This window comes from Streptomyces rubellomurinus (assembly GCF_000961885.1).
Classification (GTDB): domain Bacteria; phylum Actinomycetota; class Actinomycetes; order Streptomycetales; family Streptomycetaceae; genus Kitasatospora; species Kitasatospora rubellomurina.
In genome coordinates this window covers 1-91,854 of the sequence record NZ_JZKH01000025.1, presented here as the reverse complement: position 1 = coordinate 91,854, position 91,854 = coordinate 1, and the positions used below count along the sequence as shown (strand labels likewise).

The 91,854-nt window shown below is 75.7% G+C and carries 76 protein-coding genes and 2 pseudogenes; 28 read left to right on the top strand and 50 right to left on the bottom strand.

Features of this window, described 5'->3' with window-relative positions; translation table 11 throughout:
* The 4 genes from VM95_RS14745 to VM95_RS14730 all read right to left on the bottom strand — a co-directional run.
* A partial coding sequence (locus VM95_RS14745; protein ID WP_157882107.1) for a LysR family transcriptional regulator occupies window positions 1-577 on the bottom strand: 577 nt, incomplete at its 3' end.
* A 9-nt stretch (window positions 578-586) separates the two neighbouring features.
* Window positions 587-1,825, bottom strand: coding sequence for a phosphotransferase (locus VM95_RS14740; RefSeq protein ID WP_045696564.1), 1,239 nt, complete (start codon window positions 1,823-1,825; stop codon window positions 587-589).
* 52 nt (window positions 1,826-1,877) lie between these two features.
* The gene (locus VM95_RS14735) at window positions 1,878-2,390 is read right to left on the bottom strand and encodes a hypothetical protein (protein ID WP_045696563.1); all 513 of its coding nucleotides are present in this window, start codon (window positions 2,388-2,390) and stop codon (window positions 1,878-1,880) included.
* Window positions 2,391-2,461: 71 nt separating this feature from the next.
* Window positions 2,462-3,136 carry a TetR/AcrR family transcriptional regulator gene (locus tag VM95_RS14730; protein ID WP_045696560.1) on the bottom strand — a complete coding sequence of 225 codons (675 nt, stop codon included), beginning with the start codon at window positions 3,134-3,136 and terminating at the stop codon, window positions 2,462-2,464.
* A 126-nt stretch (window positions 3,137-3,262) separates the two neighbouring features.
* On the opposite strand from VM95_RS14730, the gene VM95_RS14725 reads away from it, so the two are divergent.
* Window positions 3,263-3,661 carry a cupin domain-containing protein gene (locus VM95_RS14725; RefSeq protein WP_045696558.1) on the top strand — a complete coding sequence of 133 codons (399 nt, stop codon included), beginning with the start codon at window positions 3,263-3,265 and terminating at the stop codon, window positions 3,659-3,661.
* A 128-nt stretch (window positions 3,662-3,789) separates the two neighbouring features.
* Here VM95_RS14725 and VM95_RS14720 read toward each other — a convergent pair whose 3' ends face one another.
* Window positions 3,790-4,647, bottom strand: a complete 858-nt coding sequence (locus VM95_RS14720; protein ID WP_045696556.1) for a PhzF family phenazine biosynthesis protein — start codon at window positions 4,645-4,647, stop codon at window positions 3,790-3,792.
* 188 nt (window positions 4,648-4,835) lie between these two features.
* Here VM95_RS14720 and VM95_RS14715 point away from each other — a divergent pair, with 188 nt between their 5' ends.
* Window positions 4,836-5,345, top strand: a complete 510-nt coding sequence (locus tag VM95_RS14715) for an RICIN domain-containing protein (RefSeq protein ID WP_052707373.1) — start codon at window positions 4,836-4,838, stop codon at window positions 5,343-5,345.
* Between the two features lie 71 nt (window positions 5,346-5,416).
* Here the strand turns inward: VM95_RS14715 and VM95_RS14710 are convergent, their stop codons facing one another.
* Window positions 5,417-6,514, bottom strand: a complete 1,098-nt coding sequence (locus VM95_RS14710; protein WP_045696552.1) for a DUF5937 family protein — start codon at window positions 6,512-6,514, stop codon at window positions 5,417-5,419.
* Between the two features lie 101 nt (window positions 6,515-6,615).
* Between VM95_RS14710 and VM95_RS14705 the strand changes: the two genes are divergently transcribed.
* From VM95_RS14705 to VM95_RS14685, 5 genes are all read left to right on the top strand, one after another.
* Complete coding sequence (locus VM95_RS14705) at window positions 6,616-7,896, top strand: MFS transporter (protein WP_107072964.1); 1,281 nt, start codon at window positions 6,616-6,618, stop codon at window positions 7,894-7,896.
* A gap of 31 nt (window positions 7,897-7,927) precedes the next feature.
* On the top strand, window positions 7,928-8,491 hold the full coding sequence (locus tag VM95_RS14700; protein WP_045696596.1) for a hypothetical protein: 564 nt from the start codon (window positions 7,928-7,930) through the stop codon (window positions 8,489-8,491).
* Between the two features lie 82 nt (window positions 8,492-8,573).
* A complete protein-coding gene (locus VM95_RS14695) occupies window positions 8,574-9,377 on the top strand; it encodes an MBL fold metallo-hydrolase (RefSeq protein ID WP_045696551.1) in 804 nt (267 codons plus the stop codon).
* Between the two features lie 7 nt (window positions 9,378-9,384).
* Window positions 9,385-9,816 carry a nuclear transport factor 2 family protein gene (locus tag VM95_RS14690; RefSeq protein ID WP_045696549.1) on the top strand — a complete coding sequence of 144 codons (432 nt, stop codon included), beginning with the start codon at window positions 9,385-9,387 and terminating at the stop codon, window positions 9,814-9,816.
* 129 nt (window positions 9,817-9,945) lie between these two features.
* On the top strand, window positions 9,946-11,175 hold the full coding sequence (locus tag VM95_RS14685; RefSeq protein ID WP_045696546.1) for an NAD(P)/FAD-dependent oxidoreductase: 1,230 nt from the start codon (window positions 9,946-9,948) through the stop codon (window positions 11,173-11,175).
* Window positions 11,176-11,272: 97 nt separating this feature from the next.
* On the opposite strand, the gene VM95_RS14680 is transcribed toward VM95_RS14685, so the two are convergent.
* Window positions 11,273-11,632 (bottom strand): tyrosinase family oxidase copper chaperone, encoded by a 360-nt coding sequence (locus VM95_RS14680; protein WP_078859912.1) that lies wholly within the window; start codon window positions 11,630-11,632, stop codon window positions 11,273-11,275.
* Window positions 11,633-11,836: 204 nt separating this feature from the next.
* Window positions 11,837-12,754, bottom strand: coding sequence for a helix-turn-helix domain-containing protein (locus VM95_RS14675; RefSeq protein ID WP_045696542.1), 918 nt, complete (start codon window positions 12,752-12,754; stop codon window positions 11,837-11,839).
* Window positions 12,755-12,922: 168 nt separating this feature from the next.
* On the opposite strand from VM95_RS14675, the gene VM95_RS14670 reads away from it, so the two are divergent.
* Window positions 12,923-13,681 (top strand): SDR family oxidoreductase, encoded by a 759-nt coding sequence (locus VM95_RS14670; RefSeq protein ID WP_045696541.1) that lies wholly within the window; start codon window positions 12,923-12,925, stop codon window positions 13,679-13,681.
* 64 nt (window positions 13,682-13,745) lie between these two features.
* On the opposite strand, the gene VM95_RS14665 is transcribed toward VM95_RS14670, so the two are convergent.
* Window positions 13,746-14,219, bottom strand: coding sequence for a hypothetical protein (locus VM95_RS14665; RefSeq protein ID WP_052706745.1), 474 nt, complete (start codon window positions 14,217-14,219; stop codon window positions 13,746-13,748).
* A 206-nt stretch (window positions 14,220-14,425) separates the two neighbouring features.
* Here VM95_RS14665 and VM95_RS14660 point away from each other — a divergent pair, with 206 nt between their 5' ends.
* Window positions 14,426-15,409 (top strand): S1C family serine protease, encoded by a 984-nt coding sequence (locus VM95_RS14660; RefSeq protein WP_045696594.1) that lies wholly within the window; start codon window positions 14,426-14,428, stop codon window positions 15,407-15,409.
* 375 nt (window positions 15,410-15,784) lie between these two features.
* On the opposite strand, the gene VM95_RS14655 is transcribed toward VM95_RS14660, so the two are convergent.
* From VM95_RS14655 to VM95_RS14645, 3 genes are all read right to left on the bottom strand, one after another.
* Window positions 15,785-16,234 (bottom strand): hypothetical protein, encoded by a 450-nt coding sequence (locus VM95_RS14655; protein ID WP_157882106.1) that lies wholly within the window; start codon window positions 16,232-16,234, stop codon window positions 15,785-15,787.
* A 6-nt stretch (window positions 16,235-16,240) separates the two neighbouring features.
* The gene (locus VM95_RS14650; RefSeq protein WP_045696538.1) at window positions 16,241-16,795 is read right to left on the bottom strand and encodes a universal stress protein; all 555 of its coding nucleotides are present in this window, start codon (window positions 16,793-16,795) and stop codon (window positions 16,241-16,243) included.
* A 145-nt stretch (window positions 16,796-16,940) separates the two neighbouring features.
* A complete protein-coding gene (locus VM95_RS14645) occupies window positions 16,941-17,669 on the bottom strand; it encodes an SDR family oxidoreductase (protein ID WP_045696537.1) in 729 nt (242 codons plus the stop codon).
* 169 nt (window positions 17,670-17,838) lie between these two features.
* Between VM95_RS14645 and VM95_RS14640 the strand changes: the two genes are divergently transcribed.
* The 3 genes from VM95_RS14640 (at window position 17,839) to VM95_RS14630 (ending at window position 20,109) form a co-directional block, all read left to right on the top strand.
* The gene (locus tag VM95_RS14640) at window positions 17,839-18,186 is read left to right on the top strand and encodes a GntR family transcriptional regulator (RefSeq protein ID WP_045696536.1); all 348 of its coding nucleotides are present in this window, start codon (window positions 17,839-17,841) and stop codon (window positions 18,184-18,186) included.
* Window positions 18,183-19,190, top strand: a complete 1,008-nt coding sequence (locus VM95_RS14635; RefSeq protein ID WP_045696535.1) for a hypothetical protein — start codon at window positions 18,183-18,185, stop codon at window positions 19,188-19,190. The genes VM95_RS14640 and VM95_RS14635 overlap by 4 nt, the downstream gene beginning before the upstream one ends.
* A 139-nt stretch (window positions 19,191-19,329) precedes the next feature.
* Window positions 19,330-20,109 carry a hypothetical protein gene (locus VM95_RS14630; RefSeq protein WP_052707372.1) on the top strand — a complete coding sequence of 260 codons (780 nt, stop codon included), beginning with the start codon at window positions 19,330-19,332 and terminating at the stop codon, window positions 20,107-20,109.
* Between the two features lie 13 nt (window positions 20,110-20,122).
* Here the strand turns inward: VM95_RS14630 and VM95_RS14625 are convergent, their stop codons facing one another.
* On the bottom strand, window positions 20,123-21,340 hold the full coding sequence (locus VM95_RS14625; RefSeq protein WP_045696534.1) for a hypothetical protein: 1,218 nt from the start codon (window positions 21,338-21,340) through the stop codon (window positions 20,123-20,125).
* A 22-nt stretch (window positions 21,341-21,362) separates the two neighbouring features.
* Entirely contained in the window at window positions 21,363-22,847 is a 1,485-nt protein-coding gene (locus VM95_RS14620; RefSeq protein ID WP_078859910.1) for an MFS transporter, read from the bottom strand.
* A 165-nt stretch (window positions 22,848-23,012) separates the two neighbouring features.
* Here VM95_RS14620 and VM95_RS14615 point away from each other — a divergent pair, with 165 nt between their 5' ends.
* The gene (locus VM95_RS14615) at window positions 23,013-25,079 is read left to right on the top strand and encodes an MDR family MFS transporter (protein ID WP_045696533.1); all 2,067 of its coding nucleotides are present in this window, start codon (window positions 23,013-23,015) and stop codon (window positions 25,077-25,079) included.
* A 12-nt stretch (window positions 25,080-25,091) separates the two neighbouring features.
* Here the strand turns inward: VM95_RS14615 and VM95_RS14610 are convergent, their stop codons facing one another.
* Window positions 25,092-25,661, bottom strand: coding sequence for a Uma2 family endonuclease (locus VM95_RS14610; protein ID WP_045696532.1), 570 nt, complete (start codon window positions 25,659-25,661; stop codon window positions 25,092-25,094).
* Window positions 25,662-26,248: 587 nt separating this feature from the next.
* Between VM95_RS14610 and VM95_RS42560 the strand changes: the two genes are divergently transcribed.
* On the top strand, window positions 26,249-26,608 hold the full coding sequence (locus VM95_RS42560; RefSeq protein WP_157882105.1) for a hypothetical protein: 360 nt from the start codon (window positions 26,249-26,251) through the stop codon (window positions 26,606-26,608).
* Window positions 26,609-26,614: 6 nt separating this feature from the next.
* Here the strand turns inward: VM95_RS42560 and VM95_RS14600 are convergent, their stop codons facing one another.
* The 5 genes and pseudogenes from VM95_RS14600 to VM95_RS45625 all read right to left on the bottom strand — a co-directional run.
* Window positions 26,615-28,132 carry a hypothetical protein gene (locus VM95_RS14600; protein ID WP_045696528.1) on the bottom strand — a complete coding sequence of 506 codons (1,518 nt, stop codon included), beginning with the start codon at window positions 28,130-28,132 and terminating at the stop codon, window positions 26,615-26,617.
* Between the two features lie 3 nt (window positions 28,133-28,135).
* On the bottom strand, window positions 28,136-31,759 hold the full coding sequence (locus VM95_RS14595) for an OmpH family outer membrane protein (RefSeq protein WP_045696527.1): 3,624 nt from the start codon (window positions 31,757-31,759) through the stop codon (window positions 28,136-28,138).
* A gap of 1 nt (window position 31,760) precedes the next feature.
* Entirely contained in the window at window positions 31,761-32,813 is a 1,053-nt protein-coding gene (locus VM95_RS14590; protein ID WP_157882104.1) for a hypothetical protein, read from the bottom strand.
* 124 nt (window positions 32,814-32,937) lie between these two features.
* The gene (locus VM95_RS14585; protein WP_157882103.1) at window positions 32,938-33,648 is read right to left on the bottom strand and encodes a WD40 repeat domain-containing protein; all 711 of its coding nucleotides are present in this window, start codon (window positions 33,646-33,648) and stop codon (window positions 32,938-32,940) included.
* A gap of 23 nt (window positions 33,649-33,671) precedes the next feature.
* A pseudogene (locus tag VM95_RS45625) lies at window positions 33,672-33,983 on the bottom strand (hypothetical protein); the annotation flags it as partial.
* Window positions 33,984-34,143: 160 nt separating this feature from the next.
* On the opposite strand from VM95_RS45625, the gene VM95_RS41550 reads away from it, so the two are divergent.
* Entirely contained in the window at window positions 34,144-34,389 is a 246-nt protein-coding gene (locus tag VM95_RS41550) for a hypothetical protein (RefSeq protein WP_045696520.1), read from the top strand.
* 56 nt (window positions 34,390-34,445) lie between these two features.
* Here the strand turns inward: VM95_RS41550 and VM95_RS14575 are convergent, their stop codons facing one another.
* On the bottom strand, window positions 34,446-35,483 hold the full coding sequence (locus VM95_RS14575) for an aldo/keto reductase (RefSeq protein WP_045696588.1): 1,038 nt from the start codon (window positions 35,481-35,483) through the stop codon (window positions 34,446-34,448).
* Window positions 35,484-35,618: 135 nt separating this feature from the next.
* Here VM95_RS14575 and VM95_RS14570 point away from each other — a divergent pair, with 135 nt between their 5' ends.
* On the top strand, window positions 35,619-36,248 hold the full coding sequence (locus tag VM95_RS14570) for a TetR/AcrR family transcriptional regulator (protein WP_045696519.1): 630 nt from the start codon (window positions 35,619-35,621) through the stop codon (window positions 36,246-36,248).
* Between the two features lie 781 nt (window positions 36,249-37,029).
* Here the strand turns inward: VM95_RS14570 and VM95_RS45475 are convergent.
* Both VM95_RS45475 and VM95_RS14560 read right to left on the bottom strand, forming a co-directional pair.
* Window positions 37,030-37,584, bottom strand: a pseudogene (locus VM95_RS45475) (TerD family protein); the annotation flags it as partial.
* A gap of 106 nt (window positions 37,585-37,690) precedes the next feature.
* On the bottom strand, window positions 37,691-38,899 hold the full coding sequence (locus VM95_RS14560; RefSeq protein ID WP_045696515.1) for a cytochrome P450 family protein: 1,209 nt from the start codon (window positions 38,897-38,899) through the stop codon (window positions 37,691-37,693).
* A 69-nt stretch (window positions 38,900-38,968) separates the two neighbouring features.
* Here VM95_RS14560 and VM95_RS14555 point away from each other — a divergent pair, with 69 nt between their 5' ends.
* Window positions 38,969-40,249 (top strand): pyroglutamyl-peptidase I, encoded by a 1,281-nt coding sequence (locus tag VM95_RS14555; RefSeq protein WP_045696513.1) that lies wholly within the window; start codon window positions 38,969-38,971, stop codon window positions 40,247-40,249.
* A 36-nt stretch (window positions 40,250-40,285) separates the two neighbouring features.
* Here VM95_RS14555 and VM95_RS14550 read toward each other — a convergent pair whose 3' ends face one another.
* Window positions 40,286-40,786, bottom strand: coding sequence for an inorganic diphosphatase (locus tag VM95_RS14550; RefSeq protein ID WP_045696511.1), 501 nt, complete (start codon window positions 40,784-40,786; stop codon window positions 40,286-40,288).
* A gap of 108 nt (window positions 40,787-40,894) precedes the next feature.
* Here VM95_RS14550 and VM95_RS41545 point away from each other — a divergent pair, with 108 nt between their 5' ends.
* Complete coding sequence (locus VM95_RS41545; RefSeq protein ID WP_208615451.1) at window positions 40,895-41,710, top strand: hypothetical protein; 816 nt, start codon at window positions 40,895-40,897, stop codon at window positions 41,708-41,710.
* A 93-nt stretch (window positions 41,711-41,803) separates the two neighbouring features.
* Here VM95_RS41545 and VM95_RS14540 read toward each other — a convergent pair whose 3' ends face one another.
* From VM95_RS14540 to VM95_RS14525, 4 genes are all read right to left on the bottom strand, one after another.
* On the bottom strand, window positions 41,804-42,535 hold the full coding sequence (locus VM95_RS14540; RefSeq protein ID WP_045696509.1) for a Mut7-C RNAse domain-containing protein: 732 nt from the start codon (window positions 42,533-42,535) through the stop codon (window positions 41,804-41,806).
* An 81-nt stretch (window positions 42,536-42,616) separates the two neighbouring features.
* A complete protein-coding gene (locus VM95_RS14535) occupies window positions 42,617-43,339 on the bottom strand; it encodes a DsbA family oxidoreductase (protein ID WP_045696507.1) in 723 nt (240 codons plus the stop codon).
* 128 nt (window positions 43,340-43,467) lie between these two features.
* Window positions 43,468-43,845: a nuclear transport factor 2 family protein gene (locus tag VM95_RS14530; protein WP_045696505.1), complete on the bottom strand. Its 378-nt coding sequence runs from the start codon at window positions 43,843-43,845 to the stop codon at window positions 43,468-43,470.
* 78 nt (window positions 43,846-43,923) lie between these two features.
* Window positions 43,924-45,180 carry an MFS transporter gene (locus VM95_RS14525; RefSeq protein ID WP_208615450.1) on the bottom strand — a complete coding sequence of 419 codons (1,257 nt, stop codon included), beginning with the start codon at window positions 45,178-45,180 and terminating at the stop codon, window positions 43,924-43,926.
* A 456-nt stretch (window positions 45,181-45,636) separates the two neighbouring features.
* On the opposite strand from VM95_RS14525, the gene VM95_RS14520 reads away from it, so the two are divergent.
* Window positions 45,637-48,030, top strand: coding sequence for a xanthine dehydrogenase family protein molybdopterin-binding subunit (locus tag VM95_RS14520; protein ID WP_078859895.1), 2,394 nt, complete (start codon window positions 45,637-45,639; stop codon window positions 48,028-48,030).
* Between the two features lie 97 nt (window positions 48,031-48,127).
* A complete protein-coding gene (locus tag VM95_RS14515) occupies window positions 48,128-48,592 on the top strand; it encodes a (2Fe-2S)-binding protein (protein WP_045696503.1) in 465 nt (154 codons plus the stop codon).
* A gap of 16 nt (window positions 48,593-48,608) precedes the next feature.
* Here the strand turns inward: VM95_RS14515 and VM95_RS14510 are convergent, their stop codons facing one another.
* From VM95_RS14510 to VM95_RS14480, 7 genes are all read right to left on the bottom strand, one after another.
* The gene (locus VM95_RS14510; protein ID WP_045696501.1) at window positions 48,609-49,211 is read right to left on the bottom strand and encodes a TIGR03086 family metal-binding protein; all 603 of its coding nucleotides are present in this window, start codon (window positions 49,209-49,211) and stop codon (window positions 48,609-48,611) included.
* A 98-nt stretch (window positions 49,212-49,309) separates the two neighbouring features.
* Window positions 49,310-50,062 (bottom strand): SDR family NAD(P)-dependent oxidoreductase, encoded by a 753-nt coding sequence (locus tag VM95_RS14505; RefSeq protein ID WP_244178770.1) that lies wholly within the window; start codon window positions 50,060-50,062, stop codon window positions 49,310-49,312.
* A 187-nt stretch (window positions 50,063-50,249) separates the two neighbouring features.
* Window positions 50,250-51,047, bottom strand: coding sequence for a LysM peptidoglycan-binding domain-containing protein (locus tag VM95_RS14500; RefSeq protein ID WP_045696498.1), 798 nt, complete (start codon window positions 51,045-51,047; stop codon window positions 50,250-50,252).
* Between the two features lie 621 nt (window positions 51,048-51,668).
* Window positions 51,669-52,337, bottom strand: coding sequence for a response regulator transcription factor (locus tag VM95_RS14495; protein ID WP_045696496.1), 669 nt, complete (start codon window positions 52,335-52,337; stop codon window positions 51,669-51,671).
* 102 nt (window positions 52,338-52,439) lie between these two features.
* Window positions 52,440-54,095 (bottom strand): sensor histidine kinase, encoded by a 1,656-nt coding sequence (locus VM95_RS14490; RefSeq protein ID WP_244178769.1) that lies wholly within the window; start codon window positions 54,093-54,095, stop codon window positions 52,440-52,442.
* Window positions 54,096-54,205: 110 nt separating this feature from the next.
* Window positions 54,206-56,683, bottom strand: a complete 2,478-nt coding sequence (locus VM95_RS14485; protein WP_045696494.1) for a SpoIIE family protein phosphatase — start codon at window positions 56,681-56,683, stop codon at window positions 54,206-54,208.
* A gap of 122 nt (window positions 56,684-56,805) precedes the next feature.
* Window positions 56,806-57,372: a Uma2 family endonuclease gene (locus tag VM95_RS14480; protein ID WP_045696492.1), complete on the bottom strand. Its 567-nt coding sequence runs from the start codon at window positions 57,370-57,372 to the stop codon at window positions 56,806-56,808.
* A gap of 155 nt (window positions 57,373-57,527) precedes the next feature.
* Here VM95_RS14480 and VM95_RS14475 point away from each other — a divergent pair, with 155 nt between their 5' ends.
* The 3 genes from VM95_RS14475 to VM95_RS14465 are packed head-to-tail and all read left to right on the top strand — an operon-like array spanning window position 57,528 to window position 59,941.
* Window positions 57,528-58,886 carry a PQQ-binding-like beta-propeller repeat protein gene (locus VM95_RS14475; RefSeq protein ID WP_045696490.1) on the top strand — a complete coding sequence of 453 codons (1,359 nt, stop codon included), beginning with the start codon at window positions 57,528-57,530 and terminating at the stop codon, window positions 58,884-58,886.
* Window positions 58,886-59,536, top strand: coding sequence for a nucleoside/nucleotide kinase family protein (locus VM95_RS14470; RefSeq protein WP_045696488.1), 651 nt, complete (start codon window positions 58,886-58,888; stop codon window positions 59,534-59,536). Before VM95_RS14475 ends, VM95_RS14470 begins: the two co-directional genes overlap by 1 nt.
* 30 nt (window positions 59,537-59,566) lie before the next feature.
* Window positions 59,567-59,941, top strand: coding sequence for a bleomycin resistance protein (locus tag VM95_RS14465; protein WP_244178768.1), 375 nt, complete (start codon window positions 59,567-59,569; stop codon window positions 59,939-59,941).
* Between the two features lie 42 nt (window positions 59,942-59,983).
* Here the strand turns inward: VM95_RS14465 and VM95_RS14460 are convergent, their stop codons facing one another.
* The 5 genes from VM95_RS14460 to VM95_RS14440 all read right to left on the bottom strand — a co-directional run bounded on the left by VM95_RS14460 (window position 59,984) and on the right by VM95_RS14440 (window position 64,175).
* On the bottom strand, window positions 59,984-60,829 hold the full coding sequence (locus VM95_RS14460; RefSeq protein WP_045696484.1) for a DNA-formamidopyrimidine glycosylase family protein: 846 nt from the start codon (window positions 60,827-60,829) through the stop codon (window positions 59,984-59,986).
* A gap of 47 nt (window positions 60,830-60,876) precedes the next feature.
* The gene (locus tag VM95_RS14455) at window positions 60,877-61,326 is read right to left on the bottom strand and encodes a universal stress protein (protein WP_045696482.1); all 450 of its coding nucleotides are present in this window, start codon (window positions 61,324-61,326) and stop codon (window positions 60,877-60,879) included.
* Between the two features lie 43 nt (window positions 61,327-61,369).
* Window positions 61,370-62,380 carry a zinc metalloprotease gene (locus tag VM95_RS14450; protein WP_078859893.1) on the bottom strand — a complete coding sequence of 337 codons (1,011 nt, stop codon included), beginning with the start codon at window positions 62,378-62,380 and terminating at the stop codon, window positions 61,370-61,372.
* A 116-nt stretch (window positions 62,381-62,496) separates the two neighbouring features.
* Window positions 62,497-63,156: an AAA family ATPase gene (locus tag VM95_RS14445; protein ID WP_341846007.1), complete on the bottom strand. Its 660-nt coding sequence runs from the start codon at window positions 63,154-63,156 to the stop codon at window positions 62,497-62,499.
* 92 nt (window positions 63,157-63,248) lie between these two features.
* On the bottom strand, window positions 63,249-64,175 hold the full coding sequence (locus tag VM95_RS14440) for an LLM class F420-dependent oxidoreductase (protein ID WP_045696478.1): 927 nt from the start codon (window positions 64,173-64,175) through the stop codon (window positions 63,249-63,251).
* Between the two features lie 153 nt (window positions 64,176-64,328).
* Between VM95_RS14440 and VM95_RS14435 the strand changes: the two genes are divergently transcribed.
* Window positions 64,329-64,682, top strand: a complete 354-nt coding sequence (locus VM95_RS14435) for a DUF6401 family natural product biosynthesis protein (protein ID WP_045696477.1) — start codon at window positions 64,329-64,331, stop codon at window positions 64,680-64,682.
* Window positions 64,683-64,703: 21 nt separating this feature from the next.
* On the opposite strand, the gene VM95_RS14430 is transcribed toward VM95_RS14435, so the two are convergent.
* Window positions 64,704-65,513, bottom strand: a complete 810-nt coding sequence (locus VM95_RS14430) for a mechanosensitive ion channel family protein (protein WP_045696577.1) — start codon at window positions 65,511-65,513, stop codon at window positions 64,704-64,706.
* A 207-nt stretch (window positions 65,514-65,720) separates the two neighbouring features.
* Here VM95_RS14430 and VM95_RS14425 point away from each other — a divergent pair, with 207 nt between their 5' ends.
* Window positions 65,721-66,491, top strand: coding sequence for an alpha/beta hydrolase (locus tag VM95_RS14425; RefSeq protein WP_244178767.1), 771 nt, complete (start codon window positions 65,721-65,723; stop codon window positions 66,489-66,491).
* 57 nt (window positions 66,492-66,548) lie between these two features.
* Here VM95_RS14425 and VM95_RS14420 read toward each other — a convergent pair whose 3' ends face one another.
* The 5 genes from VM95_RS14420 to VM95_RS14400 are packed head-to-tail and all read right to left on the bottom strand — an operon-like array spanning window position 66,549 to window position 81,725.
* Window positions 66,549-68,897, bottom strand: coding sequence for an ATP-binding protein (locus tag VM95_RS14420; RefSeq protein WP_157882102.1), 2,349 nt, complete (start codon window positions 68,895-68,897; stop codon window positions 66,549-66,551).
* Complete coding sequence (locus VM95_RS14415; RefSeq protein ID WP_045696473.1) at window positions 68,894-72,229, bottom strand: phospholipase D-like domain-containing protein; 3,336 nt, start codon at window positions 72,227-72,229, stop codon at window positions 68,894-68,896. The genes VM95_RS14420 and VM95_RS14415 overlap by 4 nt, the downstream gene beginning before the upstream one ends.
* Window positions 72,230-72,248: 19 nt before the next feature.
* Entirely contained in the window at window positions 72,249-75,938 is a 3,690-nt protein-coding gene (locus VM95_RS14410; protein WP_045696471.1) for an AAA domain-containing protein, read from the bottom strand.
* On the bottom strand, window positions 75,919-80,298 hold the full coding sequence (locus VM95_RS14405; RefSeq protein ID WP_157882101.1) for an AAA family ATPase: 4,380 nt from the start codon (window positions 80,296-80,298) through the stop codon (window positions 75,919-75,921). Before VM95_RS14405 ends, VM95_RS14410 begins: the two co-directional genes overlap by 20 nt.
* The gene (locus VM95_RS14400; RefSeq protein ID WP_157882100.1) at window positions 80,295-81,725 is read right to left on the bottom strand and encodes an alpha/beta hydrolase; all 1,431 of its coding nucleotides are present in this window, start codon (window positions 81,723-81,725) and stop codon (window positions 80,295-80,297) included. The genes VM95_RS14405 and VM95_RS14400 overlap by 4 nt, the downstream gene beginning before the upstream one ends.
* Before the next feature lie 226 nt (window positions 81,726-81,951).
* Here VM95_RS14400 and VM95_RS14395 point away from each other — a divergent pair, with 226 nt between their 5' ends.
* On the top strand, window positions 81,952-82,710 hold the full coding sequence (locus VM95_RS14395) for a G1 family glutamic endopeptidase (protein ID WP_045696466.1): 759 nt from the start codon (window positions 81,952-81,954) through the stop codon (window positions 82,708-82,710).
* 258 nt (window positions 82,711-82,968) lie between these two features.
* On the opposite strand, the gene VM95_RS14390 is transcribed toward VM95_RS14395, so the two are convergent.
* The 4 genes from VM95_RS14390 to VM95_RS14375 all read right to left on the bottom strand — a co-directional run bounded on the left by VM95_RS14390 (window position 82,969) and on the right by VM95_RS14375 (window position 88,381).
* Window positions 82,969-84,393 (bottom strand): sialidase family protein, encoded by a 1,425-nt coding sequence (locus VM95_RS14390; RefSeq protein ID WP_045696464.1) that lies wholly within the window; start codon window positions 84,391-84,393, stop codon window positions 82,969-82,971.
* Between the two features lie 204 nt (window positions 84,394-84,597).
* A complete protein-coding gene (locus VM95_RS14385) occupies window positions 84,598-87,120 on the bottom strand; it encodes a DUF4132 domain-containing protein (protein WP_052707369.1) in 2,523 nt (840 codons plus the stop codon).
* Window positions 87,120-87,515 (bottom strand): hypothetical protein, encoded by a 396-nt coding sequence (locus tag VM95_RS14380; protein ID WP_045696570.1) that lies wholly within the window; start codon window positions 87,513-87,515, stop codon window positions 87,120-87,122. The genes VM95_RS14385 and VM95_RS14380 overlap by 1 nt, the downstream gene beginning before the upstream one ends.
* Before the next feature lie 149 nt (window positions 87,516-87,664).
* Window positions 87,665-88,381 (bottom strand): hypothetical protein, encoded by a 717-nt coding sequence (locus tag VM95_RS14375; RefSeq protein WP_045696462.1) that lies wholly within the window; start codon window positions 88,379-88,381, stop codon window positions 87,665-87,667.
* A 260-nt stretch (window positions 88,382-88,641) separates the two neighbouring features.
* Between VM95_RS14375 and VM95_RS14370 the strand changes: the two genes are divergently transcribed.
* On the top strand, window positions 88,642-89,574 hold the full coding sequence (locus VM95_RS14370; protein WP_078859891.1) for a carbohydrate kinase family protein: 933 nt from the start codon (window positions 88,642-88,644) through the stop codon (window positions 89,572-89,574).
* A gap of 40 nt (window positions 89,575-89,614) precedes the next feature.
* Window positions 89,615-91,804 carry a trehalose-6-phosphate synthase gene (locus VM95_RS40295; protein WP_045696461.1) on the top strand — a complete coding sequence of 730 codons (2,190 nt, stop codon included), beginning with the start codon at window positions 89,615-89,617 and terminating at the stop codon, window positions 91,802-91,804.
* Window positions 91,805-91,854: the final 50 nt, after the last annotated feature.

Sequence of the window (91,854 nt, the reverse complement as noted above, 5' to 3'; positions counted from 1 at the left end):
CCCCCCGACCTGCCGCCCCCCGACCTGCCGCGACCGCCAGGTAGACCGTCTGCCGGGAGAACTCCAGCAGCACCTCGAACCCCGGCTCCCGGCACGGCCCCAGCACGATCGCCAGGTCCAGCTCGCCCCGGGCCAGCAGCGAGAACGGGTCCGCCCAGGGCAGCTCGACGAGGTGCACGGCCCCCGCCGACAGCGCGGCGATCGCCTGCGCCACCGGCTCGTACACGACGCACTGGAAGCCGAGCCGCAGCGGCCCCTCCGCCGCGGCCGCCCGGGCCCGGGCCGTGTCGTAGCCCTCCCGCAGCCGGGCGAAGGCGGGCACCACCTGCTCGGCGAGCCCGCGGCCCGGCTCCGTCAACTCGACCCGGCGGCTGGTCCGTTCGAACAGCGGGGCGCCGATCCGGCGCTCCAGCCGCTTGATCAGCTGGGAGACCCGCCCCTGGGAGAGGCCCAGCAGCTCCCCCGTACGCCCGAAGTGCAGTTGGTGGACGAGCACCGAGAAGGCCTCCAACTCCTGCAGGGGGAGCCCGGGCAGGGGCGGCTCCGGCGGCAGGGGGCTCGGCGTCCTCGGTTCCACTCCGGCAGTCTACGACCGGGCCCGCGCCGACCCGCACCGCAGGGCGGCGCGCAGCTCGGAGGCCGGATCGCCCTCGTGGTACGGGCGTTCGCTGGTCTCGATGTGGTCCAGGAACTCCTGGTACCGCAGCGCGTACGCCAGGTGGTACAGCGGCTCGGCGAGTTCCAGAGCCCGCTCCGGCTCGGCGCCGGGCAGGTGGGCGCGCCAGGCCGCCGCCCACACCCCGGCGTAGTGCTGCCAGTCCTCGGGGGAGAGGAAGTCGCGGGCCCGCAGCCCGTCCAGGGCCGGGTGGCCGAGGCAGGCGTCGGCGAAGTCGAGCAGGACGGCCGGGCGGCCCGGCTCGGCCCGCCAGTTGCCGGGGTGGAAGTCGCCGTGCAGCAGCGTCTCCGGCAGCCCACAGTCCGCCAACCGCCTTATCGTGGCGGGTAGTTCACCGACCAGCTCAGCCACCCGAGCCCGTTCCCCGCCGGTCAGGTCGGTCTCCTCGGGCAGCCGGGCGAGCAGCGCCTCCAGCTGCGCGAGCAGCGCCCGGGGCGTCCGGTCGCGCAGCCCGGCGGCGGCCGCCCGGCCGTCCGCCGCCAGTGCCGCCTGCGCGGCCACCAACCGTGGCACGGTCCGCTCCACGGTCGCGGCGGACGGGCCCCAGCAGTCCTCGCCCGGCACGTGCGCGAGCAGCAGCCGCCCGGCCGCCGGATCGGCCGCGAGCACCCGCGGCACGAGCGTGGCGTCGACGCCGCCGAGCAGCGCGATCACCTCGCCCTCGGCCGCGTTGAACTCCGGCGCGGTGGTCTTCAGCCAGGCGTCCGCGCCCTCGGCGGCGGGCAGCCGGTACAGCCCGGAGAGGTTCCAGGTGCGCAGCTGCCGCACCTGCCCGGCGGGCGCCCCCAGCCGCTCCCCCGCCCACTCCAGCGCCGCCCGCAGTCCGTCCGCGTCCGCCCAGGCGGCCCGCCGCCCGGCCGGGCCGAGCAGCGCGGCCGTCGCGGCGTCCGGCGTCCGGGGTGCCGTGCGCGGCGGCTCGGTCGACTCGGCGTGGTAGCGCACCCGCCCGCCGTACGCCCCGCCCTCGCCCTCGCCGTCCAGCAGCCGCAGCACCAGCACCGGCAGCCCGAGCGCCGCTTCGGCGGCCGCCGCGACCCCGCCGACCTCCTGCCACCACCCGCCGGCCACCTCGAAGGGCCCGAGCTGCCCGAAGTACCCGCCCCGGTACGTCAGCTCGACGGTCACGCTGCGACTGCTGCTCCGCTCCATCCCGGCAGCTTCGCCGAGCCGGCCGCCGGCCGCGACCGGTTTTCCCGGCCGGCTAGGCGGCGTAGTCCGCCCACGACCGGCGGCCTGCGGCGTACGCGAAGAGGTCCCGGAAGGTCGGGAAGAACGCCAGGTCGCCGTTGCCGAACCAGAGGAACCGCCCCGGCCCGGCCCCCGCCGGGATCATCAGGACGGCCACGGCGCCGTCCGGCTCCACCGAGACCGGCACGAGGGGCACGTCCGGTGCGAGCCCGCAGTCCTCGCAGAGCTCACCCCGCATCATCTCGACGAACCGGCGCCCGGCCTCCGGGGGCCGGCCTCCGGCCCAGTCCCGCCAGCCGAACACCGGCATCGAGCGGGAGAAGTCGGCCATGCCGTCGCCCTGCCGCAGGAACTCGGCGTAAGTGGGCTCCAGCGGTTGGCCCGCCCAGCCCTCTAGCTCCGCGACCTGCTCCGGTGTCGCGGGCGGGCGCAGCCCCGGTGCGGGCGACATCCGGTCGGGGTCGGGATCGGCGAGGTGCTCGCGCGTCCGCTGCTCCACGACCTCACGCACCCAGTCACTCAGCACCGCTGTCCCGCTCCTCTGTTCGCCCGTTCGCCTGTTCGCCGTCCCGTTCTGTTCGCCGCCCCTGCCGCCGATCAGCCGGCCCCCCGCGCGAGCAGCCCGGTGAGGAGGGCGCGCAGGCCCGCCGGGTAGGTGTCCTCGGCGGTCAGGTCGGCCCACCGGGCGCCGAGCCGGGCGAGCCGGGGCAGTTCGGCCGGGTCGAGGCCGGCGAAGACCTGTTCGCGGTAGGTGGCCCGGTCGGAGTCGGCGCGGCGGCGGGCGGCGGTGGCCCGGACGACGATCTCGCCGGCGGTGTAGTACCAGAGCGAGCGGTAGCCGTGGACGGCCTGTTCGGGCGTCAGGCCGCAGGCGATCAGGCCGTCGACGATCTGCTCGACGTACCAGAGCGCGGAGGTGGCCATCAGGTCGTCGGCGGTCAGCACCTCGACGATCCACGGGCAGTCGGCGAGCGCCCGGTGAATGGCCTCGGCGGCGGCGAGCACGCGCTCGCGGGGGTCGGCGGGCAGCTCGCGCCGCCGGAGGGTGCGCCCGGCGTAGTCGTCGAGCAGCAGGACGAGCAGTTCCTCCTTGTTGCGGACGTGGTGGTAGAGCGCCATCGGCGTGCTGCCGATCTCGGCGGCCAGCCGGCGCATGGTGAGCCGGTCGACGCCCTCCGCGTCGACGAGCCGGCGGGCGGTGTCGACGACCTCCTGGCGGGAGAAGCGGGGCGGGCGGCCGACGGTCTTGCGCGGGGCGGGCGGTGGCGACATGTCCCCATCCTCCCTCAGGTCACCGGCGGGCGGACGCCGGGTGTCGACATCGGCGGCCCGCTGCGCTAGTTTCCTTACGCGTACAAAAACGGTACGGACACTCCTGCCACCGAGAGGTTGCGCCCCATGACGACGACCACCCCCATCGACCTGTTCGCCTCCGCGCTGCAGTTCCGCCCGGACGGCGCCGTCCGCGCCGCCGAGCGGCGGATGGCCGCCGGCGACCCCGGCACCTGGCAGATCGCCACCTTCCACGTGGAGAGCGACGCCGACGTCCACGGCGACCAGTGGGAGCAGCACCCGGGCGCGGACGAGGCGGTGTGCTGCCTCGCCGGCGCGCTGCGCCTCTTCCTGCGCCCCACCGAACCGGGCGGCGCGGAGGAGGAGTTCCGGCTGGACGCGGGCAGCGCCGTGGTCGTGCCGCGCGGCCGCTGGCACCGCCTGGAGGTCGACGCCCCCAGCGACCTGATGTCCGTCACCCTGCGCGAGGGCACCCGGCTGGAGCCGCGCACGGACGCGGCCTGAGCGGCGACGGCCCCGAACGCGCGGTGGCCCGGCGGCATCCACGCCGCCGGGCCACCGGGCCGTCGAACCTTCGAACCTTCGAATCTTCGAACCTTCGAATCTTCGAAACCGTCGAACCGTGAAGCGACCTACGGGATCGCCACCGCCGTGCCCGAGACCCGCACCCGCCCGTCCCCCGCGCGCAGTTCCACCCGCAGCACGCCCGGGCGGCCCAGGTCCTCGCCCTGGTGGAGGGTCAGCACCGCCGGGGCCGCCACCGCGCCCCGCTCGCGCAGGTACGCGCCGAAGGCGGCCGCGGCCGCGCCGGTGGCCGGGTCCTCGACCACGCCGCCGACCGGGAACGGGTCGCGGACGTGGAACACCTCCGGCGCCTCCCGCCAGGCGAGTTGCAGGGTGACCAGGTCGCGGGCCCGCATGAAGGCGGCGAGGCCGTCGAAGTCGTAGTCGAGCCGGGCCAGCCGCTCCCGGGTGCCCACCGCGAGCACCAGGTGCCGGGCGCCCGCGTACGCGACGCGCGGCGGCAGCGCCGGATCCAGGTCCTCGGCCGACCAGCCGAGCAGCCCGAGCGCCTGCGCGACGTCCTGCGCCGGCACCTCCTCGACGTGCGGCTCGACGCTGGTGAGCGTGGCGCGCAGCAGCCCGTCCGCGCCCCGCTCGACCTCGACCGGCACGTCCCCGGCCGCCGTGCCGAACACGTACCGCCCGGGGCCGACCCGCTCGGCGAGCGCGACGGCGGAGGCCACCGTCGCGTGCCCGCAGAACGGCACCTCCGTCAGCGGGCTGAAGTACCGTACGCGGTAGGCGCCTTCGCCCTCCCCCGCGGTCAGGAAGGCGGTCTCGGAGTAGCCCAGTTCGGCGGCGACGGCGAGCATCTTCTCGTCGCTCAGGCCGCTGGCGTCGAGCACCACCCCCGCCGGGTTGCCGCCCTCCGGGCGGTCGGCGAAGGCGGTGTAGCGCAGGATCTCGGGGGCGTGGTCATCGCTCATGCCCGGGCCAACACCCCTCGGCCGCCGGCTGTTCCCACCGGACGGACCGGCCCTACGCGCAGCGCGTAGACGATCCGTCAACGCCCCCGTCCACCGGATGTCCACGCGCCCGCGCGACAGTCCTCGTCGTGCCGGCGACACGTCGGCGCCGAGCTCCGAGAGAGGACGGACCACCCATGAGGAATCCCGTGCGCAAGCAACACCTGTGGGGCGCGCTGGCGGCCGCCGCGATCGCCGTCGCGGTCGTGCCGGGGACGGCGAACGCCGACACCAGCAGCACGATCAGCGTCAGCAACGGCGTCGTCAACAAGTGCCTGGACATCCCCGGCAGCAACAACGCCAACGGGACCCCGGTGCAGATCTACTCCTGCAACGGCACGGGCGCCCAGTGGTGGACCTCCACCACCGAGCCGAACGGCGTCGGCGTCACCCTGTCCGCCCTGAACAAGTGTCTGGACGTCTCCGCGGGCGGCACCGCGGACGGCACCCGGGTCCAGGTGTGGGACTGCAACGGCAGCGAGGCCCAGCGCTGGGTCCGCTACGAGGGCAACGTCCTGATCAACCCGCAGTCCAACAAGTGCCTGGACGTCCCCGGCGGCAACCTCGTGGACGGCCAGCAGCTGCAGATCTGGACCTGCAACTACACGACCGCCCAGCAGTGGACGTTCTCCCCGCCGCGCATCCCGCTCGGCGGCTGACGCCCACCGCACGCGAGCGGCCCGCTTCCCCTGTGCGGGCCGCTCGCTCCGCGCGTCACCGACGCGCGGGCTCAGCGCAGCACCGCCTCCAGGAAGTCCGAGCCGAGGCGGGCGCTGCCCGCGAGGTCGAGCTGGTAGAGCATGTACCGCCCGCGCCGCTCGGTGGTCAGCAGCCCCGCCTTGCGCAGCACGGCCAGGTGCCGGGACACCTCGGGCGAGCTGAGCTGCCAGGCGGCGGCGAGCTCGCCGGTGGTGTGCGGGCCGCGCGCGATGGTCCGGGCGAGGCGCAGCCGGACGGGGTGCGCCAGCGCCTCCAGCCGCTGCTGGACGACGGCGAGCGAGACCGGCTCGGCGGCCCCGGCCTCGGCGACGGGGTACTGGAGGACGGGCCGCCAGCCGTAGGCGTACACCGAGAGCAGGTGCGGGCGGCCGAAGACGGTGGGGATGAAGGTGACGCCCCCGGCGGCGGTGCCGCTGGTGGTGCTGTCCTGGAGCTTGTCGATGACGATCCGCCGCCGCCCCTCGCCGTCCTGGTCGAGGCTGACGGAGGGTGAGAGGTCGCCGATCGCCCCGGCGACGCCCCGGCGGGCGAGCAGGTCGGTCTTGCGGCGGGCGTCGGCGGCGAGGTCGGGCAGGACGCGCCGCCAGGCGTCGGCGAAGAACGCGGACGCGCAGTCCTCCAGCATCTTGCGCACCAGGGCCCGCACGGCGGGCGGGTCGGCGAGCAGCCGGTCGGCGAAGGCGGCCTGCCGGGGGCCGCGGGCGAGGGCGAGGTCGCGGGCCCGCTCGTTGGCGGCGCGGTCGGTGAGCGGGGAGGCCATCGGCCGCGTGAACCGGGAGGAGCCGCAGGTGGTGACGAGGGCGCCGGCGACGTACGCCTCGTCCTCGATCCGGTCGACGGCGTCGAGTTCCTCGGCGAGGGTGGCGCCGGGGTGGCCGGGGACGAGGAAGTCGGCGCGGGAGGAGCGCCAGAGGAAGTCGGCCTCCAGCAGCCGCTCGGACAGCTCGGGCGGGATCGCGGCGGTGGTGCTGCTCGCCCAGCCCTGCAGCGCCGGGTGGTGCCCGGGCTCGGCCAGCACGTGCAGCATGGCGTTCAGCTCGGCCAGCGGGGACGGGGCGAAGAGCAGCCGGTCCTCGGGCAGACCGGTGATGTCGATGATCACACTCACGCCGACGATCCTGCCACCCGCTCGACGACCCGCCCCCGTCGATTGACGCGAACCGTCAATCGACGTGCCAGGCGCCCCCGCCAGGGCGGACGGTACCGGCCATGAGCCTGATCCAGGAGAAGTCCGTCCACGACCACGCCGCCGTCCGCACCGGCCAGCCGCCCGCACCGCCGATCGGCACCGGTCGCGGTGGCCCGTCCGCCCTGCTGAGCCTGATCACCGCCGCCGGCGGCCCCCGGTACGCGGTGGCGCTCGCCGTGGACGCGGTGGGCGGCGGCCTGCTGCGCCCGTTCCTGCTGCTGTACGGCGTCGAGGTGCTGCACCTGCCCGCCGGGTCGGTCGGGCTGGCGCTGTCGGCGGGCATGGTCGTCGGCCTGCTGGCCCTGCCGCTGACCGGCCGCTGGATCGACCGCGGCGCCCGCACCCTGCCGGCCGCGGTCACCCTGCTGCTGCGCGCGGCCGGCGCCCTCACCCTGCTGACGGCGCACGGCCCGGTGCTGTTCACCGCGGCCGCCGTGCTGTTCGGCGTCGGCAGCCAGTCCTGGCCGACCACGCACGCCGCCGTGGTGAGCACCCTCACCGAGGGGCGGCTGCGGGACGCGGCGCTCGCCGCCGGACGGGCGCTGCGCAACGCCGGCCTCGGCGCGGGCGCCCTGCTGGCGACGGTCGCGGTGGTCGGCGGCCCCGGCGCCTTCCGGCTGCTGGCCGGGGTCACGGGCGCGGCCTGCCTGCTGGCCGCCGCCCTGGTCGGCTCGCTGCGGGTCCGGGCCCCGCAGCAGGCGGCCGGGCAGCCGCGCGGCACCGGGGGGACGACCGAGCCGCTGCGCCGGATCACCGTGCTGAGCCTGGCCAACCTGCCGTACGCGTTCTGCTTCGACGTGCTGGAGGTGGCGCTGCCCGCGCTGCTGGTGCTGCACCTGCACGTCTCGGCGGCCTGGTCCTCGGGCGTGTTCGTGGGCAACACCGTGCTGGTGATCGCGCTCCAGCTGGCCCTGGTGCTCCGGCTGGCGAAGCGGCCCCGGCGGGCCGTGCTGGCGGCCGCCGGGGTGGGGCTGAGCGTGTCGTACCTGGGTTTCTGGGCGGCGGGCTCGCTGGGCGGCACGGCGGGTGCCGTGGGCGTCGCGGCGGTGGCCGTGCTGTACACGCTGGGCGAGATCCTCTACACCGGCTCGGGGACGGCGATGGTCAGCGCCTCCGCCCCGCCGCACCTGCTCGGCCGGGCGCTGGCCCGGTGGGAGCTGTCGAGCGGGGTCGGCCGGGCGGCGGCACCGGCGGTGCTGACGGCGCTGCTGGCCTCCGGCCCCGGGCTGCTGTGGGGCGCCCTGGCCGTGACCACGGCGGCCGGGGCGCTGGCGGTGCTGCGGCTGGGACCGGCGGAGTAGCCACGGCCCGCGCGGTGCGATGATCATCCGCATGGCCCTGACCCCGTACCAGCAGCAGCTCCACGACCGGATCACCGCCGCCACCGAGGTGACGGCCCCGCCGGCCCCCTGGCGCCCGGTCGGCCGGGGCCTGATCCCGGTCGGCGGGCTCCTCGGCATCGGCTTCGCCGTCCACCCGGACACCGGGCACGACCTGGTGCTGACCGTCTCCAGCAGCGGGCACGGCCTGTTCGATGCGGTCACCGGCGAGAAGCTGGAGCGCGCGTACGACCCCGAGGAGGACCCGGACGGCCCGGACCTCTCCTGCCCGGGCATCGGGCCGGTCGCCCACGTCCGGATCCCGGTGGCCGGGCTGTGGGGCGGCGGACTGCACACCGGCGCCAGGGGCGGCTGGGGCATCGAGGTGATCTCCCCGGAGTGGCCCAGCCACCGGGTCCTGATGACGACCGGCCCCTGGACCGGCGAGCACGGCAAGGACTGGCACCACATCTTCCACGCGTCCTGGTCCGAGTTCCGCGCGGCCGGCTTCTCCCCCACCGGCCGCACCCTCGCCGTGGCCACCAGCAGCGATCTCACGCTCTGGACCGTCGCGTAGCCCCTCCTCCGGATGCGGACGCCACCGCCAGCACGGAAGCTGGCGACGAGGCGTCCCGGCCCGCGGAAGGACCATCCCTCTCATGAGTGCCCTCGACTTCGAGATCGTCGACAGCCCCGACAGCTCGCTCAACAAGACCTCCGTCCTGGTCACCGGCCCGAACGACGCGCTGCTGGTGGACGCCGGGTTCACCCGCTCCGACGGGCGGCGGCTGGTCGAGCGGGTGCGCGCCACCGGCCGCCGGCTGACCACCGTCTTCGTCAGCCACGGCGACCCGGACTTCTACTTCGGCGCCCAGGAGCTCCAGGACGCCTTCCCGCAGGCCCGGTTCCTGGCCACGGCCACGACCGTCGAGCACATCCAGGAGACGTACGAGGCCAAGCTGCGCGCCTGGTCGCACCTCGGCCCGGAGCTGCCCACCCGCCTGGTGCGCCCGGAGGTCCTGCACGGTGACGAGATCGTCTTCGAGGGCCACCGGTTCGAGCTGCGCGGCGCCGACTTCCACCTGCCCGACCGGCACTACCTGTGGCAGCACCACCACTCGGCGGTGCTCGGCGGAGTGCTGCTCTTCCAGGGCCTGCACGTGTGGACGGCCGACACCCCCGCCGAGGCCCAACGGGCCGCCTGGATCGACCTGTTGGACGGCATCGAGGCCCTGCAACCGCTGTGGGTGGCGGCCGGCCACCGCACCGCCGGCGCACCCACCGACCTGACCGCCGTCCGGCAGACCCGGGACTACCTGCGCGCCTTCGAGACCGAACTCGGGAAGGCCCCCGACGCGGCCGCCGCGAAGGAGGCGCTGGAGCGCCGCTTCCCCGACCACGGCCTGCGGATCGCCGTCGACCTCGGCACCAAGGTCGCCAAGGGCGAGCTGGCCTGGGGGTGAGCGCGCGATGATCGAGATCCCCCGGGACGTCGCCGGGTTCGCCGAGTCCCCCGCCCCCGCCGACGTGGTGCGCCGCCAGTACCTCGCCTCGGCCCGGGGCGACCTGGCCGCGCTGCGCGCCACCCTCGCCGAGGACGTCGAGTGGACGGAGATGGCGGGCTTCCCGCTGGCCGGCACCTACCGCACGCCGAAGGGCGTCACCGCGAACGTGATGGAACGCCTCGCCGCCGAGTGGGAGGACTGGACGGCGCACGACGACACCTACGTGGTGGACGGCGAGCACGTGGTGGTGCTGGCCCGCTACACGGCCGTGCACAGGGCCACCCGCAAGCCGCTCGCCGTCCGGGTCGCCCACCACTTCACGGTGCGCGGCGGCCGGATCGTCCGCTTCGAGCAGTTCACCGACACCGCGCTGGTCCGGGACGCGATGACCGCGTGAGGCCTGCCGTTCACTCGTACGGGCGGGCCTCGCGCGGCGCGCCCGACGCGGTCTCGACAGACCACCCGAACGGCGGCAGGCTGAGCCCGGTCTTCCACGGAATCTTCAACGGAGAGTCAGGAGTTGGGCATGGCGGGCAGCGAGCGTCCGATCGTCGTCGTCGGAGCCTCCCTGGGCGGCGCCAAGGCCGCGCAGGCCCTGCGCGAGGCCGGGTACGAGGGCGGCATCGTGCTGATCGGCGAGGAGCACGAGCGCCCGTACGAGCGGCCGCCGCTGTCCAAGGGCTTCCTGCTCGGCAAGGAGCCCCGGGAGAAGATCTACGTCCACCCGCCGCAGTGGTACGCCGAGCACGACGTCACGCTGCGCCTGGGCACCCCGGTCGTCTCGATCGACCCGGCCGCGCACACCGTCACCCTCGCCGACGACGGCGAAGTGGCCTACTCCAAGCTGCTGTTGACCACCGGCTCGGTGCCGCGCCGGCTGCCGGTGCCGGGCGCGGACCAGGACGGCGTGCTGTACCTGCGCCGGGTGGAGGACGGCGAGCGGATCAAGGCGGTGCTGCGGCCCGGCGCCCGGATCGCCGTGATCGGCGCGGGCTGGATCGGCCTGGAGGTGGCGGCCGCCGCCCGGAGCGCCGGGGCGCACGTGACGGTGCTGGAGGCGGCCGAGCTGCCGCTGCTGCGGGTGCTCGGCCGGGAGGTCGCCGAGGTCTTCGCCGACCTGCACCGCGACCACGGCGTGGACCTGCGCTTCGGCACGCAGGTGGCCGAACTGACCGGCACCGGCGGCACGGTGAACGGCGTGCGGCTCGGCGACGGGACCCTCGTCGACGCCGACGCGGTGGTGGTCGGCATCGGCATCTCCCCCGCCACCGCCCTGGCCGAGGCCGCCGGGCTGACCGTCGACAACGGCATCAAGACCGACCAGCACCTGCGCACCTCGGACCCGGACGTGTACGCGGCCGGGGACGTCGCCAACGCCTTCCACCCGCTGTTCGGCACGCACCTGCGGGTCGAGCACTGGGCCAACGCCGTCAACCAGCCGCAGACCGCCGCCCGCGCCATGCTCGGGGAGGACGCGGTCTACGACCGGGTCCCGTACTTCTTCTCGGACCAGTACGACCTCGGCCTGGAGTACCTGGGCTACGTCGCGCCGGGAGACTACGACCAGGTGGTGTTCCGCGGCGACCGGGCCGGCCGCGAGTTCATCGCCTTCTGGCTCTCCGGCGGCCGGGTCCTCGCCGGGATGAACGTGAACGTCTGGGACGTCACCGACCCGATCCGCGAACTGGTGCGCTCCCAGCGGGTGGTGGACCCGGCCCGGCTCGCCGACCCGGACGTCCCGCTCGACAAGCTGTGAGACCGGCCCGGGGGCCTCGGTCGGCAGGCCGCCGACCGAGGCCCCCGGGGTACGTCGGTCGCCCGGGAACGCCGGGGCCGACTCACCGCGCCTGGAGTCAGGCCGTGCAGGACGACGGGTTGAGCCGCGCCCCGGCCAGGAAGTCGGCGGCGGCCTCCGCGGTGGCGCGCAGCGTCGGGAAGCTCTGGTACGCGTTCACCGGGCTGTTGTAGCCGCCGCCGGCCAGGCGGTGCACCGGCAGCGCGACGCCGTCGATGAAAACGTGGTCGCACAACGAGGACTTACCGTCGTCGGCGATGATCAGGATCACCCTGTCCTTGTACACCTCGGAGAACACCGGGGACTTCGCCGAGGCGGCGGGCGCGCCCTGCGCGGCGGCCGAAGCCGGGCCCGCCACGGCGGCTCCGGTCAAGGTCAGCAGTGCGACGAGTAAACCCTTGGTCATTCGGGTGGTCATGGTTCCCCTCCAAAGAAATGAAGCGGCGCCGGATCTTCGGCACACGATGCGGTTAGCACACTACCGACATGATCGAATCCGGCACAACGCGTTATCGAGACCGGCACCATGAGCTGACCGGGCGTCACGAAGCCGTACTCCGGCCGCCGTTGTGCGCCGGCTGTGCCGTGAACCTGCCGCGCCGTGAACCCGCCGTGCCGTGGCCTACCGGTCCCGCCCCGCCCGCAGGGCGGCCGGGGTGAGGCCGGTGTGCAGCCGCATGGTGCGGGTGAGGTGGCTCTGGTCGGCGAAGCCGCTCAGCTGGGCGACGACCGCGATCGGCGTGTCGGTGGTGAGCAGCGCGCGACGGGCCCGCTCCAGCCGCAGCCGGACGAGGTACTGGTGCGGGGACTGGCCGGTGGAGGCGCGGAAGGCCCGGGTGAAGTGGGACGGGCTGACGCCGGCCACGGCGGCGAGCTCGGCGAGCGGGAGCCGGCCGTCCAGGGCGCCGTTCATGTGGTCGATGACCTGGTCGAGCCGCTTCGGCGCGAGCCCGCTCCCGCGGCCGCCCGCGGGCCCGGCCGGGCGGCGGGTGGCGGCGATCCGGATCAGGTGCGCGGCGAGCGCCTGCAGCATGGACTGGGCGTACAGCGGGTCGGCCGGCTGCGAGCGCTCGTATTCGGCGACCAGGCGCTCGACCAGCATGCCGAGGAACGGGTCGGTCAGGTGGAAGCGCGGGGCGAGTTCCAGCGGGCCGGGCAGGTCGCTCTCGGTGGCGAGCTTCTCCAGCCAGGTCGGTTCGAGGGCGACCAGCAGCAGCTCGGCGTCCTGCTCCCAGCGCGGCCGGGACGCCCAGCCGGCCGGGTTGACCAGGGCCTGGCCGCGGTGGAAGCGCTCCCGCCGGGGGTGGCCGTCCAGCGACCACCGGAGGTCGGCGGAGCGGCCGGTGTGGACCACCACGACGTGCCGCGACGGCCCGTCCGCCGCCTCGCCGATGCCGCCCGCGCGCTCCAGGCCGCGCTCGACCACGCCCTCGTCGAGGTCGGCGCCGCTGCCGGAGAGCCGGACCAGGTGCGGCTGGATCGCGGAGACGGCGGGCGTGGGGGCGGGGGCCGGGGCGTCGGGGGTCGTACGGGGTGCCATACCGTCGATTCTGGCCCGTTCGGGTGCCGGACGGCGAACGGGCCGCACCGGACGCCGAACACCGTGAGCGGTTCGTTCCAGGCCCCGCAGGATCGTTCAAGCCCCCGGGGGGCCCTGCGCCGGACAGTGGTCGGGCAACGATCCCTTCGGCGGCGAGGAGCCGTACCCATGAGCAAGAACCACTCCCTGGCGGGCAAGGTCGTCCTGGTCGGCGCGGGCGCGAAGAACCTGGGCGGGCTGATCAGCCGCTCGGCGGGCGCGGACGGCGCCAAGGTCGTCGTGCACTACCACTCCGACGCCACCGCGCCGGACGCCGAGGCCACGGTCGCGGCGGTGAAGGAGGCCGGCGGCGAGGCGGTGGCCGTCCAGGGCGACCTGACGAAGGTCGCCGACGTGGAGCGCGTCTTCGCCGTCGCGAAGGAGACCTTCGGCGGCGTCGACGTCGCGGTGAACACGGCCGGCATGGTGCTGCGCAAGCCGATCGTGGAGACCACCGAGGAGGAGTACGACGTGATGCACGCGGTGAACGCCAAGGCCGCGTACTTCTTCATCCGCGAGGCGGGCCGGCAGCTGAACGACGGCGGCCGGGTGATCACCGTCCTCACCTCGCTGCTGGCCGCGTTCACCGACGGCTACGCCACCTACGCCGGGGCCAAGGCGCCGGTCGAGCACTACACCCGGGCGGCGGCCAAGGAGTTCGCCGCGCGCGGGATCTCGGTGAACAACGTGGCCCCTGGCCCGATGGACACCTCGTTCTTCTACGGCCAGGAGACCCCGGAGCGGGTGGCCTTCCACAAGTCGCAGGCGATGGGCAACCGGCTGACCCGGATCGAGGACATCGCCCCGATCGTGACCTTCCTGGCCACCGAGGGCGGCTGGATCACCGGCCAGACCCTGTTCGCCAACGGCGGCTACACCACCCGCTGACACCCGGCGCCCGGGCCCGCTTCCGCCGAGCTGTCGGCGGGGCGGGCCCGAGCCGCGCTTCCGCTCACCCCAGCGCCTCCACCAGGCGCCTGGCCCGGGTGTCCTCCTGCAGGAGCGCGTCCAGCAGCTGCTCGGCACCGCCGACGGACAGGTACTCCTCGACCGAGCGCGGGTCGGAGGGCAGCGCGACCTCGCCCGCGTCCAACGCCGCGTGGGCCCGGGCGTAGTCGACGCCGAGCCGGTCGAACAGCTCGCCGCGCGCCGCCTCGGGCGCCAACCCCGGCTCCCGGACGGCCACTTCGTGGACGGCGAGGACGGCGAGCAGGACGTGCTCGGTGCCGGGCGTCCGCCGGCCCAGGCGCTCGGCCTGGGCGTCCGTCTCCAGCCGGATCCACGCCGCGCGCCCCGCCGCGCCCGGCTGCAGGAGCCGCTTCCACCGCGGGAGGCGGTAGCTGCCGCGCCCGAGCAGCGCGTCCCGGGTGGGGCGCAGCAGCGGGTCGAGCTCGTCCCGGACGTCCTGGTCCTGCGCGGTCTCCATCGTGCCCCTCCCACCGATGCGGATTTGCTCGAACCATACGCCAGCTTTGCTTCTCCTTTGCTGTTTCCCGCTCGTCGGGGCCTCGTCAAGACCACATCCGGACGGCCTCAGGGGGTGGTGCGGCGAGCGCGGAACGCGCGGCGCCCCGCCGTTGTTGCTACCGGGAGACCGCCGCTGTCCGGAGCACCCGAGAGGGGGTGGACACCATGGCCGACACGCTCCCCGGGCCGGGCCGCGCCCCCGGGGCGGAGTCACCGCTGGACTCCTACTCGCGCATCGTCACCACCGTGGCCGCGGCCGTGACGCCCCGGGTCGCGGCCCTGCAGGTCGGCCGGCGCGGCCGGGGCGGCTGGTTCGGCACCGCGCTCGGCTCGGCGGTGGTGTTCACCGAGACCGGCTTCCTGCTCACCAACGCGCACGTCGTCGGCCGCGCCGACGCCGGGACACTGGCCTTCGCGGACGGCACCACCGCCCCGTTCCACACCATCGGCGCCGACCCGCTCTCCGACCTGGCCGTGCTGCGCGCGGACGGCCCGACCCCGGCGCCGGTGACGCTCGGCGAGGCTACCGCGCTGCGGGTCGGGCAGCTGGTGGTCGCGGTCGGCAACCCGCTGGGGCTGGCCGGCACCGTCACGGCGGGGGTGGTGAGCGCGCTCGGCCGCTCGCTGCCGACCCGCGCGGGCAGCGCGGCGCGCGTCATCGACGACGTGATACAGACCGACGCCGCCCTCAACCCCGGCAACTCTGGCGGCGCCCTGGCCACGGCGGCCGGTGAGGTGGTCGGCATCACCACGGCGGTGGCCGGAAACGGGCTGGGGCTGGCCGTCCCGATCAACGCGACCAGTCGGCGGATCATCGCCGCCCTGCTCGCCGAGGGCCGGATCCGCCGCGCCTACCTGGGCCTGGCCGGGGTCCCCGCGCCGCTGCCGCCGCCCCTGCGGCAGCGCACCGGGCAGCGCGCCGGCCTGCGCATCGTCGAGGTGGTGCCCGCCTCCCCGGCCGCCCGGGCCGGCCTGCACGAGGGCGACCTGCTGCTGACGGCCGGCGGCGAGCCGATGGCCAGCGCGCAGGCGCTCCAGGGCCTGATGCTCGCCGACGCGATCGGCCGCCCGCTGCCGCTGACCGTCCTGCGCGGCGAGGCCCTGGTGGACGTCATCGCCGTCCCGGCGGAACTCCCGGCCGAGGACTGACCGTTCGGGTCCGATCGCCGGGCTGGACGCCGCACCGCCGAGCAGGCCCCGATCCGGGGGGCCGTGTGCGGGTAGCGGACCGTCGAACTCGCGGCGCACGGGCGCGGTCGGGCAGCGCTCGCGCGCGCCGGCGCCAGCGGCAGCCGGGCACCAGTACGGGACGAGGCCGGCTGCGACCGGCCGTCAGGGCGCGCGGGGCGGTCGCGGCGGGCCCCCTCGGTGGAGATCGCTCGACGGGGCCCGCCGTCCGAAGCCGCGACCGACGCACCGCGCGCCCCGGTGTGCCACCGGCGGCCGCAGCTCCGGAGTACCGGCCGGAGCCCTGCGCACCGGTGCGGCCCACCCCGGGGAGGCGGGCCGTCCATGGGGGCCGCGTCAGGCCGTGCCGTCCGGGCGCAGCAGCGCCACCCGTACGGTCCGGCGGGGCAGGACCGCGGGCAGGGCGGCCAGCCACGCGGCGGCGGTGAACATCGCGTAGTGCCCCAGCTCCCACCCGGGCCCGGCCCAGCCGAGTTCGGCGTGCCGGTGCTCGGCGAAGGCGTTGCAGCACAGCCAGGCGGCCAGCCCGATCAGCGGCGCGGCGCGCGGCCGGGCGCAGCCGCCGAGCAGCGCGCACAGGGCGAGGTGGGCGAGGTACGGGGCCCGGCCGGCGTGCAGGTCGCCGAGCGCGCCGAGGCCGAGCGCGAGGGCCCCGCACGCCAGGAGGGCGGCGGTGCCGGAGGTGGCGGCGGCCGCCCGGGCGCGCACCGGGTGGTACCGGCGCCCACCGGGCCGGGCCCGGTACATCGGGGGCCGGCCGCCGGCCCCCGCCCGGTGCGTCCGCACCGCCGACTACCGCTTCGCCGCGGCGAGTTCGCGCGCGGCGGGGAGCGGCAGGTGCAGGCGGGCGCGGCGGTGCAGCGCCGTCAGGTCGTGCAGCAGCTCGGGTGCCGGGACGGTCAGCACCGGGCAGTCGGCCCGGCGGGCGCAGTACCCGGGCACCGAGCGCCGCAGCCGGCGCTGCAGCGGGCCGCCGGCGCGGCCGAGGACGAGCAGGTCGTCGGGCCGGTCGGCGAGGTGCACCAGGGCGGGCCCGGCCTCGCCGCGGATCACCACCGGCCGCAGCCGCACACCGGGGTCGGTGCCGCCGAACGCGGCGTCCAGCGCCTCGTGCAGCCGCCGCTCGGCGGCCTCCCGGACGGCGGCGAGCAGCGGCGGGCAGGGCGAGCGGAGGTAGCCGTGCTCGCCACCGGGCGGCTCCCAGGCGAGCACCGGCCACAGCTCGGCGCCGCGTCGGCGCGCCTCGGCGAGGCCGCGGTGCAGAGCGGCCAGGCTGCCCAGCGAGCCGCTGACCCCGACCAGCACCCGGGGTATCGCGCCGTCCTCGTGCCGCTCGCTGCCGTGCATGGTCCGTCCTCGTCGTGTGGTGCGGTGTCCTTCCACCGTCCACCCAACCGCCCCCACCCCGGCCGGCCCCGCGCTCTTGACGGCTCCCTGACGCCCCGGGCGCCGTTCCGAACGCCCTCCATACGCGGCCGCGCTCGGGGTCCGCCTACACCTGCTCGAAGTGGAAGGAGCGGATGAAGCAGTCGCGCGGCTGGCCGATCGCGAACAGGACGCAGTCGAGGACGGACTGGGCGGTCAGCGGGTCGTCCGCGGTCCGGGAGGCCTCCTGCCAGGAGGGGGCGAGCGGGTCGCCGTCCGTGAACTCCGGCGGGTAGAGCGAGATGACGCGGATGCCCTCGGGGCGCAGCCGGTGGGCGAGTACGTCCGCGAAGCCGGCCTGGGCGGCCTTGGCGGCGTAGAACGCGGGGTGGGCCTCGGAGCGGTGGTTGCGGGTCTCCGCGGCGGCGGAGACCAGGTTGACCATGTCGGCGCCGGCCGAGGCGCGCAGCAGCGGCAGGAAGTGCTTGGCCGTCAGCAGGGTGCCGGTGGCGCCGGAGGCGACGGTGTCGGCGATCGCGTCGTCGTCGGCGTCCCCCAGGTCGGGGCCGGCGAGGTAGCGGGCGCCGTTGTTGACCAGGACGTCCACGTGCCCGGTGCGGGCGGCGACCCCCGCCGCGAAGGCCCTGATCGCGGCCGGGTCGGCCAGGTCGCAGGCGAACGCGTCCACCGTCGCGCCACTGTCGGCCGCCACCTCGTCGGCCACCCGCCGGGCCGCTTCCAGCGAGCGCGCGGACACGAACAGCCGCGCCCCCGACCGGCCCGCTTGCAGCGCCAACGCCCGCCCGAACCCGCGTCCGGCCCCGGTGACCACCATCGTGCGCCCGGCGAGACCCATGCGCGCACCCCCTTCTCCGCAGTGTCGATCTCCGCTCGCCGCGAGCCTAGCGCCGCCCGCAGCCGTCTCCCTCAGCCACCTCCCCCAGCCACCTCCCGCGCCCGGTGCGCCGGGAAGCCACCGTCCGGCGGCGGCGGATGAACCGCATGGTGCTAGTGTCAATAGCACCATGTTGCTGAAGCTGAGCCTCGGGGACACCCGCCCCCTGCACGAGCAGGTCGCGGGAGCGATCCGGCGGGCCGTCGCCGAGGGCGAGTGCGCGCCCGGGGACAAGCTGCCGCCCGCCCGGGAGCTGGCCCGGGCGCTCGGGGTGAACACCAACACCGTGCTGCGCGGGCTGCGCACCCTGCGCGACGAGGGGGTGCTGGAGTTCCGCCGGGGCCGGGGCATCACGATCGCCGGCGGCGCCGACGAACGCGCCGAACTCGTCGCCCGGGTGCGGCAGTTGGTGGCGGACGCGGCGAAGGCCGGCTACAGCGCGGACGAACTCGTGGAACTGATCAGGGGGATGACGTGACGGAGGGAACGCCGGAACGCGGCGGAGGATTCGGACCTGCCTTCTGGGGCGCGGCGGTGTGGTCGGCGGGCGTGACGGCCCTGCTGGTCGCCCTGCCGCTGGCCGCCCGGCACCGGCTGCCGGAGCAGGTGGCCACCCACTGGGACGGGCGGGACCCGGACGACTCGATGCCGCTGCTGGCCGCGGCGCTGTTCCCGGCGGCGGTCTGGCTGGTCGTCGTCCTCGGCGTCGCGCTCGGCCACCGGTTCCGGCCCGGGCCGGCGCGCGGCTGGGCCTGGCCGGTGCTGTCCGGCACCGGCGTGCTGCTGACCGGCGCGCAGACCTCGATCGTGCACGCCAACCTCGACCGCGCCCGCTGGCAGGACGCCGCCCCGATGGGCATCGAGGTGGTCGCCGTCGTCGCGGCGGCGGGCCTGGTCATGCTGCTCACCGGGCTGGCCGCCCGCCGGCCCGGCGCCGGGGACCGGGGCGCGCCGCCGGCGGGGGCGCCGGTGCTGCCGATCCCGCCCGGGGAGCGGGTCGCCTGGCTGTCCCGCGCCGGCAACCCGTGGCTGAACCTGGCTGCCGTCGCCTGCGGCATCGGCGCGCTGGGGGCCGCGCTCGCGGCGCTGAGCGGACTGACCGGAATCCGCTGGCAGGTGGTCACGCCGTGCGCGACCGTGGCGGTGGCGCTGTGGCTGTTCGCCTCGGTGCGGGTCCGGGTCAGCGCCGAGGGCCTGCACGTCGGCTTCGGCCCGTTCGGCCGGCCGGGCCGGCACTGGAAGCTCGCCGAGCTCGTCTCGGCGCGGGCCGAGCGGCGCACCGCGCGGCAGGCCGGCGGCTGGGGGTACCGGATCAACGGGCTCGGCACCACGGTGATGGTGCGCGGCGGCGAGTGCCTGGTGGTGCGCACCCGGCGCGGCGCGGACTTCGCGGTGAGCGTGGACGACGCCGAGCGCGGTGCCGCGCTGCTCAACTCGCTGCTGGCCCGGGCGAAGAGCGCTGACGGCCACCCGAGTCGCTGAGCGCACGCACGGCACGGCGGACCCACCACAGGACCCACCGGATCGGGCCGTCAAGGCGAAAAACCGCCCGATCCGGTGGTGACGCTACGGCGTCGCGCGGGTACACCAGGTGGCAGAAGTCCGGTGCAGGGAGGCCGCCATGACCCGTCGTCCACAGGAATCAAGAGCCGTTCAGGACAATGCCGCCGACGTCGACACCGCCGTCGACACCGCCGACGGCACACCCACCGCCGCCCCCGGGAGCACCCAGGACGAACGGACCGTCACCCTGCTGCGCCTGGGCGTCGGCCTGATCGGCATCCTGCTGCCGCTCGTCCTGCCGGTGGGCAACTGGCTGTTCGCCGAGCTGCGCGGGCAGAGCACGGCGGGCTGGTGGCCGGACTCGATGAGCGGCTCGTACTACACCAGCACCCGGAACCTCTTCGTCGGCGGGCTGTGCGCGCTCGGGGTGTTCCTGATCTGCTACCGCTTCGACCGGCGGGACGACCGCTGGAGCAGCGCCGCCGGGCTGTTCGCGCTCGGCGTCGCACTCTGCCCGACCTCGCCGGACGACCCGTCGGCCTTCCAGGCCACGATCGGCGTGCTGCACCTGGTGTTCGCGGCGCTGCTGCTGTCCCTGCTGGCGCTGTTCTGCCTGTACTCCTTCCGCAACCCGCGCTCGGTGCAGCCGCGTTGGGTCGACCGGGCGTACCTGGCGGCCGGGGTGGTGATCCTGGCCCTGCTGGTGCTCGCCGCGCTGGCCGGCCTGACGGGCGTCGGCAAGGGCTGGCCGGTGCGCCCGCTGTACCTGTGCGAGTGGTTCTGCACCTGGGCGTTCGGCGCCGCCTGGATCGGCGCCGCGCTCGAACTCGCCCACACCTCGGGGCAGTTCACGCGCCGCGCGGCACTCCCCCGCCAGTCGGCGGCCCCGGCGTCGTGACGGAGCGGCGAGATCAGTCCTGCCAGTAGAACAGCAGGGTGTCGACCTTCAGCGGCACCCGCTCCCCGAAGTAGTAGACGCACAGCCCGGTGACCACCGTCTCCGTGACGGCGTCGTCGATCCAGCGCAGGCCCGCCCGCTCCAGCGGGCCGCGCAGGATCTCCTCGCCCTCGTCGCCGTGCACGAAGGGGCCGAGAGTGCTGACGAAGAGGCTGACGTCCTCGTGGTGGTAGATCACGTGGTAGCAGCCGTCGCCCTGCTGGTTGTCCTCGCCCGCCGACACCGGCTCCTTCGGCTCGGCGCCCTCGGCCGTCAACACCTCGACCGCGCGGCGCAGTTGGCCGTCCACGTCGACGGGCGCGGGCGGCTCGGTGCACAGCGCCTCGACGCGCCAGCGCGGGTCGGTGTCGCGCTCGCACGTCCCGGCGTACTCGTGCAGCACCGCGCGGCGGACGTCCTCGGGCAGGCCGGGGACCTCCACCCGGGGGCTGCCGAGCCGCCGGTACCCGGCCCGGGTCTCGGCGGTGTCGCCGGTCAGGCGGTGCAGGGCCCACAGCGCCCACAGCGCGGTGTCGACGGTCGGCTCGCCGGCCAGCAGGCCCCGCAACGCGGCCGGGTCGTCGGCCAGTTCGGCGGCCCGGTGGGCGACGGCGTGGTCCGGGTCGGCGAGCGCGTCGGTGACGTCCCGGCCGGCCGCGTGCCGCAGCCGCACCCGGGCCAGCCGGTCCTCGAAGCGGCTCCCGGGGCCCTCCCCGAGCTCGGCGAGGACGGCCGCCGGCCCGTACCGGGCGACGAGTGCGTCCAGGCCCGCCTCCCCCGTCTCGCGGCGGTGCGGCCAGGGGCCGGCGGCGACGGCCGCCAGCCCGGGCAGGGCGTCGAGGTCACCGAGCACGCCCCGGGCCTTCAGGAAGGCCTCCCGCATCCCGTACGCGCCCTCGCCCGCGCGGTCCTCGTGGCGCAGCCAGGGCAGCAGTTCGGCCCGGTCGCCCAGCAGGTCGAGCAGCGCGATCCGGACCTCGCTCGTCTCGTCCGGGTCCTGCACCCGGGCGATCAGCTCGGCGGTCCACGGCTGCGGCAGCCGCCCGGCCAGCGCCTGCACGCAGGCCCGGCGCTGCCACCACGGGCGCGCCCGGTCGGCGGCGCAGCGCGCCAGCTCGTCGGCGTCCAGGCGGCGCAGGGCGGCCAGTTCGTCCGGTCCGTACAGCGGGGTCAGATCGGCTATCGCGGTCACCAGGGGATGCTACGGGCCCGGCCTACCCGGACGGCAAGCGGTTTCGGCCCCCGCCCGTCCGCACGTCGGTCAGGGCCACCAGCAGCGCCGCGAGCACCAGGCCCGCCGCGACGGTGACGCCCAGTTGGAAGGCGTACGCCCAGTCCGGGTGCGGCCCGGCGGCGTGCGCGAAGAACACCGAGCCGACCACCGCGATGCCCACCGCCGAGCCGACCCGCTGGGCGGTCTGCAGCACCCCGCCCGCGCTGCCCGCCCTGGTCAGCGGCACCTGCTGGAGCGTCAGCGTCTGGTTCGGCGCGATCACCAGCCCGCTGCCCGCCCCCGCGACCAGCAGCGGCAGCGCCGTCGTCCAGCCCACCGAGGGCCCCGACCACAGCTGCACCGCCAGCGCCGAGCCCAGCAGGCCGAGCAGCACCATCACCAGCCCCAGCACCACCAGCCGCCGGCCGAGCCGGCTCACCAGCCGTCCGCCCACCGCCGCCGCGACGCCCGAGCCGACCGCGAACGGGGTGATCGCCAGGCCCGCCTTCAGGGCCGAGTAGTGCTGGCCCGCCTGGAGGTACAGCGTGAAGATGAAGAAGATCGCGGTGAACCCGGCGAAGTACACCAGCGACAGCAGCACCCCCGCCGCGTACGGGCGCACCGCGAACAGCGCGAGACTGACCAGCGGCTCCCGGCGCCGCCCGTAGGCGCGCTCCCAGCCGACGAAGGCGGCCAGCAGCACCGCCGCCAGCGGCAGCAGCAGCCAGCGCGCCGAGCCGTGCCACTGCCGCTCCTGGACGAACGGCAGCAGCAGCGCGACCGTCCCGGCGCCGAGCAGCAGCACCCCGACCGGGTCGAAGTCGCGGTGCCCGGCCCGCTCGCCGGCCGGCGGGGGCGGCGGCAGCAGCCGGCGGGCGATCGGCAGGGCGGCCACGCCGATCGGCAGGTTGACCAGGAACACCCAGCGCCAGCCGTCCTGCGGCCCGGCCAGGTGGATCAGCAGCCCGCCGAGCAGCGGGCCGACCGCCGTGGACAGCCCGATGGTCGCGCCGAGCGCGCCGAACGCCCGGCCGCGCTCGGGGCCCTGGAACAGCGTCTGGATGAAGCCGGACACCTGCGGCACCAGCACCCCGCCGGCCGCGCCCTGGAACAACCGGGCCAGCACCAGCCACTCCTGGTTCTGCGCCGCCCCGGCCAGCGCGCTCGCGGCCGTGAACAGGGCGAGCCCGGTGAGGAAGACGGCCCGCCGGCTGCGCGCGTCGCCGAGGCGCCCGGCCGGGACGAGCACCAGGCCGAAGGCGAGCGCGTAGCCGCTGAGCACCCACTGCAGGCCGCTCTCCGACATGTGCAGCCCGGCCCGGACGGTGGGCAGCGCGACGTTCACGATGCTGACGTCCAGCAGGGTCATGAACCCGGCGACCAGGCAGACGGCGAGCGCCTCCCAGCGCCGCCGCCCGGCCCGGCCGCCCACGGCGGTGGCGCCGGGCGGCGGCTGCGGCGCACTGCGGGGGGACGGTCCGGTCATGGGGCAGCCTGTTCGCGGAGGGCGCGGAGGGCGGGGGCGTGCTGCTCGGCCCATCGTCGCCCCGCCCGTACGCCGCCGCCAGGCAGGGCCCGGCCCCTCACCCGGACGGCCGAACCCGGTCGCGACCGGATCGCGACCGGCCCGTGCGCCGCCGAGGCTGAGCCCATGACAGTCGCCACCGAGCCCCAGCCGTCCGCGCCGCCGGTGCTGGACGTACGGCAGCGCAACGTCGTCTTCGGCACCATCGTGCTCGGCATGCTGCTCGCCGCCCTCGACCAGACCATCGTGGGCACCGCGCTGCCCACCATCGTCTCGGACCTCGGCGGGGCCGCGCACATGTCCTGGGTGGTCACGGCGTACCTGCTGGCCGAGACCGTCGCCACCGTGCTGGCCGGCAAGTTCGGCGACCTGTACGGGCGCAAGCTGCTGTTCCAAGTGTCGGCGATCGTCTTCATCTCCGGCTCGTTCCTGTGCGGCCTGGCCACCAACATGACGCTGCTGATCGCCTGGCGGGCCGTCCAGGGCATCGGCGCGGGCGGCCTGATGGTCACCGCGATGGCGCTGATCGCCGACGTCATCCCGCTGCGCGAACGCGGCAAGTACCAGGGCGCGATCGGCGCGGTGTTCGGCGTCGCCACGGTGATCGGCCCGCTGCTGGGCGGGCTGTTCACCGACCACCTGTCCTGGCGCTGGGCCTTCTACGTCAACGTGCCGATCGCGATCGTGGTGGTCGCGGCCGCCGCCCGGACCATCCCCTCGGTCCGCTCGGCCGTGCGGCCGGTGATCGACTACCTGGGCATCGCGCTGGTCTCGGTCGGCGCCAGCGCCCTGATCCTGGCGACCAGTTGGGGCGGCAACCAGTACGCGTGGGGCTCCGGCGTGATCGTCGCCCTGTTCGTCGGCGGCGCGGTGGCGCTCGGCCTGTTCTGCTGGGCGGAGACCCGGGCCGCCGAACCCATGCTGCCGATGCGGCTGTTCCGCAACCCGGTGTTCGCGGTCTGCTCGGTGCTCAGCTTCATCGTCGGCTTCGCGATGCTCGGCGCGCTGACCTTCCTGCCGACCTTCCTGCAGTACGTGGACGGCGACTCGGCGACGGTCTCCGGCGTCCGGATGCTGCCCATGGTGATCGGCCTGCTGATCGCCTCGATCGCCAGCGGCAACGTGGTCAGCAAGACCGGCAAGTACCGGCTGTTCCCGATCGCCGGGACGCTCGTGATGGGCGTCGGCCTCTACCTGCTCTCCCGGCTGGAGCCCGGCACCGGCACGGCCCTCGCCTCCCTGTACATGTTCGTGCTCGGCGTCGGCATCGGGCTGAGCATGCAGGTGCTCACCATCGCCGTGCAGAACACCGTCGACTACACCGACCTGGGCACCGCCACCTCCGGCGTGACCTTCTTCCGCACCATCGGCAGCTCCTTCGGCACCGCCGTGTTCGGCACCATCTACGCCAACAGCCTCAAGACCGAGCTCGGCAAGGGCGTCGGCACCGCCGCCCGCCTCACCGGCGCCGACCCGGCCGTCCTCGCCAAGGCCGCCGAGAGCCCGCAGGGGCTGCACAAGCTGCCCGCCGAGCAGGCCGCGCCGATCGTCCAGGCGTACTCGGACGCCCTGCACACCGTGTACCTGTGGACGATCCCGGTGGCGGCGGTCGGCCTGGTGGTCGCGCTGTTCCTCAAGCAGGTGCCGCTGCGCGACACCGCCCGGGCCGGCTCGACCGACATGGGCGAGGGCTTCGGGCAGCCGACCACCAGCGACTCCGACCCGCACCTGGAGTACGCCGTCTGCAAGATCGTACGCGGCGTGGACCTGACCACCGTCCGCTCGATCGTCGGCACCGCCGACACCGGCCTCGACCTCGCCGGCGCCTGGGCGCTGATGGAGGTCGCCGGGCACACCAAGGCGGTCGGCCACGCCTCGCTGGACCTCATCGCCGCCCGCAAACGCGTCCCGCCCGAGGTGCTGGAACCGGTCTTCGACCGGATGACCGCCGAGGGCTTCCTCACCCGCGACGGCGACCGCCTCGCCCCCACCGAGGCCGGCAGCCGCGAGGTCCGCACCCTCGCCGGCGCCTGGTCGGACTGGCTCAACGCCCGCCTCGACGCCGACGCCGGCCGCCCCCGCAGCCCCCAGCTGCGCACCGCCGCCACCGCCATCGCCTGGCGCCTCCTCGTCGAGGACCTCACCAACGGCCTCCCCGCCCACGCCCGCCCGAAGGACAGCGCCCGGGTGTAGCCGCCTTCCCGGCTACAGGCGAGTGGTGTCGAGGTCGAGGTCGAACGGCGCCGGGAGGTGCACGGGCACGCCGAAGGGGTGCGGGCCGCTCTCCGCCGCGTAGCCCAGCCGGGTCGGCTCGCTGTACAGGGTGCAGGCGCGGTTCTGCCGGTCGACGAGGAGGTAGAGCGGAGCGCCGTACTGGCCGTAGCGACGGCGCTTGACGACGCGGTCGGTGTCCGCGTGGGAAGGGGAACTGATCTCGACGATCAGGAGGGTCTGATCGGGCAGCAGTGCGCCTTCGGTCTTCGCCGCGAGGTCGGCGGGCACGACGGCCAGGTCCGGGACGTACCAGTTCTCGCTGCCGGGCAGGTCGAGGTCGCCGGAGCCGGACACCAGGTCGAGCTGTTCCAGGCGGGGGCCGAGTTGGCGGCGGACGACCTCGGCGGCGGACTCGTGTGCCCACGACGGCGACCTGGGGGTGATGACTCCCTCGACGATCTCGGCGCGGTCGCCCGCGACGTGCTGAACCGCGTACTTCAGTGCCCGCTCGGGGTCGCTGACAGAGCTGTAGTCGCCAGGAACGTGGGGTGCGGTACGCACAACCCGTCTCCTTCCCCGCAGCCACTCTCCACCGGGCCGCGTGGTCTCGCGGCCGGCCGACATCCTCAACGACCGGGAAACAGTGGACGTCACGCCGGGCACCCGATGGCCGGCCGTGCCGTCCGGCGGGAGACTGGCCGAGGGGGCGAGGCACGGTTGGAGCGCTGCGATGGGCGATGGGCGGACCTCGCCGAGGTGATCGCCGCCGATGGGCCGTTGGCGCCGCGCGAGGCGGCCCGGGTCGGCGCCGGGGTGTTGGGCGGGCTCGTCCGGGGGCACGGGTCGGGGCTGGTGCACGGGGGCGTCGAGCCGGGGCGGGTGGTGCTGGAGCGGGGACGGGCGGAGCTCGCCGCGTTCGGGGCCGGGCCGTTCGACGGCTCCCCCGGCTACGTGGCGCCCGAGCGGGCCGCGGGCCGTCCGCCCGGGCCCGAGGCGGACCTGTGGTCACTGGGCGCGACACTGTACGCGGCCGTGGAGGGCCGGCCGCCGGAGCCGGGGCAGCAGCCCGCGTCGCCTCGGGCCGGTCCGCTCGCGCCGGTCATCGCCTCGCTGCTGCGCGCCGATCCGGCGCAGCGGCCGGGCGCCGAGTGGACAGCGACAACGGCATGGGCGCCGGCGACTACTCGCCGGACAACGGCGGCCACGTGCTCCGGTTCACCGTCATCGCCAACCCGTCCGGCCAGGCCCCCGTCGACGGCTTCCGCCAGACCGAGCAGGGGCTCGTCCAACAGGGCGGCTACACCCGGATCAGCCTGCGGGCCAACACCTTCCAGGGGAACCCGGGCGCCTTCTGGGAGTTCACCTTCGACCAGGCCCACCTGGGCGCGCAGTCCTTCCTGGCCCCGAACGGCAACGAGTACACCGTCTACCTGTCCGTCCCGGAGGCCGACTGGGCCGCCTACCAGCCGGTCCTGGCCACCGCCCTGACCACCCTCACACTCCCGTAGCGGGCTTCAGGTCCCGATCTCCTCGATCCGGCGGCCGTCGACCCAGGCCGACCAGCCGTTGGAGCAGACGATGTGCGCCCAGTCCCCGGCCCGCTCCAGCACCTGCAGCTCGACCCTCGCGTCGATCCGGGTGACCGCCGTGAGCGCCGGGTCGGGCGCCGTCCAGGCGGACATGCCGCCGGACGGGACGCGGTGGGTGGGGCGGAAGGCGGGAGCGCCGGGCGGGCCGGACGGCGGGAGCCCCGGCGCGCGGCTCCGCGGTTCGGCCGCCGTCTCCCCCGCCGCATCTGCGTCCGCCGCCTTCGGCAGGTAGACCTCCTCGGGCAGCGTCAGGTCCGGGATCGGGCGCAGGAACTCGTCGGCCAGGTTGCAGGCCTCGACCACGCCGAGCGCCCGCAGCCCGAAGCGGACGGCCGACCAGTCCTCGCGGGCCCGGGTGAGGCCCTGGCTGACCAGCGCCCAGACGGTCGGCTCGGTCACCACGAACAGGACCACGTCCTCCTGCGCGACGGGCCGGCCCGCCTCGTGGCCGACCACCTGGACGTCGTGCAGCGAGAGCAGGCTGATCCAGGTGAACAGGGTGCCCGCGAAGGTCGCCAGGCTGAGGCCGAGCCCGTACGCCGGCGGATCGCCGGTGCCCGTCCGTTCGAGGTAGCCGGCCTCCTCGTAGCGGCGCAGCTCCCGTTCGGCGACGGCCGCGGTGACGGGCGGCAGGCTCGCGCCGGTCCGGCCGCCGGGGTGCAGCTGGGAGGCGAACAGCTCCGCGACGGCGTGGCTGATCCACCGCCGGTCGGCGATGCGCAGCGCGTCCTCCTGCGCCTCCAGGACGTCCGGCAGGCAGAGGGTGACCGGCACCGGCTCCGTCCGCCGCCCGGCGAAGGACCGGAAGAACGCGGTCTTGTACGCGTCGACCAGCACCAGCAGGAAGGCCAGTTGCTCGGCCGTCAGCTCCTCCTCGGGCAGCGGCATCGGCTGCCCGCTGGAGAACTGGACCTGCAACTGCACCCACCAGGCGAGGTCCTGGGGCGCGAACGGGGCGAGCAGTTCGTACCCGCCGTCGAGCGCGGGCCGCAGGCCGACGAAGATGCCCTCGGACCGACGGGAGGCGTACAGCCGGCACTGGGTGGGGGCGCTGTCGAACAGGGCGCTGCGGGCGTCCACCACCCGGTCGGGGACGGCGAGCGGGAGCAGCGCCATCCGCACCACGGAGGCGGGCAGTTCGGTGAACTCCCGGAGCAGTTCGGCGACGTCCCGGACCGGCGCGTCCGCGCCCGCGTCCGCGCCGGGGCCGGAGCCGGGACCGGGGGCGGCCAGGTCGGTGAGCGGCGACAGCACGCCGGGCGCGGGCAGGTCCAAGTGGCGTGCCAGCGGCCCGAATTCGGCCCGCGCGAGGCGGATGGTGCGGGCCAGGCCACCCGGCGAGGAGCGGTCGGGCGTCCCGGCGTCGACGCCCTCGGTTCCGGCGGCTCGGGTACCGGCGGCTCGGGTACCGACGACCTGGGTACGGGCGGCTTCGGTGTCCATGGCTCACTTTCCTTCCGCCGGCTTCTCCCCGCGCGCCGGGCCCGAGGCGACGCCCTTGAGCACGTTCCCGGCCTGCCCGCCGGCCGCCTGCGCGACGTGCCCGCCGAGCTCGCTCAGGCCGGGGCCGGGCAGGGAACGGAACGCGGGCTGCGCCGCGCCGTGCGACTGGACGAAGGCCGTGAGGTTCGAATCGACCTGCTGGGCCAGGCCGTTGATCGAGGTGCCGAACTTCTGCTGGGACAGCAGCTCCATCTGCGTGGGGGTGTAGACGCCCTTGCCGCAGTCGCCCAGGAAGGCCTTCATGTCCAGGACCCGCTGGTAGGCGCCGGGATCCGCGCCCTGGTAGTAGTACATCATCGGTTCGAGCTTGGTGGAGATGTCCTTGGCCACGCCCCGGGCGGTCTCCTGCAGCGCGCTGCCCGGGCTCAGGTCGTGCGGGTTCATGAACGTCTTGTAGGTGGTCACCGACCCGGTCTGCGCGGCCCACTTGGGGTCGGGCGGATAGCCGAGGGCGTCGTTCTTGAGCACCGGGAGGTCCTGGTACGCCTCCGGGTGCTTGCTCTGGGTGACGGCCTGCAGCGCCTGCTTCGCGTCCTGGCCACCGGTGGCGTTCGCGTACGCCTTGCCGTACGCCTGGTCGAACGCCTCGTTGGCGTTGGAGGCACTCACCGGCGCGCCGTTGAGCGTCAGTTGGTTCTGCGCCTTCAGGTCCTTGAGCTGCTTGTACAGCTCCGCGGCCCGGTCCGAGTTGGGCGGGACCTTCTCCAACTGCGCGAGGGTCTCGCGGTACTTCATCTGCTGCAGGGCCAGGTCGCGGTCCATCCCGACGGTACCCAGGCTCTTGGCGTTGCGCAGGTCGGTCAGGTCGTCGGGGGTCAGCAGGCGTCCGCCCCTGCGCCAGCCCTGCGCGTTGAGGGCGTCGACGGTGTCGACCCGGGCCTTCTCCAGCACCGGGTTGATGACCTCGGCGTACTGGCCCTGGATCTCCTTGACCGCGGTCTTCAGGCTGGCCTTGCCCTGGTAGAGGGAGTTGAGCTCGACGACCTTCTGCTTCAGCGCCTGCTGGGCCGCGGCGATCTCGTCCGGGCTCGCCCCCGCCGCCTTCAGGGCCCGCAGGTCGGCGGCCATCTGCTGGAACTCGTCGGCCGCCTTCCGCCCGGCGGCCTGTTCGGCGAGGAAGGCGGCGTCGGTGGCGGCGGTGGCGGTGGGGACGGGGCCGGGCGGCGGCTGGCCCCCGGACAGCCGGCTCAGGACCGGGGTCTCCTTGACGGCGTCGGCCGCCGCCGGCCCGATGTTCTGCAGGCCGAGCGAGTGCAGCCCGACCGCGTTGCCGAGGTCCTGGACGAAGGCGAGCGCGATGCCGAGCCGACCGGCGTGCGGGTCCGCGCTGTTGGGGTCGACGACCTGGCCGATGGTGGCCTGGTAGGCGGCCTGCAGGGTGTTGATCGGCAGCACCGCGTTCGCCATGCCGAGCAGGCCCTTGGTGAACCCGCCCTCCTCGTACCCGACGCCGAAGCCCTGGACGGCGTTGCGGCCGACCATGAACGCCCCGAGCCCGGCGGCGCCGGCGGCGGTCAGCGGCACCGCGAACGGGGCGAGCAGCAGCTCCCCGGCGATGGCGACGTGCTGCCATCCGACCGCGGCGGCCTCGTGCGCCTCGGCCGCGGCCGCCTCCAGCTCGGCGTCCGCCGCCTCCCGCTCCGAGCGGCCCTGGGCCTGGCCGACCAGGGCGGTGGTCAGCTGCCGCAGCGCGCCCGCCGTGTCCGTGCCCGGTGCGCCGCTCTCGATCTGTTGCAGGACGCGGTTGGCCATCTCGAACTGGCCGGGCGGGAGGTGGTCGATCAGGTTGCCGAGGTAGTTCTCGCGGGCCTCGGTGGCGGCCAGCTGGTGCAGGTAGTCGGTGTAGTCCCGGTCGGCCTGGCTGCCCCGCGCCTCGGCGGCCTGCAGCGCGTCCATGCCCGCGTTGCGGATCGTCTCCCGCTGCTCGTTCCCGGTCTCGTCGGCCTTGGGGACCATCGCCTCCAGTTGCTGGACGGTCTGCAGTTGGTCGGGGGTCAGGCCCTGCGCGGGGTCGACGCTCTCGTGGAGGGCCTGCAACTGGCCCCAGAACGAGGGGTCGTACATGTTGGCGCCGTCGAGCGCGGCGAGCCGGTCCCGGATCGCCTGGGCCGGGTCGGGCGCGGGCGCCGCGGCTGCGGGAGCGGGAGCGACGGCCGGGGGTTGGTCGGGCGGGGGCTGGTCGTCCCCGGCGGGCCCGGCGTCGAGGGGTTCGGGGCCCGGCGGCAGGTCCGGCAGCAGCGGGAGCGGGTCCGGGGGCGGGAGCGGCGGGAGCGGGCCGGCGTCCACCGGGAGGTCCGCCCGCGCGCCGGGCAGGGTCAGCGCCGGGTCCGCGATGCCCTGCGCGCGGCGCCAGTTGAGGTACTGGTTGAACTCGGCGTCGGTGGGCGGCCCGGTGAAGCCGGGGTGGGTGGCGCACCAGCGCTGGAAGGCCGGGTCGTCCAGCAGCCCCTGGATCCAGTTGTTGATCGCCCGGCGGTCGCCCGGCGTCAGGGCCGGCTGCGCCTGGGGCTGCCACGGCGCGCCGCCGTCGCCGTCGCGGTCACGGTCGCCGTCGCCGTCGCCGTGCGGGCCGCCGGTGCCCGGGCCTTCCTCGTCCGGGCCGCCCGTGCCCGGCCCGCCCGCCAGGGAGCCGGCGAGGTGGCCGAGGAACGAGCCCAGGACGCCGCCCAGGCCGGCCGCGGCCGCCCCGGCCGCGGAGTACCGCAGCACCGTGCCGCTGCCGGTGCAGCTCAGCCAGGACCGGCCCTGGAGCTTGCACTCGAGCGATCCACCGTCGTCGGCGCGGGCCGGCACGGCGTCGGTGATCCCGTGCAGGACCAGCACGGCACCGACCAGCAGCAGGCAGGCGGTGGCGGGCGGGCGCGTCCGGGTGGTGGCGAGCAGGACGGCGGCCGCCGCGAGCACTGCGGCCAGGACGAACTTGGCGGCGGTGTCGGTGACGAAGGCGGCGGCGACCAGCGACGCGGCGGAGCCGAGCATGCCCACCGTCATGCCGGTGACCCCGGTGATGCGGTGGTGGCGGGTCGGCGCGACCTGCTTGACCACCGCCGACCAGACCCGGCGCAGGAAGGTCGACACGATGCTGCCGAGCACGCTCGGCGCGCCGGCGAGCACGCCGACGGCGAGCACCGCACCGGCCGCGGGCGGGACGATCTGGGCGGCCAGCAGCGCGACCGCCGCGCCCCACAGCAGGTGGACGCCGGACGCCCGGTCGCCGCGGACCAGCGCGGCGAGGGTGCGCGGCAGCGCCCGCAGGTCGGCGAGGAAGCGGGCGGTGCCGACGGCGTGCCAGTAGCCGAACACGCCGAACAGCACGGTGGTGAGCAGGCCCCAGAACAGCGCGCCCTGGAAGAAGTTGCCGTGGCTGGTGGCCGGCGCCCCGTGCGGCACCTTCCGCCAGCCGCCGTAGCGGACGGCGATCAGGAGGACGTTCACGACGTAGCCGATCACGCCGCCGGCCACCGCGCCGGTCACGGCGGACCACACGTGCTCGCGCAGCCACCCGGGCAGCTGCCGGACGACCTCGCCGAGGGTCGGGACGGTCCGCGGGGCCGTGGCCGTGGTCATCTCAGCGCTCCGTCCGGTCGACGATGACGAACCCGCCCGCGTACGGCTGGTCGGAGGTGCGCACCCGCAGCACGGCGTTGCCGCCGGAGGCGAAGCAGGCCGTGGTGGTGCTCCCGGGCTCCAGCCGGGGCGCGCCGACCGCGGCGGGCAGGGTGTAGGGCACCGGGTCGCCGTTGCGCAGGGTCACGCAGCCGTGCGCGGGCACCCGCAGGTACTGCGGGTGGAACCGCCCGTCCAGCACCAGGGCGCTCGGCCCGGGGGCCACCCGCTCGCCGGCCCGCACGGGCGCCGGGGTGCCGAACGGCCGCTGCCAGGCCACCAGCACCAGCAGCACGGCCAGCAGGGCGTACGCGGTGGGGTGCGGCCCGATCTCGCGCAGCCGGCGGACGGCACGGTCGGGGTCGGCGACCAGCAGGCCCAGCGGGGCGCCGTAGGCCAGGTGCCCGGCGTAGGCGACGGCGATCAGCGGAGCGCCGCGCAGCGCGTAGACGCCGGCGACGGGCGAGGCCACCACCAGGGTCTCGATCATCAGGCCCCAGGCCAGGCCCCACGGCCAGCGCCGGCCGGAGGCGAGGACGGCGTAGGCGATCCCGAAGCCGATGCCGTTGGAGAAGTGGAACGCCCAGCCGAGCAGCCCGGTGCGCGGGGTGGAGGAGGCCGTGCCGAGGGCGAGCACGCCGTAGGTGTCGACGGGTGCGAAGAGCCGGACCCCGGCCAGCGCGAACGGCACCCGGAACAGGTCGTAGCCGAGGGTGCCCACCAGGCCGCCGACCGTCCCCACCACGAGCGCGCGGTGCACCCGGGCCGGCCGGGCCCGTCCGGCGCTCCACACACCGATGGCGGCCAGCAGCGCCAGGCTCGGCACGGTGACCGACCAGAACCAGAGGGCGAACGGCGCCAGCCCGTACGCCCAGGCCAGCAGGGGGGTGACGGGGAGCAGGCCGAGAAGCGCGCACAGGGCCCCGACACCTCGCCCACCGGGCCCGGCGGGGGCCCGGACCATCGGGCTGTCCACGGTCGAGGTGCGCTGATCTCCTCGTGTCCGTTCGGCCATTCCGGGGTCCGATCCGACCTTCTCCTGCCACGATTCCACCGGGGGGTGACCCACGGCAACCGGCGACTGCGGGCGACGGGTGACCGAACGCGACGGGTGACCGAGGGCGACGGGTGACCGAGGGCTACCCGCCGAGCTCCCAGAGCCTGATCGTGCGGTCCGCGCCCGCCGAGACGGCGCGCCGGCCGTCCGGGGTGAAGGCCACGGCGTTGACGTTCCCGGTGTGGCCCTCGTAGCGGGCCAGCTCCCGGCCGTCCCCCGGGTCGACCAGCCGGACGCGGTTGTCGACGCCGAGGGTGGCGAGCAGGTCGGCATCGTAGTAGTCGGTGCCGCTGCCGGTCAGCAGCCGCCGGCCGTCCGGGGAGACCGCGAGGCAGCGCAGGTTGCCCGCCCCGATCTCGAAGCGGCCGGTCTCCGCGCCCGTGACCGGGTCCCACACGTGCAGCAGGTTGTCCATGGTGGTGGCGACGGCGAGGCCGCCCCGGACGGCGAAGCCGACGGCGGTGACCGCGAACAGGCGCTCGCCGAACCGGCGCAGCTCCCGCCCGCCGTCCAGGTCCCACAGCCGGACCTGGTCCGCGCCGAACTCGGACTGGCCGGAGCCGGTCAGCAGCTGTCGGCGGTCCGGGGAGAACGCGACGGCGGTGACGTCGAAGGTGTGCCCCGGGAAGCGCCGCAGCTCCTGCCCGGTCGACGGGTCCCAGCAGCGCACGGTGCGGTCCCCGCAGCCGGTCGCCACCAGCCGGCCCTCCGGCGAGAAGGCGGCGGCCAGGCAGCCCTGCTCCTGCCCGTGGAGGCGGCGCAGTTCCGTCCCGGTCGCGGTGTCCCACACCACCGCCGGCCCCACGCGCCGCCGGACACCGCGAGCCGGCCGTCCGGGGCGAGGTCCGCGCACTGCACGCCGTCCTCGTGCGCGACCCAGTGCCGCAGCTCCGCGCCGGTGGGGAGGTCCCACAGCCGGAGCGTGCGGTCCCCGCCGCCGGAGAGGAGCAGCCGCCCGTCGCGGGAGACGGCGACGCAGGTGACGGCCCCCGTGTGGCCGGTGAGGACGGACGGCGGGCCCGGCGGGCTCGGCGGCGGGCCGGGTGGTGGCCCCGGCGGGGGTCCGGGCGGTGGGCCCGGGGGCGGACCCGGCGGCGGGCCGGTGGGAGGTGTCGCGTCGGCCGGCATGTCGCGCTCCAGCACAAGGAAGAGAACCCGCCCGCGACCACTCTCGACGCTACGCCTCCCCCGGCCCGCGCGCGCCACCCGTTCAGCGGCCGTGGCACCCCGGCCCGTCCGGGTACACATGGCCTGCTCGTACCCAGACGACCGAGGGAGCAGCATCACCGTGGACAAGGACCAGCTGGCCCACCTGGAGCAGCGGATCAACCACCTCGTCACCGTGACGAAGTCCGTCACCACCGACGACTACGAGGACCTGCGCAAGATCATCCACCGGCCGGGGTTCACCACTCCGGCCGAGCTCGCGCTCATCGCCGGCGCCGTCGAGGTGCTGATCCGGCAGACCGAGACCGTGGCCGAGGCCCGCCGGGGCCTGATGGACGGCGCCAGGGCGGTCGGGGCAACCGGCTGACGGCTGAGCGGTGAATGGCCGCTGACCGGCGCAACCGTTCGCCACGGTTGCGCCGGTCAGCCCGTGATCGGGGGGTTGAGCCGGGCGAAGGCCTCCTGGCGGCGGTACGGGAAGTACGGGTACGGCGCGGTACGGGCGCTCGCCGCGTCCAGCCGGGCCACCTGCTCGTCCGTCAGCGACCAGCCGACCGCGCCGAGGTTCTGCCGCAGCTGCTCCTCGTTGCGGGCGCCGATGATGACCGAGGAGACGGTGGGCCGGCGCAGCAGCCAGTTGATCGCGATCTGCGGGACGGTCCGGCCGGTCTCGGCGGCGACCTCGTCGAGCGCGTCGACCACCCGGTACAGCAGCTCGTCCTCGACCGGCGGCCCGTAGTCGGCGGTGTCGTGCAGCCGGCTGTCGGCCGGGAGCGGACGGCCGCGCCGGATGCGGCCGGTGAGCCGGCCCCAGCCGAGCGGGCTCCAGACCAGGGCGCCGACGCCCTCCTCGCGGGCGAGCGGCATCAGCTCCCACTCGTAGTCGCGGCCGACCAGCGAGTAGTAGACCTGGTGGGCGGCGTAGCGGGGCCGGCCGTGCCGGTCGGCGAGGGCGAGGGACTTCATCAGCTGCCAGCCGGAGAAGTTGGAGACGCCGGTGTAGCGGACCTTGCCGGCCCGGACCAGGTCCTCCAGGGTGGCCAGCACCTCCTCGATCGGGGTGGCGGCGTCGTAGGCGTGCAGCTGGAGGAGGTCGAGGTGGTCGGTGCCGAGGCGGCGCAGCGCGCCGTCCACGGCGCGGATCAGCCGGGCCCGGGAGGTGCCGGCGTCCTGCGGGCCGTCGCCGGTCGGGAGGCCGGCCTTGGTGGAGATGAGCACCTGGTCGCGGCGGCCGCGGACGGCCTGGCCGAGGACCTCCTCGGAGGCGCCGTCCGAGTAGACGTCGGCGGTGTCGAAGAGGGTGACCCCGGCGTCGATGGCGATGTCGAGCAGGCGGCGGGCCTCCTGGACGTCGGTGGTGCCCCAGGCGCCGAACAGCGGGCCGCGGCCGCCGAAGGTGCCGGTGCCGAGGCTGAGCGCGGGGACCTTGAGTCCGGACGCGCCGAGGCTGCGGTATTCCATCGCGGTGGTTGTGGTGGTGGTTGCGGTGGTGGTCATGCGGGTGCTCCCCTCGAAGCCGCTAATGGGACTTCCGTTCCGTTAAGATGTCTCGAAACTAGCAGACTCCACCCGACTAATGGAACAGGAATCCCGTTAATGGCCGTCGAGCCCCCCACCCCCGGCACCGCCCGCCCCGGCGGGCGGACCGCGCGGGTCCGCGCCGCCGTCCTGCGGGCCGCCGAGGACGCCCTGGTCGAGCACGGCTTCGCCGGGCTGGACCTCGGCGACCTCGCCCAGCGGGCCGAGGTCGGCCGCACCACCGTCTACCGCCGCTGGGGCAGCACCACCGCCCTGGTCGCCGACCTGCTGACCGACATGGCCGAGCAGTCGCTGCCGCGCGCCCGCACCGGCTCGCTCGCCGGGGACCTGCGGGCCAACGCGCAGCTCGTCCGGCGCACCCTCGCCGACCCCCGGCAGGGCGCGCTGTTCCGCGCCGTCCTCGCCGCGGCGAACGGCGCCCCGGGCACCGCCGATCCGGGCACCACCGAGGCGCTGCGGCGCTTCTACCGGCGCCGGGTGGAGGAATGGGCGCCGTGCGTCACGGAGGCCGTCGAGCGCGGCGAACTCCCGCCGGACACCGATGAGTTCGAGGTGATCCGGGCCGTCTCCGCACCGCTCTACTACCGGATGCTCACCACCGGCGAACCCCTCGACGAGGCCGCCGCCGACCGCGCGGCCGCCGCCGCCGAGGCCGCCGCCCGGGCGGGGGCGTACCGGCGCCCGTAGGGCTTGTCTGACAATTCGCGCGCCCGGCGGGAATCGTCAGACAAGCCCTACGGCCCGGGAACGCCGGACGGCCGGACGACGCGGGGTTGCGTCGTCCGGCCGTCCGGTGCGGTGAACCGCTCAGTCCTCGTCGAACTCCTGGTACTCCTCGCGCAGTTGCCCCAACAGCCCCGACCGGAGGTCCGACCTGTCCGGGCCCGCCTCGGTCACGGCCCCGGTCATCGATGGGTCTCCCCCGGTCGGAGCGGTGCGACGAACTCGGCCGGCCGCGCCCGGCCGGACGGATCCGGCCGGGCGCGGCGGCGTCGACGGCGGCTCAGAACCAGTCGTCGTCGTTCTCGTAGTAGTTGTTGACGACCACCTCGGGGCCGTCGTCGCTCAGCGCCTCACCGATCAGCATGCCGCCGACCAGACCGGCCGCGCCGGCGCCGATCATCGCACCGGTGCCGAAGCGGCGGCCCTCCGGCCGGCCCTGGCCGGGCACCTGCGGGTGGCCCTGCTGGACCGGCTGCGGGGAGCCGGCCTGCGGCGGGGTGTAGAACGGCGGCACGGTGGTCTGCACCCGCTGGGCGCAGGCGGCGCAGGCCTCGATCTGGCGCGGCACGCCCCACTGCGGCGACCACAGCACCGCCGTCGAACCGAGGCCGTGCGAGGGGTCGAAGAAACACGTCACGGGAGCGCTCCCTGTCACTGCGGGCTGGGTCGTCGGGGGGACGGCGGGCGCGACCGGCGCGGGCGCGACCGGCGCCGGGACGGGCGCGGCGGGCGCGGCCGGCTGGAGCACGTCGACGCCGAAGTCGGTGGCGATCCCGGCGAGGCCCGCGGCGTAGCCCTGGCCGACCGCGCGGAACTTCCAGTCCGCGCCGTGCCGGTACAGCTCGCCGAAGACCATCGCCGTCTCGCTGCCGGTCTCGGGCGTCACCGCGTAGCGGGCCAGCTCGGGCCCGCCGTCCGCGTCGGCGAGCCGGACGTACGCGCCGCGCACCTGCCCGAAGCTCTGCCGGCGGGCCGTCGCGTCGTAGATCGCGACCGCGAAGACGATCTTCTCGACCCCGGCGGCGACGTCCGGGAGCCGGACCTCGATCCCCTCCCGGTCGCCGTCGACCGCACCCGCCCCGCCCAGGTGGCGGACCGAACCGTCCGGGCTCCGCAGGTTGTTGAAGAACACGAAGTGCAGGTCCGAGAGCACCTTGCCGCCCGGCCCGCACAGCAGCGCGCTCGCGTCCAGGTCGCAGCCGGCCTCGGCCGTCCAGCCGAGGCCGATCCGGACCGTGCGCAGCCCGGGGGCCAGTCTGCTCAGCGAGACGTTGCCGCCCTTCGTCAGGGCCACACTCATGGGACTTCCTCCGTGCCGGTTGCCGCCGTATCCCCGTTCGACGACGACAACGCTGTAGAGCCCGTGCCGGTTCCCGCCCCCGTCGCGCGCGCCCGTCAGGGTCGCGTCAGTACCGGACGGGCAGTTCCAGCAGGCCGCGGGCCCGCAGGGTGGGCCGGTGGCGCAGCCGCTCGGCCGGCACGTCCAGGGCGAGGGCGGGGAAGCGGCGCAGCAGGGCGGTGAGCGCGAGGGCGGTCTCCATCCGGGCCAGCGGCGCGCCCAGGCAGTAGTGGATGCCGTGGCCGAGGGCGAGGTGGCCGTTCTCGCGGCGGCGCAGGTCGAGCCGGTCGGGGTCGGTGAACTGTTCGGGGTCGCGGTTGGCGGAGGCCAGGGCGAGCAGGACGGTCTCCCCCTTCGGGACGGTGACGCCGCCGATGGCGAGGTCCTCGCGGGCGAAGCGCCGGATGGCGAGCGGCGCCGGGCCGTCGAAGCGGGCGAACTCCTCGACGGCGCCGTCGATCAGCCCGGGTTCGGCGCGCAGCGCGGCGAGTTGCTCGGCGTGGGTGAGCAGGGCGAGGACGGCGTTGCCGATCAGGTGGACGGTGTTCTCGTAGCCGGCGAAGAGGATGAGGAAGGCGAGCGAGGTCAGTTCGTCCTCGCTGAGCCGGTCGGGCCGGTCGCCGGCGTCCTGCTCGTCCCGGACGGCGATGAGGTCGGAGAGCAGGTCGTCGCCGGGCTCGGTGCGCTTGCGCTCGATCAGGCCGGTGAAGAAGCCGAGCATGGCCTTGACGGCGGCGCGGGCCTGTTCGGGGCGGGTCGGGTCCGGGGCGATCAGGGCGTCGGTCCAGGCGCGGAAGTCCTGGCGGGCGTCCTCGGGGACGCCGAGCAGGTCGCAGATGACGGTGATCGGCAGCGGGGCGGCGTAGTCGGCGATCAGGTCGGCGCGGCCCAACGGCTCGATGCGGTCGAGGAGTTGCTCGGCGACGCGCTCGATCGGGGCGTGCAGGGCGGTGATCCGGCGCGGGGTGAAGGCCCGGGAGACGAGGCGGCGGATCCGGGTGTGGTCCGGTGGGTCCATGTTGAGCAGGTTGGCGTCGAGCGCGGGCGGCAGGGCGAAGCCGCGGTAGTTGCCGGGTGCGGCGTGCGCCTTGTCGAGGGCGAGCCGGGGGTCGGCGAGGGCCTGGCGGACGTCCGGGTAGCGGGTCACCAGCCAGACGGGCAGTCCGTCCGGGCCGAGGACGCGGTGCGCGGGCGCTTCGGCGCGCAGCCGGGCGTAGCCGCCGTAGGGGTCCGTGATCAGGGCTTTGACCGTCGGGTCGATGTCGAGGGGTGTCACCTGGCCAGCCTACGGGCACCGGCCGGGCGGTCTGGCGGGGCGTCAGGCCCTCGATTTATTGTCAGTCGCATGACACGCCTTCGCCGCGCCGCCGGACTGGCCGCCGCCCTCACCGGCACGCTCGCCGCCCTCCTCGCCCCGGCGGTCGCCCAGGCCGCCCCCGCCTCCACCCGCGTCCCCGCCCGCTGTGCGGTCGCCGACACCGCGCCGACCGACGCCGAACAGGCCCGGCTGCAGGACGGCCGCACCGCCGCCTTCACCGAACGCTCCGGCCTGGACGGGCTGGTGCACGCCTTCCCCGCCGCCCTGTGCGCCGCCCGCGGCGGCCGCCAGGCCGAGCGGATCGTCACCGCCTGGGGCCGGGCGCTGTGGCAGGCGGGCGTCGACCGCGCCCAGGGCCGCCGCCCCGGCGGCGAGCTGCCCGCGCTCGACGACCGCCCGCTGTACTGGACGCGGCTCGCCATGACCGTCCAACTCGCCCGCTGGCAGCCGACGTTCGACATCGACCGGGCCGCGCTGCGGGCCCGCTTCGAGGACGCCTCGCGCGGCCTGGACGACGGCTTCGGCACCGACCCGGCCGTCCGCCACGTCTTCGTCAGCGGCTTCGACCCGTTCGGCCTGGACACCGAACCCCGCCGCGGCAACCCGTCCGGCGCCGCCGTCCTGCAACTGCACGGCCGGCGCATCACCCTGGCCGACGGCAGCACCGCCGAAGTCCGGGCCGTCGTCCTTCCGGTGCGCTACGCCGACTTCGACGGCGGCATCGTGGAACGCGCCTTCCGCCCGCACCTGGAGCGGTCCGGCCCGCAGGCCGCCGACCTGATCACCAGCATCAGCCAGGGCTACCCCGGCACGTTCACCCTGGAGGCCTGGGCCGGACGCGCCCGCTCCGCCGACCCGGCCACCGACAACCGCGGCGCGCTCTCCGGCGGCACCGAGCAGCACCCGGTGGACGCCCCCGGCCTGGCGGACGGGCCGCAGTTCATCCGCACCACGCTGCCCACCGACGCCATGACGGCCGTCCAGCAGCCCTACCCCGTCCTGCTCAACACCCCCGTCACCGAGATCCCCGAGGGCGCCACCGACCCCGTCGACCGCCCGGACGGCCCCACCCCGGGCTCCCGCGCCGTCGCCGGCGGCGGAGGCGGCTACCTCTCCAACGAGGTCGCCTACCGCTCCAACCGCCTCCGGCTCGACCTCGCCCCCGACCTCCCCGGCGGGCACCTGCACACGCCCGTCCTCACCGGCCTGCCCGGCGACCAATCCCTGCTCACCGGCCCCGAGTTCGAGCACAACGAGGCCGCCATCGCCGATCAGGTCCGGGCGATCCTGGGCAGCGCCCGGCTCTGAGCCGCCCTGCCCCGGATCCCGCTGCTCCGGCTCCCGCTACGCCGGGTCGGCGAAGCGGGTGCCGACCGCGCGGGCCCGGGACGCCGCGATCTCCGCGTACGCGGCGTCCCGGTCCGCCCAGTGCGAGCCCTCGACCGACTTGCCGCGCTCAAGGTCCTTGTAGACCTGGAAGAAGTGGGTGATCTCCAGCAGGTCGAACTCGCGCAGGTCCCCGACGTCCCGCAGGTCCCGGTAGCGCGGGTCGCGGGCCGGCACGCACAGCACCTTGTGGTCCGGGCCGCGCTCGTCGCGCATCACCCACACGCCGACCGCCCGGCAGGTCCGCACGCAGCCCGGGACGGCCGGCTCCCCGCCCAGCACCAGGGCGTCCAGCGGCTCGCCGTCACCGCCGAGGGTGCCCACGACGTAGCCGTAGTCGGCCGGGTAGGCGGTGGCCGTGAACAGGGTGCGGTCCAGCCGGATGCGGCCCGCCGAGAAGTCCATCACGTACTTGTTCCGCGACCCCTGCGGGATCTCGATCATCACCTCGAACTCCACCGCGGCCTCCTCCTCGGCGCCCGGGGACGGCTCCTGGGGAGATTGTCCGCCGTTCCGGGCCACCCGGCACCCCTCCGCGTTCAATCCCGTCCGCTACCATCCCCGCCCATGGGGAGCTGGCGGGTCACCGTGCTGGACCACCACCGCGCGGACGGCGGGCGGCCGCAGGGCCGCCCGGAGGGGCCGCTGGCGCGGCGCGACGGCATCCAGGTGCACGGCCGGGACGGCGAGCTGAGCTGCACCGACACCACCGGCCGGCTCCGCTGGCGGGTGCCCTGCCCCGGGCGGCCGAACGCCGCGCACCTCTCCTCCGGGCGGGTCCTGGTCACCACCGACTCCGCCGGGTACACCGCCTGGGGCACCCTCGGCCCCGCCCTGCTGCTGGACCTCGCGGACGGCGCCACCGTCGCCGAACTGCGCGGCGAGCGCGGGGCGGCCCTCGGCGGCGGGCGCTTCGCGCTCGGCCTGGAGGGCTACGGCACCTTCGACACCCGGGCCTACGACCGGGACGGCACCCTCGTCGACTCCTGGCGCAGCTTCGGCCACTACGTCGTCGGCAGCGGCCTGCGGGTGGTCGAGACGGACCGCCGGCTGCCCACCGAGTCCCGGGTGGTCCGGCTGCTCCCCGGCGGCCGGATCGAGCGCGGCCCGCTGCTCACCGACCCGCAGGCCCCCGCTCCCCTCGTTCTGCCGGACGGCACCCTGCTGGTGCTGGACGCGGGGGTGCTGCGCGCGGTCGGGCGCGAGCTGGACGACACCGCGCTCGCCGACCTCCTCCCCCTGCCCGCCGACCAGGGCCACCGGTTCACCGGCACGCTGCACCGAACGGCCGAGGGGCTGACGGTCACCCTGGTCGAACGCCACCCCACCCGGATGGGCCACTACACCACCCACGCCTGGGACCTCGCCCTCCACGCGCCGTAGATCCGCCCAGCCGATGATCGGCAACTCCGGGAAGGAGGGCCGGGGGCCGCCGTGGCCGATCAGGTGGCTCGCCCGGCCCCGGGCGGACCCCGACTACCTCGGGGCGCCGCCGAATTCGCGTACGGCGTCGGTGACGATCGCCTCCAGTCGGGCGTGGTGGGCGCCGCGCCAGTAGGCCTGCCCGCAGTCGCCGCACTGGGCGAAGGCGTCGTAGGAGCGCTCGGTGCCGTCGTGCAGCTGCTCGCGCACGGTGGTCTTGGCGACGGCGCTCAGCGTGCCGTTGCAGGTGGTGCAGCGGCTCCACGGCACGAGCGGGGGCGCGAACCGGGAGAGCACGTCGCGCAGTTGCTCGGCGGGGCGGTGGCTGTAGACGTACGCGCCGGCGAACAGTTCGCGGCGGCGCAGCAGGCCGCGGTCGCGGGAGAGCATGACGCGCCGCTCGGCGGCGGAGCGGGCGGCGAGCGCGGCGTCGCCGATGTCCGGGTTCTCGTAGGCGGCGTCGATGCCGAGCAGGCGCAGCCGGCGGGCGAGGGTGCCGAGGTGGACGTCGAGCAGGAACCGCGGTGCCGCGCCCACGGGTTGCGGCCGGGCGACGGCCGCGACCGTGATCTCCTCACCGTCCGCCGGGACGTGCGCGTCGGGCACCGGCCGGCCGTCCACCAGCAGCGCGCCGACCTCGGTCAGCGGCACGCCCAGCGACTCCACGACGTGACCGAGCGTGGAGGTGCCGTCGGTGCGCAGCTCGGAGCGCCCGGCCCGCCGGGGCGCGGAGACGAAGAGGTGCAGCTCGGGGGCGAATTCGAGCCGGATCTGGGGTCGGTCCACCCGGCCAGCATGCCAGCGGGCGGGTGGCCCGGGCCACCGGGTTTCCGGCGCGGCCCGGGGCCCCGCCCGTCCGCGTGGGCGTCAGCGCTGCGGCAGCTCGCAGCCGTCCGGGCCGCAGGCCGCGCCGTCCGTACCGCCCGCGCCCTCTCCGACCAGGGTCAGCGGCACCGGCACCCGGGTCTCCCAGGCCTGCTCCAGCGCCCGGGCGAACGTCTCCGCGGGCTGCGCGCCGGAGACGCCGAGGCGCCGGTCGAGGACGAAGAACGGCACGCCGGTCGCACCCATCGCGCTCGCGGTCGCCTCGTCCTCGCGCACGGCGTCCGCGTACGCCTGCGGGTCGGCCAGCACGGCGGCCGCCGCCTCGCCGTCCAGCCCCGCCTCGACGGCCAGTTCGACCAGCCGCCCCGGCTCGAACGCCGAACGCTCCTCGGCGAAGTTGGCCCGGTACAGCGCGTCCAGCAGCTCGCCCTGCCGGCCGTGCTCCTTCGCGAAGTGCAGCAGGCGGTGCATGTCGAAGGAGTTCGCGGCGTCGCGCCCGCCCGCGTACGGCAGGCCCTCCCCGCGCGCGTTCTCGGCGATCCGCGCCTCCGTGGCCTCGGCCTGCTCCAGGCTCATGCCGTACTTGGCGGCGAGCAGCGGGATGACCGGCCGGGCCTCGTGCGGCGCGCGCGGGTCCAGCTCGAAGGAGCGGTGGACGACCTCCACCTCGCCCCGGTGCGGGAAGCGCTCCAGCGCCCGCTCGAACCGCGCCTTGCCGATGTAGCACCACGGGCAGTTGATGTCACTCCACACTTCGACACGCACGGCGCCGCACTCCTTCCGTCCCGCGCGGACCTCCCGCGCCGGCTCGGGGCACAACACGCTCGACGGGCTGAATATTTCTCGTCCTGAAATGTTCAGGTGCGGGCGGCCCGGTGCCGGCCCCGCACGGCTCAGGAGGCGGACGGCTCGATCTCCCCCGCGAAGACGATGACCTGGTCGATGAGGTTCCGCCGCAGATGGACGACGTCCGTTCCCGTCAGGCGGGGGCCGCCGTCCGGCGTGGTGAAGGCCCACCGGTACCGGGCCCACTCGTCGGGCATGTCCACCGCCGAACAGCGCGCCATCGTGCCGGTCCCCGCCGGGTGGTGCCGGATGTCCAGCACGAACCGTTCGACCGCCGCGATTCCCTCGCTGCGGCCCAACGGCCCCCAGAAGACCACGTCCGAGGTCAGGGCCTGGGCGAGCAGGGCAGTCACATAGCTGTCGTCCGAGGCGTTGAACGCGGAGATGAATGTGTCGATCGCGGTGCGTGCCGTCTCTTCCTGCATCCCCCAGTCATACCAGCCGCTGCGCGTGCGATCGTCCCGCGAGCCCGAACCTCTGCGGCCGGCCGGGTCGACTCCGCGCTACACCCCGGCCGGGGCGACCGCCACGGTGTCGCGGTCGCGGGCCGCCCAGCGGGCGATCGGGCCCATCGCGTAGCCGGCGGCGAGGAAGACGCCGCCGAAGGCCAGCCAGCCGGCGAGGCCGCCGTCGAGCAGCAGGGTGGTGAGGAGCAGCGGTCCGAGGGTGCGGGCGACGGCGACGCCGGTGTTGAAGAAGCCCTGGTACTGGCCGATGCGCTCCGGCGGTGCGAGGTCGAAGCCGAGCTGCCAGGAGCCGGCCGACTGCCGCATCTCGCCGACCACCTGCAGCGAGGCCCCGGCGACCAGCAGGGCGCCGATCGCCCACACCGGGACGTCCAGGGCGGACAGTCCGCAGACCACGCAGGACAGGAGCAGCAGCACGCCGGCCGAGCGGACGGCCCGCACCGCCGAGTCCAGCCCGGTGACGTCGCTCGCCGCGCGGACCTGGAAGAGCAGCACGGCCACGGTGTTGAGCACGAACAGCGCCGAGCCGAGCCAGCCGAGCCCGGGGGCGCGCTGGGCGATCCACAGCGGGAAGATGAGGCTGAGCAGCGGCATCCGCAGCAGCAGCACGGTGTTGACGGCGGTGACGGCGGCGTAGCGGCGGTCGCGCAGCACGGCCAGCCGCGGGCCGGCGCCCGGGCCCGACTCCGCTTGCGCGGGCGGGACTTCGGGCAGTCGGCGGAGCAGCAGCGCACCGGCCAGGAGGCCGAGGACGGTGAGGACGAAGGCGCCGAGGTAGGCGGTCCGGGTGCCGATGGTGAGGGCGATGCCGCCGATGGCGGCGCCGACCGCCAGGCCGCCGTTGAGGGTGGACTGGAGGTGGGCGAGCAGCCCGGTGCGTTCGGCGCGCGGCACCAGGCCGGCGACCAGCGCCTGCCGGGCGGCGCCGAGCCCGGACTGCGCGGTGGCGTACAGGCAGATGGCGAGCAGGAACGGCAGGAAGGAGCGGATCACCAGGAACGCGCCGACCACGGCGGCCGCGCCGAGCGCGAGCGCCACGGCCGTGCGGCGCGGGCCCCGGCGGTCGGCGAGGTGGCCGAGCGGGACGCCCGCGACCGAGCCGATCGCCCAGCCGACTGCGAGGCCGGCGCCGAGGGCGGTGGCCGACATGCCGACGACGCGGGTGAAGTAGAGCGCGGAGCAGGTGTAGTAGGCGCCGTCGCCCACCGCGCTCGCCAACTGGGCGGCGGCGAGCGTGCGCTGGGGTCCGGCGGGCGGCAGCAGGGTGAACCGGGCGGTGCTGTGGTTCGGCACTTCGTTCCTGTTCTCCGGCTTCTCCGGCCGGACGGGAGGCGCCGGGCGGATCGGCAAACGGGCGAGCGGTCGGGTGAGCGGGCGGACGGGCGGGCGGCGCGCGGGCCGGGCGTGCGCAACCGTTCGCGTCGGCCCCCAACGACGTCGGACCCACCCTAGGGCCCGAATGGACCGCGCGACAGGTCCAGTGATCTTGGATTTTCCTGGTCCACTTGCGGGTCGTCCGCCGCACCACCTGGCGAGTGGTGAACTCCCGTGCGACGGCGCCGGGTTGGCCGGGCCGGGCGCCGCCGCCCGGCACCGGCCGCGGCGGCCCCGGCTTTCCGCGGCCGTGCCCGCGCCCCGGACGTGCCGTCCGTACCCGCCCCGAACCGTCCGCCGGGGGCGTGCGAGGCACCCGTCCGCGCCCCTTGCGGAGGGCCGCCGGAGCCCGTGGTGACCCGTCAGTAGTGCCCTATGCTCGACGGCGTTCGCGATCCGGCACCGGGGCCGGCGCCGCCCGCACACCCGCCCGCGCGCCCGCCCGAGCCGGCGCCGCCACCCGCGCGAAGGGCCCCTCCCATCTGCACCTCCATCGCCCCCTCGGACATCGCCCCCTCGGACGAGGGCGGCCGGCCGGGCGAGGCCCCCACGACCGGCCGCCGCCGCTTCCTCACCTACCTGCTGGCCGCGCCGACCCTCACCGTCGCCGCCCGGATCGGCCTCGACGCCGCCGCGCCCGCGAGCGCACCCGCCGCCGTCCGGAACACCGCCGCCCGCACCGCGGCCGCCGCCACCGCGCCCCCGCAACTGCTCGGCCTGCCCGGCATCCCCGACGTCGTCGACCTCGGCGACGCCATCACCCTGGCCTGCCTGCCCACCGCCCACCTGCTGGTGCTCGAAGTCACCGCCGCCGGACGGGCCGTGCTGACCCTGCCCCGGCTGGAGGTCGGCCAGGGCCTCACCACCGCGATGGCCATGCTGGTCGCCGAGGAGCTGGACGCCCGGCTCACCGACGTGGACGTGCCGCTCTCGGACGGCCGCCCCGAGCTGCTGTTCAACCAACTGACCGGCGGCTCCACCTCGGTGCGCTCGCTGTACGAGCCGGTGCGCGCCGCGGCCGCCGCCGCCCGTGCCCGGCTGGTCACCGCCGCCGCCCAGCACTGGAACCTCCCCGCCGGCACCCTGCGCACCGCCGACTCCGCCGTCCTCGCCCCGGACGGCCGGCGGGTCGGCTTCGGCCGACTCGCCGCGGCGGCGGCCGCCGTGGCCGTGCCGGCCGTGCCCGCCACCCCCAAGCCCCCCGACCGGCTGCGCGTCGTCGGCACGCCGACCGGCCGGATCGACGCCCGCGACATCGTCACCGGCCGCGCCGCGTACACCGGGGACCTCCGGATCCCCGGTGCCGTGCCCACCGTCGTCGCCCGCCCCACCACCATCAACGGCACCCTCGCGAGCCTCGACGCCTCCGCCGCCCGCGCCATGCCCGGGGTGCTGGGCGTGGTGCGGATCCCGAGCGGCGTCGCCGTCCTCGCCGAGACCTTCGACCAGGCGCTCAAGGCCCGGAACGCCCTGCGCACCACCTGGCACCCCGGCCCGGTCGCGCACCTGTCCGGCGCCGACATCCGCGCCCGGCTCCGCGACGCCCACCCGCCGTTCCTGCTGCCGCCGCTGCTCACCCCGTACCTGGACGGCGAGTTCGACTTCGCCTTCGTCAACCACGCCCCGATGGAGGTGCTGACGGCGGTCGCCGACGTCCGGCCCGGCCGCGCCGACGTGTGGTTCGCCGCGCAGGCGCCGATCGTCGCCCAGCAGGCGATCGCCGCCGAACTCGGCCTGCCGCAGGGCGCGGTGACCGTCCACGTGGTGCGCGGCGGCGGCTCGTTCGGCCGCCGGCTGTTCTTCGACGCCGCGCTGGAGGCCGCCCAGGTCTCCCGGGCCGCCGGCCGCCCGGTCAAGCTGATGTGGACCCGCGAGGACGACATGCGGCACGGCCGGATGCGCCCCGCCAGCCACCACCGCGTCCGGGCCACCTACGGCCCGCTCGGCCAGGTCCTCAGCTGGGAGCACCGCGCCGCCACCGTCCGCACCGACCTGGGGCACGGCCTCGGCGAGGCCCTGACCGGAGCCGGGTTCGACCTCTCGCTCGCCGGGCTCAGCCTCGCCCAGGGCTTCTTCCTGCTCACCGAGAAGAACCCGTACGACGTCGGCGTCCCCACCCAGCTGCTCGCCGAGGTGGCGCTCGACATGCCCACCGGCAGCTGGCGCTCCGTCTACTCCGGCACCGTCCGGGTCGCCGACGAGATCATGATGGACGAGCTCGCCCGCCGGACGGGCCAGGACGAGGTCGCCTTCCGCCGCGCCCGGCTGCGCGGCACGCTCGGCCGGGCCGTCCTCGACACCGTCGCCCAGAAGGGGAACTGGGGGCGGCCGATGCCCCCCGGACAGGCCCAGGGCGTCGGCTACCACGAGGAGAACGGCGGCCGGGTCGCCTACCTCGTCGAACTCGACGCCACCGACCGGGCCGACCCCCGGGTGACCCGGGCGGTGTGCGCCGTCGACGTCGGCCGGGCGATCGACCCCCGAGGCCTCGAAGCCCAGCTGACCGGCACCCTGGTCGACGGCATCTCGGTGATCCTTCGGGCCGGCAACCACATCGACAACGGCGCGGTACGGGAGGGAAGTTACGCCGACTTCCGGTACGCCCGGCAGCGGGACACCCCGCCCGCGGTGGAGATCCACCTGCTGCCGCCGAGCGGACCGCCCGGCGGCGCGGGCGAGTTGGGGGTGGCGGCCGCCTGCGCCGCCGTCGCCAACGCCTACGCGCGGGCCACCGGCACCAGCCCCCGCTCCTTCCCCCTGGCGTTCTGACACCTCGCGATCCGACGCCTCACCTGCGGACGCCTCACCCCCCCCTGACGCCTACCCCCTGCCCTCGCGCCAAGGACCCCAAGGACGGCCACCACCCATGCCCAGCCACACCTTCGTCCTCAACGGGCGGCCCGTCACCGTCGAGGCCCCCGACGACATGCCGCTGCTCTGGGTGCTGCGCGACAAACTCGGCGTCACCGGCCCCAAGTACGGCTGCGGCGTGGGAGTCTGCCGCTCCTGCACCAGCCACCTCGACGGCGAGGAGTTCCAGCCCTGCACCCGTACGGTCAAGGACTGCGCCGGCCGCAGCGTCACCACCATCGAGGGCCTGGCCACCGGCGACACCCTCCACCCCGTCCAGGAGGCCTGGCTGGCCTGCGACGTCGCCCAGTGCGGATTCTGCCAGCCCGGCCAGATCATGACCGCCGTCGCCCTGCTGCGCCGCACCCCGAACCCGACCGACGCGGACATCGACCGGATCCAGAACATCTGCCGCTGCGGCACCTATCCGCGCATCCGCGCGGCCATCAAGCTGGCCGCCGCCCGGCGCCCCCGGGCCTGACACCCGGGGGCGGGGCCTACGCCGAGACCGGCGCCTGCGGGTCGCGGCCGAAGTAGGCGGCCAGCCGGTCGTACGGCGGCGCGTCCTCGGGAGCCGCGACCTCGGGGCCGAAGGCGTGGTGGTCCGCCTCGTCGCCCCGGTACTCGGGCTTGAGGGCGCCGTGCGCCCAGGCCAGTGCGGCGGCCGCCACCTCGTGGTCGAGTCCGCTGGTGGACTGGCCGGTGGCGCGCGCCAAGTCCCAGCCGTGGACGGCGAATTCGGCGATCTGCTGGTCCACCGGGAAGCGCCGGGGCAGCGTGCCGCCGGGGACCTCCAGCGTGCCGGTGAGGTCACCGGCGGCGCGCCAGGCCTCGACCAGCTCGGCCGCGCCCGCCTCGAAGGCGTGCAGCCAGTCCTCCTCCACCCGTTCGAAGGGCTGCGACCAGTCCGGCTGCCCGCCGCGCGCCCGGACGGTGAACTGCCGCAGGTCGAACAGCAGATGACTGACCAGGTCGCCGACGTCCCAGGAGCGGCAGGGCGTCGGGTGGGCGGCCAGCTCGACGCCGGTGCCGTCGATCAGCCCGGCGGTCTGCGCGAGCGCCCGGGAGAGCAGGTCGATCGGGTCGTCCGCTGCGGTCATGGGGCACACCTCTCGATCGGTGGGGGGACGGGCCGTGCCGGGCGATCGTAAGCGCGCACGCCGACAGCCGCCCGGCACGACACCGCGCCCCACCGGGTTCAGGCGGCGAACCCGCCGTCCACCGCCAGCTCCGCGCCGGTCACGTACCGGCCGTCCTCGCCGGCCAGGTAGGCGACGGCGCCCGCGACCTCCGCCGGCGCGCCGTAGCGGCCGAGCGCGGTGAAGCCTCGCTGGAAGTCGGCGGAGTCGCCGTCCGCCGGGTTCATGTCGGTGTCGATCGGGCCGGGGTGGACGAGGTTGACGGTGATCCCGCGCGGGCCGAGCTCCCGGGCCAGCGCCTTGGTCAGACCGGTCATCGCCGCCTTGCTGGTCGCGTACAGCACGGCGCCGGGGAAGGCGACCCGCTGCGCGAGGCAGCTGCCGATGGTGACGATCCGCCCGCCCTCGGCCAGGTGCGGCGCGGCCGCCCGGGCGTAGAGGTACGGCGCGCGGACGTTCACCGCCAGCAGGGTGTCGATCTCCTCGACCGCCGTCCCCCCGATCGGCCCGACCGCGCCGACGCCCGCGTTGTTCACCAGGACGTCCAGCCGGCCGAACCGTTCGACCACGGCCGCCACCGCGCCGCGCACCGCCGCCTCGTCGGCGCCGTCCGCGCGCACCGCCAGGGCGGTCCGGCCCATCGCGGCGATCTTCGCGACCACCGCTTCGGCGCGCTCGCTCCCGCCCCGGTAGGTGAGCGCCACGTCGGCGCCGTCCTCGGCCAGTCGCAGCGCGATCGCCGCCCCGATCCCCCGGCTGCCGCCGGTCACCAGAGCCACCTTGCCGTTCATCGTCGTCATCTCTGTCGTCATCTCCGCAGAACTCCTCGTGCCGTTCGCTGATCCGACTCGATCCTCGATCAGAGCGCGCGGAAGTTCCGGCGACAATCGGACGTCGCGTTCGACCGTCGACCACCGGCCGGCGCAGGCCCCCACCCGCGCACGCCGAAGCGGCCGCCCCGGGCAGGGGCGGCCGCTCGGCGGCCGATGCGGGGCGGCGTCAGACGGTCAGGGTCTGGCCCGGGAAGATCAGGTCCGGGTCGGCGCCGATGGTGGCGGCGTTCCTGCTGTACAGGCTGACGGTGTCGACGCCGAACTTCGCCGCGATGTCGCTCAGCGTGTCGCCGCTCCTGACGGTGTATCCGCCGGTGGCGGCGCCGTTCGTCGGCCGCTCGCTCTTCGGGGCCTGGGTGCTCGGGGCCTGGGCCTTCGGGGTCTGCGCCTTCGGGGCCTGGGCCTTCGACGGCTGCCCCTTGGGCGCGGCGTGCCTGGGCTCCTGCGCCTGCGGCTTCGCCTTGGCCTTCGGCGCGGCCTTGCCGGTGGGCTTCGCCGCCGGCTTGGCCGGGGCGTCGTCCGAGCCGTCCGAGGCGCTGCCGGAGGTGTCGACGGCGGCGGGGGCACCGCCCTTGGTGAGGCCGGCCTTGGCGGAGCAGACGGGCCAGGCGCCCGGGCCCTGCGAGGCGAGGACCTTCTCCGCGACGGCGATCTGCTGCGCCCTGCTGGCCTGGTTCGCCTGGGGGGCGTACGCGGTTCCGCCGTACGCGGCCCAGGTGGAGGGGGTGAACTGCAGTCCGCCGTGGAAGCCGTTGCCGGTGCTGATGCTCCAGTTGCCGCCGCTCTCGCACTGGGCGACGGCGTCCCAGGTGGAGGTGGTCGCGGCGGAGGCCGAGGTGGCCGTGACGAGGCCGGCCACCGGCAGGGCCGCGACGGCGGCGCCTGCGACGACCGCCATCCGCACGCGGTTGCGCTTGGTGACGGTGGCGGGGGTGGCAGCGGCGGTCTCGTGACGGGGAGTCATGTAGGTCCTCTCGACGAACCCCGGGCAGGCATGCGGAACCAGGCCCGGGACATGGGCCGGTCGTTTCCGCTCGCCTCACTCGATGGGCGGCCGGGCACGTGTCGGACGTGCCGTGCCGCCCCGGCCACCTCCGCTCGCCGACGACCTGTTCGAGCCGGTCCTGTCGGCGGGCACGGCCCTCGCGCCGGGTGCTAGTCGGCGGGCCGTGCGTCGGGGTGAACCCGGGTGGCGCTCGTTGCGCCGCAGAAGAAGCTACGGGCCGCCCCCGGGGGCGGCAAGCAATTCTTGAAAGCCGCAGGTCAGTTGACTGTTACCGGCGGTATCGATCAAGAAACTGCGCCCGGTTCGACCGCATTTGACTGCTTTCACAAGATCACATGGTCATTTCCCGTGCGTTCACTCACACCCGTGCGCCCGTCGAACGAGCCGCGCGCTCCACCCACGGCAACCGCGCACTGACGGTCCGTCACCATCGCTCCGCGATTTCCCGGCTACACACCGCAACCGAGTGACCTGCGCCACCTCGAACACTCTCCGCAGTCGCCCGGCTCCGCTCGGACACCTGCCGCCGCGCCGCCGGGTGCCGACGCGTGCCGACGCGTGCCGACGCCGATCGAACCCTCAGCCGCGTCCGCCGAGTTCGGCGTCCCGGGCCAGCAGCGCCGCCTGCACCCGGTTGTCGCAGCCCAACTTGGCGAGGATCCGGCTGACGTACGTCTTCACCGTCGCCTCGCTCATGTGGATGCGCGCCCCCGCGTCCGCGTTGGACAGCCCCTCCCCGAGCAGCTCCAGCACCTCCAGCTCACGCCCGGTCAGCACCTCCAGCCGCTGCCGGGCCCGCGCCGCCCGCGCCGCCGCCGTACCGCCGCGCCCGGCGGCCAGCGAGTCGACGATGTGCCGGGTCGCGGCCGGGGAGAGGAAGGCGTTGCCGCCCGCCGCCGCCCGGACGGCCTGGATCAGCTCGCCGGGCGCGGTGTCCTTGAGCAGGAAGCCGGCGCCGCCCTCGGTCACGGCGCGCAGGACGTTCTCGCGCTCCCCGAAGGTGGTGAGGATCAGCGCCCGCGCGCCGGGCGCGACCCTCGCCAGCTCCCCGAGCGCCGTCAGCCCGTCCATCACCGGCATCTGAATGTCCAGCAGCACCACGTCCACCCGGTGCGCCCGGGCCAGCTCCAACGCCTCCCGGCCGTCCGCGGCCTCCGCCACCACCTCGATGTCGTCGGCGGAGCCGAGGATCATCCTGATCCCGGCGCGGATGAGCGGCTCGTCGTCGGCGACGAGGACTCGGATCACGGCTGGTCGTTCCCCTCGAACGGAAATTCGGCTGCTGCCCCCATCCTCACATCCCCGGGCCGGCCGCCCGACCACCCGGGCCCCGGGGCTGCCCGCAGGCCGTCACCGCACGACGAAGTCCTGCTTCTCCACCAGCACGCCGTCCTTGAAGCAGAACCGCATCACCTCGTCCTCGCGCCAGTCCGCGCTCTGGTCGCCGGACAGGAACCAGCGGCAGCGCGCGCCCTCCGGCGGGGTCGGCCCGCTGTGGTGGAAGTCGCCGGTGAAGAAGTCGTTGCCCTTCGGCAGCCGCTCCTGCACCTCGCCCGCCGGCATGCCGACCTGCAGCTCGTCGTACAGCGCCTTGCGGACCGTCGCGTCGCTCGTCCCCTGCAGGAACGCCACCACGCCCCAGACCAGCAGCGCCAGCACGGTGATCACGACGCCCACCACGCCGACCGCGCAGCCGAGCGCGGGGCTGCGCCGGCGGCCCTCCTCCTCGCCGACCTCCGGCAGGCCCGAGTACAGCCAGTCGTCCGGGTCCGCACCGGCCGGGCCGGCCCCGCCGTCGCCCTCCGCCCCCTCGTACGGGAGGACGGCCGCCAGCCGGAACCCCTGCTCGGGCGTCGCCCCGGCGTGCACCATGCCGCCCGCCAGCCGGGCGCGCTCCCGCAACCCGGCCAGCCCCTGCCCGCCGCTCACGGCCGCGCCCGCGCCGGCGCGCGCGCCCACCAGCTCCGGCGCGCGCGGATTCGTCACCTCCACCACCAGCGCGTCCGGCTCGTACCGGAGCGCGACGGCGATCGGCGCGCCGGGGGCGTGCTTGTGCGCGTTGGTGAGCGCCTCCTGCACGATCCGGTACGCCGCCTGGTCCACCGACGCCGCCAGCGGGCGCCGCTCGCCCTCGGTCGTGAAGTCCACCGCCGCCCCGGCCGCCCGGGAGGCGTCCACCAGGCCCGCGACCCCGTCCACCCCGCCCCGGCCCGCCGCCGGACCCACCGCCGGGGGCGGGGTCGTCGACTCGTCGTGCAGCACCCCGACCACCTCGCGCAGCTCGCGCATCGCCGAGACCGCCGCCTGCCGCAGCACACCGACCGCCTCGCGCTGCCGCTCGGTCAGCGTGCGGTCCACCTCCAGCGCGCCCGAATGCACCGAGATCAGCGCCAGTTGGTGGCCGAGGCTGTCGTGCATGTCCTGGGCGATCCGGTGCCGCTCGCGCAGCCGCGCCTGGTGCACCACCATCACCCGCTCGCGCGACAGCTGCTCCCGGCGCTCGCGCAGCGCGTCCAGCAGGGCCCGGCGCTGCGCCCGGTAGCGGCCCCACAGCGCGGGCAGCACGGCGACCAGCAGGAAGAAGCCGAGCGACAGTCCGACGATCAGCTTCGGCGCGGCCGAACCGGCGTCCTTCACCGCGCCCGTCACCGTGAACAGCAGCCACCCGAGCGCGAAGGTGCCCACCAGCCGCCACACCGCCCGGATCCCCGCCCCCGCCGCCCACCCGGCGAACACCAGCAACGGGAACGGCCCCGCCGAACAGCCCGTCGCGGCGGCGGTGAGCAGCAGCACCGACGCCGGGAAGGCCCGGCGCAGCACGAACAGCACCACCGTCCCCAGGGCGAACGGCACCTCCAGCCCCGAGTCGGCGGCCACCTCCAGCAGCGCGGCGACCGTGCCCAGCAGCACCGCGAGCAGCACCTCGCCGACCACCCGCCGGGGCCGCCAGGGGCCCGGCAGCGCCTTCCGTACCGCTCTCTTCCAGGCCCGCGCGATCGCATTCACCCGTCGAGGCTACTGGGCCCGTCCGCCGGACGGCCGTCCCCCTTCGTCGTCGCCCGCACCGACGAAAGTCGCCCCCTCGCCGGGCGGGGCCGCACGCCGCGCGCCCTCGCTCAGTCCGTCGCCGTCAGCAGCAGCGCCACGTCGTCCACCCGGTGCACCGGCCCGACCTCCCGCAGCAGCCGGCCCGCCAGTGCCTCCAGCCCGGCCGCGCCCGCGCCCGGGCCGCCGCCGCGGGCCAGGGCGGCCCGGAGCCGCTCGACGCCCTGGTCGATCGCCTCGGCCGGGTCCTCCACCAGTCCGTCGGTGTACAGCGCGAGCAGCCCGCCCGGCGGCAGGCGCCGTTCGGTGACGGGGTACTCCGCCCGCTCGTCGACCCCGAGCAGCGGCCCGCCGGCCACGTCCAGCACCTCGGCCCGCCCGTCCGGGTGGCGCAGCACCGGGGGGAGGTGGCCGGCGCGGGCGATCCGCAGGGTGCCGTCCGCCGGGGTGAGGCGGGCCAGGCAGCAGCTGGCGAGCAGGCCGGGGTCGAGGTCGAGCAGCAGTCGGTTGGTGCGGGCGAGCACCTGCCCGGCGGGTTCGCCGCCGCTGGCGAACGCCCGTACAGCGCTGCGCAGTTGGCCCATCGCCGCGGCGGCGGCGACGCTGTGCCCCTCGACGTCGCCGATCACCAGGGTGAGGTCGCCGCCGGTGGTGATGGCGTCGTACCAGTCGCCGCCGATCTCCATGCCCTGGGTGCCGGGCAGGTAGCGGGCGGTGATCCGGACGCCGGGGATCCCGGGCAGCCGGTGCGGCAGCAGGCCCTGCTGGAGGCCGCGGGCGAGCGCGAACTCGGCGTCGTAGAGGCGGGCCCGCTCCAGCGCCTGGGCGATGAAGCCGCCGAGCGCGGTGAGCAGGCCGCGGTCCTCGGCGGTGAAGACGCGCGGCCGGTCGAAGCCGAGGATGCAGCTGCCGATCGGCTGACCGGAGGCGATGAGCGGCAGGAACGCCCAGGCGCCCATCTCGTCGATCGCCAACCCGGGGTAGGCGGCGGTGAGTTCGCGCACCGACTCGAAGAAGATCGGGGTGCCGGCGCTGAGCGTCTCCGCGCCGGGGACGCGGGCGCCGACCGGGGTGGCCTCGAAGCCGTCCAGGAAGCCGTCCGGGTAGCCGCTCTGCGAGACCAGGTGCAGGCGGTTGTCGCGCACGACGTAGATGGCGAGCTCCTGGCCGCCGAAGGCCGGGAGGATCTGCTCGGCGACGGCCCGGCAGACGTCGCGCGCGGTGACGGCCTCGGTGAGCGCGCTGGCGAGCTGCAGCAGGTGGTGGGTGCCGCCGAGGCCGGCCGAGGAGGCGTGGACGGCGGGCGGCGGGGCGGCGGCCGGTTCGGCGGCGCCGGGCGGGGCCTCGGCGGCGACGACCCGGCCGGTGACGCCGTGCGCGTCGGGGTAGAGCGAGAAGGCGAGCCAGCCGGCCGGCGGGCGGGCGGCGAGGAAGGCGGTGGGCCGCTGGGAGAGCAGGGCGGCCCGGTAGCGGTTCTCGTAGAAGGGGTCGGCGAGCCAGGGCAGCGCGTCCCAGGGGTGCCGGCCGACCAGGTCCTCGCGGCGGACGCCGAGCAGCGGCTCGATGCCGCGGTTGGCGTAGCCGATCCGGCCGTCCGGGTCGAGCGAGAAGACGCCCTCGCGCAGCCGTTCGACGGCGGCCGCGGCGGCGGTCAGGGTGCGGACGTCCAGGACGGCGCCGACCAGGTGGGTGCGGCCGTCCGAGATGGCGGAGGGCACCCGGGCCCACAGCTCCACCGGGTACGGGTGGCCGTCCCGCCCGAGCACCCGGACGCGGGCGGCCAGCACCTCGCCCTCGGCCAGCGCGGTGCGGGCGGCGGCCCGGAAGCCGGCCAGGTCACCGGGGGCGATCCGGGCGGAGAGGGCGGCCACCGTGCCGTCGAACTCGTCGGGCCCGAGGCCGAAGATCTCGCAGAACCGGGCGTCGGCGGCGAGCGCGCCGGTGGCCACGTTCCAGTCGAACAGGCCGACCCGGGTGGCCGGCGGGGCCGCCGGCGCCAGCTCCACCACGGGCGCGTCCCCGGTGGGCTCCACGGGCTGCCCGGCGGCCGCCAGCTTGGACAGCCCGTCCGCGAGTTCGGCGGCGACGGCGGCCAGCCGGCGGCGCGCCCGGGCCGACACGCCCTCCTCGGCGGCGGGCCACAGCACGCTGAGCACCCCGAACGGCTCGGCGCCGGCCCCGACCGGCACGCAGGCGCTCGCGTAGTCGTACGGCAGGCCGACCGCCAGCTGCGGGAAGCGCCGCATGGTGTCCTCGGTGTCGGCCAGGGCGATCGTGCGGCCGGTGCGGAAGCAGACCGCGACGGGCAGCGGCCCGGCGGCGGCGATCCGCCGGAACGGGCTCATGATCGACAGCGGCACGCCGGCGATGGTGCAGAGCAGCAGCGAGCGGCGGTCCGGCGAGCGCAGGTACACCATCGCGCCGTACGCCCCGGTGCGGCCGAGCGCGCGCCGGGCGGCGTCCGCGAGCAGGTCGTCCCGCTCGGGGGCGGCGTCCCCGGCCGCCCCGGCGGGGTCCCCGGCCCCGCCGGTCGGATGCGGATGGCGCATGCTCTTTTGCTACGCCGGGCCCGGAACGGTGTCAAGACGAGCCCCGCGCGCCCCGGAAGTCCCACCCCGCCCCGCGCGCCCCGACACACCGGGCGCCCCGACCCCCCCCCCGGACCCGGCCCTCACACCGAGCCGAGGTCGACCTCCACCGGGTACGGCACCACGGCCGCCACCCGCCCGGCGAACAGCTCCCCCGCCCGGTACGCCCGGCTCGCCTCGTCCAGCACGTAGGTGTGGACGACCGGCACCCGGCCGACCGCCTGCTCGATCCGCCAGTAGAAGGGGATCCCGGCCTGCGCGTACTGGGCGAGCTTGACCACCCGGTCGGTGGTCTCCGAGCCCGGCGAGACGACCTCGACGAGCAGCAGCACGTCCTCGGGTCTGGTCGGCGACTTGTCGATCGTGTCCGCGCGATAGACCCCCACGTCGGGGCGGCGGTTGTTGAGCGGCACGTCCTGCAGCCGGACGTCGAAGTCCGTGTCGGCGTTCCACTCCGAGCCGCCCGCCTCGTCCAGGGCGTTCGCCAGGAGCCGCGCAAGCCTGTTGTGCCGCTTCGACGCGCTCGGGCTCACGACCACCATCCCGTCGACGATCTCGATGCCCGCGCACTGCTCCGCGGTCCAGGAGTCGTACTCCTCGCTGGTGATCTGCCGGTGCATCCACTCGGGTGCGATCATCTCGGCCGTCACTGCGTACCTCCCCTGAGTCGCTGGGCGGGCCGGTGCTGTGAGACCCACCGTAGTGCACCCGGAGGGTGAGGTTTCGGGTGGTTCGCGGCCGTTCGATATCCTCGGCCGGCGAGGGGCGGCGGTTCGGGTCGCCCATGGGGGAAGCGAGAACCGGTATGCAGTCGCCGTCGTCCGGAGGGCCCGCGCAGGATCAGGACGCGGCGTGGCAGTGGGAGGCCGAGGTGGACGGCACCGGCGGCGGCGAGCCCGGGGACGTGATCGGCGACGACCGGCCGCGGCCCACCCGCCGCAGGCTGCTGCTCGGGGCCGGGGCGCTGGCGGCCGGCGCGGCCGTGTGGGCCCTGACCCGTGCGGCCGCCGAGCCGGACGGCCCCGCGCCCGCGCCGACGAAGCCGCAGCCGACCGCGCTGTCCGGCCCGACGCCGCTGTGGACGTACCGGGGCGCCGAGCCGATGACCCCCGAGCGGCTGCCCCGCCCGCCGGAGCGCCCGCTCTACCTGTCCAAGGCCGGCCTGCAGGTGCTGGACCCGGCCACCGGCGGCGCCGCCCGGCTGGTGGTCTTCGACCCGCCGCCGCAGCCGGGCTGGCCGAGCGACGTCACGCCGCGCCCCAAGGTCCTGCTCGGCCCGCAGCACCTCTTCACCCTCACCTCCCCCGGCCACCTCGACGCCCGCCACCTCACCGACCCGGCCGGCGACTGGAGCCTGCCGCTGCCGGAGGAGCTGGCCGACGGGCAGAGCGGCGGCCTGGGCGGCCCCGGGCTGTCCGTCTGCGCGGACGGCGTGCTGTACGGCTACGCCTGGGGCCCCTACCGCGGCAACGAACCGTCCGTGGACCGCCTCTTCGCGCTGCGCCTCGCCGACCGCGCGCTGCTGTGGACCGTCCGCACCACGGACGACGAGCAGATCGTCGCCGTGAGCCCGGCCGACGGCGGCCGGGTGGCCTGCTCGCGCGGCCTCGGCGAGCGCACCCAGCTGGTGGTCCGGGACGCCGCGGACGGCCGGGAGCTGTGGACCTCCCCGGGCTCGGGCTGGTGCACCGCCGGCCCGAAGCACTTCCTCCTCCAGGACGGCACCGGCGGGATCCGCGCGCTGAGCCCCACCGGCGAGCAGGTCTGGACGTACGGCCCGGCGCGGGGCGAGTCCTGGCAGTCGATGCCGCCCGTCCCGGACGGCGGGCAGCTCTACCTGCCGCGCGACAACGGCGTGGTCACCGCGCACGACGCGGCCACCGGCGCGCTGCGCTGGAGCTGCCGGATGCCGTTCCTGCTGGACCGGCGCAGCCACCCGGTGGTCGCCGGCGGCACCCTGTTCGTCCCCGGCCCGGCGGCCGGCGGGGTCTGCGCGGTGGACACCGCGAACGGCCGGCTGCGCTGGAACTTCCGCGACTCCGGCCCCGGCCGGGACGTCTGGACCCTCGCCGCCGACGCCGACCGCCTCTACGCGGGCCACGACGACGTGCTGCACGCCCTCCCCCTGCACGAGGGCGGCTCCGGGACGGGCGGCACGGCCTGATGCGGGTCCGCCCGATCTCCCCCGACCGACTGGTCGAGCTGCTCGCCGAGCGGATCGCCGGGCTGCCCGGAGCAGGCCTGCCCGGCGCCGGGCAGCGGTGGCTGCGGGTGGCGGTGGACGGCGCCGGGCCCGCCCGGCCCGGCGCGCTGGCCGACGCCCTGGTGGAGCCGCTGCGGCTGCGCGGCCGCCCGTCCTTCCGGGTGTCGGCGGCCGACTTCCTGCGCCCGGCCTCGATCCGGCTGGAGTACGGCCGTCACGACGCGGACGCCTTCCACGACCTGTGGCTCGACGACGGCGCCCTGCTGCGCGAGGTGCTGGACCCGCTGGAGCCGGGCGGCACCGGCCGGGTGCTGCCCACGCTGCGCGACCCGGTCACCGACCGTTCGACCCGCGCCGCGTACCACCAACTCCCGCCCGGCGGCGTGCTGTTGCTCGACGGCCCGCTGCTGCTCGGCCGCTGGCTGCCGCTGGAGCTGACCGTCCACCTGGCGCTCACCCCGGCCGCGCTGGCCCGCCGAACCCCCGCCGACCAGCAGTGGACCCTGCCCGCCTTCGCCCGCTACGAGGCGGAGACCGCCCCCGCGGAGGCCGCCGACCTCACCGTCCGGATGGACGACCCGCGCCACCCGGCCCTGGTCGAGCGGCCGTAGGGAGCCCACCGGCCCGCTACGGTGGGCCGGGTGAACGAACACGCGGTGCCCGTCCTGCCGAGCCGGGACCTGGACGAGACGCTCGCCTTCTACGGCCGCCTGGGCTTCGAGCCCCGCGGCACCTGGCTCGCGGACGGCTACGCGATCGTGGTCCGCGGGTCCGTGGAACTGCACTTCCGGTACGACCCCCGGGTGGACCCGCTGGCCACGGCCGGCAGCTGCTACGTCCACGTGGAGGACGCGGACGCCCTCCACCGGGCGTGGGCCCGGATCGGCGTCCCCGCCGACGAAGCCACCGGCAGCCGTCTGACGGAGCCGACCGACACCCCGTACCGCATGCGGGAGTTCGCCCTCGTGGACCGCAGCGGGAACCTGCTGCGGATCGGCAGTCCGTCGCGGCCGTGACCACGACCGCGACCAGGACAACGGCCGCGGCTCGCCGGCTCGTCAGGGGCGGCGCCCCGTGCCGCCGCGCGGCGGCCGGCCGGCCGCCGCACCCGCCGGGGCCGGCCCGCGCTGGCAGAACGGGCACCAGAACACCGCCCGGTCCCGCGGGGCCACCCCCTGGCGGCCCGTCAGGACCGGTGTGACGCAGCGCGGGCAGGGCCGCCCGGCGCGGCCGTAGACCCAGTGCTGGTAGCCGGGCCGGGTGTCGCCGGTGGTGACGTGCCCGGGGCGCAGCTTGTTCGCCTCCAGCATCGCCCTGGCGCGCTCCACCAGCCGGTCGGGGTGCGGGAGTTCGCCGACCTCGGTCCACGGCGTGACGCCGGCGACGAAGCACAGCTCGTTGGCGTAGACGTTGCCGATCCCGGCGAGGTTGCGCTGGTCGAGCAGGGCTTCGACGAGCGGGCGCGCTGGGCGGGCGAGCAGGCGGCGGACGGCCTCGGCCGGGTCCCAGTCGGGGCCGAGCAGGTCGGGGCCGAGGTGGCCGACGATCCGCTGCTCGTCGGCGGTGCGCAGCAGTTCGACGACGGGCATCCGGTAGCCGATCGCGGTGCCCCGGTCGGTGCCGAGGACGACGCGGATCTGGTGGGCGGGGCCGCCGGTCCAGCGCTCGCCGGGGCGGTAGACCTCCCAGCGGCCGTCCATCCGCAGGTGGGTGTGCAGGGTGAGGCCGCCTTCGAGGCGGGTCAGCAGGTGCTTGCCGCGCGGGGTGACGTCGAGCACCCGCCGGCCGGCGAGGGCGGCGGTGGCGTGCGCGGGGACGCGGAGCTCGGCGTGGGTCAGCGGCTGCCCGGCGAGGGCCTCGCGCAGCCGGGCCGCCGCGCGGTAGACGGAGTCACCTTCTGGCATGTCTCCATCCTCCACCGCGCGGCGGCCCGGCGTGCCACCAGGGTCGGCTACTCGGCGGCCTGGCCCTCCCGCACGACGGTGACGGGGCAGGGCGCGTGCTCGACGAGGTGGCGGCTGACCGAGCCGAGCAGCACGCCGGAGAAGCCGCCGAGGCCGCGGCTGCCGACGACCAGCAGCGCGGCGCCGCGGGCGGCCTCCAGCAGGGCCTGGACGGCGTTGCCGGGCACCAGGCTCCGGGTGATGCGCACGCCCGGGTCCTCGCCGGCGACCTTGGCGATGCTCTCGGCGAGGGCCTGGCGGGCCAGTTCCTCGGGGTTGAAGGCCTCGGCGGGCACGACGCTCGGCCCGCTCCAGCCGTAGAAGGCCGGGTACTCCCACGCGGCGACGGCGTGGACGGTGCCGTGGACGGCCCGCGCGTAGTCGATCGCCCAGCGCAGTGCCTGCTCCGAGGCGGGCGAGCCGTCCACGCCGACGACGATCCGGGGGTCGGTGCTCATTGCGTGTTCTCCTTCGAGTGGTCCCCCATGGCCCGGCCCGGGATCAGCTCCGGTACGCCGCCCAGGCGTTCGCCATCCGCTGCGCCTGGCCCGGGGTGAACTGGGTCATGCAGGAGTCGTAGCTGTAGTCCATGAAGTTGTGGATCGGGTCGAGGCCGGGCCCGGCGCAGGTGTGGCGGCCCTCGGGGCAGCCGTAGGCGGCGCTGCGCTCGGGCGGGGTGTCGTCGACGTAGTCGCCCGGGCCCAGGCAGCCGCCCTGGAAGGTGTGGAAGAGGCCGAGCCAGTGGCCGGTCTCGTGGGTGGCGGTGTTGCCCTGGTCGTAGTGGGTGGCGGAGCCGCCGGGCAGCGAGGCGTCGAGCACGACGACGCCGTCGTCGGCCGGGTCGGAGCGGTAGGCGTTCGGGAAGGTCGCCCAGCCGAGCAGGGACTGGCCGAGGTGGGCGGTGTAGAGGTTGAGGGTGCCCTGGTCGCCCCGGTGCAGGGCCTGCTTCATCGCCTTCTCGGCCGCTGAGCCGGGGGTGACGCCGTTGTACCAGCCGGCGTTGTCGGTCCAGTCGGTGCCGGCCAGTTCGAAGTGGAAGCGGGTGTCGGTGTTGCCCTCGCCCTGGCCGCCGTAGGTGGCGTTCAGGTGGTCGATCTGGGCGTCGACGGCGCCCTGGGCGAGCCGGCCGGCCTCCCCGGAGTGGATCACGTGGACGTACACCGGGACGGTGGTCGGCACGGCGGCGAGCGGGACGTGGGCGGAGCCGAGCCGGGCCAGCCGTTCGTCGAGGTCGGCCTGCATGGCCCGGGCCCGGGTGGCGTCCACCGCGTTCGGATCCTTCCCGGACGGCCCGCCGGCCGGCTTCCGCGCGCCGGCGTCGGCGGCGTCCGCGGCATCGGCGGCATCCGCGCCGGTGCCGTCGCAGACCGCCGCCGCGGTCGCCGCGGCCGCGTGGTGCGCGGCCGGCGCGGCGAACTGGCTCAGGCCGGCCGCGGCGACCAGCGCGGCGGCGCAGGGGAACAGACGGGTGGCACGGGTGGCACGCGGGCGCACCCGGGGAGTACGGCGCATCTGCGCTCCTGACGAGGAGACGGGGAATCCGACGGAGGATCGGCCGCACCCCGGTCCCGCCCGGCGGCACTCGGCGGCGCTCGGCGCGGGCCCCCGGGGCCGCGGACCCGCCGAGACTACGACGCCGAGAAGTCGATCTCCCGCAGGGCGCGCGCGGCGGCCCGGTCGAGTACCACGGCCGACGCACAGCCGGCCGGCGGCTCCGCGGCCGCCGCCCGCAGCAACCGGGCCGCCGCGGCCCGGTGCCGGGCGAAGGCGTAGCGGGAGACGCCGCGCCCGCGCCGGCGCTGCCCGTCCCGCGCCTCGGCGGGCCCGACGTCGAGCACCAGCAGGTGCACCCGGCGGCCCTGCCGGGCGGCGGTCCGGGCGAGCCAGGCCCGGACGAACGGCAGCGTGCCGCAGTCGTGCACGGCGAGCGGCCCGCCGTCCAGGACGGCCCGGCGCAGCCGCCGGTAGTGCGCGAGCCGGGCGAGCGGCCGGTAGAGCGCGTACGGGAGGCGGGCGGGCAGGCGCGCCGCGTACTCCTCGCGGACGAGCTGGGAGTCGACCAGCGGCGCGCGCACGCAGCGGCGCATCAGGGTGCTCTTGCCGCTGCCGGGCAGACCGGTGACCACCAGCAGGTCGCCCGCCGGGTAGTGCAGGGCGACCGGGCCCGGCCCGCGCAGCTCGTGCCGGCCGGCCCGGACGACCCGCCCCTCGAACCCCGTGCGCCCGTCCGCGGCGCGGGGCGGCGGCACCCGGGGCACCGCCGCCCGCGCCGTTCCCGTCCCGGTCACCCTCGCTCCCCCTGCCGTTCTCCCTCCCGGGAGCATCGCGCATTCCCAAGTCCGAGTAAAGACCCGAGGTCAGACGGCAGGGGCGCAGACCCCTACGGCAGCTGCGGGGCGAGCTGGGTGGCGATCAGCTCCAGGTGGTCGAGGTCGTGCAGGTCGAGGATCTGCAGGTAGATCCGCTCGGTGCCGACCGCCGCGTACCGGGCGATCTTCTCCGCGACCTCGGCCGGGGTGCCGGCCAGGCCGTTGGCCTTCAGTTCGTCCACGTCGCGGCCGATGACGGCGGCCCGGCGGGCCACCTCGGCGTCGTCGCGGCCGACGCAGGCGACCAGGGCGTTGGAGTAGACCAGGTCGTCGGCCCGGCGGCCGGCCTGCTCGACGGCGGCCTTCACCCGGCCGAACTGGACGGCACTGTCCTCGGCGGACGCGAACGGCAGGTTGAACTCGTCGGCGAAGCGCGCGGCCAGCGCCGGGGTGCGCCGGGCGCCGAGGCCGCCGACGAGCACCGGGATGTGGTCCTGGGCGGGCTTGGGCAGCGCGGGCGAGTCGGTCAGCGTGTAGTACTCGCCGGCGAAGTCGAAGGTGTCGCCGAGCTTGGTGTTCCACAGGCCGGTGATGATCGCCAGCTGCTCCTCCAGCCGGCCGAACCGCGCCTTGGGGAAGGGGATGCCGTAGGCGGTGTGCTCGTCCCCGTACCAGCCGGCGCCGAGGCCGAACTCGACCCGGCCGCCGCTCATCGCGTCGACCTGGGCGACCTGGATCGCGGTGACGCCGGGCAGCCGGAAGGTGGCGGCGGTCATCAGGGTGCCGAGCCGGATGGTGCTGGTCTCGCGGGCGAGCCCGGCCAGCGTGATCCAGGCGTCGGTGGGGCCGGGCAGGCCGTCGACGCCGCCCATCTTCAGGTAGTGGTCGGAGCGGAAGAAGGCGCTGAAGGCGCCCAGCTCCTCGGTGGCGCGGGCCACCCTGAGGAGGGTGTCGTAGCTCGCGCCCTGCTGGGGTTCGGTGAAGACTCGAAGATCCATGCGGACCATTCTGGTACGGACCGTCCGCCGTTCCCCGCCCGGATCCGGCCGAACCGGGGAACGTGCGCGGACCCGCCCCGGGGTGGCCAAGGTCTCAGCACGGAACCGTCACGACCCTGCGGTCCGCGGGCCCGGCTCGCCTACCGTGGACGGATGTTCGCGATCCCCGACGAGTCCTTCCGGCGCTCCCCCGACGAGCCGTCCGGCTGCCCGCTGCCCGGCATCGTGGCCGCCTTCACGCCCCGGCTGGCCGAGTTCGCCTTCGAGCCGGGCTTCGTCGCGGCCGTCGACCAGCACGTCGCGATGCTGCGCGAGCTGCTGTACGCGCAGGGGCCGGAGCTCGCGCCCCGGCCCCTGGACCGTGAGGAACTGTCGGACTACGCGCTGGGCTTCCTGGACGCGCTCGCCGAGATCGGCTGGCGGGAACCGGTCGGCCACGACTACGCCGTGCTCCGGCTGACCGCGATCTGCTGGCTGGTGCGCGAGCAGGGCCTGCTGGCCGTCTGAGACGTGACGGGCCGCGGCCCGTCACATCGGCCGGTCGCCGCCCTCGATGCCGGGGGCCGGCGAGCTGCCGGGGCCGGTCTGGGTGGTCGGGCGGACCGGCTGGTTGGCCATGGCGTCGGCCCGGCCGGCCTGGTAGGCGCTGCCGCGCAGCCGGGCGGTCTCCCGCTCGGCGCCGTCCAGCCAGCGCTCCCAGCGCTGGCGCATCGGCATGATCAGGCCGCCGCCGACGCCGACCACCAGCACGCCCGCGACGGACGCCAGCGCCGCGATCAGCACCGGGCCGGTGATCGCGGTGGCGATCCCGGCCTGGCCGAGCGCCGCGATCACGCCGAGCGCCACGATGAAGCCCCAGACCAGGGTGGAGACGGTGCGGCCGTACGCGGCGCCGGACAGCGCGTTGCGGACGATGTCGCGCACGCCGTTGGCGATGGCCATCGCGACCACCAGGATCACGACGGCGACGATGCCCCGGGGCAGCCAGGCCACGATGCTGTGGATCATCACGCTGATCGGGTTCGGGCCGAAGACGCCGAACGCCAGTTGCAGCGCCATCAGCAGCACCGCGTAGTAGACGACCTTGCAGACGATGCCGGTCAGGTCGTAGCTGGACCCGCTCAGGTAGCGGTCGATGCCGGCCCGTGCGGCGACCCGCTCCGAGCCCATCCGGCGCAGCACGCGGTCCAGCAGCCGGGCGATCGCCTTCGCCACGAACCAGCCGATGACCAGGATCGCCAGGAAGGCGAGGAACTGCGGAATGATCTTCGCGACCTTGGACCAGGCGTTGGTGAAGCCCGATCCGAAGTCCACGGACAGTGCGAGGTGCTGAGCCACGGAGTCCTCCACTCGGTGACACGGCGCCGAGCGGAACGGCGGCGCCGGGTGGCCCCCCACCCTTCGTGGATAGCAGCAGGCCGTACGGGCCGCGCGCGGCCGATGACCGGGATGGTTCCCTCGGGTGAACGGCGCCGCCGTCCGCCCGCGTAGAGTGGCAGTTCCGGCAAGTCCGGCCACACGGCGGCCGGGCGGAGGGGACCGAGGGTGAGCATCAGCGAGGCGGACAGCGGCACGGCGCGCGGCGGGGCCGGCGGCCACCGGCCGTTGCGGTGGCGGACCCTGCCCGAGCGGCCCGTGGCCGCCGTCCTGCTGCTGCACGGCGGCGAGGAGCACAACCTCGCCCGGCCCGGCCCGGTCAACCTGCCGCTGCTGCGGATGCGCGGCTTCCTGCGTCCGCTCGCCCGCGAGGCCGCCGCCGCGGGCGTCGCCGTGGGCACCGTCCGCTACCGGCACCGCGGCTGGAACGGGGAGCGGGCCGACGCCGCCCGCGACACCCTCGCCGCGCTCGACGAGCTCGCCGAACAGCTCGGCCCGGTGCCGACCGTCCTGGTCGGGCACTCGATGGGCGGCCGCGCCGCGCTGCGGGCCGGCGGGCACGAGACCGTCACCGGGCTGGTCGCGCTCGCCCCCTGGTGCCCGCCGGAGGACCCGTGCGAGCAGCTCGCCGGACGCGACGTGCTGCTGCTGCACGGCGACCGCGACAGCGTCACCCCGCCCGCCGACACCCGCGCCTTCGCCGCCCGCAGCCGGGCCGCCGGCGCCCGGGTCTGCGGCTACACCGTCACCGGCAGCGGCCACGCCATGCTCCAGCGGATCCCCGACTGGCACCGCGCCACCGCCCGCCTCACCACCGCGCTCCTGGGCCTGCGCCCGTTTCCCGCCGAGACGGCCTCCGCGCTGGCCCTGCCGGCCGGCTCGCCCGAGGCGCTCACCCTGGCCCTCCCCCGCCAGCCCCGCCCGGCGGCGGGCCGGTAGCGGCGGGCCGGTGGCGGCGGGCCGGTGGCGGCGGGCCGTGCCTCGGGGCCGTCCGCCTCAGACCATCGGCAGCACCAGCGTGAAGTGCGCGCCCCGCAGCACCGGGTGAAGGCCCTGGCGGGCCGCGAGCAGCAGGTCGCCGTCCGCCCGCTGGGCCAGGGTGCGGGCACGGTGCAGGCCGTCGCCGCGGCCGGGGCCGCGGGTGGAGAAGCCGCGGCGGAAGATCCGGTGGCCGCCGGCGGTGTCGGCGATGCCGGGGCCGCTGTCCTGCACCTCGACGGTGACGTCCCCCTGGGCCGACTCGGCCCGCAGGCTGACCGAGCCGCCGCTGGCACCCAGGGCCTCGGCGGCGTTGCCGAGCAGTTCGTACAGCAGCACCCGGAGCACGTCGGCGTGCACGGCGGCGACCGTCCCGGCGGGCACGGCGAGGGTCAACTCGACGCCGGGGTGGGCGGTTTCGAAGGCCGGGCGCATCCGGCCGAGCACGCCGAGCAGGTCGGCCTCGCCGCCGAGCGGCAGGCCGTCGAGCGGCAGCGCGCCGGTCTCCTCGGCGAGGGCGCGGGCGCGCTCGGGGCCGGGGTCGGCGCGGTAGGCGGCCAGGCCGGGGGTGAGCAGGTGCCGGTGCAGCGCCCACGCGTCGAGCGCCGGGCGGTCCTGGCCGGGGGACTCGACGGCGAGGCGTTCCAGGGCCTCGGCGAGGTGCTTCCCGGCGTCGGCGGCGAGCCCGATCAGGACGCCGTTGTCGTCGAGCAGCACACCGGCCGGGGTGACCTCCCGCACGACCGGCAGGGCCGCCAGCCGGGCGGCGCCGGCCCACAGGTCGGCCTCCCGCACCGGATCGACCCGCCCGGAGACCAGGGCGATCTCCCGCATCATCTCGTTGACGCTGACCGGCGCGTCGCCGGTGCGCAGCGACAGCGCCGCCCAGAACGCGGCCTCGGCGGCCGGGTTGCCCCGGACCGGGGCGAGGACGGCGGTGCGCAGGGCGGCGGTGAGCTGCGCGTCGTCCGTCCAGCGCGGCAGCGCGCCAGCGTCGGCGGGCAGCCGGCGGGGCGAGCGCAGCAGGTGGTCGAGGAAGAGCCGGATCAGGTCGGGGTGCAGCCCGGTCTCGAAGGCGAGCGAGGCGGCGGTGCCGAGGTCACCGAGGCCGCTGAGGTCGACGATCCAGGAGAGCGTGCGCCAGGACGACTTCGGCTCGGCGAACACCCGGCCGCCGGTGAACGCGGCCAGCGGCCACTGCGGGCCGGCCACCCGCAACAGCCCGACCGCCCGGCGCCGCCGCACGGCGACCAGCCGCAGCAGCGAGCGCAGGTCGAGGACGGCCGCCGGGGAGCGCCCGGCGTAGCCGCGGCCGTCGAGGCCCCAGCCGACCGCGAGGAAGGGGGCGAGGCCGGGCAGGGCGGGGACGGCCCGGGTGCCGGGGTCGGCGACGAACAGGTCCACGTCCCCGGCCGGGCGGAACGCGGCGAGGTCCTCGTCCGCGAAGACGCCGAACAGCCGGGTGAGGTGGCCGCCCTCGACCGGATGAGCGGTGTGCGGGCGCGGCCCCTCGCCCGGGGACGCCCCCAGGAACTCGTCCAGCGCGGCGGCGAAGTCGACGGCCGGCTGGGCGCCGCCGGCCAGTTGCAGCGACTGGTAGGCGTCCAGCAGCCGGTGCTCGGCCGAGCCCTGGCGGACCGCCCAGCCGGCGAAGGACGGCGCCCGGCGGGTCGCCGGGTCGAGGTGCCAGCGCAGGAGCTCCGCCGGTTCGTCCTTCCAGCACCACTCGGGCAGCGGCGGCGCGGTGGCCGGGCCGCCGCGCCCGTCGTCGGAGCGCTCCAGCAGGCTCCGCGCCGCCCGGAGCCGGCCGGCCTCGATCAGCCGGCGGCAGGCGTCGGCCCAGTCCTCCTCGGCGTCGGGCAGCGCCGCCAGCCGGGCGGTGAGCGCGGCCCGGCCGGCCGCGACGCCCGCGGCCAGCTCGTCCTCCAGCGCCGTGAGCGCGGCGGCCGCCTCGGGCCAGGACTCCCGGCAGCGGGCGGCGAGTTCGTCCCGGTCGGCGGCCGGGGCCTCGATCCCGGCGAGGTCGGCGCGCCGGGCGGACTCCTCCAGCCGGGCCAGGAGTTGGGCGTGGCGGCGCAGCCGGACGGTCTCCAGGCGGCGGCTCAGGTCGTCCAGCCGGGCGCGGTCCAGGGCGGCGCAGTCGGTGAGCACGGTCTCGGCGAGGGCGAAGTGCCCCTCGGCGAGCAGGTTCTCGTACACCTGGTGCTCGTCCTCCTCGGCCGCGATGCCGTCGACCAGGGCCCGGGCGAGCAGCTGCGGCCCGGCCGGGTCGGGCGCGTGCAGGGCGACGAGCAGCGCCCGGTGGCAGAAGCGGCCCGGCCAGCGCCGCAGGAGTTCACCCAGGTGCGGGTCGAGCGATTCGATCACCACTGCTCCCGTGACCAGTCGAAGAGCGGCCGCAGCCGTTCCAGGAAGGCGATCATCGGCAGGCCGTAGGGCTCGGTGACGCCGCCGGCCTCGCTGAACAACTCGTCCCAGGAGGTGGCCAGTTCGGCGCCGAGCCGGCGGCAGTACTGGAGTTCCTGGGGCGCGGTGAGCGAGACCTCGGACTCGGCCTCGGTGGCGGCGAGCTCCCGGGCGGTGCGGACGATCGACTCGATCCGCCGCTGGAAGGTGAGCTGGCTGCGCCAGGCGATCGGGGCCTTGCCCGCGGCCGCGACCAGCTCGTCCAGGTGCCGGCGGACGTTGCGGGGCAGGGCCGGCTCCAGCGAGGGGCGCAGCTGCCCGTCCCGGGCGGCGGCGCGGATGTCGACGAGCAGGCCGCGCGGCCCGAACAGGCCGTCGTGCATGGCCTGCCCGGCGTCGAAGTCGAAGCGGCCGCGCAGCCGTTCGATGTGGTCGATCTGTCCGGCGAGGTCGGCCCAGGCGGTCTCGGCGGCGGCCCGGTCGGCGGCATGCGCCATGGCGGCGGTGAAGGCCTTCATCGGCAGCGGGCGGCCGGGTTCGCGCTCGGCGGCGAGGGCGCCGAGGCGGCGCCACCGGTCGGGCAGGGCGCCCGCGAGCATGCCGATCACCTCGCTGCCCTCGGGGCCGCCCCAGAGCAGGGTCTCGGCCATGCCGGCGACGGCCCCGACCGCGCGGGCCGGGGACCCGCCCTCGGCGAGGATCAGCGCGGAGTCGACCAACAGGTCCTTCAACGGGCCGACTTCGAGCCCGGTGGCGGCGGCGCAGGCGGCCGCGGCGGCCGGGTCGGTGAGCAGCCGGCCGACGACCGCGGCCTCGACGAAGGCGCGCCGGCGCCAGGCGTCGGCGACCAGCCAGACGGTCCAGCGCTCCCGGGGCGGGACGACGGGCTCGGCGCCGTCCTCGGCACCGTCCTCGGCCTCGGGTGCGGGCTCTGGTGCGGGCTCGACGCCGGGTCCGGCTCCGGTTCCGGTTCCGGCTCCGTCGTCGATCGCGCCGTCGTCGTCGCGGCCGAGCACGACGGCCACGCCCCGGCGCAGCTCCGCGGCCGGGACGCGCGCGTTCTCCCAGCGGTCGAGGACGGCCCACGGGTCGTCGAGCTCCCCGATCCGCTCGCCGATCACGCTGGCGAAGCCGTCCCGGCCGGCCGCCCGGCGGGCCTGTTCCAGCAGCGGCAGGGCGACGCTGCGCGCGGCCCGGGACCGGCCCGGGGCGGCGGGGGCGCCCGGGCGGGGCGTCGGCACGCCGGGGCGCCCGGGGCCGGGCGGGATGCCGAGGGCGGCCGCGAAGGCGTCGGCGAAGTCGACGCCGCGCACGTGGATGCCGACCTGCCCGACCCGCCCGGCGGCGTTGCCCCGGGGCCCCTCGCTGAGCGGGGAGAAGCTGCCGAGCAGCACGCTGTCGTCGCTGAGCACGGCGCGCACGCCGGCCCGGCGGCGCTGGACGTGGATGCCGGCCTCCTGCGCGGTGAGCAGTTCGGCGAAGGCCTTGCCGATCTTGCCGGAGACGTGGGTCTGCGGGTGGACGAGGTGGACGCTCGCGCCGCCCGCGGCGACGTCGCGCACCCGCCGCGCCATCAGGTCGTTGGCCACCCGCGGGTCGATCCGGTCGTCGGTGACGGCCAGCCGCCGGCTGCGGGTGGTGAGCGCGGAGGAGATCAGGTCGCGGTGCGCGCTGTCGCGGACCAGTTCGACGGAGGGCGTGCCGCCGGTGGAGCGGGCCAGCGAGTCGAGCACCGCGGTGTGGTACTCGGCCCAGCTCTCCGCCCACAGCCGCACGGCCGCCTCGTCGGCGAGGCTCTTGTCGGGGGTGGGCCAGGGCTCGGGCGCGTTCGCGCCGCGGGCGCGGCGTCGGGCGCCGGCGCCGTCCTCGGCGCCGTCCGGCTGGAGCTGGATGCGGGCGCCGTCCGCCGCGAAGGGGTAGGCCTTGCGGGCCCACAGCAGGGCGTCGGCCACGCAGCGCGGGGCGGCGGGGCCGTCCGCGGCGGGCTCGACCAGCACGCCGATCTCGCCCTGGTCGTTGGCGAGGTCGGCGTGCAGCGGGCTCTGCGAGCCGAACAGCGCCCGGGTGGCGTCCTGGACGACCAGGCAGGCGTCGGTCTGCGCGCTGCGGTCCTCGAACAGCACCTGGGTGGGGTAGCGGGCCTTGAGCTCGTTGAGGGCGGTGCGCACCGGGGTGGGCAGGGTGTCGGCGGCGCTGCGGCCCCAGAGCAGCACCAGGCCGACGCCCTTGGCGAGCCGGTCGGTGAGCGCGGGCAGCAGGGCGTTGAGGGTGCTGTAGCGGATCAGCGGGCTGGAGACGACGAGTTGGGTGGTGGCGGAGCGGATCAGCTCCTCCACCGCCCACAGGTAGCCGGCGGCGCGCTCGACCAGGACGACGCCCGCCCGGCCCCGGTCGGCGTCGACGATCCGCTCCTCGACTCCGGCGGCCAGCCGCTCCAGCCGCTGCTGGGCCTCGTCGATCTGGTCGACCCGCTTGCCGGGCAGGGTGGCGATCTGGGCGAGGAGCTGGTCGAGCAGCCGGTCCAGGGTCTCGGCCGGGACGAGGCCGCGGTCGGCCCGGCCGTTGAGCTTGCGGACGAACTCGTGGTCGGGCTGCTCCTCGGCGAGGCCGGCCAGGTGCTCGGCCATCCGCTGGCGGGCGCGCATGCCCCACATGTGCTCGTCGTCGATGAGCGTGACGGACAGCACGTCGCGGGCGGTGTCGACGCGCACCGCGAGCCGGACGGACAACCAGCGCAGCTCCTCCGGCGGGCGCAGCACCGGGCTGCCGAAGCCGACGTCGAGCACGTTCTGGCGAAAGCCCCGGCGGCGGCGGTCGTGGCGGATCGCCGCCTGGACGGCCTCCAGCAGGTCGCCGGCCGACAGGTCGGCCTCGGTGACGCCCTGGTGCGCGGGAAGTTCGAGGCTGCCCTCGGGGGCGAAGCGCTTGCCGCGCCACTCGGGGAACAGCTGGCCGGTGACCGGCTCGAACAGGAAGCGCCGGGTCTCCTGGACGGTGGCGGCGTCGCGCAGTCCGCCCTCGGTGAGCATGTCGCGGGCGCCGTCCGCGAGTTCGAGGTCGCCGCTGTCGAAGCGGACCAGGATGTGGCCCTTGCTCCAGAGGCTGTGCACCACGTCGACGATGATCCGCTCGGGCAGCCGGAACAGGTCGACCTGGGACTCGACGGTGGTGCGCCCGGCGGCGATGGCGCGGGCGACCAGGTCCTCCAGGGTGGTCAGGCCGCTCTCCGGGCCGAGCAGCACCTTGAGCGCCACCAGGCGGCAGGGGACGGCGAGTTGGGCGGTTCCGTTCATCGCTGCACCAGGTTTCCGTTCACTCGCCCGTCAGCTGCTCGGCCGGGACGATCCGACCGTAGCGCCGGACCGTCTTGGTGATGATGTCCCAGGAGGTGCCGCCGTGTTCGGCGAAGTGCGCGAACCCGCCGACCAGGACGAGCAGCCGGCGGCCGCGCGAGAGCAGCACGTTGGCGACCTCGTTGCGGCCGACGTGCCCGACGTTGCCCGCGACGGTATTGCCGGACCGGGTGGTGCGGACCAGCGAGACGATCACCCGGTCGGCCTCGCGGCCCTGGAAGGAGTGCACGGTGTGCACCCGGCCGCGCAGCAGGCCCTTGTTCTCCAGCAGGTTCTTCTGCGCCCGGTAGGGGGTGAGGACGACCAGGCCGCCGTCGTCCTCCGCCGGCCGGTCGACCGCCAGCGGGGCCGGGCGCATCCGGTCCACCAGGCGGTCGATCACCTCGACCTCGCCCTGGTTGTACCAGTACGGGTGCTCGGCGCAGTCCTCCAGCCCGGTGGTGTCCAGCCACACCAGGGCGGCGCCCCGCAGGAAGCCCGGCCGCTGCACGCCGTGGTCGAGGTCGGCGAGGGAGGAGGTGCCGAGGAAGCTCTTCGGCAGGCCGTCGTCGTCCGGGCGGAACGGCACGTACGGGTAGAAGGCGCGGCCGACCGGCTGGGCGATGTCCGGGTGCATCCGGAACTGCAGGTTCAACTGGCCGAGCGGGGAGGCGTGGTAGCTGACCGGGCCGGTGTCGGGCTCCTCCCGGTCCACGAACAGGTGGCCGAACATCCGCAGCACCCGCTCGCGCATCTCCCGCTCGTCGTAGTGCAGGCGCATGTCCTTGTCGGGGTGGTCGCGCAGGCTGCGCAGGAACTGCAGGACCTCCTCCTCGCGGTGGGCGCCGAGCTGGCGGTGGTCGCCGATCAGGGTCCAGCGGGTGCCGAGGACGAGCGGGATGATCAGCTCGGTCGGCCAGGCCTTGGCCGCCTCCTCGACGATCACCCAGTCGAACATGTCGCCCGGGTCGCGGTCGGTGTCGGTGATGGTCGCCGCGATGGAGCAGGTGGCGAGGACGATGCTGGCGCCGTTCTTGATCCGGTCGGTCAGCTCGATCTGGTTCGAGGTGACGCTCTGCAGCCAGGCATCGGCGACCGGCCGGTCCTGGTCGTTGAGGGGCAACGGCCGCTCGCCGGGCGGCAGTTCCTCGAAGCGGCGGCGCTCCTCGGGGGACAGCCGCTCGGGGTGCAGCATCCAGGTGAGCTGGGACTCGATGGTCTTCGCGAGGCGATCGGTGAGCCTGCCGAGGGTGTGGGCGAGGACGGTGTGGTCCTTCACCCGCTCCTCGTCGTCCTGCCCGTCCGGGGTCTCCCGCAGGATCAGGACGTCCGGCATCTCCTTGATCAGCCGGGCGGCCAGGTTGTCCAGCGCGTAGTTGGACTGCGCGCTGACCAGCACCCGCGCGCCCGGCTCCTCCCGGAGGAAGCGGCGCAGGGCGTGCGCGGCCACGGTGGACTTGCCGGTGCCCGGCGGGCCCTGCAGGGCGTAGAAGGGCTGCAGGGCCAGCATGTCGTTGATCCGGTCGGGCGCCTCGCCCTCCAGCTGGGCGTCGGGGGCGGAGCGCCAGCGGCCCCGGCCGAGGTCGTAGGAGATCGGGGCGCGCAGGCTGCGGATCAGCGCCGCCTGGTTCTCCAGCATCGTCCGGGCCTTGGCCTGGCGGGCGATCTGCGGCTCGGAGCCGCCGTCGTCGGACGGCCGCAGCCAGCCGATGCTCGGCACCCGGTCCTGGTTGCGGTGCGGGCGCACCACGATGGTGTCGCGGTCCCGCCGCTCCACCAGGTCGACCTTGATCACCCGGTGGCCGAAGTACGGGCCGCGCTGGTGGCCGGGCACCACGTCCAGGGTGATGAAATCGGAGTCGACGTCCAGGTTCTCGACGAAGTCGCTGAGCCGCGGGCGCCGCTTGGGGTCGGTGCTGAACGCGGTCAGCAGCTGGGAGCGGTGGCGCCACGCGGCGTCCCGGTGCTCGTCCCAGGTGAGCACCGCCAGCCCCGGGTCCTCGGCCTTGTCGGTGCGGATGAACGGGTACTTGCGGGCGTCCAGCGCGGTGCGCTGGTAGGCGAGCAGGAAGTCCAGCGAGCGCAGGAACTCCTGCTCCTCGCTGCTGCGGGCCCGGGCCCGTTTCACGGACTCGGTGAGCGGCCGCCAGGACGGCCGCCCCGCACGGACCTTGGCCAGGCTCTGCCCGGGGTAGAACGGCACCACCTCGATCCGGCCGACCTTGCGGCGCGGCTGGGCGCGGACCAGCGCCTGCGCGTGGTTGCGGTCCTTCAGGTACTTGATGACCAGGGTGTCCTCGTGCTGCTCGCCGCGCTGCCGGGTGAGCAGGTCCTGGTCGTACAGGAAGGCGCAGAACCACACCGCCTGCTCGCCGATCAGCACCCAGCGGGCCTCCTGCAACTTCTCCGGCTCGTCGTTGGCGAAGCCCACCGCGCCGTTCGGCGACCAGACCAGCTCGGCCCCGCGCAGCTCCCGGACGTAGAAGTTCCTCAGCGCCTCCCGGCCGGCCGGGGTGTCCGGGCTGTGGCTGATCCACTTGCGCAGCTCGAAGATCGTCTCCACCGACTGGTCCGGCAGGAAGGCGACCAGCCGGGGCACCTCGTCGGCCGCGTCCTCCCAGAGCCGGCGGATGCCCTCCCAGTTCTGCTCCAGCCGGCGCAGCGCCTGGAAGGAGGTGATCCGCTCCTCCGGGGCCTCCTCCAGCATCTCGCGCAGCAGCGACACCAGCGGTTTGGGCAGGTCCACCCGGCCGGTGAGGTGGGCGCGCATCCGCGCGCGCAGCGTGGCCAGCGCGATCGCCTGCGCCGGGCCCGCGGCCGCCTGGGCCCGCGCGAACTCCTCCGGCAGCAGCTCGGGGATCGGCCCGCAGAACCACTCGAAGCCGAGCACGCCGAGCCCGAACACGTCGGTGGTCGCCCACTCCCGGCGGCGGCCGGACCGCTCGTGCAGCAGGAAGTCCAGGGTCTCCGGAGCGAGGTAGGCGAGGTGCCGGGCCTGGTCCATGCCCTGCGGCGCGGCCAGGTAGAGCCGGCGCACCAACTCCCCCACCTGGGCGGAGTTCTGCAGCGCCGTGCGGCGCACCAGGTTGCCGATCAGGGTGCTCAGCTCGAACCGGGAGAGCTGGACGGTCACCGCGTCCTCGCCGTGCCGCTGGACGGCGCGCAGCGCGCCGAGCGTCAGGTTGCGGTGCATCAGCCGGGCGCCGTGCAGGTGGTTCAGCGCGTCCAGCAGCACGCTGAACGCCTCGAAGGCCTCGATCCGCGCGGACTGCGCCCAGCGGACCGTCGCGTCGACGTTCAGGGCCTGGCCCTGGCTCTCGGTGATCGCGAAGGCGACCTCGTTGGCCGCGTCGAAGCCGCCGCTGCGGATGGTCGGCAGCGCGGGGTGGCTCAGCGCGTCGAGCCGCAGCAGGCCGCGCACCTCGTGCTCCCACAGCTCGCCGGCGAAGCCCTGGATGCCGATGAAGACGGACGCCTCCAGCCGGCCGGCCAGGTCCCCCGGGTAGTTCAGCTCGACCCGGAACAGCAGGCCGGGCACGATCACCTCCGGTTCGCCCGCGCGCTCGTACGGGCCGTACGGGGCGTTGGGCTTGCAGAAGAGCCGGTCGACGAGGTCGCGGTGGGCGTCCAGGTCGTCGGTGTGCGCTGCGTCAGCCGGGTGTGCGTGCATCGGCGTTCGCCTCCCTGGGGTCGCGGGATGCCGGGGGGTGGTCGGTCGGGGCGAGGTCGCCGCCCAGCCGGAGGGTCAGCAGGCCGTCGTCGGTGCCGACCGCGAGCAGGCCGCCGGCCACGCAGAGGGACCGGCAGGGCACGCCGAGGCGGATGACGTGGCGCTGGACGGCGGCCAGCGGGTCCCAGATCCGCACGGTGCCGTCCTCCCCGGCGGAGGCGACCAGCGGGGTGCCGTCCGGCGCGAAGTAGGCGGCCAGGGCCTCGACCCAGCCGGTGTGGCCGTCGAGGACGGCGAGGTCGGGGGGCAGGTCCTCCGGTGCGGCGGGGTCGAACGGGGTGCACCGGATGAGGCCGTCCGCCGCCGCGCTGACGGCGATCACGCCGTCGCCGCCGGGCCGGGCGAAGCCGGTGACGGCCCTGATCCTGCCGCGGCCTCGCGACTGGAAGTCCCACGACCACAAGTTCTGCCGGTAGTCCCACAGCCTCACCCGGCCTGACTGCCAGCCGCACAGCAGCAGGCCCTCGGCGCCCGCACAGGCGGACACCGCGGTGCGCCGTCGAAGACCGTCGCGTCCCCAGGCCGGAAACAGCTCCCGCCACGCGCCGCTCGCCGTGTCGACCGCGAGGACCATGTCCCAGTGGCCGCCGGTCGGGACGGGCGCCACGATCAGCCGGTGACCGTCCGCGCCGAGGTCCAGCACGGCCAGCCCGTCCGGCCTGACCCGGGGGGTGACCGGCGGATCGACCGGGAGGCCGTCCCGGGCCTGACGGGCCAGCAGTCTCCCCGCGGCGACGCCGAGCAGCAGCGGCCCGTTCGGGGCGGGCAACGCGGCGAGCGAGCCGGCCGGGGCGGAGGAGACATCGCTCGGAACGAAGCGGTCGGAGGTGTGGTCCCACACCTTCACCATGTGGTCGTCCCCGCAGCTGACCAGGCGGTCCTCGCCGTCGCCGGTACTGAAGGCCGTCAGCGCGGTGACGGCGCGGACGTGGCCGGTCAGCACCTGGGCCCGGGCCGGGTCACGGCGGTCGGCGGGGATGTCCGGGTGGTCGAAGGAGATGTCGAGCAGCGAGACCGTCCCGTTCGAAGCGCCGACCGCGAGCGACCCGGGCCCGAGCGCCGCGAGCGACCGGACACCCTGGGGGAAGTCCACCGGGAGCCGCCAGCGGTCGCCGCCCTCCGGCTCCCATATCACCAACCGGTCACCCGTCCCGCCGACAGCCACGTGGCCCTGGAGCACCGCGAGTGCGCGCAGCGGGCCGAGGGCGGCGGTGAGGTGCGGGTGCTCCTGACGGCCGCTGCCCACGTCCCAGATCCGGGCGGTGCCGTCCTCGCCCGCGCTGACCAGGCGAGTGCCGCCGTCCGGTGCGAGGAGGGCGGCCAGGGCCGTCACCGGGTCGACGTGCCCGGTCAGCGGCCGGCCGTGCTGCCCGCCGGTCGCCGGGTCGACCAGGTGGATCCGGCCGGGGACGGTGCCGAAGGCCAGCAGGGTGCCGCCGTGCGCCGTGGGCAGCGCGGCCGCGGAGACGTACGGTTCGGCGCAGGGCAGGTCGTGGTGCTGCCAGGTCCGGGTCTCCAGCACGCACAGCCGTCCGCGCCCCCGGTCGGCCGCGGTGACGGCGAGCTGCCGGCCACCGTCCAGCGCGGTGAGGGTCAGGATCCGGTCGCCGAGGCCGCGCAGCGCGGGGTGGACGGCGTGGCCGGTGGCCGGGTCCCAGATCCGGACGGTGCCGTCGTCCCCGCCGGTGGCGAGCAGCCGGGCGCCGTCCGCGCCGCGCACGGCGGCCACCGCGCGCACCCGGTCGGTGTGGCCGGCCAGGGTGAGGTGCGGCATCCGGCGGCGCAGGCCGGACCAGACCGGCTCCCACAGCGGCTGCTCGCGCGGGACGGACGGGCGCTGCGCGGGGATCGGTACGGCGAGCGCCGCCGGGCCGGCGGTCTGGGCCATGCCGAGGCGGCGCAGCCCGCGCCGGTCGGCCGGGCCGCTCTGCCCGGCCAGGTGCGCGGTGACCACCGTGCCGACCACCTCGGCGGGGAGTGCCGTCAGGTCGTTGCCGCGCGTCGCGTCGGCGGTGACGGCGCGCACGTCGAGCCGGTCGAGCAGGTGGGGGCGGGCGGCGAGCAGGTCCCAGGCGTCGGCGCGCGAGCGGGTGAGGTGGCCGGACAGGTGCCGGGCGAGGTACGGGTTGAGCGGGCCCTCCTGCTGCTCGGCGAGCTCCAACAGGGCGGTGGCGAGGGCGAGTCGGTGCCGGGGGCTGTCGGGCTGGGCCAGGAAGTACTCCTGGAAGGTCCGGTGGGCGAGCCGGTACACCGCCTGGCCCTCCTCGGCGTCCAGCATCACGTACGGCGCGGCCACGCGCTGCAGTTCGCGCAGCACCGCGTCATCGACCCGCTGGGTGCCGAGCGCGTTCGCGGCCGTGGCCCACACCCGGTCCGCCTGCGGCAGGCCGCGCCCCTCGGCCAGCGCCAGGGCTTCCAGCAGCTGGCGGCCGCCGGGGACGGCGCGGCTCACCCGGTCGACGGCGGTGGCGAAGAGGCGGGTGCCCTCCCCGCGATCGTCCAGCAGGTGGGCGAGTTCGGCGGCGCGTGAACGCCACAGCAGGCCGGGGTCAGCCAGGATCTCGTGGACGACGAGGCCGACGTGCAGGAACTCCAGGCTCCCGCCCGCGACCGCTGCCGTCACCCGGGCCAGCGCTTCGTCGAACTCGAATGAGGAGAAGGAGTCGGGCCGAGGCTCCCGGGTCGGTTCACCGGCCGCGAGGCCGAACGTGCTGAGGGTGGGGAGGTCGACGTCGACATCGATGGCCATCCGGAAGTTCTCAGGTTTCTCCACCGCCGGGTACCCGCTACGCAGCTGCTCCAGCGAGCTCCGCAGGAGCTCCTCCAGCGCGCCCTCGTCCCGCTCGATCCGGAGCGTCCCGCTCGCCTCCGGGCCGTCCTCGCCCCCCAGCGCGTCCAGCAGGTCCGTCCCGCCGTGGCCGCCCGACGAGGGCCGGGTGCCCACCACGATCCGCACCCCCGGCACCTTCGCCAGCTGCCGGAACAGCGCCGCCAGCGCCGGCGGTTCGCTCGCCTCGTCGAGCCCGTCCGCCATCACCGTCAGCGGCCGCCCGCGCCCGGCGACCGCCGTCGTCAGCTCCCCCGCCCGCTCACTGGCCGACAGGGCGGCGCCCGGCGCGTCCAGGCCGGCGGCGCGGGCGATGGCGGTGGCGACGTCGTCCATGGTGGCGCCGGTGAGCGGCAGCGAGAGGTCCAGGCGCGGCAGCGGCTGCTCGGGGGCCCAGTCGCCGCCGGGGAAGCCCGCCGTGGCGAGGATCGCGTGGATCTCCGGGTAGGAGTGCAGCAGCACGTTGCCGAGGACGGCGGACTTGCCCGCGCCGGGCGCGCCGGTGACCACCAGCAGCCCGCTGCCCGACCGGTCGGGCTCGCTCAACCAGCGGGCGATGCGCTGCCGTTCGGCCCGCCGCCCGACGAAGTTCCAGGCCAGCTCGCCGAGCGCCGTGCCCATCCCCCGGCGGGCGAAGTGGGCGCGCTCGTGGCCGGGCAGGGCGGCCAGCAGCGCCTGCAGCCGGCGGAAGACGTCGAGCGGCGCGGCGACGGGTTCGGGCAGCAGGGCGGCCCGGGTGAGGCGGCGGACTCCGGCGAGGCCGTGGCTGCTCACCGTTCCGCGCTGCTCCCGGGCCAGCCGGTCCTCCAGCCGTCCCGCCAGGTCGCGCAGCGAGATCTCGCTGTCGTTGTCCGTGAAGGTGTCGAGCACGTCGCTCAGCGCCTCCCGGAAGACCGCGAGGTAGCCGAGCCCCTGGTCCTTGCCGGTGGCGACCAGGACGACCCCGCGCACCGCCCGGCGGCGCCGCAGTTCCGCCTCCAGCAGGTCGACGAACCACGCCGCGCCGCACGCCTCGACCACCACCAGCGTCCACTCCGGCCCGGCGCCGCGCTCGCGGACGTGGCCGGCGACGTGCTCGGCGAGGGTGGCCGGGTTCAGCTCGGTGTCGCGGTCCGTGCCGTCCCGGCCGGGCACGACCAGCCAGGCGTCGTCCTGGTTGGACCGCCCGTGGCCGATCCACAGCAGCACGGACGAGTTCCCGAAGGCGCCGTGCCGCCACTCCCGCAGCCGGGCGTCGGTGGCCGCCAGGTCGCGGCCCTCGGCCCGGTCCCAGACGACGAGTTCGCCGCCGAGCCGGCCCAGCAGTCCGGCCACCGCCTCGGCCTCGGCGCTCGCGCCGATCGGCGGGTAACGCCGCGCTTCCCGGTACTCGTCGAAGGCGACCGGGACGACCTGGAACCCGTACCGTCCGCCGTCCGCCGCCGCGCTGCCGTTCACGTCCGAACTGCCGTTCAATCCCGGGCCGTTGCTCACTCCTGGACGAGGACCAGCTCGGTCACCGGGTCCGCCCCGCCGGACACCGCCACCCGGTAGAGGCCCGGCTCGTCCAGCACCACCGAGGCGACCAGGACGTCCGGCCGGTCGCCGCGCGCCAGCAGCGGGCGGGCGACGGGCGCGCCGTCCACGTGGGCGTCCTCGACCAGGCAGCTCGCCGCCCCGGCGTCCCGCACGCCGTCCACCGCGACGGTGAACGGCTCGCCGGCCGTGACCAGGTCCGGCAGCCGCAGGCCGACGGTGTCCTCCGGCAGCTCACCGCCGAGCGCGGACCGGGCGGGCAGCCGGGTCACCACGCCGCAGACGACGTCCAGGGCCGTGCTGCTCTTCGCGAGCGCGCCGTGCGTCTGGCCGAGGCAGATCTCGTCCACACCGTCGTGCGGGGTGGCGGAGTAGCGGAACACGGTTCCGTCGCCGGTGTGGTCGACCGGAACCAGCCGGCCGATCGCGTCGCGCACCAACTCGTCGTCGGGGTGCCGGAGATGGCCGTGGTGGTAGGTGCGCACCACGCCGGCCTCGATGCGCAGCGCCTGCTCGGTCGGCTGCCCGGCGCCGACCACCGCGCGGTGGTTCGGCAGCACGGACGGGTCGAGCAGCGCCCGGGTGCGCCGGGTGCGCTCGAACAGCTCCGGGTCCGCGCCGAGGGCGGCCGCCTCGGCCGCGCCCAGCTCGACGACGTCCTCGTCGGCGGTGACCACGCACCGGTAGGCGGGCAGCAGGTCGTGCACCCCGGGCAGGGTGCGGGCCAGCGCCAGCAGGTTCCGGTGCTCGAGCGGCGTGCCGCGCCCGCTGTTCAGCAGCGCCGCCGCCTTCACCGCGCCCAGGAACGGGGTGCCGAGGGTGACGGTGGCCCGCACCTCGGCGGCCAGGTCCGGGTGCCGGGCGCACATCGCGGTGGCGACCAGCCCGCCCATCGAGTGCGCCACCAGCACCACCCTGGGCTCGACACCCGGCGGCCGGGCCGGATGCGCCCGCCAGGCCGCCAGGTGCGCGCGCAGCTCCGCCGCCAGCTGCTCGGCGTTGTGCTCGACGGACAGCCGCCAGTCGTAGCCGAACTCCAGCAGCGCGTCCGGGTGCACCAGCACCTCCCGCAGCCGCCGCACCAGCCGGCCGTACGGCTCGATGCCGCGCAGCACCGGCGCGAACTCGGCGGTGTCCAGCAGCCCGGCCGGCACCACCCGCCCGACCCGGCCGTCCCACTCCTGCGGGGTGACGGCCAGGGCGGCCAGCCCCTCCCGGTGCCGCCAGCGCGCCGCGAGCTGCGCCGCCCGGCCCAGCCCCCACAGCACCCGGCCGGTCGCCGCCTCGACCAGGCGACTGCCCATGATCCCGGGGATCACCACCACCGCGTCGGCACTCACCCGTACGGCGGGGTCCGTTCGCTCCAGCGGCCCAAGCTGCGTCATGCGGGCAGCGTAGAACACGCGCCGCCGCACGCACCATGACGAGGTGTCACATCTCGGTCCCGATACGGTGGCAGAACGCCTTCAACGCTCCCGGCCCCGGCGCGCTGGGCCGATCAGGGGAAACGCGGTTCGCCCGCCACCCGGCGGCCGGGGCGCCCGGAGCAGGCCGGTTACCTTGGGTGACGACTGGTCAACTCCACACCCTCACAAGGGAGTAGCCACAGCCATGCCCCGACTCCGTCGGCACACCCTCTCCGTCGCCACCGCCCTCCTCGCCCTGCTCGGCACCGGCACCCCGGCCGTCGCCGCCACCCCCGAGGCCCTCGCCGGGGCCGTCCGCGCGCCGATCGCCGGGCACCAGCACGGCGGCGGCCTGCGCAACAGCACCAGCAGCAACTGGTCCGGCTACGCCGCCACCGGCGGGCCGTTCACCAGCGTCGGCGCCGACTGGGTCCAGCCGGCCGTCAGCTGCACCGACACCGACGCCTATTCAGCCTTCTGGGTGGGCCTCGACGGGGACACCAGTAGGACCGTCGAACAGATCGGCAGCTCGGCGGACTGCTCCAGCGGCTCGCCGGTGTACTACGCCTGGTACGAGATGTACCCGCAGTACCCGACGAACTTCCCGGACACCGTCGTGCCCGGCGACCACCTCACCGGCAGCGTCACCACGGACGGCGCCGGGAAGTTCACGCTCACGCTGTCCGACACCACCCAGGGCTGGACGCGCACGATCGACAAGTCGCTGAAGAGCGCCAAGCTGGCCTCGGCCGAGGTGATCGCCGAGGCACCGGCCGGCCTGTTCGGCGTCCTCCCGCTCGCGAACTTCGGCACCGTCGCCTTCACCGGGGCCACCGCCAACGGCCAGAGCCTCGGCGCCTCGAACCCGTCCGTGATCGACATGGCCAAGGGCGGCGTCACCAAGGCCACCACCTCGCCGCTCGCCAACGGCACCGACTTCGCGGTGACCTGGCAGCACAGCTGACACCCTCCCCGTGCGCGACGGCGCCGCCGGTCCCGGTGACCGGCGGCGCCGTCCGCCGTCCGCCGTGCGGCGGGCAGTTCGGGGCGGGCAGTACGCGGCGGGGACTGCGCGACACGGACTGCGCGGCGGGGACTACGCGACGGCCAGCCGGTCGACCAGGTCGTCCAGGCCGAGCGAGCCCTGGGCGAGCACGCCCGTGTGCCAGGCGCGGAGGTCGAAGTCCGGGCCCCTGCGGCGGGGGGCGGCCGGGCACCGAGCCTACGAGAGGGTCACTCCGACCGTCGCGGCCCAGATGTCGTCCTTGGTGGCCGTGGGGGCGACGGCGCTGCCCCAGGCGAGCACCAGCCTGGTCGGTGTGAGCGCGGAGAAGCCGAAGGTGTCGCCGGGCCACACCGAGGTGGCGCCGAAGCCCCGGGAGACCTGGACGGGGGCGGACAGCCAGCCCTGGGTGGTCGAGAAGGTCCGCAGGTACTGCGCGTAGCCGCGCGGGTCGCTGCTCGCGAGCCAGCCCACGTACGCGATCCCGGGCGGGCCGGCCACGACCTGCATGACGTGCGGGACGTTCAGCGTGTCGGTGGGCACCTGCACCGGCGCGGACCAGGTCGCGCCGTGGTCCCGCGAGTAGGAGAGCCAGCCGGTGTCGGTGTTGGCGCCCTGGGTGTCCCAGGTCGTGTACAGGGTGCCGTCCGGGCCGAGCGCCTCGGCGCCGTCGATCCACCACTCGGTGGCGTTCATCGTCCCGGCGTCGGGGCCGACCCGCACCGGCGCGGTCCAGGTCGCGCCGCCGTCGGTCGAGCGGGTCGCGTAGGTGTGGGCGACGGTCAGCTTGTCGGTCGGGATGTCGGTGACGGTGTAGCCCTGGTAGACCACGTCGAGCGAGCCGTCCGGCTCGACGATGATCGGCGCGCTGTCGGCCCCGCTGTTCGGGTAGCCGGGGCTGATGTGCGACATCGCGCTCCACGTCCGGCCGCCGTCGGTGGACTTCTGGAACACGGCGTTGAGGTCGCCGGTGGCGAACGCGCAGCTGCCGCTCGGCGGGCACACCGTCGTCACCGCCGCCGCGCTCGGGCCGTAGTCCCAGGTCAGGTAGAGCGCGCCGTCCGGGCCTGCGGCGATGAAGACGCGGTCGCCCCAGTTGTTCGCGTCCGGCGGGGTGATCGAGCCGACCGTCTTGAACGAGGCGCCGTGGTCGGTGCTGGCGTCGACGACCGGGAAGGTCTCGCCGGCGCGGGTGACCATGAAGGCCGCGTAGATCGTGCCGTTCGGCGCGACGGTGATCGCCGGGTCCCACGTCCGGGCGCCGTTCTGGCCGGTGCTGCCCGGCAGCGTGAGGGGCGTGCCGAAGGTGGCGCCGCCGTTCAGCGAGCCCGCGAAGCCGATGCCCTTGCAGCCGATCCACACGTCGTAGACGGCGTTGGCCGCCGGGTCGACGGCCTGGATGGTCTCGGCGTTCTGCCCGGCGCAGGAGGACGAGATGTTCGCGGGCGTGCCGACGGTGTAGGAGGCGGTCAGGCCGGCCGCCTTCCCGCTCTGCGGGGCCGCCGGCTGGACGGCGGGCGTGGCGGCGGTACCGGTACCGACGACCGGGGCGGACTGCGCGGGCCCGACCGTGAGGGCGAGCGCGGTGGCCCCGGCGCACAGGCCGGTGATCAGGGATCCGAGCGTGGCGCGAGGTGCGTGCACGAGCTGATCTCCTCGGGGTGGAAAGGGAGTTGAGGGTGACGGACCGTCTGCCACGAAGGGCCGCCGATCCGCCCGGGAACGAATTCCCGCCCTCGCCGCATCCATGCCACGCCGCCCCGAACCCGCACAGCAACGGCCCAATCGGCTCCGCCGCCCAGCCGCGCGGCCGCCCGGTCGAACCGGGTGGCCGCGTGGCCGGGCCCGTCAGCGGCGGGCGAGCTGGCTGGTGATGCTCGGGTCCGTGATCGCGGTGTCGTTCGCGAGCAGCACCGCCTTGCTGAGGACGATCGCCAGCATCCCGTCGCCCTCGAACGGCAAATACGACCGGCCGGCGGCCGGTTCGTCGGATCCGGGCACGATGCACAGGTAGGTGTCGTCGGGCGCCATCAGCACGTTGCCCGAGCCCAGATGGATCCGGTACGTGCGCAGCTCGCCGCGGACCTCCAGGAAGCGGCCGTCCACCCGGCAACGGCCGCCGACCGCCAACCGGGGCAGCAGCCGGGCCAGCAGCTCGCCGCGCTCGCGGGCGCTCTGCGACAACTCGCCGAAGCCGTACGCGTGCCAGTAGTCGCGGTACCGGCCCTGCGGCCCGCCGTCCGACCAGGTCGGGTCGTTGCCGACGCTGGTCACGCCCACGAACAGGTCGACGTCGCGCAGCACTTCGCTCAGCACCAGCGGCGGGACGTCGGCGAGCGGCACCGGCTCGACGAGTTGCAGCCCGGGCCGCACGACCGGGCCGTACGCGCCGCCGCCCGCCTGGGTCAGGTTCTCCGGCGCGTCGATCGGGTAGAAGCGCACCTGGTCGGTGCCCAGGTGCGCGAAGGCCTCCCCCCAGTCCGCGTCCGTGCCGTTCACCCAGAACTCGGCGCGCAGACCCCACTCGGGCAGCAGCCGCTTCGGCGCGGGGAAGGAGTTGTCGACGGCGAGGTGGAGCTGGCCGTGCCAGCCGCGGACGGCGGCCAGGGCGTGGAACCGGCGCTGGCGCAGCACGTGCGCGGCGAAGCGGTTGGAGTACACCCGGGTGCGCTCCTCGGCGGCGGTGAGCAGGTACACCTCCCGGTGCGCCTGCTTGAACGGCTGGACGACCTCGTGGCGTTCCAGTACGGCGCGCCAGGCGAGCACGCTCTCCGGCGGGCAGGCGACCGGGTGCCACAGCTCGACCGGCGCGTCCGCGGCGGGCGCGAGTTCCTCGCCGGCCGCGGTGCGCAGGGCGCCGTCCAGCCAGGCGCAGGCCGTGCCGTCCACGGTCCAGATCAGCCGGCGGGCCAGGGTGCCGACCAGCGGGTGGTCCAGCAGGCGCTGCCGCCAGGGGCCGTACCGCCAGCTGCGGCGCGCGAGGAACTGCCGGTCCAGCCGCTCGGACTGGGCGGTCAGCATCTTCTCGAGGTCCTTGACCTCGGCCTTGAACTCCTTGAGCCCGTCCGCGTGCTCGCGACGCACCGCGGCGGGCGGGGTCTTCACCGGGCGGCCGGCCTCGTTGTACCAGGTCTGGCGGACCCGGGTGCCCTCCACCAGCAGCTCCACCCGGGCGGCACCGAACTGCTCGACGCGGCGGCCCGGCTCGGTCAGTCCGTAGGCGGGGACGGCGAGTTCCTCGATCTCCGCGCGGCCGAGGCCGAGGGCGGCGGCCCGGTCGCGGAGGGCCTTGTCCAGTTCCTTGACGGTGCCCTTGTACGTCACCCGGGTGCTGAGGACGGCCAGTTGGGCGAGGCCGTCCTCGCCGTCCAGCCGGGCGAGGGCGTGCACGGCGGCGTTGGCGACCTTGGGCGCCTGCGGGCCGATGCCCGGCGCCTTGCGGAGTGCGGACCCGACCAGGCGCGCCAGCACCCGGGCGCTGTCCGGGCGGGCCAGGGTCAGGGGCAGCAGCAGGGCGAGTCCGCGCAGCGCGTCGAAGTTGTACGGGTCGAGCTGGTGGGGCGCCTCGTCGTGCAGTCCCGGCAGCAGGTCGAGGGTGCGGGGGCGGCCGACGAGCGAGAGCCAGGCGGTGATCCGCTCGCGGGCCCGCTCGGGGCCGACCGCGTCGAGCAGGGCCCGGCCGGTCTTCTCCCAACGGGCGGTCGGCTTCGCGGACTTGGCCTCGGTGGCGTGCCGGAGCAGGGCCGTCCACGGCCCTCCCGGGCCCCGCTCGCCGTCGAGCTCGGCGACGTCGGCGAGGGCCTGGTCGGCCCAGGCCTCGCCGGGGTTGACCAGCGGCTCGGTCAGCCCGGCCGCGAGGTCGACGACCGCGCTGTGGTGGGGCCGGATCGACAGGGCCGTCCGGCGGATGGCGGCGACGAGCGCGCCGTCGAGCGGCCGGCCGGCCGCGAGCTCCTCGGCGATCAGGGCCTCGGCGTCGGGCAGCTCGGCCAGGCGCCACTGGCGGCCCTGCAGGTGCAGCCAGTCCTCGCGGAGCGGGCGGGCCGGCCCCGGCGGGAAGCCCAGGGAGACCAGCGCCGCCAACCGGACCAGGTCGCTGCGCTCCTGCCGCAGCCGCTCGACCATCACGGGCCGCCAGCACATCATCATCCGGCCCACCAGGTCCGCGGCCAGCGCCGTCCGGGTGTTCCCGTGCAGCTCCCGTACTCGCTCGCGGGCGGGCGCCGCGCGCTCGCCGGACCAGTCGCCCCCGAGCGCGGCGTCGGCCTCCACCAGCGCCCGGGCCATCTCGCCCACGTGCCCGGAGTCGAGCGCGTCGAGCAGCCCCCCGAGCGCGGGGCCGAGGAGATCGGGATCGGTCGTCGTCGTCATCAGCCACCCACCAGCGGAACGAGCTTCAGGAAGCACACCTCGGTGTCGGCGCGCAGGTCCACCTCGGCGTCCAGCTCCTCGACCTGGCGGTCGCCGACCAGCACCAGGAACCCGTTGCGCCCGAACGCCTCGGCGGCCGCCAGGACCTGCTGCTCGGGATCGACCCGACCGCCCGCGGGGCGCGGCCGCTCGCCGTTCAGGGCGCGCTCGGCCTCGGTGGGCCGCACCAGCCCCTGGTACGCGGCGCCGTGGCCGGCCCCGGCCGCGGCCGCCTCCTGGAACACCCGGCGGCGGATCAGCTCGCGCACCGTCAAGCGCTCCTCCGCGACGGGAAGCCTCCCGGCCTCCCGCCGCAGCCCCGATGTCGTCTCGTCGACGAAGGTCACTGTTGCCATGGCGCAGACCATAGCCCCGGGCACCGACAGCCGGGCCACCGGCCGGTCCGGCCCCTCCTCGGGGGTCGGACCGGCCGGGGCAGGCGGGCCGTCAGGCCGGGCCGACAGCGGGCCGGGCCTCTGCCGCGGGCCGTCAGCGGGCCGGGCCGTCAGCTGCGGGCGAGCAGCCAGCCGCCGAGGCCGTCGCAGGCGCCGGCGGTGTAGCTGGTGGAGCGGAAGCCGGCCGGGACGGGCGAGCCAGGGCAGGTCCACAGGCCCGCGCGGGCGGTGTTGTGGCGCCAGGAGCCGGCCCCGTCGCAGCCGGAGGTGGTGTGGCCGGTGATCACGTACCCGGACACGACCGGGGAGCCCGAACAGGTCCAGATCCCGTCGCGCGGGAGGCTGTGCTGCCAGTTGCCGATGCCGCCGCAGCCGGCCCGGAAGTGGTTGCTGATGACGTACCCGGGCACGACCGGCGAGCCGGAGCAGGTCCAGATGCCGTCATGGACGACGCTGTGCCGCCACGAACCCATGCCGCGACAGCCGGCGACCTGGTGGTCGGTGATCACGTACCCGGCGACCACCGGCGAGCCCGAGCACGTCCAGATGCCGTCCTTCGCCGGCTGCTGGTACCAGGAGCCCGAGCCGCCGCACCCGGCGGGGTCGTGGTCCGTGATGACGTTCCCGGCGTCGACCTTCTGCCCGGAGCACGCCCACTTGCCCCCGCCGCCCCAGTTCCAGGTGGTCTTGGCCTCCGCCGCCGACATCCCGGACACCGTGCCGCCCAGGGCCACCGCCACGACCAGCGCGCCCGCCGCCACGGCGGCTCCGACACCACGGCCGACGACCGAGGCCGCCACTCTCTTCCACAGTTGACGAACTATCATGTACGGCTCACTCCAGGCAGGTTGGTGAAGGTCGGACCGCCCGCCGGCCGGCGCTCCCGGCGGCAGGACGAGAGTCACCCTAGGTGGTGATGGCGTGAAAGATCAGTGGAGATCCCGAGAATCGCGCCGTGCGGTCCAGCTTGTCCGAAACTCGCCGCACCGGCCGGGAACTCGCGCCTTTCCGATCGCCGGCACCCCCGTCCCGCCGAGACCCAGCGCACGACCCCCGCACGGCCCTCCGCTGCCCCTATGCTCGCCGGATGGAGACGAACGGGACGGTACGGCCGCATGAAGTCCTGGTGGCCGGCGCGTACTTCACGGACCTGGTGTTCCACGGCCTGGACCGGCCGGTGCGGCCGGGCACGGAGGTGTTCGCCGACGGCTTCGGCCTGGTGCCCGGCGGCGCGTACACGCTCGCGATGGCCCTGCACCGGCTCGGCCGGCGGGTGGCCTGGAGCGCGGACTTCGGCACCGACCCGTTCAGCGCCCACGTCCTGACCTGCGCCCGGCAGGAGGGGCTGGACGAGGTCGCCTTCCGCCAACACCCCTTCCCCGTACGGAGTCTGACCGTCGCCCTGTCCTCCGGCGACGAGCGGGCGATGGTCAGCTTCCAGGATCCGGTCGACCCCGCCCCGCTCGCCCCGCTGGTGCGGCGTCACCGCCCGCGGGCCCTGGTGCTCCCCCAACTGCGCTGGGACGAGGCGGCCTTCGCCGCGGCGCGGGCGGCCCGACAGCTCGGCGCGCTGGTGGTCATGGACTGCCACGACACGCCCGCGACCCTCGCCGACCCGGCCGTGCGCCGGATGCTCGACCTGGTCGACGTCCTCACCCCGAACAGCGGTGAAGCCCTGCGCCTCACCGGCGCCGCCGACCTGGACGGCGCGATCGCCCGACTCTCCGACCTGGTCCCCACCGTGGTCGTCACCCGCGGCGCGGAGGGAGCCACCGCCGTCCGGGGCGGCGAGCGGCACGACGTTCCGGCCGCCCCCCGGACCGCCGCCGTCGACGCGACGGCGGCGGGCGACTGCTTCAACGCCGGCCTGGTGCACGCCCTGCTCGACGACCGCAGCCTGCCCGACTGCCTCGCCGTGGCCGCGCTCTGCGGGGCGGCGGCGACCACCGGCCCCGGCTCCAGCGCCGCCCTGCGCGCCGCCGACCTCGAACCGGCCAACTCCGCCACCCGCTTGAAGTGAACACTTCACCACACGCCGTGATCGTGTTAGCGTCCCTCGGATGTCGATGAGTCTGATCACCGATCTGGACGGCACCCTGCTCGGCGGCACCCCGGACGAGCGGCGTCGGTTGCGGGACGCCCTGGCGCGCCGTCCCGAGATCACCGTGGTCTTCGCCACCGGCCGGGGACTCGCCTCGATCCGCGACGTCCTGCGCGACCCCCTCGTCCCGAGACCACGGTGGATCATCGCCGACGTCGGCGCCAGCGTCATCGACGGCACCGACTTCACCCCCGTCGACCCCGTCCAGGAGCACCTGCGGACCGGCTGGCCGGGACCGGAACGGGTACGCGCCGCGCTACGCCGCTTCCCCGCACTCGCCTACCAGCACGGCGTCGTCCAGGACGGCCGCTGCTCCTACCACCTGGCCCCGGACGGGCTCACCGACGAACTCACCGCGGCCGTCGAAGCCCTCGGCTGCACCTGGGTGTACTCCGCGGACCGCTACTTCGACGTCCTGCCGCGCGAAGCCTCCAAGGGCGGAGCACTCCTCGGCCTGGCCGGGAAGCTCGGCTGGAAGCCCGAGGAGATGCTGGTCGCGGGCGACTCCCTCAACGACCTCTCGCTGTACGGGCTCGGCGCGCACGCCGTCGTCGTCGCCGGCGCCGAGCCCGCGCTGCTCGCCGCCCTCGCCGAGCAGCCGTCCGTGCTCCGCCCCGACCGGGCCGGCGCGGCCGGCATCCACGCGGCGCTGCGGGCCCTCGGCTGGCTCGACGACGACGGCGGGCCGGGATCCGGCCCGGGGCCGGGGCCTGGGCCGGGCTCTTTACCCTCTCCCGCCGCTCCCACCGCTCCCGCCGGGCCCGACGATCCCGGCGGACGCCACTCGCTCGTGGTCGCCTACCACCGCCCGCCGCTGCACTGGAACGGCGACAGCTGGCAGCCGCCCAGCAGCCCCAACGGCATCCTGCCCACCCTGACCAACGCCTTCGCCCACGGCCTGCCCGGCATCTGGGTCACCGCCCAGACCGACCGCGACCGGCAGGCCACGCTCCCCCGCCCGACCGAACTGCCGCTCTCCGCCGTACCGTTGGACACCGCCACCTGGAGCGGCTACTTCCACCGGGCCTGCAAGGAAACCCTGTGGCCGGTGCTGATGTCGGAACCGCAGCGCTCGGCGTTCGACGCGCGCGCCTGGGCCGACTACCGCACCGTCAACACGCGGTTCGCCCGACGCATCGCCGCCCGGGCCGCCCCCGGCGCCACCGTCTGGCTGCACGACTACAACCTGTGGCTCGTCCCCGGCCTGCTCCGCACCATCCGCCCGGACCTCGCGGTGGGCCTCTTCCACCACACCCCCTTCCCGCCGCCGGAGGCCTTCGACGCCCTCCCCGTCGCCGGTGAACTGCGCTCCTCCCTCGCCCAGTTGGACTGGGCCGGTTTCCACACCGAGCAGTTCGCCGAGCACTTCCGCCAGGCCCTGGCCGGACTGCCCGCGATGCCGCACACCGCCGTACACCCGCTCGGGATCGACCGGCCCGCCATCGAGTCCCTCGCCCGACGGCGCGGCCCCCGACGCGTACCGGCCACCGGCCGCGTGGTGCTCTCCGTCGAGCGTCTCGACTACGCAAAGGCCCCGGTCCAGAAGGTCGACGCCGTCGACCTTCTGCTCACCCACCGGCCCCGGCTGCGCGGCCGCTTCACGTTCCGGCTCGTCTGCCCGCCGCCGGAGCCCGGCATCACCGCCTACGACACCACCCGCGACCGCCTCGAACGACGCATCGCGGAGGTCAACGCCAAGTGGCGGCAGGGGCGTTGGCAGCCGGTCGACTACCTGCCCCGCAGCCTGTCCAGCACCCAGGTCATCGACGAGTACCTGACCGCCGACGTGCTCTGGGTGACCTCGCTCCAGGACGGGATGAACCTGACTGCCAAGGAGTTCATCGCCGCGCGGTCCGCGCTCCCCCACGACCACCACGCGGGGCCGGGTGTCCTGGTGCTCTCCCGGCACGCCGGCGCCGCCGTCGAACTCGGCGACGCCGCCCTGCTCACCGACCCGCACTCACCCGGCGACCTGAGCGCCGTCCTGGCCCGCGCCCTCGACCTCAGCCCCGCCGAACGCCGGGTCCACATGCACCGGCTCTCCCGGCTCCTCGGCCACCAGCGCCCCACCGACTGGGCGACGCGGATCGTCCAGGCGATCCGGAAACGCGAAAAGGCCCACCCGGGAACCCGGGTGGGCCTTTTCTGAAGAATTGTTCGGCGGCGTCCTACTCTCCCACAGGGTCCCCCCTGCAGTAC

Coding starts and splice junctions, on each gene's coding strand:
- VM95_RS14520 (WP_078859895.1), top strand. CDS start 45,637: ATGCTCGACGGCGTTCGCGATCCGGCACCGGGGCCGGCGCCGCCCGCA.
- VM95_RS14740 (WP_045696564.1), bottom strand. CDS start 1,825: ATGGAGCGGAGCAGCAGTCGCAGCGTGACCGTCGAGCTGACGTACCGG.
- VM95_RS14440 (WP_045696478.1), bottom strand. CDS start 64,175: ATGGATCTTCGAGTCTTCACCGAACCCCAGCAGGGCGCGAGCTACGAC.
- VM95_RS14530 (WP_045696505.1), bottom strand. CDS start 43,845: ATGCAGGAAGAGACGGCACGCACCGCGATCGACACATTCATCTCCGCG.
- VM95_RS14730 (WP_045696560.1), bottom strand. CDS start 3,136: ATGTCGCCACCGCCCGCCCCGCGCAAGACCGTCGGCCGCCCGCCCCGC.
- VM95_RS14725 (WP_045696558.1), top strand. CDS start 3,263: ATGACGACGACCACCCCCATCGACCTGTTCGCCTCCGCGCTGCAGTTC.
- VM95_RS14370 (WP_078859891.1), top strand. CDS start 88,642: ATGGAGACGAACGGGACGGTACGGCCGCATGAAGTCCTGGTGGCCGGC.
- VM95_RS14515 (WP_045696503.1), top strand. CDS start 48,128: ATGCCCAGCCACACCTTCGTCCTCAACGGGCGGCCCGTCACCGTCGAG.
- VM95_RS14620 (WP_078859910.1), bottom strand. CDS start 22,847: ATGACCGGACCGTCCCCCCGCAGTGCGCCGCAGCCGCCGCCCGGCGCC.
- VM95_RS14400 (WP_157882100.1), bottom strand. CDS start 81,725: ATGACGCAGCTTGGGCCGCTGGAGCGAACGGACCCCGCCGTACGGGTG.
- VM95_RS14685 (WP_045696546.1), top strand. CDS start 9,946: ATGGCGGGCAGCGAGCGTCCGATCGTCGTCGTCGGAGCCTCCCTGGGC.
- VM95_RS14435 (WP_045696477.1), top strand. CDS start 64,329: ATGTTCGCGATCCCCGACGAGTCCTTCCGGCGCTCCCCCGACGAGCCG.
- VM95_RS14450 (WP_078859893.1), bottom strand. CDS start 62,380: ATGCGCCGTACTCCCCGGGTGCGCCCGCGTGCCACCCGTGCCACCCGT.
- VM95_RS14455 (WP_045696482.1), bottom strand. CDS start 61,326: ATGAGCACCGACCCCCGGATCGTCGTCGGCGTGGACGGCTCGCCCGCC.
- VM95_RS14590 (WP_157882104.1), bottom strand. CDS start 32,813: ATGGCCGAACGGACACGAGGAGATCAGCGCACCTCGACCGTGGACAGC.
- VM95_RS14485 (WP_045696494.1), bottom strand. CDS start 56,683: ATGCGCCATCCGCATCCGACCGGCGGGGCCGGGGACCCCGCCGGGGCG.
- VM95_RS14505 (WP_244178770.1), bottom strand. CDS start 50,062: ATGACGACAGAGATGACGACGATGAACGGCAAGGTGGCTCTGGTGACC.
- VM95_RS14645 (WP_045696537.1), bottom strand. CDS start 17,669: ATGGGTCTCGCCGGGCGCACGATGGTGGTCACCGGGGCCGGACGCGGG.
- VM95_RS14395 (WP_045696466.1), top strand. CDS start 81,952: ATGCCCCGACTCCGTCGGCACACCCTCTCCGTCGCCACCGCCCTCCTC.
- VM95_RS14675 (WP_045696542.1), bottom strand. CDS start 12,754: ATGGCACCCCGTACGACCCCCGACGCCCCGGCCCCCGCCCCCACGCCC.
- VM95_RS14415 (WP_045696473.1), bottom strand. CDS start 72,229: ATGAACGGAACCGCCCAACTCGCCGTCCCCTGCCGCCTGGTGGCGCTC.
- VM95_RS14650 (WP_045696538.1), bottom strand. CDS start 16,795: ATGCACGGCAGCGAGCGGCACGAGGACGGCGCGATACCCCGGGTGCTG.
- VM95_RS14615 (WP_045696533.1), top strand. CDS start 23,013: ATGACAGTCGCCACCGAGCCCCAGCCGTCCGCGCCGCCGGTGCTGGAC.
- VM95_RS14665 (WP_052706745.1), bottom strand. CDS start 14,219: ATGGAGACCGCGCAGGACCAGGACGTCCGGGACGAGCTCGACCCGCTG.
- VM95_RS41545 (WP_208615451.1), top strand. CDS start 40,895: ATGGGGAGCTGGCGGGTCACCGTGCTGGACCACCACCGCGCGGACGGC.
- VM95_RS14570 (WP_045696519.1), top strand. CDS start 35,619: ATGGCCGTCGAGCCCCCCACCCCCGGCACCGCCCGCCCCGGCGGGCGG.
- VM95_RS14575 (WP_045696588.1), bottom strand. CDS start 35,483: ATGGAATACCGCAGCCTCGGCGCGTCCGGACTCAAGGTCCCCGCGCTC.
- VM95_RS14640 (WP_045696536.1), top strand. CDS start 17,839: ATGTTGCTGAAGCTGAGCCTCGGGGACACCCGCCCCCTGCACGAGCAG.
- VM95_RS14680 (WP_078859912.1), bottom strand. CDS start 11,632: ATGACCACCCGAATGACCAAGGGTTTACTCGTCGCACTGCTGACCTTG.
- VM95_RS14700 (WP_045696596.1), top strand. CDS start 7,928: ATGGCCCTGACCCCGTACCAGCAGCAGCTCCACGACCGGATCACCGCC.
- VM95_RS14690 (WP_045696549.1), top strand. CDS start 9,385: ATGATCGAGATCCCCCGGGACGTCGCCGGGTTCGCCGAGTCCCCCGCC.
- VM95_RS14510 (WP_045696501.1), bottom strand. CDS start 49,211: ATGACCGCAGCGGACGACCCGATCGACCTGCTCTCCCGGGCGCTCGCG.
- VM95_RS14475 (WP_045696490.1), top strand. CDS start 57,528: ATGCAGTCGCCGTCGTCCGGAGGGCCCGCGCAGGATCAGGACGCGGCG.
- VM95_RS14500 (WP_045696498.1), bottom strand. CDS start 51,047: ATGACTCCCCGTCACGAGACCGCCGCTGCCACCCCCGCCACCGTCACC.
- VM95_RS14705 (WP_107072964.1), top strand. CDS start 6,616: ATGAGCCTGATCCAGGAGAAGTCCGTCCACGACCACGCCGCCGTCCGC.
- VM95_RS14460 (WP_045696484.1), bottom strand. CDS start 60,829: ATGCCAGAAGGTGACTCCGTCTACCGCGCGGCGGCCCGGCTGCGCGAG.
- VM95_RS14470 (WP_045696488.1), top strand. CDS start 58,886: ATGCGGGTCCGCCCGATCTCCCCCGACCGACTGGTCGAGCTGCTCGCC.
- VM95_RS14375 (WP_045696462.1), bottom strand. CDS start 88,381: ATGATAGTTCGTCAACTGTGGAAGAGAGTGGCGGCCTCGGTCGTCGGC.
- VM95_RS14630 (WP_052707372.1), top strand. CDS start 19,330: ATGACCCGTCGTCCACAGGAATCAAGAGCCGTTCAGGACAATGCCGCC.
- VM95_RS14385 (WP_052707369.1), bottom strand. CDS start 87,120: ATGACGACGACGACCGATCCCGATCTCCTCGGCCCCGCGCTCGGGGGG.
- VM95_RS14555 (WP_045696513.1), top strand. CDS start 38,969: ATGACACGCCTTCGCCGCGCCGCCGGACTGGCCGCCGCCCTCACCGGC.
- VM95_RS14595 (WP_045696527.1), bottom strand. CDS start 31,759: ATGACCACGGCCACGGCCCCGCGGACCGTCCCGACCCTCGGCGAGGTC.
- VM95_RS14695 (WP_045696551.1), top strand. CDS start 8,574: ATGAGTGCCCTCGACTTCGAGATCGTCGACAGCCCCGACAGCTCGCTC.
- VM95_RS14410 (WP_045696471.1), bottom strand. CDS start 75,938: ATGCACGCACACCCGGCTGACGCAGCGCACACCGACGACCTGGACGCC.
- VM95_RS14380 (WP_045696570.1), bottom strand. CDS start 87,515: ATGGCAACAGTGACCTTCGTCGACGAGACGACATCGGGGCTGCGGCGG.
- VM95_RS14670 (WP_045696541.1), top strand. CDS start 12,923: ATGAGCAAGAACCACTCCCTGGCGGGCAAGGTCGTCCTGGTCGGCGCG.
- VM95_RS40295 (WP_045696461.1), top strand. CDS start 89,615: ATGTCGATGAGTCTGATCACCGATCTGGACGGCACCCTGCTCGGCGGC.
- VM95_RS14660 (WP_045696594.1), top strand. CDS start 14,426: ATGGCCGACACGCTCCCCGGGCCGGGCCGCGCCCCCGGGGCGGAGTCA.
- VM95_RS14600 (WP_045696528.1), bottom strand. CDS start 28,132: ATGGACACCGAAGCCGCCCGTACCCAGGTCGTCGGTACCCGAGCCGCC.
- VM95_RS14720 (WP_045696556.1), bottom strand. CDS start 4,647: ATGAGCGATGACCACGCCCCCGAGATCCTGCGCTACACCGCCTTCGCC.